Below are 108,193 nucleotides of genomic sequence, written 5' to 3' on the forward strand. Positions count from 1 at the left end.
GTGCGCGGCCAGCGTTCGAGCGCCGCGGCAAAGGCATCGGCCAGCGCGTCCTCGGCGGCGGCTACGTCGCGCGTGCGCGCCGACAGCCAGGCGACCAGCTTGCCATAGCTTTGCCGGGCGGCCGCTTCCGCCGCCGCCCGGACGATCTCCGGACGACTGTCCATCACATCGCTATTTCCCGGCACATCGTCATTTCTTGGGCATGTAGTCGGCCATTTCCCAGATCGGCCGCAACTCGACCGTGCCGGTGCTGGCCGCCGGACAGCGCGCCGCCCATTCGATGGCGGTATCGATGTCGGCCGCCTCGATCATGTAGAAGCCGGCAAGCTGCTCCTTGGTGTCGGCATAGGGGCCGTCGATGACGTTGGTCTTGCCGTCGGCGATCCGCACCGAGGTGGTTGCCTGGGTCGGACGCAACCTTTCGCCGGCCAGCCACGCACCGGACTTCTTCAACGCTTCGGTGTAGGCGGCATAGGCCGCGCTCATCTGTTGGGCCTTCTCGACCGGCGTGTTCGCCAGCGCGGCTTCGTCATTGTTGATCAAAAGCATGTATCGCATGGGTTTTCTCCCGTGGTTTGGAAGGCCGCGTCTTGCGGGGCCAGACGTATGTCGTGCGGTGTCGGCCGATTTCGACAGGTGCCGTGAAAATCTTTCGGCCGTGGCCGCGCCTAGCGCAAGCCGGAAGGTGTCGCCCATGCACTCAACCGTTCGTCTAATGGCTACGATTGCCGGTTGGCATTTGCGGCTCGCTGTCTAAACTTGGCCCGGTTCGCACCGAGGAGGTGGTGCGGTCGATCTTTTCAGGGAGGAAAGCAGATGTTCCGTTTCAGGACGAGATTTGTTGCAGCCAGCGCGGTGGCGCTTTCGCTTGGCCTTGGCGTTGTTTCCGCCGGCGCGCAAGAATTCATCAACGTACTGACCGGCGGCACGTCAGGCGTCTACTACCCGCTCGGCGTGGCGCTGTCGGAGATCTACGGCAAGGGCATCGCGGGCGCCCGTACCCAGGTGCAGGCGACCAAGGCCTCGGTCGAGAACCTCAACCTGCTGCAGCAGGGCAAGGGCGAGATCGCGTTTGCCCTCGGCGATTCCGTCAAGCTCGCCGCCGAAGGCAATGCCGAGGCCGGTTTCCCCGGCAAGCTCGACAAATTGCGCGGCATCGCCGCCATCTATCCCAACTACATCCAGATCGTCGCCAGCCAGGAGTCCGGCATCAAGACGCTTGCCGACCTCAAGGGCAAGAGCCTGTCGGTCGGCGCGCCGGCCTCCGGCACCGAACTCAACGCGCGCGCCATCTTCGCCGCCGCAGGGTTGAAATACGAGGATCTCGGCCGGGTCGAATATTTGCCCTTCGCCGAATCCGTCGAACTGATCAAGAACCGCCAGCTCGACGCCACGCTGCAGTCGGCGGGACTCGGCGTCGCCTCGATCCGCGACCTCGCCACCTCGGTGCCGATCAACGTCGTTGCCGTGCCGGCCGAGGACGTCGCCAAGATCGGCGCGCCCTATCTGTCGGTGGTCATTCCCAAGGGCACCTATGAGGGCCAGAGCGAGGACGTCGCCACCGCCGCCGTCGGCAATTTCCTCATCACCCGCGCCGACGTCCCGGACGAGACCGCCTACCAGATGACCAAGCAGATGTTCGACCATCTCGACCAGCTTGCCGCCGCGCACGCCGCCGCCAAGGGCATCGATCCGGCCAAGGCGATCGACGGCATGCCGGTGCCGCTGCATCCGGGCGCGGAGCGGTATTACAAGGAGAAGGGGCTGGTGAAGTAGCAAGGTTCGCTCGGCTTATCTGAGATGTCTTCGCTAAGCGCCCCCCTCTGCCCTGCCGGGCATCTCCCCCTCAAGGGGGGAGATTGGCCGTTGTTATGTTCTTCGACAAACCTTGCAAAACCTGCGCCGACATCGATGCCGCTGATCTCCCCCCTCGAGGGGAAGATGCCCGGCAGGGCAGAGGGGGGCGCCTCGCGCTGCAGTTCGCTTGCTTGGGAGTGCGTCGGATGAGCGAACCAGCCGACAGCAAATCCTCCAGTACTTTCCATCTCCCTGTCGCCGAAGAGCAAGTCGAAGGCCTGCCGCCGGGGTTCGGCGACGGCATCGCCGGCAAGGCGGCGTTTGTCATCGCCGTCGCCTTTTCCGCATTCCAGATCTACATCGCCGCCTATGGCAGCCTTCCGAGCCAGGTGGTGCGGGCCATGCATGTCGGCTTCCTGCTGCTGCTCGGCTTTGCCCTGATCGCCAATCTGCGCGCCAAAAGCATGGCAGCAAAAACAATTTTCTGGACGCTCGGCGCGCTCGGCTTCGGCACCGGCCTCTACAACTGGATGTTCTATTCCGATCTCATCCGGCGCTCCGGCTTCCTGACCACACCGGACCTGATCGTCGGCGCGGTGCTGGTGGTGCTGGTGTTCGAGGCGGCCAGGCGGCTGATGGGGCTGCCGCTCGCAACAATCGCCTTCATCTTCCTCGCCTATTGTTTCTTCGGCAACCATTTGCCGGCGCCCTTCATCCATCGCGGCTACGACTTCGCCCAGCTGGTCGACACCTTCGCCTACGGCACGGAAGGCATATACGGCACGCCGATCTACGTTTCGGCGGCCTATATCTTCATCTTCGTGGTCTTTGCCGCCTTTCTCGAACGCGCCGGCATGATCGCGCTGTTCAACGATTTCGCGCTCGGCCTCGTCGGTTCATGGCGCGGCGGCCCGGCGCAGGTCTGCGTTTTGTCGTCGGCGCTGATGGGCACGATTTCCGGTTCCGGCGTCGCCAATGTGGTGGCAAGCGGCCAGTTCACCATTCCGCTGATGAAGCGCTTCGGCTTCCGCCCGGCCTTCGCCGGCGCGGTCGAGGCGACGTCCTCGATGGGCGGCCAGATCATGCCGCCGGTGATGGGCGCCGTCGCCTTCATCATGGCCGAGACGCTGAACATTCCCTATGCCGACGTGGTCAAGGCGGCGATCATCCCTGCAATGCTCTATTTCGGCGCCTGCTTCTGGCAGGTGCATCTGGAGGCCGGCAAGGCCGGCCTGCGCGGCATGGCCAAGGCGGACCTGCCCAACCCGTGGGACGCGGTGCGGCAGCACTGGCCGCTGGTGCTGCCGCTGGCCGCGCTGATCTATCTGTTGTTCGCCGGCTACACGCCGGTCTTCGCCGGCACGATGGGGCTGGCGCTGACCATCGTGCTCATCCTCGGCACGCCATTGGCGGCGGCGGTCGGGCCGCTCGCCTTCCGCATCGTCTTCTGGCTGGCGCTCGGGCTTGCTGCGGCCTCGTTCATGAAGTTCGGCGTCAACGTCCTAAGCCTCGTCATTGGCGCCCTGATCATCGCCTGCGCGACATTCAAGGGTGGGCGCGAAACGCTGCGGATCTGCGTCGATTCGCTTGCCGAAGGGGCGAAAAACGCACTGCCGGTCGGCATTGCCTGCGCCATCGTCGGCATCGTCATCGGCACGCTGACACTGACCGGCATCGCATCGACCTTCATCGGCTGGATCATCTCGATCGGCGAGAACAACCTGTTCCTGTCGCTGGTGCTGACGATGCTGACCTGCCTGGTGCTCGGCATGGGCATCCCGACCATCCCCAACTACATCATCACCTCGTCGCTGGCCGGCCCGGCGCTGCTGTCGCTCGGCGTGCCGCTGGTGGTCAGCCACATGTTCGTCTTCTATTTCGGCATCATGGCCGATCTGACGCCACCGGTGGCGCTGGCCGCCTTCGCGGCGGCACCGATGGCCAAGGAGAGCGGCCTCAAGATCGGCATCCAGGCGACCAAGCTGGCCATCGCCGGCTTCGTGGTGCCGTTCATGGCTGTCTACACGCCGGCGCTGATGCTGCAGGACGCCGGGCCGATCGCCGCTGAGTTCGGCTATCCCATCGAGGTCGCCTATATCGTCGTCAAGGCGTGCATGGGCATCGTGCTGTGGGGCGCGGCCGCCGTCGGTTTCCTCGTCACCCGCATGGCATGGTGGGAACGGCTTGTCGCCTTCGCCGCCGGCGTGCTCCTGGTCGCGGCGCTGCCGCTCACCGACGAAACCGGCTGGGCGCTGTCGCTTGCCTGGATCGGCTGGCACTGCTGGCGGGCGCGGCGGGCCAGAGCATGATCCCGAAAAGTGGGATCCGGTTTTCGGAAGAGATCGTGCTCAAGCAAAGAAATAGCAGCGCATGAGCCTGTGCATCCTCGCCGCCGGCAAGACGGTGACGCTGGCGATCGCCGCCTTCACGCTGTCCTGGACGCATTCGGTGGAACGGACGCGATGGGAGGAAGACTGGAAGGTGACGCCGTCCGGCCTGCAAGTGGTCGAGGCGCGCATCAAGGGTTCGGGCGCCGGCATGGAGCCACCGGAGGGCGCGGAGCTGAAAGACGGCTGGTGGGCCTATGCCCCGAAGGTTGGGCCGCAGCGTCACGTCTCTCTCGCCGCCTCCGGCGCGACTGGCAACGGCTGGACGCTGTGCACGGTTCAGGGCTGCCGGGAACTCGGCAGGGAGGCCGGCGGCTCCATCGCGCTGGAGCCATGCGGGTCGGATGGCACGAGCCAGCCGCGATAGCGCACCAACGCCAGTTGCGCGGCGAGATCGCAATCTAGCCAAGGAACCGCCCGCGCAGTTCGGCCGACGGAATGTCGCAGCTGTCCTTCCTGCCGAACAGGGCATAGCGATTCTTGGCGACGCGCTCATAGAGCCAGTCGCGCAGCGGGCGCGGCAGCAGCAAGAGCGCCTTGGCCGCGCGCCACGGCCAGCCGAGTTCCGCCATGACGGCGACAAAACTGTCGAGCCGCGTGAAGGCGGCGCCGTCGACAAGGACGAGATTGGTTTCGTAAGCGTCTGTGCGCAGCCCGTGCTTCCTGAACAGCGCTTCGCCGAAAGGCGACTGGGCGGTGGCGAAGCGGAAGCGGCTTTTGCGGTCCAGCTTGACCACCATGCGCACGAAGCCGGAGCAGAGTACGCAGACGCCATCGAAGACGATCAGCTGACGGCTTGTACCTGACGGCTCAGAGGGACTGTACTTGGGTCGCTGGACTTTGGGTCGATTGAACGGGGGCAGACTTGACTGGGGAAGATCGGTCACGCTGGCCTCGGCTGCTCGTGTTCCCAGACACTGAGCCAGCCGCAGGCGGGATCAAAGACGCGGCGATGCCGCACGCCGCCCGTCACCGAGGACCCGGTCACCCAGAACGGGACGCTCGGCACGATAGGTGGTGGCACGCGCGTTGGCACCGGGCCTGCAGATGCGGCTGTTGTGGCGGCTCTCGAACGTCATGGTCAGTGCGCGCCCAGCGACGTGCCGCGACGGGCGCAAGCCGGACCGGGACCGCGCATGTAGTAGCGCTCGGGCCGGTAGGTCGGCGCGACGAATTCGCGGATGGCGGCGGCATAGCCGATGAGGTGCGTGAGGAAGTTCATTTACCCTGTCCCTGTCCCGATTTTCGGATGTCCCTTCCGAATTGCGAGAATGATAGCATCGAGGCGTGAATAGTCGGTGAACGTGATGTTAATTTCTGGTCGAAAACCCGTCGCTTGGTGGCCGGAATGCGGCTGATTCGGGGTGTTTCGGTGCCTTTTGTCGCCATTTCGCCCAGTGTGACTTTTGCATCACATATGTTTCGTTTGAATGTCGCCCGCGCGCGGTTCTGTTTCAATTTCCGCCGCGCCTGTGAAATTTCCGTTCTGGACGCTTCGATGCGGGCCTGACTTCAAGGTGCTCGAACATCAAGCGATCAGGAAACTGGCAAGGAACTGGAGCGCGCGCCATCCGTTCTCACCTTCATCGCGTTCCTAAAGGGAGTTGTCATGGCGCCGCGTCCTGCCTGGAGGGGCTATCTGAAGCTGTCGCTGGTCACCTGCGCCGTCGAACTGACCAATGTCGTCACCCAAACCGAAAGGGTGTCTTTCCGCATCCTCAACCGCAAGACCGGCAATACGGTGAAGCGCATCTATGTCGACGCCGAGACCGGCGAGCCGCTTGGCGACGATGACGAGATCAAGGGTTATGAACTCGACGACGGTGAATTCATCCATATCGAGGAAGACGAGATCGAGGCGGTGCAGATCGAATCCTCGCACACGATGAGCCTCGACGGTTTCGTCGACAAGGCCTCGATCCAGCAGGTCTATCTCGATACGCCCTATTATGTCGCGCCGGGCGACAAGGTGTCGGAAGAAGCGTTTGCCGTCATTCGCGACGCCATGGCGGGCAAGAAGATGGCCGGGCTGGCGCGCATCGTGCTTTACCGACGCGAACGTCCCGTGGTCATCGAGCCGCTCGGCAAGGGCATGGTGCTGACCACGCTGCGCTATGACAACACGGTGCGCCAGCCCGATACCGTGTTCGGCGAGATCGAGGCGGTGAAGACCGACCAGGAGATGACCGATCTTGCCGAACTGATCATCGACAAGAAGAAGGCGAAGTTCGATCCGTCGAAATTCGACGACAAATATGAGGACGCGCTGCTCGAGCTGATCCGCGCCAAGAAGGCCGGCCACAAGGCGCCGAAGGCAAAGGCCGCGCCAAAACCTTCCAATGTCATCAACCTGTTCGACGCGTTGAAGAAGAGCCTGTCGGACTCCGGGTCATCGAAAGCGTCTTCGTCGGCGAAACCCAAGCCGGCAGCCAAACGCGCCAAGCCGAAAACCGCCGCGCCCAAACGCAAATCGGCCTGAGGGACAGGGAAGCCTGAGGACCAGGGAAGCTTGAGGACCAGGGAATAATGGCCGGACTCGAACAGTATCATTCCAAGCGCGACTTCAAGAAGACGTCCGAACCGGCCGGCAAGGTCGCGCGCGGCAAGAAGGGCGAGGTTGGTGGCGGTCTCTTCGTAATCCAGAAGCATGCGGCGACCAGGCTGCATTACGATTTCCGCCTCGAGCATGACGGGGTGCTGTGGAGCTGGGCGGTGACGCGCGGCCCGAGCCTCGATCCGCATGAAAAGCGGCTCGCCGTCCACGTCGAGGACCACCCGATCGACTATGCCGGGTTCGAAGGCACCATTCCCAAGGGCGAATATGGCGGCGGCTCTGTCATCGTCTGGGACGAGGGGACATGGGTTCCCGAGACCGACCCGGCCAAGGCGATGAAGAAGGGCCATATCAACTTCGAGCTCAAGGGCCATAGGTTGCATGGCTCATGGCATCTGGTGCGGCTGAGGCCGCGCCCGGGGGAGAAGCGCGACAACTGGCTGCTGATCAAGTCGGACGATGCGGCGGCGCGTCCGGGCGAGGATATCCTTCAGGAGGCGCCGCAATCGGTGAAGTCGGGCCTGACAATCGAGGAGGTCGGCGCGGGCAAGGCCGCCAGGGGCGAGAAACCGAAAGTCTGGCATTCCAACAGGCCGGCCGCCAGCAAGGCGAAGGCCGCGGGCCGGAAACTCGACTTTGTCGAACCGCAGCTTGCCACGCTGGAACGGGAGGCTCCGTCGGGCGAGGACTGGCTGCACGAGGTGAAGTTCGACGGCTATCGCATACAGGCACAGATCGCCGGCACGGAGGTGCGGCTCTTGACCCGCGCCGGCCTCGACTGGACGGAGAAATTCGGCGGCGAGATCGTTGCCGAACTCGCTCGCCTGAAGTGCAGCGACGCCATCATCGACGGCGAGGTCGTCGTGCTGGCCGACAGCGGTGTCTCGTCCTTTTCATTGCTGCAGCAGGACCTGTCGGCAAAGCGGACAAACCGCTTCATCTACTATGTCTTCGACCTGATGCGCCTCGACGGCAAGGACCTGCGCCGCGAGCCGCTGGTCGAGCGCAAGCAAGCCCTGCAGGAACTGCTCGGCAAGCCATCCGAGAACGCGGCGGTGCGTTTCTCCGACCATTTCACCGAGCCCGGCAAGATCATGCTGGAGCATGCCTGCCGCATGGGACTGGAGGGCGTCGTCTCCAAACGCGCCGACGCGCCCTATCGCAGCGGGCGCGGCCCTAGCTGGGTGAAGTCGAAATGCACGGCGCGGCAGGAATTCGTCATCGGCGGCTATTTGCCGTCGGACAAGACCGGGCGCGGGCTGCGTTCGCTGCTGGTCGGTTATTACGAGGGCGGCAAACTGCACTATGCCGGCCGCGTCGGCACCGGCTTCTCCACCAGGGGCGCCAACGATCTGAAGAAGAAACTCGATGCGCTGAAGGCGAATACCTCGCCTTTCGACGCAGCCGTGCCCAAGGGCAAGGGGCTGGTCTGGGTCAAACCCGAGCTTGTCGGCGAAGTGGAGTTCCGCAGCTGGACATCGGACCGTATAATACGCCATGCCTCGTTCCAGGGGCTGCGCGAGGACAAGCCGGCGGAGGAAGTCGTGCAGGAAAAGCCCAGGGCGGCGACACCCAAGGGATCAGGGGCCAAGGAACCAGGAGGCAAGAGCTCAGCCAGGGCGAAATCCGCGCCCAGCGGCGCTGGCAAACCTGCCGGGGCGATGACAACCACGGTAAAACTCTCCCATCCCGACAAGCTGCTGTGGCCCGACGAAAAAATCTCCAAGCAGGGCCTGCTTGATCACTACGCGCAGGTTTGGCCGCGCATGGAGCGCTTCGTGATCAACCGGCCGCTCAGCCTGGTACGGGCGCCCGATGGCGTCGGCGGCCAGCGCTTTTTCCAGAAGCACGCCTCGGCCGGGATGAGCGACAAGATAGCCCGGATGAAGGACCCGACGGACGGCGAGGAGATCCTGTTCATCCGGGATTTCGACGGCATCGCCGCGCTGGTCCAGTACGGCGTCGTCGAAGTTCATATCTGGGGCTCTACCGTCGACGAGATCGAAAAGCCCGACCAGATCATCTTCGATCTCGATCCCGACGAAGGCGTCGACGTCAAGAAGGTGCGCGACGCCGCGCTGGATATCAAGGACAAGCTCGACGAGCTGTCGCTGCCGAACTTCGTCAAGACATCGGGCGGCAAGGGTTATCATGTGCTGGTGCCGCTGAAGCCCTCGGCGGACTGGGACGAGGTCAAGAATTTCGCCCATGATTTCGCCAGGGCGCTCGAGCAGGCCGCCCCTGACCGTTATACGGCGACACTGTCGAAAAAGGCGCGCACCGGGAAAATCTTCGTCGACTATCTGCGCAATGGCAGGGGCGCCACAACGGTCGCGCCCTATTCCTCGCGCGCCAAGAAGGGCGCCACCGTGTCGATGCCGGTGACCTGGGCCGAAATCGAGGCCGGACTGGCGCCCAACGCCTTCCCGATCGGCGACAAGACGACGATGAAGCAGTTGAAGGAAGCCGACCCGTGGGAGGATTTTTTCAAGAGAGGGAAGGTGTTGAAGCGGGGGTAGGTCCGAGACGATGCCGAGACCTTCCGATGCAAGTGCAACATCAGCAGAATGGCGGACGTAGCGTTCCGTCACACCCCCCTCTGTCCTGCCGGACATCTCCCCCGCAAGGGGGGAGATCGGCTATTTCAAAGTGTCGTTCATTTCTGCAACGTTGGAGATTGGCGAAAGTGGAGGAGCGCCTAATCTCCCTCCTTGCGGGGGAGATGGCCGGCAGGCCAGAGGGGGGTGCTGTCCCGCCAACGACTGCCGGAGTAGCGCCGCTGAGCCATCAGCTCAAAAACACCCTCTCGAACGCCTGCTTTCCCGGCGGCGAAAACACCACCGCGCGGCTGTCCTTCTCGCGGCGGGCCCATTTCTCGGCAAGGATCTTGTCCAAGATAGCGGCGCCCAGCGTGCCGGCGAGGTGGGAGCGGCGCACGCTCCAGTCGAGGCAGGCGCGGCAGACCGGGCGGCGCGGCCTGGCGCCGACATCGATGCCTATTGCCGCGAAATGCGATGCGGCCGACGGCCCGAGCCTGATTTCCTTGTCGTCACGCTGCAGGATATCTTTTTCGACCAGACGATCGAGCATCGCCACGGCCTGCTCGCCGGCGAGGTGATCGTAGCAGACGCGGGCCACGCGCATGGCGCCGTCGCGCGGGCCCGGCCGCACGCGCTTCGGGCCGACGGCCTCGGCGACCCCGGTGATGGCCTCGATCATGCCGGCCACCTGCGGCCCGGCGAGGCCGTAATAGCGATGGCGGCCTTGGCTGGCCAGGGTCAGAAGGCCGCCCTCCATCAGTTTCGACAGATGCGAGGAAGCGGTCGGCAACGAGACACCGGCTTCCAGCGCCAGTTCGCTCGCGGTCAATGCGGTGCCGCCCATCAGCGCGTTCAGCATGTTGGCGCGGGCCGGATCGCCGACCAGGCTGGCGATGCGGGCAATGTCGGGTCCTTCACGCATAGTTCGTTCCTCATCGAAGCATTCTCGTCAGATAAGCATTATTCTCCGATCGGCTCAAGGAGGCGGCGAAGCACGCCACGACGGCTCCTGACACGAAACGGCCTAGCATAACCCAGGTGCGCGACGTTTCGACCAGGCTCGAACCATTGATGCAACGATCCGAGGAGACGACCATGACCATCACCTGCTTCATCCGCTACGAGATCGACCCGTTCGGCAGGGCTGCCTTCGAGGAATATGCCCGCAACTGGGGCCAGGCCATTCCGCGCTGCGGCGCCGACCTGATCGGCTATTTCGCGCCGCATGAGGGCTCGGCCACGACGGCGTACGCCGCCTACAACATCGACAGCCTGGCGGCCTATGAAGCCTATCGCGCCCGGCTTGCGGCCGATCCCGCCGGCAAGGCAAACTACGCGTTCGCCAAGCGTGAACGATTCATCCTCAAGGAGGACCGCATGTTCCTGAAACTGGCTTCCGGCCCGCATGCGAAGCTGGTGTTGCCGTGATCGCGGTCATCTTCGAGGTCGAGCCGGCGGAGGGCAAACGCGATGCCTATCTCGGCATCGCCGCCAAGCTGCGTCCGCTGCTCGACGGCATCGATGGGTTCATCTCGATCGAGCGCTTCCAGAGTTTGGCCAACCCCGACCGCATCCTGTCACTGTCGTTCTGGCGCGACGAGGAAGCGGTGAAGGCCTGGCGCAATACGGAAGAACACAGACAGGCCCAGAAGGCCGGCCGAGGCGGCATCTTTGCCGGCTATCGACTGCGCATCGCGCATGTGATGAGGGATTATGGGCTGACGGAAAGGGATGAGGCGCCGGTCGATAGCCGGGCGGTGAATGGGTAGCGGTTTTTCCTTCCCCCGTTGTGGGAGAAGGTGGCCGAGCGAAGCTCGGTCGGATGAGGGGTGCTCCAGCTTGGCGGGACCTTCGTCTAACGGATACGCGAAGATAGGCAATCAACGCCTCACTCCGCTGGAACACCCCTCATCCGTCTCGGCGCTATGCGCCGATCCACCTTCCCCCACAAGGGGGGAAGGGAGAAAGTCGCTCAGGCATTCCCGATCAGCACGCCCGCGGCGAACACCAGCGCGCCGCCCAGCACCACCTGGAAGGCAGCGCGCAGGAAAGGCGTCTGCATGTATCGGTTCTGGACGAAGGCGATGGCCCATAACTCGAAGAACACCACCACGGCGGCAACGGCGGTCGCGGTCCAGAAATGTGGGATGAGATAGGGAAGCGCGTGGCCGAGGCCGCCTGCGGCCGTCATGACGCCGGTCGTGACGCCGCGCTTTATCGGTGAGCCGCGTCCCGAGAGCTTGCCGTCGTCGGAGGCGACTTCGGTGAAACCCATGGAGATGCCGGCGCCGATCGAGGCCGCAAGTCCGACCAGGAAGGTCTGCCAGGTGTCATGCGTGGCAAAAGCCGCGGCGAAGATCGGCGCCAGCGTCGACACAGAGCCATCCATCAGGCCGGCAAGGCCCGGCTGCACATAGGTGAGGATGAATTGGCGCTGTTCGGCCGCCGCTTCTTCGTCCTTCACTTCGCCAGGCACGTGCTTCTGCTCCAATTGGTGAGCCAGCGTCTCGTGGCCTTGCTCGACCGCCGCCAGATGGTCGAGCAGTTTGCGCGTCGAAGCGTCGGTGGTGCGCTTTGCCGCCTCGACATAAAACAGGTAGGCTTGCCGCTCCATCACCTCGGCCTGGCTGCGCACATTTTCGATCCCGAGCGGCCGGACAAGCCAGTCGGGCTTGCGCTCGTAATAGCCTTTCACATGTTCGCGCCGGATCAGCGGAATGCGCTCGCCAAAACGCTTGCGATGAAGCTCGATCAGCGCATCGCGATGGCCGTCCTCCTCATGCGCCATCTCCTCGAACATCTTCGCCGATTGCGGATACTTATCCGCCAGCCCATCGGCATAGGCCCTGTAGATTCGTCCGTCGTCTTCCTCGGATGAAATGGCCAGCGCCAGGATCTCCTGTTCGGACAGCGATTCGAAGGGACGGCGGCCGAAACCGAAAACGCGGGAAAGCATGAGGAAATCACCCTAGTTTAGAATAGTTCTAAACTACGGTTTGCCGGACCCCGGGTCAATCGCGCGCTTGGCCGCGGCTCAAGAATTGTTGAAGCCGGCACCGGAGCGCGCTCTTCATTATTGGCAAAGGTTACCCTATATAGTTGAACCCAAGACAAGGATGAGGATCAACGCATGACGAAGCCGCACGCAGAGTATTTCGACCCAAAGCCCGTTCTCGATCTCATTGCCAGCATCGAGGCCGACCTGCAGCGCCTGAAGGGCCTGGTCGAGCAGCAGGTCGAGAAGTTCGACCCCGCCAATCCGCACAACAAGGCCCCGGACGGCAAGCTGACCGAGGAAGGCGTCGAGTGCTGCTACCGCATGTTCGACGAGGGCAAGTCGCGCTATTCGGTAGCCCAGCAGATGAAAATCTCCTTCGCCGCCGCCACCCACCGCTTCAACAACTGGCGCAAGCTGGGCGGGACCAAGAGGCAGCGGACGCTGCTGGGGTGAAATTGCGATAGGTTGGCTGGACAGCGCCCCCCTCTGGCCTGCCGGCCATCTCCCCCTCAAGTGGGGAGATCGACGGTTGTCTTTGCTTTCGCCAATCTCCAACGCAAGAGAAGAAACGCCGCGCATGAAACAGCCAATCTCCCCCCTTGAGGGGGAGATGTCCGGCAGGACAGAGGGGGGTGTGCCGGCCGCAACGCTGGCGACATTTTGTACCTCGTCATAATCGCCAAATTTTGTAACGGTCACATCTTTTCGTTGGCGTCGCGCCGGCCTTTGCGTGCACCATGAAGGTGCCACATCTCGCAGGATCCGTCATGACCACCCTTCCCGGCATCGCCGACATCCACGCCGCCGCGGCCCGGCTCTCCGGCTTGATCGTCGAAACGCCATTGATCGAATCACAGGAACTGAACAAACGCTTCGGCGCGCGCATCCTGTTCAAGCCGGAGACGCTGCAGCGCACCGGTTCGTTCAAATTCCGCGGCGCCTACAACAAGCTGTCGTCGCTGAGCGAGGCGGAACGCAGCCGGGGCGTCGTTGCCTTCTCCTCGGGCAACCATGCGCAAGGCGTCGCCGCTTCGGCCGCCATGTTCGGCGTCAAGGCGGTCATCGCGATGCCCGCCGACGCGCCGGCGATGAAGGTCGGCAATGTCCGCAAGATGGGCGCGGAGGTGGTGCCGTTCGACCGTTTTCGCGATGATCGCATGGTTGTGGTCCGCCCTTACATCGAGAAGGGTATGGTGCTGGTGCCGCCCTTCGACGATCCAGCCATCATCGCCGGCCAGGGTACGATCGGCCTCGAACTGATGCGCCAGGCGAGAGCGCTTGGCGTCGGCCTCGACGCGGTGATCGTTCCCTGCGGCGGCGGCGGCTTGTCGAGCGGCATCTCCGTCGCCGTCAAGGATGCTTCGCCCGACACCGCCGTCTGGGCGGTCGAGCCGGAGCATTTCGACGACACGCGCCGCTCGCTGGCAGCTGGCGCCAGGGTTTCGAATGAGCCGGGCCATGATTCCATCTGCGACGCGCTGCTGACCGCCGAGCCCGGCGTGATCACCTTCGAGATCAACCGCAGGAACCTCGCCGGGGCCATCGCCGTCTCGGACCAGGCGGCGGCGCAGGCGATGCGCGACGCCATGGCCTATCTCAAGCTGGTGGTCGAACCCGGCGGCTGCGTCGGGCTGGCGGCGCTGTCGTCGGGCGAGATCGAGCTTTCGGGCAAAAATGTTGCCGTGGTGCTGTCCGGCGGCAATGTCGATTTCGGGACGTATGCCGGGATCATGGCGGCGGCGTAGGGTGGCGGCGCTCCACGCGGAAGCGTCGCGCTTGAGCACCCCCCTCTGTCCCGCCGACTTCAAACCTTCCCGATATCGCGGCCCCTAATCCAGCGTGCGCCTGAATCGCACCAACGCGACGCCGGCAAACAAAACGACAAAGACCACCAGCCAGCCGATCTCGGTTGCCACCGCCGGCAGTTGCGCACCCTTCAGCATCACCGCGCGGGTGATGCGCAGGAAATGCGTCAGCGGGAAGATCTCGCCGAAGGTCTGCGCCCAATCCGGCATGCCGCGATAGGGGAACATGAAGCCGGACAGCATGATCGACGGCAGGAAGAAGAAGAAGGTGAGCTGCAGGGCCTGCATCTGCGTGCGCGCGATAGTCGAGATCGTGTAGCCGAGCAGCACCAGCGACAGCACGAACACCAGCACCGCCGACAAAAGCAGCGACATCGACCCGGTGAAGGGGATGGCGAACAGAAGCTTCGCCGCCGCCAGCACCACCACCACCTGCACGGCGCCGACCGCCAGATAGGGCAGCACCTTGCCCATCATGATCTCGAGCGGGCTCGACGGCATGGCGAGCAGGTTCTCCATCGTGCCGCGCTCGGTCTCGCGCGTCAGCGCGATCGAAGTCATCATCACCATGGTCATCTGCAGGATGACGCCGAGCAGGCCGGGCACGATGTTATATTGCGAGATGCCTTCGGGATTGTAGCGCCGGTGCACCACGACATCGAGCTGCCCCCTGGCGGCCTCGGCGGCGGCTTCCTGCATGCCCTGGGCCCTGAGCAAGGCCTGGCTGGCGACGGTGCCGAGCGTGGAGATGGCGCCGCTGGCGACCGCGGGATCGGTGGCGTCGGCCTCGATCAGGATCTGAGGGTTGTCGCCGCGCTCGACCCGCTTGGCGAAGTCGGCCGGGATGGTGACGACGAAGGCGACGTCGCCGCGCGCCATCAGGAACTCGGCCTCCTCGGCGCTTCGCGCGACGTGATCGAAGCGGTAGTAGCCGGTGGTCTGCAGCGCCGCGACAATGGCGCGCGTGTAGGGGTCGCTGCTGGTCGCCACCAGTGCGGCAGGCAGGCTCTTCGGATCGTTGTTGATGGCGTAGCCGAACAGCACGAGCTGTATCAGCGGCACGCCAAGCATCATGGCGAAGGTGATGCGGTCGCGCCGCATCTGGATGAATTCCTTGATCAGCAGCGCGCCGAGCCTGGCGAAGGAGAAGATGCCGTTCATGCCATGTTGTCCTTCGACCCCGACATGAACTGGATGAAGACGTCCTCCAGGCTGGTTTCACCCGGCGCCACCGTCACGCCCTTGTGCTCTTTCTCGACGTCGGCAAGTGCCGCTTCGAGCTTCTTTTTGTCGGAGCCGACAACATGCAGCGTGGCGCCGAACGGCGCCACCTGGTCGACGCCGGGGCGGCCTTGCAGCGCTTCGGCCACCTGATCGAGTTGCGGACCCTGCAGCACGAAGGTGGCCAGCCCGGCATTCCTGACCACCTCGGCCACGGTGCCGGTGGCCAGCATCTTGCCGTAGGAGATGTAGCTGATGCGGTGGCAGCGCTCGGCTTCGTCCATGTAGTGGGTGGAGACCAGCACGGTCAGCCCGCCGCTGGCGAGGCGGTGGATCTCGTCCCAGAATTCGCGCCGCGCCTTGGGGTCGACGCCGGCCGTCGGCTCGTCGAGCAGCAGCAGTTTCGGCTTGTGCATGATGCAGGCGGCCAGCGCCAGCCGCTGCTTCCAGCCGCCGGACAAGGTGCCGGCCAGCTGGTTGCGGCGCGTGGCGAGGCCGAGCTCTTCCAAAGTCCTGGCGACATGCTCCTCGACCGGCTTCAGCCGGTAGAGCCGCGCCACGAATTCGAGATTCTCGCCGATCGTCAAATCCTCGTAGAAGGAGAATTTTTGCGTCATGTAGCCGACTTCGCGCTTGATCCTGAGCGAGTCGGTGCGGATGTTGAAACCCAGCACCGTGCCTTCGCCCTCGTCCGGCGTCAGCAGGCCGCACATGATGCGGATGGTGGTGGTCTTGCCCGACCCGTTGGGACCGAGGAAGCCGACGATCTCGCCCTCGGCGACCGACATCGTCACGTGGTCGACGACGGTCTTGTCGCCGAAGCGCTTGACCAGGCCATGAACGTCGATGACATTCATTTTGCCGTTTCCGCAAGGTCGACATCGACAATCTGGCCGGGCTGCAGCGGACCCGCATCGCCCTCCGGCCGCGCCTCGACGAGGTAGACCAGCTTCTGCCGGTTCTCCAGGGAATAGATCACCGGCGGGGTGAATTCGGGATCGGGCGAGACGTAGCTGACGCGCGCTTTCACATCCGCGCCGCAGCCGTCGCAATGAACGCTGAGCAGGCTGCCGACCTTGACCGAGGAGAAGGCGGCCTCCGGTATATAGACGCTGAGCTTCACCGCCCCGTCGGGCAGTACCGAAATCACCGGCGCGGTCGGACCCGCCGTGTCGCCGGGATTGCGGATGACGTCGTTGACGCGGCCCGGCGATGGCGCCGCCAATATGCGCTTGGACAGCCGCCACTCGGCCTGGTCGAGCGCCGCCTGCGCTTGGCCGACCTGATTGTCGGCGGCCTTGATCGTCTCGGCGCGCGCCGGCAGGCCGCCGACGGCGAGATTGGCCTGCGCCTGGCCGACCTGCGCGTTGGCGGTTTCCAACGTCGCCGAGGCGGTGTCGTAGTCCGCCTGCGTGCCGGTACCGCGCTTGAACAGGTCGGCGGCGCGGTCGTATTTGCGCTTGGCGTCGTCGGCCTGCGCCTTGGCCATGTCGACCTGGGCCTTGAGCGCGGCGATTTCTTCCGGCCGCTTGCCGACCTGGAGGTCGGCGAGTAGCGCCTGCGCCTGGGCGAGGCTTGCCTTAGCTTGCGCCACCGCGATCTTGGCATCGGCGCTTTCCAGCGTCACCACCGTCGCGCCTGACGTGACGCGATCGCCGCGCTTGACAGTGACGGTCTCGACCTGCGCCACCTCGATCGGCGCCAGCAGCACATAGTCGCCTTCGACATAGCCGACGGCCAGCGGCGGCGCCGGGGCGCAAGCACCGAAAAGCTGCACGGCGAGCGGCAGCGAACATAGAAAACTCATGGTCTTTGCCCCTTCATTTCTGCTTCTTCCTGGCGGCCAGTATGGCGCTGAGATTGTCGGCCGTGACCGCCACGACCTTTGCCGCCTCGGCGCTGCCGATGTCATGCCAGCCCATGCGGCGCATCACCGCCTCGCGGCCGATGCGGAAATAGATGACCTGGCCGATCAGCGTGAAGACGGTGAGCCGGGTCCGCTCGCTTTCGGCCGGCTCGCCGGTCGCCTGCTCCCAGATCAGGCACAACCGGCGATGCGTCGGCTCGAAGACGCCGTCATAGATGCGGTCGAGCGCAGCGGTGGGATGGGACAACTCGCGCAGCACGAATTGCACGATTTCGCCGGCCTCCGGCTGCGCCACGATGAAGCCGACCATCCGCTCAAGCGCGGCGAAGAGCTGCGCCCTTGCCGCCTCGGGATCGGGTGGAGCCGCGGCCTGGCTGTTGCCCAGCGCCTGGCCGGCAACCGTCTGGATAGTCTCGACGATCAAGTCGGCGGCGGCGGCGCGAAGGCCTTCCTTGCCGCCGAAATGGTAGGCGATCGAACCTATATTGGCCTGCGCCTCCGCCGCGATCTCGCGTGTCGAGGTGCCGTCGAAGCCCTGCCGCCCGAACAATTTCAGCGCGGCGCGGACGAGCGCGGCACGCGTCAACTCCGCCGGCGGGGTGTCGCGGCGTGGATTCTTGGCGTCGGGCAATTTGATCATGATCCATTCTTTAATCAATCGATTGATTAAAGTCAACTTGTGTGCGTGGCTGTCTTGCCATCGCCTGCGGCAAACGCTTTAGTGCGCGGCCATGGGCAAGGAAGTCGAGCGCAAGTTCCTGGTCTCCAGCACCGCATGGCGGAACCTGGTCGAGGCGGATATCCGCATTCGCCAGTTCTATCTTGCCGCCGCGCCCGGCCGGACCGTGCGGATCCGCATCAGCGACGGCGTGTCCGCCAAGTTGACGCTCAAATTCGGCAGCAAGGCGCGCGAGCGCGACGAATACGAGTATCCGGTGCCTCTTGCCGAGGCCGAGGAGATGCTGGCCTTCGCTCTAGGACGTGTCATAGAGAAGACACGCCACCATGTTAGGCATCGCGGCTATCTCTATGAAGTCGACGTCTTTGGCGGCGCGCTGGCAGGACTTGTGGTGGCCGAACTCGAGACGCCGGAAGACGTGCCGGACGAAATGCTGCCAGACTGGCTCGGCCGTGAAGTCACCGGCGAGCAGAAATTCTACAACGCGTCGCTCGCCCTCGGGGGGATTCCGGAGATCGCCGCATGAGTTTTCGCATCGACCCGCGCCTGCCGCTGACCGGTGAGGTCAGACGCATCCTTGCCGAGGAGATTGGCAAGGCACTGCTGCATCTGGACGCGGCGCAGAGCCGGCCGGAACAGGGACTGCACAAATGCCGTAAGCGGCTAAAGGGCGCGCGTGCCTTGCTGCGCCTGGTTCGTTCCGGAGACGAAACTTTCTGCACGATCGAGAACCAGTGCTATCGCAATGTGGCGGCGTTGCTTGCAGGCCCGCGTGAAGCAACGGCGCTGATCGAAACCATCGACCGGCTGGCGGCAGGTTTTCCCAAGGAGAGCGCCGATAATGGCGGGCTCGATGCCGTGCGCGACAGGCTGGTCGCCCGCCAGCATGATCTGCACGAAGGCGCCGGCCTCCAGGCGGCAATCGGCGCGGCGACCGCCGCTTGCCAGGATGGCATGAAGCGGATCGAAAGCCTTGCCTTGCCCGATCAGCCGGAGCAGGCCGCCGACGTGCTCGCCGAAGGCGCCCGCGTCACCCTGCGCCGTGCCAGGAAGGCGCTCGACAGGGCTGGCGCGCGCGGCGAGGCCGACGATTTCCACGACCTGCGCAAGGCGGCCAAGACGCATGGCATGCACCTGTCGCTGCTGGGCCGGCTTTGGCCGACGCCGATCAAGGCGCGGCGCAAGGCCGTCGACGAACTGGGCGAGCGGCTCGGCGAACTGCATGATGTGTTCGTCATGCGCGCGCTGCTCGAGGCCGACGACCCGCCGCTTGGGCCGCACGAGGACACCAAGCTTCTTGGCAAGCTGCTGAAGCGCTCGGAAAGGAGCCTGAGGAAATCCTGCCTTGCCGAGGCCGCCGACCTGTTCGGCGATAGCCCGAGGCACGCGACGAAAAGACTGGCCCGCAAGGCGCGCGACGATCTGGCCGGCCCGCAGGAAGACGCCAGCGCATCGGCCGGCTAACCGCGGCTGGTGTCCGCACGCCAGCCTGTGTTAATCACGCTCTGCTATGACCGCGCCGGCCGACACGCTTCTCGACCGCCTTGGACGCTGGCTTGCCGGCCGGCTGCAGGAAGAATCCTCGGGCTATGAGCCCTACACGCCATCCGATGCCGAAACGCTGCGCCGCACGCTGGAGCCCGGCGACATCCTGCTGGTCGAGGGCAATCAGAGGATCTCGGCGGCGATCAAGTACCTTACCCAGTCGACATGGTCGCATGCGGCCTTTTATGTTGGCGATGCCTTGCCCAAGCCGGAAGACGGAGCGGAGCGGCCGCGGCTTATCGAGGTCACCATGGGCGAAGGCTGCGTCGCCGTGCCATTGTCGCGCTACCGCACCTACAACACCCGCATCTGCCGGGCGAGCGGCCTGGCGCCGGAGGACCGCGACATGGTCGTCGCCTTCATGGTCGGCAAGCTTGGCCTGAAATACGACCTCAAAAACATCTTCGACATGCTGCGCTATTTCCTGCCGACGCCGCCGGTGCCGGTGCGCTGGCGCCGCCGCATGCTGGCCTTCGGCTCCGGCGATCCGACGCGCGCCATCTGCTCGACGCTGATTGCCGAGGCCTATGGCCAGATCCGCTATCCGATCCTGCCTGAGATCACCCGCGCGCCCGGCCGCGCCTCGGCGCAGTCGAGCTATTCGCGCAAGGAAATCCTGCACATCCGCCACCACTCGCTGTACACGCCGCGCGACTTCGACCTGTCGCCCTATTTCCGCATCGTCAAGCCGACCCTGGAATATGGCTTCGATTATCGGGCCGTGACCTGGGACGACAAGGCTGCGGACGCGGAGACGAAGGCCGCAGAATAATCCTTTCAGGCCGGAAGCGGGCGCCGCCCTTTTGCGGCGGACTGCTCGGGCGGGCGTGCACCGGCATCGCGCGGATGCGGGCCGATCGGCATGATCGCCGGAAACGGCGTCGCCCCGAAGGCAAACGTCCATTTGTAACCGGTGAGCCCGTCCTCGGGCGTGGTGTGCTGGTCGTGATGGGCAAGCAGCCTGGCGCGGTCGGCCAATTCCTCGGCTTCGCGCCGCACCATCTCGGCGGTCTCCGGCCGCATCCGCCTGGAGAAGCTGACGAAGGTCGCCTCCTTCTCGATGTGCGTGATGGCCCAGCCGATGAAGTTCTTGTTGGTCATCTCGAACAGCGGCCTGAGCGGCCCCTCGAAATTCCACTGGATCGGCGTCTCGACCAGCAGCCTCGCCGTGAGTCCCCGCCCGAGCGCGACAAGGCCGAGTTCCTCGAGATCGCGCAGATAGAGGAACATCGAGGCCTCGCTCAGGCCTTGCGAGCGCATGATGCCTTGCGGCGTGAATTTTTCCGACAGCATGACGAAGATGAACAGCAGCGCCGGCCGGCCGGCGAGCCTGCGCTCGATCTCGGGCGCGATGTGGTTGACCGGCCCCGGCCCCCGGTTCATCGAGCCGAGCACGTTTTCCAGCTCGACGCCGGCAGCCGCGCAGATCTCGACCAGCCGGTCGAGCTTGCAGTTCTTCTCATGGAAGATGCGCTTCACGGTCGGCTCGGAAACGCCCATGCGCTCGGCGAGCTCGCGATAGGTGACGCCCTTCGCCTTCAGCGTGCGCTTCAGCGCCTCGAAGATCAGACCGTTCATGGGATGCACCTCTTGCCGGGAGTTTCGTATCGATATTCGATACTAGCGGCAATGTGGCTTCCCGAGAAGTATCGAAAATCATAGCTGTCCGCCATCATCACAGGAGACCAGCCATGAACCGCCTCATCATTTCCGCCTTTGCCGCCACCATCGGCATCGCCGCCACACCGGCTGCCCAGGCCGGCGAGCTCTGGCGCGCCAAGGGGCTCGAACAGCCGGAATCGGCGCTGTTCGACGCCGCCAACAACCGCATCATCGTTTCCAACATCGTCGGCAATCCCGGCGATGCCGACGGCAATGGCTACCTCAGTGTGCTGTCCCCGGACGGCAAGACGGTGACTCAACACTGGAGCGACGGCATGGACGCGCCCAAGGGCATGGCGATATCGGGCGGCAAGCTCTATGTCGCCGACATCACCAAAATCCGCGTCGTCGACCTCGCCAGCGGCAGGCTGGTCGCCAGCATCGCCGTGCCGAATGCCGTCTTCCTCAACGACATGACATCGGATCATACGGGCAAGGTCTATGTCACCGACATGCTGGCCGACACGATCTACCGCATCGACGGCGACAGGCCCGAGCTGTTCACTGGGGATCCGATGCTGGCCTCGCCCAACGGCGTGTTCGCCGATGGCAACCGGCTGATCGTCGCCTCCTGGGGCAAGGGCATCAAGCCCGACTTCAGCACCGCGGAGCCGGGCGGGCTGCTGGCCGTGGACCTCGCCAGCCGGGCGGTGTCGCCGTTGCCTGGCGCGCAGGAATTCGCCGACCTCGACGGCGTCGTCGCCATCGGCGACACCATCTATGCCACCGCCTACATGACCGGCACGCTCTACCGATACAGGGCCGGCGGTGCGCCGGAAGCAGTGGCGCATTTCAAGCCGGGCAGCGCCGACATCGGCACCGACGGCAAGTCGATCCTCTACGTGCCGTTGATGAACGAGGGCGAGGTCGCTGCATTGAAGCTCGATTGAGCACCGGCGCGTCGGGGCCATCCCGCGCCATCCCGCGCGACCTTCGCTAACAGTCGTGAGATGGACCGTGGTAGGACGGTCCATCGACAACGACAGTCAGGGAGGTTTGGCATGGATGGACCCCCCTGAGAATCCGGCCGCCATGACCTCCTACCGCCCGATCACCCGTTCGGAATTGCCTGACGATACAGCCGCTCTCGCCCGTTATCTTATCGGCAAGCTGGTGGTGCGGGAATTGACCGAAGGCGTGGCCAGCGGCCGCATCGTCGAGACCGAGGCGTATGTCGTCGGCGATGCCGCCGGGCATGGCTACCGGGGCATGACCCCGCGCAACCGTTCGCTGTTCCTCGAGCCAGGGCACGCCTATGTCTATCTCGCCTATGGCATCTCATACATGCTGAACGTCTCGAGCGGGATGGAGGGCACGGGCACCGGCGTTCTGATCAGGGCTCTCGAGCCGCTCGAAGGCATCGCGATCATGCGACGGAACCGCAGTGTCGAGCGCCTGTGCGATTTGGCGCGCGGACCGGGACGGCTGGCGATGGCGTTGCGGATCGATCGTTCGCTCGACGGGCTCGATCTTTGCCGGACGGGCCCGCTATGGCTCGCAAGCGATAATCACGCACCCGGCGACATCGGGCAAAGTATCAGGATCGGCATTTCGAAGGATGCCGACCGGCTGCTGCGGTTTTATGTCAGGGGCAACCCATTCGTCAGCGGTCCAAGGTCGCTCAATCGATAAGGACGCGGCCGCTCTCTTCCTCCCGATGAAGCTGGACGCGAAGAGACTTCCCCGCCAATTGCACTCGGCGCGTGTCTTCTGGTCGATACCGGCCAAGGCCGATGCGGCATGTATCCGCGCGGCAGCGATCATTCGCCGGCCCCCTTTTCCATTTTTCTGATACTTCCCGGAAATTGCAGGCTAGGGTGTTTTGGGTTTGGGCAGGGGGTAATGCGATTGACCATTTTCAGGGCGTTGATGACATCGGCATGCCTGATGTCGACAATTTTCATGCTGACGGGATGCGGGCACGTGATCAACCGATTGATCTGACGCACAGCCGAGGCGCTCAGTCAGGCCCCGTCAGGCATCGTCGCTTACCATCTTGCGCCGCTGCAGGAACCGCGCCACCAACCAGCACAGCATCGCCCAGGCGAAGCCCGCGCACCAGCCCGCCAGCACATCCGACGGCCAGTGGACGCCGAGATAGATGCGGCTGACGCCGACCAGCACCGCCGTCAGCACAGCGAGCGACAGAACGTAGATCTTGGTCGCCCGGCCATGCAGGAAGCGCGCCGCCAGTGAACCGAGCGTGAGGTAGGTCACCGCCGACAGCATCGCATGGCCGCTCGGGAAAGAGAGCGACGTCTCGTTGACCAGATGCGAAACGAGTTCGGGCCGGGGCCGGTCGACGCCGACTTTCAACAGGCTCGACAGAAGCTGGCCGCCGGCCACGGCGACGAAGATGAGAAGCGCGGTTCCCGGTCTGCGGATCAACAGCAGATAGATGATCGTCGCCGTCGTGATCAGCACCAGCACGCTGGTGCTGCCGAGGCTGGTGATGTCGCGCATCGCCCCTTCCAGCCATAGCGGGCCGAGCGGAACGCCGGGCTGCCCCGCTTGGCGGAAGGCAAGCAGGATCTCGGTGTCGAAGGCATGCGGCTCGGTTGTCCGCGCCAGTTCCATCAGTTCCACGAAGCCCCATAGCCCGCCGGCGATAACCAGGCCGGCCAGCAGGACCGGGAATTCGATCCGGTTGAGCAAGGTGGTGGCGGTGTCTTTCATCGGATCGGTATCGCAGCCGTCATCTCTATCATCGTCCTTGCAGATAGGGCCCGAGCGTGATCAGCGCCACCGCGGCGATCGCCAGCAGGATGCCGGTCGCCTGCAGTGCGTTGACGCGCTCGCCGAAGAACACCAGCGCCACGACGTTGACAGAGACCAGCTGGATGACCGCCGAGAGGCTGAACGACACCGACATGCCGAATTCGCGGATCAGCCGCAGCATGATGAGATTGCCCAGCGAATAGAGCGCGAGTGTCAGAAGGATCTTGCCCAGGCTCGGCGCCAATCCCCATTGCTTGGCCGCGGTCGCCGCCAGAAGGAAGATGACCGTAGAAAAGCCAAGCTGCAGCAATCCCGAAAAACTCAACGTCCCCTCCCCTAGAAGCGGCGCCCGCCGCGTGTGCCGCGGCCCTTGTTTCCGAAGCGCGCCGGGACGTCAAGCGGCCTCGTTCAAACGAAGGCCTTGGCAACGGCAAGACGGAGGCTCAATGTACCGACGCCGCTCAGCCTGTCGATCGAAGGGCGGTCAGGGGCTCATGATACGCAGCATCTTTCAGAACTTGGCGCGGCGCTGGAGCGAGCTTTCGCTCGCTGTGCAATTCCTCGTTGCCGGCGGTTTTGGCCTTCTGGTCGTCATGCTGCTGGTGGGTGCCTGGGTGACGACGCAGATCCGGGACGGCGTCACCCGCAATTCGGCCGCCACGACGGCGCTTTATGTGGACAGCGTGATCGCGCCGCTGCTGCCCGACCTGCGCAAGAGCGAGGAGCTCAGCGACTCCGTCAAGCAGGCGCTCGACGAAACGCTCGGCCAGGGCGCGCTCGGCAAGCGCCTGGTCTCGTTCAGGCTCTGGCGCCGCGACGGCACCGTGCTCTATTCGAAAGACTCCTCCTTGATCGGCCGCCGCTTCGATCTGAACGACCACCTGCGTTCCGCCTTCCAGGGCAACGTCGCTGCCCAGTTCGACACGTTTGACGAAAACGAAGAGAAGGAGCGGGCTTCGGGCGAACCGTTGCTGGAGATCTACAATCCCGTGCGCGAACCCTGGTCCGGCGATGTGGTGGCGGTCACCGAATTCTACGAAATCGCCACCGATTTCAAAGCCACGCTGGCCTCCGCCCTGCTGTCGAGCTGGCTGATCGTGGCCGGCACCACCTTGACGGCATTCCTGCTCCTGTCGGGGATCGTGCTGCGCGGCAGCCGCACCATCGACGACCAGCGCGGAGCGCTGCGCCGCCAGGTGTCGGAGCTGCAGGGCCTGGTGGCGCAGAACAGCGCCTTGCGGCAGCGCGTGCAGCGGGCGTCCCGCCGCGCCACGGCGCTCAATGAAAGATATTTGCGCCGCATCGGCGCCGACCTGCATGACGGGCCGGCCCAACTCGTGGCCCTGGCGGCGCTGCGCATGGACAGCCCGGTGTTTACCGGCGATGACCATTGGGAGGGGAACCGCGCGACCGAGGTGGCAATGATCCGCAAGACGCTCGAGGATGCGATGCAAGAGATACGCGGCATCTGCAACGGCCTTGTCCTGCCACAGATAGAGACGGCCGCGGCAACGGAAATATTGCGGCTGGCCGTCAAAGAGCACGAGCGCCGAACCGGAACGTCGGTGGCGCTCACGCTGCCAGGGCAGTTGCCCGAACCCGGCGCTTCGGAGAAGATCAGCATCTATCGTTTCGTACAGGAAGGGCTGAACAATGCCTATCGCCACGGCCGGGGCAAGGATCAGGCGGTGGCCGCCGGAATGAAAGGCGGCCGGCTCTTCGTCGAAGTATCGGACGGCGGGCCAGGCTTCGACCCGGCGACACGGGTCGAGGGATTGGGGCTCGCCGGCCTCAGGGAGCGGGTCGAAAGCATTGGCGGCCAGTTCGAAACCTTGACCGGACCGCAAGGTACGCGCTTGGTGATCAGTTTATCGGTTGAGGAGCAAGCATGACCGAGACCATTCGTATCGCCATCATCGACGATCACCCGCTCTTTCGGGAAGGCGTGACGCGCAGCCTGTCGGAGATCGGCGGCTTCGAGATGGTCGGCGAAGGCGCGACCGCGCAGGACGCCGAACGCATCGCGTCGACGGCGCGGCCCGACATACTGCTGCTCGACATCTCCATGCCGGGCGGCGGCCTGACCGCGGTTGCAGGCATCCTTGCCAACCATCCCGCCCAGAAGATCGTCATGCTGACCGTTTCGGAGGCCAATGCCGACGTGACCAAGGCCCTGAACGCCGGGGTACACGGCTATGTCCTGAAAGGTGTCGGGTCGCGTGCGCTCGCCGACATCCTGCGCAACGTGGTGGCAGGCGAGAGCTATCTTTCGCCGATGCTGTCGGCGCGGCTGCTTTCGGATCTCCAGTCCCAGCAGCCCGCCGACGGCATGGCGGACCGGCTGCGGCAACTCACGGAGCGGCAGAGCGAGATTCTGCGGCTGGTGGCGGAGGGGCTCAGCAACAAGGAAGTTGCCCTGCGGCTGGATCTGCAGGAGAAGACCGTCAAGCACCATATGACCGGCGTGCTGTCGAAACTCAACGCGCGAAACCGCACCGAGGCGGCCCTGATGATGCGTGAGTTTCGCGACCGCGACCGGAACCGCGCATAGACGCCGTCGCTATGCCGGCGCCATGCGGGAAACCGCGCGAGAGCATTTCACCGTTTCAAGGAAACGGCGAACCGCTCTATCTCTTTGTTTTTACGCAATTCCCAAGGGAAAGCGCTACGCGCTTTTCTCGAGAAAACCGTGTCACACTTTTCCTGGAATTGCTCTAGGTAGGCCGGATAAACGAGGTCACCTCCGCCGGGGGCGGCGGAGGTGACATGCGAAGCCGGCCGTTGCCTGTTGACCAGCTCCACAAGGCCCGGATTCACAAAGCATTAAGACGTTTGACATCGGCCGGCGTGGCCGGGCGGTCGACGATCGTTCGGTCGAGCGCATCCTGCATTCTGAAACGGCCGTTCTCGATCTTTTCCGTCAAGCCGTCCGGGTGCTCGACCGTGATCGTGCTGCCATTGATGTCGACCTTGTCGCCGGTCGCCGCGTTGACATGGCTGCCGCTCTGGCCCTTGCCGGAGGCGGCGCCGCCTTTTCCGGAATTGCCGCCGCTATTGCCGTTGCCGTTCCCGCTGTTGCCATTGCCGCTGTTGCCGCCGCTATTGCCACCACCGTTGCCGCCTCCACTACCACCGCCGTTGCCACCGCCATTACCGCCATGGCCACCGCCGGCGGCCTGTGCGCTAGCGGCGTCGATTCCAAGGGCGGAGCCGTGAAAGGCAATCTGATAGGGGGCGAGAGTCAGCGCCAGGAAAGCCGCCGATCCGAGCGTCAGCCGTCGGCAACGGGCCGTGATCGATCCGTACATCCTGATCTCCGTCGATTGAGCCGGCGTGCCCATCCCAACGTTGCAGTGCAACCAACATCGCCGAAAGACGTGGTGACCGGAAGCAACCTCCGACCGTTGCGTTTGTCACCCAAGACCTTTGCAAGCGCAAGCTTGGACTAAAGTCCCATCTCGGATGCCTGAGAACCCGCCTCGCGGGAGCAATGGAGCGGCCGCGCCGCGCATCACCGCCGACGGGAGACAACAGCCGTCGAGCCTGAAGGTCACCTCTGGCGGGAGTGGCGGAGGTGACAGAAAGAACCCCTTGCCTGGCCTGTTCAAGAACCCATTTCGCGGCTCTCCGGCACAGGAGACACGACCGCCTTGCCGGCGTTTGCGGAATGTCGTTTAAAAGTGACTTCTCATGTCACGAAAATGTGACCGGCCGACTGTAAGGGGTCGAAAGACACAAGCTCCAGCCACTCCAAAGCCAGAGGCCCCAATGACCGAACATCGCGCCCCCGACGCCAAATTCCGCACCAGCCTGCTCGAGGAAAACGACGGACCGGCCATCAATCCCACCGACAACCGCACCATGGGCGAGATCATCGCCGTGCGGTTTTCGCGCCGGGGGTTCCTGAAGGGATCGCTCGCCGTCTCGGCGATTGCCGCCACCGTCAGCCCGCTGGCGCTTGTCAGCGCCGACGAAGCCCGTGCCGCGGAGGGCTCCGCCTTCAAATTCGACGAACTCGAGGCCGGCATCGATGACAAGCACCATGTCGCGCCGGGCTATGACGCCGACGTGCTGTTGCGCTGGGGCGATCCGCTGTTTGCCGATTCGCCGGAGTTCGATCCGGCCAAACAGTCGGCCGAAGCCCAAGCCAGGCAGTTCGGCTACAACAACGACTATGTCGGTTATATCCCGATCGACGGCTCGGCCGAGCATGGCCTGCTGGTGGTCAACCACGAATACACCAACCCGCATCTGATGTTCCCCGGCATCGTCAAGATCGTCGACAAGGACGGCAAGAAGGCGGCCGAAGTCGCGCCGCTCAGCAAGGAGCAAGTCGATGTCGAGATGGCCGCGCATGGCGGCACCATCGTCGAGATCCGCAAGGTCTCGGGAAAATGGCAAGTGGTGCGCGACGGCAAGCTCAACCGCCGCATCACCTCGAACACCGAAATGGCGCTATCGGGCCCGGTCGCCGGCCATGACCGCGTCAAGACCAATGCCGATCCATCGGGCACCAAGGTCATCGGCACCATCAACAACTGCGCGGGCGGCGTCACGCCCTGGGGCACCTATGTGATGTCCGAGGAGAACATCCACGGCTATTTCTCCGGCGAACTGCCGGAGGGCCACAAGGAGGCCGCCAACTACAAGCGCCTCGGCATCCCTGAAGGCGCTTACGAATGGGGCGCGCATTACGACCGCTTCAACCTGGCCAGGGAGCCTAACGAGGCCAACCGCTTCGGCTGGATCGTCGAGGTCGACGTCAACGATCCGACCTCGACGCCGAGGAAGCGCACCGCCATGGGCCGCTTCAAGCACGAAGGCGCCGAATCGATCGTCGCCAGGGATGGCCGCGTCGTCTTCTATCTCGGCGACGACGAGCGCTTCGACTATGTCTACAAGTTCGTCACCAAGGGCACCTTCAATGCCAATGACCGCGCCGCCAACAAGGACCTGCTGGACGACGGCACGCTGCATGTCGCCAAGTTCGCCGAGGATGGTTCGGTGGAATGGCTGCCGATCGTCTTCGGCCAGGGGCCGCTAACGGCCGAAAACGGCTTCGCCGGCCAGGCCGACGTGCTGATCGAGACGCGCCGGGCCGCCGACCTGCTCGGCGCCACCAAGATGGACCGCCCGGAGGACATTCAGCCCAATGCCGTCAACGGCAAGGTCTATGTCATGCTGACCAACAATTCCAAGCGCAAGGCCGACCAGGTCGACGCCGCCAACCCGCGCGCCGGGAACGCCTTCGGCCACATCATCGAAATTTCGGAAGAGGGCGGCGATTTTGCCGCTGCCAAAGGCAGATGGGAAGTGCTGCTGAAATGCGGCGATCCCTCGGTGGCCGATGTCGGCGCCACCTTCTCGACGGCGACGACGGCCAATGGCTGGTTCGGCATGCCCGACAATTGCGCGGTCGATTCGGCCGGGCGCCTGTGGGTCGCCACCGACGGCCAGGGGCCGAAGGCTACCGGCCGCACCGACGGCCTGTGGGCGGTCGACACGGAGGGATCGGCGCGGGCGATCTCGAAATTGTTCTTCCGCGTGCCGATCGGCGCAGAAATGTGCGGCCCGCTGTTTGCGCCCGACGACCAGACCGCCTTCGTCGCCGTCCAGCATCCGGGCGACGGCGGCGAGGACTGGGAAGCGTTCGGTCGCCCATCCTATTACGAGGATCTGTCGACCCGCTGGCCGGATTTCAAACCGGACATGCCGGTACGGCCGGCGGTTGTCGCGATTACGAAACAGGGTGGCGGCAAGATCGCTGTCTGATATCAGGCGGCGGTTTGCAATTGCGGGATGGCCTTGGCGATCCATGGCCATCCCGACTGAACCCGTTCAAGCCTCGGGAAAGATTGGCAATTTAGGAATGGCGCCCTAACTCTTCCTTCAGGAGACCGCCATGCCTAAGTCCGTTTATGACCGTGGCCTGCTCAAACCCGATGATATCGCCAGGCTGCAACGCGTGTTCGACGAGGCCTGCCGACGGCGCGAAGCGCATCCCGAATCCACCGAGGCGCGCGAGTTGGCTCTCACCCTGCTTGCGCTCCACAATGCCGGCATGGTCGACGAGGACATGCTGATGGAAGCCGTCGGTTTCCGGCGGCTGGAACCGAAATCGGCGTGAACGCCAGGGGCAAGGAACTGCTCGGGCTTTTTGGGGTGGCCGGTTCCTGGCGGAATGCCGTTTCACATTTTCCTGGGGTCGCTCTATCTGGCACGCTGAGCGACAGCCACATTGATCGTGCTTCTAAGTCTGAAGCCGATGGATTCGTACAGCTTTATCGCGCCTGTGTTGGTGGCATATGCGTGAAGATAAGGGATTTCGCCGCGGGCTAAAATCTGATTCGCGACGAACACGGACAACAGCCGGCCGAGGCCGGCGCCGCGAAATTCCGGATGCGAACACACGCCGCTGAGTTCGCTATAGCCAGGCTGCTTCATGCGCTCGCCGGCCATCGCCACCAGCCTGCCCTCGACCTTCACGCCCCAGAAGTCGCCGAGGCTCAGTGCCCCTGATGTGAACGGACCAGGCTTGGTGAGCGTGGCCAGTGCCAGCATCTCGGCCACATCATCGTGCGTCAGGCGCTGCACGCGCTCATCAGACACGGCCTGCACCGGCGCGTCGGCGAGCATCTGAACGGCGGTCGCCGACAGTGTTGCCGAGAGGCCGGTCGGAAGGACAATCGCGTCGGCCTGTAGCATGATCACGCTTTCGCTTGGATCGACAAGGTCACTGAGCGCCCGCAGGCTTTCAGCATCGTCCGCTGCGGTGGCGGCAAAGAGGGCGATCGACGGTGAATAGCGCCTGGCGAGCTTGCCGCCTTGCGCGAAAGCCCGATGCCGCGTCTCCAGCGCGCTCCAGACGGGCCGGTCGAGAACATGTTTCATTGCGCTGCGCCCTTTTTCACACGCCGATCGAGCGGGGCCATGGCCAGGCCGTCCTCGATGGCGGCGAGTTGATCGAGAAGCGGCCCCGAAAGATCCCGGCACAGATCCGCGACGGCGCGCTCGATGCGTGGCCAGACGTCCTGCTTCGCAACGTCGACCAGGTGCTGGCCCTTCCTGGTCAGCGAGACCATCTTGCGCCGCTGGTCGCCGTCCGACTGGATGGCTTCGACCAGGCCCAACTCGGCCAGAAGCGACACGCTTCGCGTCACGCCGGGCTGCGTGAGCCCGAGCGACTGCGCCAGTTCGCCGACAGCCAATGGCCCCAGCCTGTCGAGCGCGGCCAGCAACGGGTACTGGCTCGACTGAAGCGGAACCTCCAGGCCATCGAGCACGCGCTGCGCATCGGCCTGCAATTGCTCGCCTATGCGCTTCAGCCGGCTGCCCAGGCAGAGATATCCAAGGGATCGCAGAACATCTTCCATGATCAATCCGTTCGATGCATAACCATAACAGGTTATATAACAAGGCAAGTAAATAAGTCAAGGCGCGGATATCCGACGTTTTTCCGTCGCCTCGACCTGAATCAGCCCGATGCGCCGGATACGGGCGAGGAGCCGGCAATTCGCCTGGCGATCGCCTTGGCCAGTATGGCGGCATTGGCGAAACAGCCGCGAATGCTCGGCCGCATGCCGGTGAACCAGAGGCCCGGCAGTTTCGGATCGGCCTCGCCGCCGTTGAAGAGCGGAACGCCCTTGTTGTCGAGCACGCCGAGATTGCCGACCATGCTCTCCAGCCCGGTGCGGTAGCCCGTCGCGGCAATGACGATGTCGGGACCGATCAGGCTGCCATTGGCCAGGATCACGCCGTCGCGGGTGAACTCCCGTATCGCCGGCACCACGACGATCTTGCCCGATTTGATGGCGTCGACGGCGCCGTCATCCGCGGCGATCGCGGTGTAGTCCGAGGTCAACCGGCTGACGCCGCCCGACGGCGCGGGCGGCATGCCGAATTTGGTGAGGTCCCCGAAAACCAGGCGCTGTGTCGCCGCGATCACCGCATCGGCAATGCGGGTCGGCAAGCGCGCCATGAGCGGCGAAAGCCGATGCACGGCAATCTTGCCGATCCGCTTGGGCAGAAGGGCGGGTCCGTTGCGGGCCGACAGCCAGATCGCGGACGTATCCACGTCGGCCAGATGATTGAGCGCGTCGAAGCCCGAATTGCCGGCGCCGACGACCAGCACCTTCTTGCCGGCATAGGTCGTCGCGTCGCCAAAATCCGCCGAATGGACGATCCGGCCCGCAAAGGTCAGCATACCCTTCCACTGCGGCGTGAAAGGCTGCCTGTCGCGGCCGGTGGCGACAACGACATGACGCGCCAGGCGCGGCCCGGCGCTGGTGCGTATGGCCCAATGATCGCCCCTGAAGACGATGGTCTCGACGGCAACGCCAAACTCCACCGGCAGGCGGTTCGCCTCCCTGAAATCGTTCATGTGGCGAATGACGACCTCCCTTTGCGGAAAGGCGGGTGTACCCGTCGGATAGGCAAGGCCCGGCAGCGTCGAGAGATCGCGGTGGGTGTTGAGACGCAGCTGCCGGTGCCGCCGATGCCAGGGCTCGGCCAGCCGGCTTTCCTTTTCCAGGATCGACGTCGGCACGCCGGCCTTCATCAAAGCCTGTGCGACAGCCAGTCCGGCGGCGCCGGCGCCAATGACGATCGCCGGCTCGACCGCCGCCACCTGTTCCATCATCTGTCTGGTTGTCGTATCAGCCATTCACTCTTCGGTCCCGTTCAACCACAATAGCATCCCCGCAAGGCTCGCAGGGCGCTGTAACCGTCTGATTGCGGGCAGGATCCCCGATACAGCGGATCGGCAGCGATTTTCGAGGCCCGCGCCAAGCTGCGGCTGCGCTCCGGAGCATTCCACCGCCACGCCGGCCGGAGCCAATTGCCGGCTTCTGTCCCAATAGATCGCGCCCTATATGGCATATCGGCGGCATCGGCGATAATCAGGTCGCGGCAATGTGATTGATTCGAGGTCCGGGGGCGGATCCCGTTACCGACGCAGGAATTCGAAACCGGCAACCGATTTCGGCTTCCCGCGAAAAAACAAGGCGCCGTGGCGCGTCCTGCGTGTCGACAGACACGTCGCGCCACAGATGGCACGCGGAAATCTCGACCATGCCCTCCTTGCGGATCTATTTCGACAAAATCCTCGAGGGCGTCTCGCCCAAGGTCGAGCGCCAGGAACTGACGCATGTCGAACGCCTGGCAATCGTGCGCCGCCACGGCGATTTCTCGCTCGCCTATTCCACCGCCGTGCAAGCGAAGCTCTCCTATTTTGGCGACGCCGACGGCTACATCGCCTTCGGCACCAAGATGAAGCATCATTTCGCGCTTGGCGACCCGGTGGCGGCGCCGGCCCGGCGGCCCGACTACATCAGGCGCTTCGTCGAGACCGCCGGCGACCCGTGGTTCGTGCAGATCGGCGAAGAGACCGCGCGCGTGCTGGCCGGGCTCGGCTACAAGGTCAACCGGCTGGGCATCGACACCCGCCTTGTCCTGCCCGAACATGATTTTTCCGGCAAGCGCAACGAGACCGTGCGCTATTCCGAACGCTGGCTTTCAAAGAAGGGCTTTTCGTTCGACGAGGACAAACGCACGATCCATCTCGACGAGATACAGCGGCTCTCCGACAATTGGCGCGGCGACCGCATCGTCAAGCGCTGGGAAATGGGGTTCCTCAACCGTCCGTTTTACGATCAGCTCGGCACCGATATGCGCCGCTTCGTCCTGCATGGCCCGGACGGCGACCTTATTGCCTTGCTCGATTTCGATCCGATATTTCGCGACGGCAAGGTCATCGGCTACACCACAGCCTTCAAGCGCAAGCATATCGATGCCTCGCCGCACGCCGAGATCGGCCTGACCAAATTCGCGGTCGACCGTTTTCGCGAGGAAGGCATCTCAGTGGTCACGCTTGGCCTGTCGCCGCTCGTCGACGTGACCCAGAGCGGGTTTGCCGAAAGCGATTTCTGGCGCAACACCTTCCAGCGCACCTATTCGTCGCCATGGGTCAACCGCCGCAGGTTCAACCTGCAAGGCCAGGCGGCTTTCAAGCGCCGTTTCCATGGCGTCGAAGAGCCGGTCTATGTCGCCTTCCGCAAGGGGACTTATATCGAGATGCTGGGGCTGCTACGGCTGGTCAAGGCGATCTAGGTCTGCCGCTATTCAAGTGATGCCGGCCCGGCCTGAATCTCGACAGACCTGCCCGTGAGTGCCCGCCTCAATTCCTCAGCCGATAACCCGTCCGGAAGATCCAGGCGACGATCGCTATGCAGACGGCCAGGAACACCAGCGTCATGCCGAGGCTGACGCCGACCGAGACATCGGCCTTGCCGTAAAAACTCCAGCGGAACCCGCTGATCAGATACACCACCGGGTTGAACAGCGTGATCGTCTTCCAGATGCCGGGCAGCATGTGGATCGAATAGAAGCTGCCGCCGAGGAAGGTCAGCGGCGTGACGATCAGCAGCGGCACCAGCTGCAGCTGCTCGAAACTCTTCGCCCAGATGCCGATGATGAAGCCGAACAGGCTGAAGGTCACCGCCGTCAGGATCAGGAAGGCCAGCATCCAGAACGGGTGTTCGATCTGCAGCGGCACGAACAACGAGGCGGTGGCCAGGATGATCAGGCCGAGGATGATCGATTTGGTGGCCGCGCCGCCGACATAGGCGATGACGATCTCCAGATAGGAGACCGGCGCCGACAAAAGCTCGTAGATCGAGCCGACGAATTTGGGGAAGTAGATGGCGAAGGAGGCGTTGGAGATCGACTGCGTCAGAAGCGACAGCATGATCAGCCCCGGCACGATGAAGGCGCCGTAGCTGATGCCGTCGATCTCGGTGATGCGCGAACCGATGGCCGAGCCGAAGACGACGAAATAGAGCGATGTCGAGATGACCGGCGAGACGATGCTCTGCAGCACGGTGCGAAAAGCACGTGCCATTTCCATCCGGTAGATCGCCCATACAGCGCGAAGGTTCATGGCTCCCTCCTCACCAGATTGACGAAGATCTCCTCCAGCGAAGAGTTTTGCGTGTCGATGTCGCGGAACTGGATGCCGCCGGCCTCGAGATCGCGGATCAGCGAGGCGACGCCCGGCCGCTCGGCCTGGTTATCATAGGTGTAGGTCAATTGCCCGCCATCCGGCGACAGCTCCAGCGCATAGTGCGAGAAGGCTTCCGGGATCGTCGTCAGCGGATTGCGCAGTTCCATCACCAGCCGCTTGCGGCCGAGCTTGCGCATCAGTTCGGCCTTGTTCTCGACCAGGATGATCTCGCCGCGGTTGATGACGCCGACACGGTCGGCCATCGCCTCGGCTTCCTCGATGTAATGGGTGGTGAGGATGATGGTGACGCCGTCCTCGCGCAGGCGGCGCACCATCGCCCACATGTCCTGGCGCAATTCGACATCGACGCCGGCGGTCGGCTCGTCCAGGAACAGGATGCGCGGCTCATGCGACAGCGCCTTGGCGATCATCAAGCGCCGCTTCATGCCGCCCGAGAGCGTGATCGCCTTGGCGTCCTTCTTGTCCCACAGCGACAGGTCCCGCAGCACCTTCTCGACAAAGGCGTGATTTGCCGGCTTGCCGAACAGGCCGCGGCTGTAATTGACCGTCGCCCAGACGCTCTCGAAGGCGTCGATGGTCAGTTCCTGCGGCACAAGGCCGATCAGGCTGCGCGCGGCGCGGTAGTCCTTGCCGATGTCGTGGCCGTCGACGATGACCGTGCCGGTCGAGCGGTTGACGATGCCGCAGACGATCGAGATCAGCGTCGTCTTGCCGGCGCCATTGGGGCCGAGCAGCGCGAAGATCTCGCCGCGCTCGATGTCGAGATTGACTTCCTTGAGCGCCGTGAAGCCGGTGGCGTAGGTCTTGGAGACCCCGGAAATGGTCAGGATGGAGGGCATGAGTGAAAAAGGCTGCTTGAAAGAGATTTTTGTTGCGCTGAATGTCGGTGCGCAGGGCCGGAAGTCAATGCCGCTCCTGACAATTCTGGACAAAGCTATGCCATTCTGGGCGACATGCGGTGGCAAAAAGTGCCGGCCAGGGCGGGCCAGCACTGGATGCGGCTGGATAGTGCCTATTCGTGCGAAAAGAGCTTCCGGTCCAACGCTCGCTGGCTGTCCTTGACGTAGAATTTGTCGTCAGCCGCCAGCCTGCCAAGCGCCGCCGATCGGCGTGTGCGCGAAGCCGTGATCAGTCTGAAGATGCGCAAGTTCGCGGACGCGCTTGGCGAGGTACCCGAAACGACGGCGTAGAGCCGCATGCGTCATATTGGCGGGGCGCTGCGGCGTTCCGCCTCGCGGCGGGAAGCCGCTTTGACCGACCGGCGAGACGGGCCTATCTTTCGCGAATATTGGAAGCAGCCGGAGCCTGCCATGGACCCGCTCATACTGTCGCGCATGCAGTTCGGCGCGAATATTTCGTTCCACATATTGTTTCCCGCGATCACCATTGCGCTTGGCTGGGTGCTGCTGTTCTTCAAGCTGCGCTACAACGCGACCAATGATTCCGCCTGGATGCGGGCCTATTTCACCTGGGTGAAGGTGTTCGCGCTGTCCTTCGCCATGGGCGTGGTCTCGGGCGTCACCATGAGCTTCCAGTTCGGCACCAACTGGCCGGGCTACATGGAAACGGTGGGCAACATCGCCGGGCCGCTGCTGGCTTACGAAATCCTCACCGCCTTCTTCCTGGAGGCGGCCTTCCTCGGCATCATGCTGTTCGGCTTCCGCCGCGTGTCGAACCGCATCCACACGCTGGCGACGGTGCTGGTGGCCGGCGGCACCACCGTCTCCGCCTTCTGGATCATCGCGCTCAATTCCTGGATGCAGACGCCGACCGGCTTCGAGATGATCGACGGCAAGGCGCACGCCGTCGACTGGTGGGCGATTGTCTTCAATCCGTCGATGCCCTACCGGCTGGTGCACATGCTGCTGGCATCGGGCCTGACGGTGTCGTTCCTGATCGCCGGCCTGTCGGCGCTGCGCTACCTCTACGGCGACCGTTCGGAATCGATGTGGAAGGCGCTGCGCACCGGCGTCTTCACCGCCGCGATCCTGATCCCGATCCAGATCCTTGCCGGCGACCAGCATGGGCTGAACACGCTGGAACACCAGCCGCAGAAGATCGCCGCGATGGAGGCCAACTGGAACACCGGGCCCAACGTGCCGCTGGTCCTGTTCGCACTCCCCGACGAGGCGGCAAAGGAGAACAAATTCGAGATCACGATTCCGGATGGGGCGAGTCTGATCTTGCGGCACTCGACCAGCGGCGTGGTGCCGGGGCTGAACGACTATCCCGGCAATCATCCGCCGGTCTTTCCGATCTTCTGGAGCTTCCGCGTCATGGTCGGCACCGGCCTGCTGATGCTTGTCGTCTCGTGGTCGGCGGCCTTCTTCCTCAAGCGCCGCCACAGCCTGCCGAAACCGCTCGCCTTGCTGATGGTGCCGATGGCGCTGTCGGGCTGGCTGGCGACGCTGGCCGGCTGGTACACCACAGAGATCGGCCGCCAGCCCTGGCTGGTGACGGGCGTGCTGAAGACCGCCGATGCCGTCGGCCCGGTCGCCGGCAGCCATGTCGCGCTGACGCTCGCCATCTATCTCATTCTCTACGTGCTTTTGCTGATCGCCTATCTCGGCGTGCTGGTGCATCTGGCGCTGAAGGCGGCGAAGGACGGCGATAGATCGCCGCTGCCGGGCGTGCTCAACGCACCGATGTCGCAGCCGGCGGCGGGGGAGTAAGAAAATGACCTACGACTGGCCAACCCTGCTTCCCCTCATCTTCGCCGGCCTGATGGGCCTCGCCATCCTGATCTACGTCATCCTCGACGGTTTCGATCTCGGCATCGGCATCCTGTTCGCAGCCGCCGAGGATGCCGAGCAGGACACGATGATCGCCGCGATCGGTCCGTTCTGGGACGCCAACGAGACCTGGCTTGTGCTGGCCGTCGGCCTGCTGCTGGTCGCCTTCCCGATGGCGCATGGCGTCATCCTGACCGCACTCTACATCCCGGTGTTCGTGCTTCTGGTCGGGCTGATCCTGCGCGGCGTCGCCTTTGATTTCCGGGCCAAGGTACCGACCGAGCGCAAGCACCGCTGGAACCGTATTTTCTTCCTGGGATCCATCATCGCCTCCCTGGCGCAAGGCTATATGCTGGGCGTGTATGTGCTCGGCCTCGATGTCGGCCTGGGCGGAATGGCGTTCGGCGTGCTGGTGGCGTTCTGCCTGGCCGCCGCCTACGCGGCGATGGGCGCGGCCTGGGTGATCTACAAGACCGAAGGCGAGCTGCAGAAGAAGGCGGTGCGCTGGCTGCGCACCGCGCTGGTGCTGACCGCGCTCGGCATGGTGGCGGTGTCGCTGGCGACGCCGTTTGCCAGCCCCCGCATCTTCGACAAATGGTTCGTCTGGCCGCAGATGCTGTATCTCTCGCCGCTGCCTATCCTGTCGGCGCTGCTGTTCCTGTGGCTGTGGCGGCAGACCTTCCATCTGCCGCAGCCCGACGACCGCCATGCGCTGACGCCGTTCCTGACTTTGGCCGCGATCTTCATGCTCGGCTTTGCCGGCCTTGCCTGGTCGTTCTATCCGTTCGTGGTGCCCGACAGACTGACCATCTGGCAGGCGGCCTCGGCGCCGGAAAGCCTGGCCATCATCCTGGTCGGCACCGTGGTGGTGCTGCCGATCATCATCTTCTATTCCTTCTATGCCTACCGTGTGTTCGGCGGCAAGGCGACGGATCTGACCTACGACTGACGCACCGGCGCCGGTTGCCGGAGTTTCAGATCAGTCCGGAATCGCGTGCCGCCGCCGTCGCCTCGCCACGGGAAATGGCGTCCAGTTTTCCCAGAACCGCCGAGACATGGTGATCGACCGTCTTCGGCGAAATGGCGAGGTGCTCGGCGATCCGCTTGTTGGAGAGGCCGCGCTCGATCAGCTGCAGCACTTCCATCTGGCGCTGCGTCAGGCCGGCGCTGTTGGCGCGCGTGGTCTGGCGCGGGCCGCGCGCGATGTTGTTGACGCCGTTGCGCCGCATGATCTCGCGTACCTTGTGTGCCACCGCCCCGGCGCCGAGGCGCTCGAAAATCTCCAACGCCGACCGCTGCGCCGGCTCGTCGCCCTGCATCAGCGCGAGCCCGCGCTCGAAGGAAGCGCCCATTCCGGCCCACACATCAGCCGCCCCCCGCCAGTCGCCGCCCAGCAGCATCCGGTAGGGTTCGGCCATGCCCGTGGTGTCGCCGGGGTCGCAATCCGGCGCCAGCACCTGCCGCCAGCAGGCCAGTTCGGCGAACACGGCCCGCGTCGGCGACAGGCTCTCGGCCGCGTCGATCAGGTCCAGCGCCTCGTCCGTGTCGGCTTGCCCGAGCCATGCCCGCTCGGCCATCAGCAAGGCGTAGGGCGCCAGCCTTTGCAGTTCCCCGCCCCTTTCCAGGAAGCGCATCATCTCCTCGAAGAGCGGCCCGGTGCCGGGGTCGCCGCGCCGGACCCGCAGCCGGGCCAGCGCCACCACGGCGGGATAGCGCACAAGAGCCGTCGCCTGGTCATTGGCAAGCAGGTCGAGCGCCTCGGCCTCCGCCAAATCCCATTGTCCCTGGCGCAGCCGCAGCTGGGCCAGCACGCCGCGCATGTAATCGCGCCAGGTGACGAGGTCGTTTTCGACGCAGTAATTGATGCCGCGCTCGAGCAGGGATCGCGCCTCGCTATAGCCGAGCTGGTTCATCTCGACACAGGCGCTGTTGGTGAAGGCGCGCGCCGCGTGCTCCTGAAAATTCTGCTCGATGGCGATTTCGAGGCTCTGGGCAAGGCGCTGGCGGCCGCTGGCCAGATCCAGCCATTGCTCGGCTGATCCGACATTGTTGAGCGCGTGGCAGAAGATGTCGGGCCGGTCCAGCAGCCCGGCCAGCTTGATCGCCTTGTCTCCCAGCGACAATGCCACGTCGAGCCGTTCGGACAGCATCGCCAGCTGCGAGAGATTGGAATAGGCCATGGCCAGTTCCGGGCCGGCGGGCGCGGTCTCCAGCAACGCGACCGCCTGGGCGCCCAACAAATCCGCGCTCTTTCGATCCCCGAGCAGATAGGCGAAGCGCGACAGGCACCTGAGGCTGTTGCCTTCCTTCAGCAATTTGCCCAGGTCCCGCTGCAGCTTGCGCGCGTGTTCCTGCGCCGCGATGGCGTCGTCGATGCGGCCGATCAAGTGGCATTCGAAGGCATATTGCTCGTAAAGCGCGGCACGCTCTTCGGCGGGCAGGCCGTCCGCCTGGCGCAAGGCAACTTCATAGTAACCGGCGGCGTCGCGATGGGCGCCAACCCTTGATGCCTCGCGCGCCGCGAGCGGCGCCAACTCCCGCACCACCTCGAAATTGCTTGCCTCGACCGCGTGATGCACCAGACGCGCGGTGGCGATGTCTCCCCTTTCGAGCAGCGCCGACAGAGCCCGCTGGTTGAACTGCCGCCTGTGGCTGCTCGTCAGCGTCATCTCGATGGCGCGGCGGGCGATCTCATGGCGGAAAGCATAGGCATCGCCCAGATCGTCCAGCAGTCCGTTCGACACGCATTCGGCCAGCTGGCCGGCGCTGGCGACGCCGCACAGGCCCTGCAAGGCCCAGGCGTCGGCACGGCGCGGAAATACCGACACTGCGTCCAGCATCGAACGCGCGCCGGCGGACAGCCGCTCGGCGCGCGCCAGCACGGCGTCGCGCACACTGGCGGGCGGCATCGTCTCGTTGTCGGCGCACAAAAGCTCGGTGACGAAAAAAGCGTTGCCGGCGGTGGCCCGGTAGATGGCCTCGCCATCGCGCCCGGCGCTCGTGGCCAGGGACCGCACCGCCGCCTCGCTCAGCAGCGGCACCTCGATGCGGGTAATGCTACCCGCCGGAATTTCGCCCAGCGCCCGGCGTACGCGCATCTGGCCTTCGCTGCGGTCGGTGCGCGCCGTCAGGAGCAGCAGGATGTGGGTGTTGGCAATCCGCCGGCCGAGGAACCTGATGAAATCGAGGGTCGCGTCGTCGGCCCAGTGCAGGTCCTCGATCACCAGCAATGTTGGCCGGGCCTTGCTCTCGAACACTGCGAGGGCGTCGGAAAACAGGGGCAGTCTTTGGCCCTGCCGGGCGTCGATCGCCTGCGGCAGCGGCCACTGCGCCTCGCGCGCCAGATCGTAGAGCGGGCCAAGCGGATCGGGGATCGACAGGTCCTCGCACGCGGAGCGCAAGATGCGCGCCCGCTCGCCGGCTTCGGCGATGAAGGCCTCGACAAGCGCCGATTTGCCGGCGCCCGCCTCGCCTGACAAGGCCGCTACGTGGCCGTGGCCGCGCATGGCTTCCGCCAACAGGCCGTCCAGGTGCTCCAGCTGTGTCTGCCGTTCCAGAAGCATCATCATCCGCTCGATTGTGGCCTGATTTGCCGTCGTGTCGCGTTCAGCCACCACTATAGGTGGGTTCGGTATCCGCTGTGTGGCTCCGGACAACCAACGTTGCAAACATGGGGAATCGTCCCGGCAAATATGGGGAATGGTTCCGATGCGCGGGTTTGGCGAGCGTGGTCAAAGGCCCCAGCGCTCGAAACCGAGTGTCAAATCCATGAAAAAGGGAAACCCGATATGCCTCGCTATGTTGTTGAACGCACTTTTCCGGATGGTCTCAACGTGCCGATGAACGAAGCCGGCGCCGATGCGATGGGCGGCGTCATCATGCGCAACGCCGAGAAGGGCGTCACCTGGGTGCAGTCCTTCGTTTCTGCCGACAAGAAGCAGAGTTTCTGCGTCTATGACGCGCCCTCCCCGGAGGCGATCCGCGCCACCGCCCAGAAGAACATGCTGCCGGTCGACAAGATCACGGAGGTGCGGGTTCTTGACCCTTACTTTTACCGTTGATGCCGACAATGAGCATCCAACTGCCCTTCGCGGTTATGGCGGCTTGCCTCACCACGCGTCCAGCGAGGTGTGGGCGGCCTCGAGGCCGGTCGGACGCGGCCCATTACTGGGCCGGGTTCTCCGGCGGGTCGCCTCGTTGCTGTTGCCACCACTGCGCCCGCGCCGGCGCCGCTTGCCTCCGCAGGGCGACTATCTGAGGCGCGACATCGGCCTGCCGGAGCTCGTGGAGCAGCTGCCGCAATACTGGGACTTCACCCGGTCGAACCGCTGATCCAGTCCAGATCCGACTTCGCAGCGGGGGCGGCAGGCCGCTCCTGATGCACCCTCAATAATGAATGGAGAGACAATGAACATCCATCTGTGGACCAAGCACCTCATCAACCTGTCGTTCCTGTCGATCGCAGCCACGGCGGCCAGCGCCCATGACAGCGGCGCGCTGGACGAGAAGGTGCGGAAAGCCAACGGCCGTTTCGAGAACGTCGCGACGGCCACCGCGGAAGGCTATGCGCCGATCCCTTGCGCCAGCGGCATCACCGGCGGCGCCATGGGCATCCATTATGTCAACGCGGCCTACCTGAAGGACGATGCCGTCGATCTGACAAAGCCCGAGGCCGTGATGTACGAGCCGATGGCGGACGGCAAGCTGCAGCTGGTGGCGGTGGAATACATCACCTCGAAAGGGCCGGCCTCGCTCGAAGGCCAGCTGTTCAACTTCAACAGCGCGCCCAACCGCTATGGCCTGGGCGCCTTCTACGAGCTGCATGTCTGGGCGTGGAAGAAGAACCCGACCGGCACCTTCGCCGACATGAACCCGAACGTGTCGTGCGACGCGGTGACGATGAGCGACTGAACCGGATGCCGGCATCGCGCCCGGCTCCATCGCTGGTCTGACGCTTTTCCTGGAATTGCTTCAGCCCTGGTGTGGGACGATCCCAAGCGTGCCCACGCCAGGCCAAGGACCGATCGGCGTCAGCCCATATACTGGGCTGGGGGCGGGTGGCATACCGATTGGTCCCGGGGGCGCGGGGAGTGTTAGCTCCCCGCGCAAATTTTCACCTGTTTCCTGCAAACCGCTGGATGCCTTAGTTGCTGGCCGCCTGCACCAGCACCGGCTTCTCGCTGTAGAGATTGGGGAACAGCGCCTTCAGGTTCGCCACCTTGGGCAGATCGTTGTAGGCGATATAGGGATAGGTCGGGTTCAGCGTCAGGAAGTCCTGGTGATAGTTCTCGGCCGGGTAGAAGGTCTTGCCGGTCTCGATCGTGGTGACGATGGGCTTGGGATACAGCTTGGCCTGGTCGAGCTGGGCGATGTAGCTCTGCGCGATCTTCTTCTGCGCATCGTTTTCGGCGAAGATCGTCGAGCGGTACTGGGTGCCGGAATCCGGACCCTGGTAATTGAGCTGGGTCGGGTTGTGGGCGACCGAGAAGTAGACCTGCAGCAGCTGGCCGTAAGTGACCTTCGACGGGTCGTAGGTGATCTCGACGGATTCGGCGTGGCCGGTGCGGCCGGAGCCGACCGTCTCGTAGACGGCGTCGTCCTTGGCGCCGCCGGTGTAGCCGGAAACGGCCATGCTGACGCCCTTGACGTGCTGGAACACGCCCTGCACGCCCCAGAAGCAGCCGCCGGCGAAGATTGCCTTTTCGCTGCCGCCGGCGGCCTTTTCGTCCATCGCGGGCGGCGGGATCACCACGGCGTCCTCCGCCGAGACAGCCGGCGTCAGCCAGAAGGTGGCGCCCACGGCGGCGAGCGCCAAGGCTGCCAGCGCGCCCCTGGCAAAGCCGATCGAACGGTTCTTGGTATTGATCATGGTTGCACTCCTTATGGCTTGCATTGGGACCAGTCTATTGGATCAGGTACGACGGCGCGATGCGTGAGTTGCGGAATGAGCTCACATTCGTGTGCGCCATGCACTTGCCGGACATGCACTTTACGAGAACTCCAGGGGCTGTCCCCGGCTGGACAGGGAGCCCGCCAGGGACAGCGGCCACGGCCAATGTTCAGTTGGCCGGAGCCATGGCATCCGCCGGCTTCATCGCGTCGGCAGCGGGTTTCATGGCGTCCGCCGCCGGCTTCATCGCATCCGCCGCGGGCTTCATGGCGTTGGTGGCCATCGGATCGGCCGGCTTCATCGCATCGGTTGCCGGCTTCATGGCATCGGCCGCGGGCTTCATTGCATCGGCGGCCGGCTTCATCGCGTTGGTGGCGTCGTCGGCGCGGGCGATGCCACCGGCCAGCAGTGCCGTCGAGCATAGAGCGAGAGCGAGCGCCGGCAGCGTCAGGCGGGAAAGAACGGTCATGGTGGTCTCCTTGGGTGGGCTCGCGCTTCGGCGGCCGGGGTCTTGCGGCGCCGCTCGTGCGGCGTTGCGCAAATTCTGCGGGAGCGTGATCTTCGCTCCGGTGAACTCTAATTGGTCGCCGCGGCCAGGATCGGCCCGCCCGGCGATTGCACCAGCACGGCGGTGCTCAGGCCGCCGGAAGCCGCCGGCAGATCGAGCGCGGTGGCATCACCGGTCCAGCCGCCGAGCCTTGTCAGCGCATGCACGACATTGGCGTGGGGCAGCGTGCGGCCGGTGTTTTCGCCGCGCGCCACCGGCACCTCGACGACGCCCTTGGTGTAGCGCACCAGCCAGACATCGGCCTTGCCGCCCGGCACCGAACCGGCGCCGATCACGGCCTTGCCGCCATCAAGCGACAGCGACGGGCCCTTGGTGCGGCCGGCGCTGGAGATCAGGCGCTGGATTTCGCCGGACGCGGCGCCGACGCCATCGGCATGGCCATTGACCACCACTTGCGGCGTGAACGGCCCGTCGCGACCGAGCGCTGGCTCGTAGCGGACCTGGCGCTGGGTGAATTCCTTCCTGCCGAACGTGTCCTTCCAGCCGAGATAGTCCCAGTAGGTGACGTTGAAGGACAGCGCCAGCACACCGGGCTGGTCCTTGACCTTGATGAGGTTGGCGTTGGCCGGCGGGCAGGAGGAACAGCCCTGGCTGGTGAACAGCTCGACCACGGTGAGCGGCTGCGCGGCCGCCGCACCGAGGCTAGCCGCGAGCGCAAGCGCGCCCAGGCTGGACAACAGGGCGAACCTTCCGGCTGATGATCTCGGCATCGACTTTGCTCCGTGGGGACGGCGCTGCGATGCGCCGCCGATATCCCCACTTCGCCGTCCTCCGCCGTTTCGTTACAGCGCTCACCGGTTTGTTATCGGGAGGCGCCTCTCTGGGGCACCGGAGATGGCGAAGGCGCAGCAGCAGCCGATCTCCCCCTCGAGGGGGAGATCGGCTGTTTCCTACTGCGTCAGCGCCGTGGCCGAGGGCCGCTTGTTGAAGTCGCATTTGCCGGNGAGGGGGAGATCGGCTGTTTCCTACTGCGTCAGCGCCGTGGCCGAGGGCCGCTTGTTGAAGTCGCATTTGCCGGTGACGTTGTAGAAGAAGTCGGCGTTGCTGACAGGCGCCGGGACCGGGTTGCCGCCGTCTTCCCAGGCCTGATAGCTTGTCGCGCCGCAGGGCACGATGCTGAAGATATCGACGGTCTGACCGGTCGCGGTCTCGGTCAGACTGTTCGCGTATGCCCCGTTATAGAGCCGGTTGGATGTCGCCGGATCGTTCGACATCAGCTTCTTCGGGTTACCGGACGGCACGTCCATCTGCAGATAGAGGCCGCCCATCGTGCTGACATCGACCGCCGCGCCGGCGCTATTGGCCGGGTACATCGTATCGACACAGTAATATTTCGTGCCGCTCGCGTCGGTCTTGAGGCTCACGCCGTTGGGCGGGTTGTTGCCGACGGTGCAGACCTGGTTCTGAACCAAGGTGGTGACGGTCTTCCCCGCTGAATCGGTGGTGAGGACGCTGACGTTGGTGGTGCCGTAGCCCTTGGGGTCCTTGGTGTTGCCATAGGTGTAGGCGACCGTCATCAGCGGCTTGGCTACCGTCGCTCCGAATTGCGTGCCGTAGAGCGTCATCGTCTTGTTCCAGTAACCCGACACCCCGGTGACCTTGAAGGTCGCGTTTGCCAGCGACGGCGGCTTGCTGACCGCCGACCCGACGGCAACCGGCACGGTGTCGATCCGGGCGATTTTCATGAAAATGGTCGGCATGGCGAAACTTGCCGTGGCCCGGGCGGTGGTGGCGGCGGTGGCGGTACCAGCCACAAAGCTGTTCAGCGTCGCGGTGCCTTGTCCGCCGTTGGCGATGAAGGAATCCTGCAGCGCCGCCTGGCGCTGCGCCAGCGTCGAGGTGGTATCCATGGTCGTGACCGACAGGAGCGCCGCATCCAGCGCCTGCTGCTGGTTGGACCGGGTCTGGACCGCGCTGGTATAGTCGACCGAGAAGCCGACGGCGGATATGATCGGCACCAGCATGAGAAAGAACAGCGGCATCATCGACCCGCTGCGTGAACGGGCGAACCCGCTGGCAACCCTGCGCATTTCGCAACCCCCAAAGGCATTAGAGGCTGCGCAGGTACCACGCAGCCGACAAACCAACGTCTAACGCGATAGATCAAAGTTTAAGCATTCCTGGCCGCCGGGCCGGTATTGCGGGCTTTTTGGCGCGGCTCACCGCTTTGTGATCGACAGGGCGGCCCTTGGCCCGCAAGCCTTGCCGCCGCTGGCCGCCCCTGCTAAAGCGCGCGGCATGAGCACGCCCCTCGACCACATCCGCAATTTCTCCATCGTCGCCCATATCGACCATGGCAAATCCACGCTGGCCGACCGCCTGATCCAGTCCACCGGCGGGCTGGAGCTGCGCGACATGAAGGAGCAGGTGCTGGATTCGATGGATATCGAGCGTGAGCGCGGCATCACCATCAAGGCGCAGACGGTGCGGCTGAAGTACCGCGCCAACAATGGCGAGGACTATATCCTCAATTTGATCGACACGCCCGGACATGTCGACTTCGCCTATGAAGTGTCGCGCTCGCTCGCCGCCTGCGAGGGCTCGCTGCTGGTGGTCGACGCCAGCCAGGGCGTCGAGGCGCAGACGCTCGCCAATGTCTACCAGGCGATCGACAACAACCACGAGATCGTCGTGGTGCTGAACAAGGTCGACCTGCCGGCCGCCGAGCCCGAGCGCATCCGCGAGCAGGTGGAAGAAGTGATCGGCATCGACGCCTCCAACGCCGTGCTGATCTCGGCCAAGACCGGGCTTGGCATTCCCGATGTGCTTGAAGCGATCGTCCACCAGCTGCCGCCGCCGCGCGAGGGCGATGCGTCGGCACCCTTGAAGGCGATGCTGGTCGACAGCTGGTACGACGCCTATCTCGGCGTCATCGTTCTGGTGCGCGTCATCGACGGCGTTTTGAAAAAGGGCCAGACCATCCGCATGATGGGCACCGGCGCCAAATACCTTGTCGAGCGCACCGGCGTGTTCACGCCCGCCCGCATCAATGTCGACGAGCTCGGCCCCGGCGAGTTCGGCTTCTTCACCGGCTCGATCAAGGAAGTGGCCGACACCCGCGTCGGCGACACCATCACCGAGGACAAGCGGCAGACCGCGCATGCCCTGCCCGGCTTCAAGCCAGCTCAGCCGGTGGTGTTCTGCGGCCTGTTCCCGGTCGACGCCGCCGATTTCGAGGATCTGCGCGCCGCCGTCGGCAAACTGCGCCTCAACGACGCTTCCTTCTCCTACGAAATGGAAACCTCCGCCGCGCTCGGCTTCGGCTATCGCTGCGGCTTCCTTGGCCTGCTGCATCTGGAGATCATCCAGGAGCGGCTGGAGCGCGAATTCAACCTCGACCTGATCGCCACGGCGCCCTCGGTCGTCTACCGGCTGCTCCTCAACGACGGATCGATGAAGGAGTTACACAACCCGGCCGACATGCCCGACGTGGTGAAGATCTCCGCCATCGAGGAGCCATGGATCCGCGCCACGATCCTGACCCCCGACGACTATCTCGGCGGCATCCTGAAGCTTTGCCAGGACCGGCGCGGCATCCAGGCCGACCTCTCCTATGTCGGTAAGCGCGCCATGCTGACCTACGATCTGCCGCTCAACGAAGTGGTTTTCGATTTCTATGATCGGCTGAAATCGATCTCCAAGGGCTACGCCTCGTTCGACTACCACCTGACCGACTATCGCGAGGGCGATCTGGTGAAGATGTCGATCCTGGTCAATGAGGAGCCGGTCGACGCGCTCTCCATGCTGGTCCACCGCACGGCGGCGGAAAAGCGCGGCCGGCAGATGGTCGAGAAGCTCAAGGAGCTGATCCCGCACCATCTGTTCAAGATCCCGATCCAGGCCGCGATCGGCGGCAAGGTCATCGCCCGCGAAACCATCTCGGCGCTGCGCAAGGACGTGACCGCCAAATGCTACGGCGGCGACGTCTCGCGCAAACGCAAGCTGCTGGACAAGCAGAAAGAAGGCAAGAAGCGGATGCGGCAATTCGGGAAAGTGGATATCCCGCAGGAGGCGTTTATCCAGGCGCTGAAGATGGGGGACTAAGCGGTTTGGCCTTCGGCCGAACGCATCGATCCGGCGGATCGATGCGAGCGCAAGTCCGGGTGGGAGCTGCCGAAGTCAGCGGGTCCCACCCCGGGGGTTGCGTCAGTGCGGTGACCTCCCAGTGCAAAAGGATTTCAGCCCGATTAATCGACAACAATTGTTGGATAGGCAACGAGAGGCCGCAGCCTCAGCGGAGAGCAAGAAGCTGATGACCCGGATATACCGATTGACTTCTGATGGCCGGCAATGGCCGCCAGCCCAAAAGGACGGGCTGTTTGTTCTCGGCGACCCTTCAGCTCGAAACGTCAAACACCAGAAGAAGAATGAAGTTCTCGTTCCAACGGAAGAAGAAGCAATCCGCCTGATCCTCAAAGGTTTCCCAATTCGCATCGAAACGAAAACACGGCCATCACTTGTTCGGCGCAATCTCTTCGTCGATGGAAAGCGTGTTAGCTGAGACTGGAAACCTTGCGTTCAACCGGCCGTCAGCCCTCTGGCAAAATTCTGGCTGATTGGCCAGAACCCAGTCTGCCCGTTGGCAGGCATCGCCTGCCGGTATCCGACAATAGACCCAAGATGGACGTCGGCTGTCCTTTTGGCTAAATAGCACCATTAAGAACGAACGATTCTCTCTTGGGTAACCTGAGTGACTCAACACTCTCCAAAATACAGCCTAAGAGCCCAAGATATCCTAAGGTATCTTACCGCCAAGCGATTAGAAGAAAAGTGGCGGAAGAAAACGAGATACGATCTGAAAAGGCAGGTGTTCCCAGATCCAGTGGAGTATCTCGACTTTCAGTCAAGCATAGATGCTGTAATTGCGCGCATACGGTCGTCAATCCGCAGAGGGAACTTCAGCGTAAGTCAGCCCAGACGCTACCACGTTGAAAAAAGTCTGGGGCTGTGCCGGTTGATGGTTCAAACCTCAGTCGAAACTGCCATCATACTCCAATGTCTATCGGACAAACTCTACAGCGACATAAAGAAACAAGCTCCTTCGAAAAATGCTTTTTTCGAACCCCAAGATCATAGCTTTAAGCCGACCGATGATCAGGAGTACGGGACTTTCAAGTCATGGAAGAAGTTCCAGGAGAAGATATTAAACTTCAGTGATGAGAACAAATTTGTCGTCGTGACAGATATCTCAAATTACTACGATTTTATTGATCTCGTGCAGCTGAGGAACGTGATAACCTCCTTTGTCCAAGTTCAGGAATCGCTTTTTGATTTCTATATCCATATAATTTCCGCGCTCGCCTGGCGGCCAGATTTCATGCCCCCACGGCAAATAGGTTTACCGCAGATTGATCTGGACGCGCCAAGGCTGCTCGCCCACTGCTACCTATTTGAGTTGGATCGCTTCATGGAGCAGCGCTCTCAAAAGAATTATGCGCGGTTTATGGATGACATCGATGCAGGCGTGGACACGATCGAGGACGCAAAGAGGTTACTCCGCGATACAGATCTAGTCCTGCAGTCCCGCAGTTTGAGGTTGAATGCCGGCAAAACGCGGATATTGACCGCCAAAGAGGCCTATTCGCATTTCAGAGTTAGGGACAATCGTTTCTTAGAGCAGCTGGAGATGCGATTGTTGGCAATGGCCTCATTTGGCGAACCCATAGAGCCGAAGTTAAAGAGAATCTCAGATATATTCGAGAAGCTCTATAAAAAAGGTTATTTTAGAATAGGAAATGGCGAGAAGATAATTAAGAGGCTTATCGGCATATATAGCAAATTATCGGCAAGAGTGCCGGAACTCTTATTTGAATACTTCATCTCTCTGCATCCCAATTTGCGCGAGGCATCGCTGCGAAACTTAGGAATATGTGGTATTCGTAAGGCCGATTTTGATAGAATAAAGGGCGTGTTTGAAAGAGGCTTGGTTTGCGACGACTACTTTCGCTTGGTTCTTGCAAGGCGCTTGGTCGAGGCGAAAATCGAATATGATGGGACAGAGGCGGAATCCCTTAAGGCAGTACTCGCCTATTTTCCAAAAGACGATTTCTGCTCAGTTTACGCGGCGATTTGGATCCTCTCTCGATTTGGTGCAGCCAAAACCATTTTTAACTTTCTTGAGGAAACGGAATATATTTGGACAAACGACGAGTCTCTGTCGCGGTTGGTTGCTGGAATGTGGCCTCGACTGAGAGAAAACAAGGATGAGTTCCCGAAGTATTATGTCTATCTTATGGAGCGGTTACTGCCTAAGGGGGTAGAGCTACTCGAATTTCATAAGGATCTCGAGGGGGAGGCGGTAAAATACGGACGCATCAAATCGGTTGTTGGCGCAAAGAACGACAGCGTTCCGCTTAAGTGCACGCACGAAAAGATGTTGGTTTTGCAATCTGTGCTACGCAGCTCGGAAGTTGCCGAGGGTGATAAAGCCAAGCTTGCCAAGACCCATTCATACATCATGTCTGAGAAAAGTTATTTGGCGAAGGGAATCATATAGCGGCGTTGGCGATGGTCATCGGCTGACGCCCTGTACTTCCCCTTCATCTCCAATGCACTCTGTCGTATCCTTGTCCCCACCCTGGGGAAACATCACATGCGCACCACATCAGACACCGTCGCCGCACTCGGCCTCGCCATCGGTGGCGCCTTCGGCCTCGCAGGCACCTTCGTCGCCAGCGCGCCGCTTCGCGAAACACTCTGGACGATCGACGGCACAGCACTCGTGGTCGCGACCGCGCTGTTGACCATGAAATATCAGCGCCTCGGCAATGACTGCGTCGCCGCGGGCTTCCTGACCTTCCTGGCCGGTGAGACCTTGCTGATGGCCGGCAATGCAGCCGGCTTGCAGGCCAGCGTGCCCTCCTATGTCGGCGGCATTTCGCTTTGGGCGGCGGCACTGGTCATGGTCAGCGCGCCCAGGACTTTTGCCCTGTGGATGCGGCTTACCGCGCTGGTGGCTGCCGTGCTGTTTGTCGTCTCGGCTTGCATGATCCTCTGGGGCGCGCCCTTGCTGCCGACCTCGGCACCGCTGCCCGCCGCCGGCTATCCGTTCCTAGTGCTGACTTTTGTTGGGTGGATATGGACGCTGCTGAGGGATGAGCGGTGAGGGGTCTTCCTTCCCCCCTTGTGGGGGAAGGTGGATTGCCGCGGAGCGCCGAGACGGATGAGGGGTGCTCCAGCGGAGTGAGGCGTTGGTGTTTTCTGGTTCGATCCCGCAATTGTTCGATGGTGTCGCCAAGCTGGAACACCCCTCATCCGACCTCGCTTCGCGAGGCCACCTTCCCCCACAAGGGGGGAAGGAAGAACGCGCTTCACCGCTGCACCGCCCGATCCGGCATCCACCCCGATTGACATCGCGCGAATACCGGCGTCATTGGGCGCCGGCCATTGGGGGCTAGGGGATTATCCATGAAAAAGATCTATGAAAAGCCGTCGCTGAACAAGCGCGAGAAGCTCTCGGCCGTGACGGCCATCGCCTGTCCGATCTCGCAACCGTGTGGGTAATAGAGTCCGCGGGAGGCCTTCGGGCTTCCCCGCGCTGCCGCCGGCTATTCGAGCGATGATCGCTTCAGGCGGCTGACGCAACATATCAAGTAGGGCGCTGACGCGCCTTCCTTCCCCCCTTGTGGGGGAAGGTGGATCGGCGCGCAGCGCCGAGACGGGGTGCTCCAGCGGAGTGAGGCGGTAAAAGTTCTGCTTGCTTCAGGGCACTACAGTTGACGTATCGCCAAGCTGGAACACCCCTCATCCGTCTTGCCGCTTCGCGGCAATCCACCTTCTCCCACAAAGGGGAGAAGGGAAGGCCTTCACCGCCCGAGCGCTCTCCCAAGATCAATCCAACACGACGGTACGAAACCGTACCAAGTTCCCGGCTCGGTTGCTCGTGCAATAGGGGATCGGTACACAAATCGGGCGGCGGACCTGAACAAGGTCGCTGGGTGGCCGGCGCGGGGCTCAGGCAATTGTCACAACGGCATCGCGCCGGCCATTTCCTCAATCGATGCCCCGGCCAAATGTAGTCTGCAAGCCCGGGCGGCACCCCTCGACAGCTCCCCCGATGTTCACGCGAGATCCGCGCGTCCAGCAACATTTTGCAGATCGCGCCGTTTTCGGCACGGCGATCCGGCGATATGGCGCCGGGCGGAAGCCCGGCGCCATCGCAACAGCGGCAATCAGGCGGCCCGGGCGCCGGCAGGCGTGAGCTGGAATGGTCTTCGATGCTAAGACTCGATCCACACCTTCTCGAAATGCTGTTCCAGCGCCTGGTGCTGTTCGCAGCCTTCGACGCCCGTGCGGTAGGTGCGGTAGACCGAGCGCCAGTAGGGTTGGATGATGATGCCTGAATCGCGCAAATTCTTCTCGATGCCGGCCATGATCTCCTTGCGCGCCTTGGCGTCCGGGGTGGCCAACGCCTTGTCGAGCAACTCGTCGAACTCCTTGTTGGCATAGGCGCTTTCGTTCCAGGCCGCACCCGACTTGTAGGCGAGCGCCAGCACCTGGACGCCGAGCGGGCGGCCGAGCCATTCGGTGCAGGAGAAGGGGTATTTGCTCCAGTCGTTCCAGAAGGTGGCGGCGGGCAGCACGGTGCGCTTGATCTTCAACCCGGCCTCGCGCATCTGCGCGGCGATGGCGTCGCCGGTGCTCTTTTGCCATTCGACGTCGACCGAGATGAGGTCGTATTCGTGGTCCGCCTTGCCGGAATCCGCCAGCAGCTTCTTGGCCGCCTCCACATCGCGCTTGGCCGGGCCGATATCGGCATATTCGGGGTGCATGGGGCCGACATGGTGGTTGTCGGCGGGCTTGCCGCGCCCGTCGAGACCGAGCTTCAGCACGGCGGCATTGTCGACGGCGAGCTGGGCGGCGCGGCGCAGCTTGACGTCCTCATAGGGCGCGTTGCCGACATTGAAGCGGGCGACGATGGTGGAGCCGGTGGCGATCTCGGAGTTCATCAGCCCCATCTGGTCGGTCTGCGAGACGGCGTCGGAGGCGGTCTCGTGGTCGGTGTCGATCTCGCCGGATTCGAACGCCGACAGCATGGCGTTGGGGTCGGAGCCGTAGTCGACCCATTTGATGCCGTCGAGCCAGAATTCGCCCTTCCACCAGGGTTTGTCCTTGCGCTTCACCTCGGCGCCGGTCTCGGCATCCCAGCTCACCAGCTCGCAAGGGCCGGTGGTTATGGCGAGCGCCTTCATCGGGTCGCCGTCGCCGTCATAGGAGCGGTGCATGATCAGCGCCGGATAGTCGGCCATGCCGGCGATCAGCGAAATGTCTGGCTTGGGCAGGTTGAGCTTGATGGTGAAGTCGTCGACCTTCTCGATGCCGCGATCGACCACCTTCTTGGTGTCGGCGTTGACCAGCGCGCCCATGCGCGCGGCGACCGAATTGCCGGCGACGCCGGCCTCGCACCAGCGGGTGAGGTTGTGGACGACATCGTCGGCGTTGAAGGCGTCGCCGTTCGACCAGGTGACGCCCTTGCGCACATGCAGCGTCAGCGTCCTGGCGTCGTCGCTCATCTCCCACTTTTCGAGCAGCCAGGGCTCGAACGAGAAATCGGTGTTCCAGCGCACCAGATATTCGTTGCAGTGGCGGGCGACATTCGACATTTCCACGCCGTCGAAGGTGCGCGGGTCCTTGAATCCCTTGACGTTCATGGCGACCCGCAAGGTGCCGCCCTTCTTCGGCTCGGACGCGCGGGCCGGGGTTGGGGCGAGACCGCCGAGCGCCAGCGCACCGGCGGCGCTGACGCCGAGGCCGGCCATGAGCGCCAGATATTCGCGGCGGTTGATGCCGCCCTTCCTGAAATCGTCGGCGACGGGCCCGGCTTGCGGATGCAGTTTGCGGTCGGTCAGCATGAATTTCATCGTCATTCCCCTGTTGTTGAGCGTTCCGGCGGTCGGCAACGCGGGGCTGCGACCGCCGGGGTGCCATTTGCTGGGGGAATGATAGGGCTGGGTGACGCCAGGGAGTGTTCTGGAATCCGCAGGAGTTATGCGATGCTCCGCAGGGGGTGTCCGACGTCGAGTTCTACGGCGCCCCCCTCTGTCCTGCCGGACATCTCCCCCTCAAGGGGGGAGATCGGATGTCGTTTCTGGTTTCGCCAATCTCCAACGTTGCAGAAATGAGCGTCGCGCCGGAGCTGCCAATCTCCCCCCTTGAGGGGGAGATGCCCGGCAGGGCAGAGGGGGGCTGTCCCGCCGGGCCTTGCAAAGTAGCGCCCAACAAAAAACCCGGCGCGAGGCCGGGTTTTTCAAAACGTCCGCTCAGGCTGAAATCAGCTGACCTGGGTCTTCGAAGCGGCGGCCTGGTCCTCGGCCATCTTCTGCTGGAACATCTGCGCGAAATCGATCGGGTCGAGCATCAGCGGCGGGAAGCCGCCATTGCGGGTCGCCTCGGCGATGATCTGGCGGGCGAAGGGGAACAGAAGGCGCGGGCATTCGATGAACAGGATCGGCAGCATGTGCTCCTGCGGGAAGCCCGAAATGGCGAAGACGCCGCCATAGACCAGCTCGACGTTGAACAGCACTTCCTGATCGAAGGAGGCCTTGGCGTTCAGCGTCAAATTGACGTCGAACTGCTTGTCGGAGAGCGGATTGGCGTTGACGTTGACATTGATGGCGATGCCGGGCGCCTTGTCGCGGCCGCGCAGCGAATTCGGCGCGCCGGGGCTTTCGAAGGATAGGTCCTTCACATACTGGGCCAGGACGTTGAGCGACGGCTGCTGCGCCGCGTTGCCGTTTCCGTTGGCCGCGCCGACCGGCGCGTCATCATTGCTGGCCATGAGCCTTTTCCTTTTGCCTGGGCAGCGTTGCTGACCGAATTGAAATCGGGCGTTCGCTACCATGGTCGGCATGACAAGACAAGGTTTGCCGCCTTCGGGTGCGGGGCGATTGCGGTTGGCTTCGGTTGGCTTCGGTTTTGCGTTGGAGAATCGTTCTGAGAGGTCAGCGCCGCCCCTCATCTGGCTGCCGCCATCTTCTCCCCGTGAACGGGGAGAAGGACAGTGGACCGCCGATTTCGCCAATTGTCGGCGGCGTTGAGTTTGCTTCTTTCGCCCCGTTTACGGGGAGAAATGCCCGGCAGGGCAATGAGGGGCAGCGCTAACGTTCGGGGACAGGCAGGAACAGCGCCCTAATCGTCCTTGAGACGCCGCCAGGGCGAATTGTGATCCGGGCCGCGCTTCAAATCGTCCTCGCGCGAATAGTCGCCGTCGTCGAGGTCGATGACCTTGTCGCGCTGGCGTCCGCGAAAGCCGCCGGTCGAGAAATTGGTGGCGACGACGATGCGGCCCTTGAGCCGGCTCCAGGCAAGGTCGCGCACCGGCGGCAGGAACAGCAGCAGACCGATGATGTCGGTGATGAAACCCGGGATGATCAGGAGGATCGCCGCGACCACGATCATGGCGCCGTGGGCGAGCTGGCGGCTGGGATCATGGCCGTCGTTCATCTCGGTGCGGATGCGCGACATGACCCCAAAACCCTGGTGCCGCAGCAAAAGCACGCCGGCGAGGCTCGAGGCCAGCACCAGGCCGACCGTCGCCAGCGCGCCGATCTCACGGCCGACGACGACGAAACCGGCGATTTCCAGCAGCGGAAGTGCGAGGAGAAAGAAGGGAAGCAGCGAAATGCGCAAGTCTTTACCGACCATTCGATTGTTTTGTCCCCTCGGCGACCAATCGCCGCTGGCACTAGGGCTGTTAGATAGGTATGCCTGCCTTTGATTTGAATGATTGCGCCTTGCGTTCTATATGCTTTGGATAATGAACGCTATGCGACCGTCGGCTCCGGGCCGGGCGGTCCGGCCACGAGGCAGGGATTGATTGGCGGAAGACATGGGATTCTTCGACTTCGGCACGATTTTCTTCCTGATCGCGGCGGTGGTGATCTTCTTCCAGCTGCGCAATGTGCTGGGCCGTCGGACCGGTAGCGAGCGGCCGCCTTTCGATCCCTATACGGCGGCGCGCACCGGCGACAAGGACGCCGCCCAGAAGCCCGAGAATGTCGTGTCGCTGCCGCGCAAGCGGCTGCCGGGCGAGCCGGCCGCACCCGACGCCTATGCGGCGATCGATGCCTTCGCCAAGCCGGACACCGACCTCAACAAGGGCCTGCGCACGATCAAGGACAATGATCCGTCCTTCGATCCCAAGGGTTTCGTCGACGGCGCCAAGATGGCCTATGAGATGATCGTCATGGCCTATGCCGATGGCGACCGCAAAACGCTGAAGAACCTTCTGTCGCGCGAAGTTTTCGACGGCTTCGTCGCCGCGATCGGCGAGCGCGAGGCCAAGTCGGAGAAGATCCAGTCGTCCTTCGTCGGCATCGACAAGGCCGATATCGTGTCGGCCGAGATGAAGGGCGGCGAGGCGCATGTCACGCTGCGCATCATCAGCGAGCTGATCTCGGCGACGCGCGACAAGGCCGGCACCGTCATCGACGGCGACCCCGAAACCGTGGCCGAGGTCAAGGACGTCTGGACCTTCGCCCGCGACACGCGCTCGCGCGATCCGAACTGGAAGCTCGTCGCCACCGAAGAAGAAGACTGAGCCCTAACAACGGCGGGCTCCGGTGTCGCTATCGCCTCTCTTTTCGGCAAAGTCTTTCGATGATCTCCCCGGCTGGGGCGACGACGACCATCTGCCGGCGTTCGAGGCCTTTCGCCGTTCCGCCTTCCACGTCCTGACCAAGCCTTATCGCAGCGGCGCGCTCGGCGTCGATTTCGACGCCTTCGCGGAGGCCTATGCCGAGGCGCGCGGCGCCTCTTCCCTGAGCGGGGCGCAGGCCCGCGCGTTCTTCGCCCGCACGTTCTTCGAACGCCATTTCGTGCCCATGCTGGTGCGGGCCGAGACCGGGCTGGTCACCGGCTTCTACGAGCCGCAGGTCGAGGCGTCGCCAGTGCGAACGCAGCATTTTTCCGTGCCGCTCATGTCGCGGCCGGCCGATCTCGTCGATGTCGACGACGCCAATCGGCCTGACGGCATGGACCCATATCTCGCCTTCGCGCGGCGGACGGGGGACGGGCTGGCTGAATATTTCGACCGTGGCGCCATCGAGCGCGGTGCACTCGCCGGCCAAGGGCTGGAGATCGCCTGGCTCGCCGACAAGGTCGATGCCTTCTTCATCCATGTGCAAGGGGCGGCGCGGCTTGCCATGACCGACGGCCGGCTCTGCCGCGTCACCTACGCGGCCAAATCCGGCCAGCGTTTCACCGGGCCCGGCAAGATCCTGAGCGAGCTGGGCGAAATCCCGCTCGCCGAGGTGACGATGCAGTCGATCCGCGCCTGGTTCAAGGCGCATCCGGACCGCGTCGACGAGATCCTGTGGCAGAACCGCTCCTATATCTTCTTCCGCGAGGCCGATGTGGATGACTCTAGCCTTGGCCCGATCGCCGCCGCCAAGGTGCCGCTGACGCCCGGCCGATCGATCGCCGTCGACCGGCTGCTGCACACATTCGGCACGCCCTTTTACATCGACGCGCCGACGCTCACCGCCTTCGACACAAGACCCTTCCGGCGGCTGATGATCGCGCAGGACACCGGCTCGGCCATCACCGGGCCAGCGCGCGGCGATCTGTTCGCCGGTTCGGGCGATGCCGCCGGCGAGATCGCCGGGGTGGTGCGCAACGCCGCCGACTTCTTTGCGCTGGTGCCGCGCCCGCTGATCGAGGGCGCGTGATGAGCAAGCGCCCGGATAGACCGCATGAGAACAAGCTGAGCGAGGACGACCGGGTGCTGTGGAACCTGGTGGCACGCTCGGCCAAGCCGCTGAAGGGCAGAACCGCCGTCGACATTCCAGACGTTGCCCTTGAAGCCAAGCCGACGCCGTCGCAACCGGCCCAGCCCGCCGCCAATGCCGCCGGTTCCGCAAAGCCGAAGGCACAGCATGTCACGCAGCGCCTCGACGACCCGACGCTGGACAAATTGTCGAAGGGCCGGCTGCCTATCGAGGGCCGCGTCGACCTGCATGGGATGACGCAGGACGAGGCCTATTCGCTGCTGTTTTCGTTCCTGCACCGGGCGCATGCCGGCGGCATCCGCTATGTGCTGGTCATCACCGGCAAAGGCTCGTCCTCAGGCGGCGACGGCGTGCTGCGGCGCGCGGTGCCGGCCTGGCTGTCGACGCCGGCATTCCGGCCGCTGGTCTCCAGCCACGACCATGCGGCTCGCAACCATGGCGGTTCGGGCGCGCTCTATATCAGGCTGCGGCGGGTGCGCTCGTGAGGCCCGAAGCCACGAGGCCTGGCGCATGACCCCGTTTGGCGAGAAGCTGCGGGCGCTCCGAAGCGAGCGCGGCGTCAGCCAGAAGGACATGGCGGCGGCGATCGGCGTCAGTGCGGCCTATCTGTCTGCGCTCGAGCATGGCCGGCGCGGCGCACCGACCTGGACGCTGATCCAGAAGATCATCGGCTATTTCAACATCATCTGGGACGATGCCGAGGAGCTGGCGCGGCTGGCAGAGGCCTCGCATCCGCGTGTCAGGCTCGACACGTCGGGCCTGAGCCCCGCCGCCACCGAGCTCGCCAACCTTTTGGCCGAGAACATCGAAAAGCTCGACGAGGCGGAGCTTCGCAACATCACCGCATCGATCCGCGCGGCACTCGGCCGGCGGCCGTAGCCGGCGATTGCAGAATTCCGAGGCGGCTGGACATTCGTCTCAACGCAAAACAGCGCCCGCCGGCGACAGCCGGCGGGCGCTGTAGCGAGATCAATTCTTGCCGGCAGTGCTGCCGCCGCCATTGCCGCCCCTGCCGCCATTGCCTTGATGGTCACGGCCACCATTGCCGCCGCCCAGGCATTCCGAAGTGCCGGCGCCGCAACAGCGGCCGGCCCAAACGTCGTTGGTCTTCGTATTGGCACAGCTAACGGTCTGGTCGGCCAGAGCAGATCCGGCCAGGCCCGACAGCGCGACCGTGGCGAGAAGGGTGTTACGCAGAAAAGCAGTCATTTGAAGTCTCCATGGTTGGTTTCGGTTCACGGCTGTGTGTCGCCGGCCGGACCGAAATGGTTCATGGAGGTGCGGAGGATTTTTTGTAACGGCTCGAGAAGCCTCCCCGCTTTCGTCATCCCACGGGCGGAGCGGGAGCGAAGCGGACGCGCAGACCCGAGGATGACGAAGCAACGCGTGCGACCACCCAGGAGGACCGCGAAACCTACTGCACCGACCCGACCAGGACCTGCTGGCCACCGCGGATCGAGACCCAGCGGCCGGTGTTGTCGATCGCTTGCCGCTTGAGGAAGCGATAGCCGGTCTGGTCCCATGGCCTGACCTTGTCGGTCAGATTGTCGAGCACATAGTCGCCCCCGTCGGTGCGCACCGTCAGCACGGCGTGCCCTTCGCCGTCGGGCTTGCGCACCACGGTCATCAGGAGGTTGGCCAGCGATACGCCCATGCGGGAGAGCTGGCGGCGCTTTTCCAAGACATAGTCCTCGCAATCGCCGACGCCCTTGTCGGGATAGGCCCAGACCTCGTCCTTGCCGTAGATGTCCATGTCGCTCATCGGCTTGACGGCGGCGTTGACCCTGGAGGTGACACTGACCAGCTTGCGCATCAAGCCGTCGGTCAAGGCGGCGGCCGCCAGCCTGGGCGGACGGATCGAGCATTCGCCGGGATACAGCCTGCAGAAATCGTAGTGGCCGATCGGCTGCGAGGTAAGGCCCCCCGTCGCCATTGCTCCGGCCGCCAAAGCCGGCGCCACCCAGCCTCCCGTTACTGCCAGCCCGGCTGCTGCCACGCACGCGCGCAGCCATCGCGCCATCGTTGAGGAATTCATTGTCCCCGCTCACCCTGTTGTTAACGAAAAGTTAAGGGCGATTTACAGTCCGTGTCAATTACGACGACAGTCTGATTTGCAGCATGGTTACCCGCGGGGAGGAACAGCGTCTATTGTGCAACAGAACCGGGCTTGTGGCCGGCTTTTGCGCCTATTGGTCCGGATTCCAGCGGCCGCTGCCGCTTTTTTTCGTCTTTTGAAGCATTGCGGAGGCAAAACCGGTCAACGGTCTTGCCGCGATTGCCTATCGCTTGGCGGTGCGGACCAGCTTCGGCTTGACCGCGACCCGGGTCTGGCGGCCATAGCTGGTGATGAAATCGACGATGCGCGGCACGATCTCGGAGCGGAAGCGCGAGCCGTTGAAGACGCCGTAATGGCCGACCGCCGGCTGCATGTAGTGCGCCTTCCTGTCGGCCGGGATGTTGACGCACAGATCCTGGGCCGCCTTGGTCTGGCCGAGGCCCGAAATGTCGTCGTTCTCGCCCTCGACGGTGAACAAAGCGACGTTGCGGATGACGGACGGATCGATCCTGGTGCCGCGATGCGTCATCTCGCCCTTGGGCAAGGCATGGCGCACGAAGACGGTGTCGACGGTCTGCAGGTAGAATTCCGCCGTCAGGTCCATCACCGCCAGATATTCGTCGTAGAAATCGCGGTGCTTCTCGGCATTGTCGCCGTCATGCTTCACGAGGTGCATGAAGAAGTCCTTGTGGGCGATGATGTGGCGGTCGAGGTTCATGCTCATGAAGCCGGAGAGCTGCAGGAAGCCCGGATAGACCTCGCGGCCGAAGCCGGGCACCGGCCAGGGCGCTTGCATGACGACATTGTCGCGGAACCAGTCGATGCCCTTTTCCTCCGCCAGCAGGTTGACCGCGGTCGGGTTGCGGCGGGTGTCGATCGGGCCGCCCATCAGGGTCATGGTCGAGGGCACGAAAGGATCGCCCTTGGCTTCCATCAGCGCCACCGCGGCCAGAACCGGCACGGAAGGCTGGCATACAGCCATCACATGGGTGTCCGGACCCAGCGTGTGCAGCATGTCTATGACATAGTCGATATAATCGTCGAGATCGAAGCTGCCGTCGGCCAGCGGCACCATGCGGGCATCGACCCAGTCGGTGATGTGGACATCGGCGTAGGGCAGCATGGCTTCGACCGTGCCGCGCAGCAGCGTCGCGTAGTGGCCCGACATCGGCGCCACGATCAGAAGCTTCGGATCCGGCCGGCGCCCGGCGGGAACCGCGCGCTCGAAGCGGACGAGATTGCAGAACGGCTTCGACCAGACGGTCTTTTCAGCGACCGCGACGCTCTTCCAGTCGACCACGGTCTTGTCGAGGCCGAAGACCGGCTTGCCGTAGCGGCGCGTGGTGCGCTCGAACAGTTCGGCGGTCGCCGCGATGGAGCGGGCCCAGGGCGTATGCGAAAACGGATTGAGCGGGTTGGAGTAGAACAGCCGCACCGCGTCGGCGTAAAGACGCGCGGGTTGCAGGACGGCGTGGTTCATTTCATAGAGCTGGTAGAACATCGAGAACCTCGCTGTTGCCGCGACCGAAGGGACGACGAGCAGCGCCGAGCCTAAATGTCTCGCGGCGAAGTTAACAACTAATTGCTGCGATGCAATACGTCACGTGGCGTGATCTATGCTCTTCTTTCGTCCAAGGCTTGGGAATCCGCCCTGAACGGGGCGAGCCGGCTCAGTGTGCGGGTGCGAAGGCGGGGGGCTTGCTGGGCCCGGCCTGTGCCGGACCCGGATATCTCAAACGCGCGCCATGCAGACGGCGGTGTGGCCGGAGCCGATGAAGCCGAGCTGGCCGGCCGCGCCCTTCGACAGGTCGAGCACGCGTCCCTTGATGAACGGGCCGCGATCGTTGATGCGCACGACGACGCTGCGGCCGTTGTTCTTGTTGGTCACCCGCAGCTTGGTGCCGAAAGGCAGGGTGCGGTGGGCCGCGGTCAGCGCCGATGGGTTCATACGCTCGCCCGATGCGGTCCTGGAGTGCAGAGCATACCACGAGGCACGGCCACACTGAGCGGCAGCGGTCGCCGAGGTTCCGGAAGCGCCGACCATCAGGCCAGCAGCGATCGTTACCGCGACAAGCGCGGTCTGTTTTGTGTTCTTCATATTTGGGGGAAGGCTCCGTTTTTGACAGACCCCAGCCGTTAGGTGCGAAATAAGGCAGGAAATGCGGCAGTCATCTGGCGGTTCCATGGCGAGAGCACACGTTTGGAGTCGCCAGGTAACAGTCTGTCAGGGATTTCTTGGCGAGATTTGATCAATTCACGATGATCTTTTCGCTGATATCCGAGATCCGTTTGACAAGATCCGGGATTAATCTCCAAGTAGAAATCATCAGGATTGAGCCATTTCCTTTGGCTCTTTCATCGCGGTCACGGCGCCGCAATCGATCGACTGGGAAAGCGAGACCCGTCAATGAGACTGACCAGAAATCTGCTGGCCTTGATTGTACTCGCCATGGGAGCGCTGTGGTCGCTGCAAGGCATCGGTGTGCTCGGCGGCAGTTTCATGACCGGCCAGTCGCAGTGGCTCTATATCGGCATCGCCGCCATGCTGGTGGGCGTGGCCGGCCTGGTGTGGGCGAACCGGCGGGGGTGAGTTGCGGCAGACTGCGTTGCAGAACGAGTGGGGGCGCCCCCCTCTGTCCTGCCGGACATCTCCCCCACAAGGGGGGAGATCGGCTGTCATGCCCACTTTCACCAATCTTCAGCGTTGAAAGGCAGCTTGGCCGAAACTGCCAATCTCCCCACTAGAGGGGGAGATGCCCGGCAGGGCAGAGGGGGGCGCGACGGAACGCGACGCCCGTCATCATCGCTGCGTTGGTGTGTTCCCCCTCACTGCGACCAATACTGCCAGGCCCAGTAGAAACTTTCGTCGCGTGGCGGCAAGCGGTCGCGCCCGGGCTGGAGCCGGACGGGTGCGGGCGAGCGGGGGGCGTCGCGCCTGGCCTCCTCGACGTTGGACGCTAGGCCCAGCAGCCAGTTGCCGAAATGGGCGAACAGCACGGCGGTGGAATGGGTCATCGTCGTTCTCCTTTCGCTTTTCATTCGCGTCCCGCCCACGGGACGAACACACGCTCGATCCTGCGGATGGCGAATTCGAGCACGAAGGCGATGGCGGCGATCACCAATATGCCCATCACCACCACGTCGGTGACCAGGAACTGGGCCGCCGACTGGATCATGAAGCCAAGCCCGCGCGTCGCCGCCACCAGTTCGGCCGCGACCAGCGTGGACCAGCCGGCGCCGAGCGCGATGCGCAGGCCGGTCAGGATCGAGGGCAACGCGCTGGGCAGGATGACGTGGCGGACGACTTGCGCATGCGTGGCACCCAATGAACGCGCCGCGTTGATGCGCTCCTGCGAGACGCTGCGAACGCCCGAGGCGGTCGACAACGCCACCGGCGCCAGCATGGCGATGGCGATCACCAGGATCTTCGAAGGCTCGCCGATGCCGAACCAGATGATGACCAGCGGCAAGTAGGCGAGCGGCGGGATCGGCCGCAGGAATTCCAGCAACGGATCGAAGATGCCGCGCCCGACCGTGCTGATGCCGATGGCGAGGCCAACCGGCACGCCGACGAGGATGGCCGCGACCAGTGCGGCAAACACCCGGCCAAGGCTGGCGACGGCATGCTGGGCGAGCGTCGCGTCGACGAAGCCGTCCCTGATGACGACGAGGAACTTGTTCCATACGGCGAGCGGCGAGGGCAGGAACACCGGCGACACCAGCTGCAGCCGGGCCGACAGCGCCCATAGAGCCAGCACCGCCAGGATGGTGACCGCACTGACGATGCGGGCCGAGACGCCTCTCCGCTTCGGGCTCGGCCTGGACCACGGCACCGACAGGCCGTCGGCCTCCTCGATACGGGAGCCGGGCCGCTGGCTGTAGGAGGAAATGGTCATGCCGTCTCTCCTTCGAAGATGGCGTCGGTCAGTTCGCCGCGCGCCGCGGCAAAGGCCGGATCGGCCTTGATGGCGCGGATGGCCTCGCCCGACGCGTAGCGCCTGGAGAAGCCGGGCTCGAAGGTCCGCACCACGCGGCCCGGCCCGGGCGCCAGCACGACGATGCGGGTGGCGAGCACCAGTGCCTCCTCGATGCCGTGCGTCACCATCAGCACGCCGACCTCGCTTGCCGTCCAGANGCGTTCGCGCGTCAGCGCATCGAGCGCGCCGAGCGGCTCGTCGAGCAGCAGGAATTCGGGTTCGGCGGCGAGCGCCCGGGCCAGGCCGACACGCTGGCGCATGCCGCCGGAAAGCTCCCAGATGCGCTTGTCGCCAGCGCCGTCGAGTTTCACCAGCGCCAGAAGCTCATCGGCGCGCCGTGCCCGCTCCGCCGGCTGCACGCCACGCAGCCTGAGGGCGAAGGCGACATTCTCGCGCGCGGTCAGCCACGGGAACAGCGCATCGTTCTGGAAGACCACCGCCCGGTCCGAACCGGGCGCCGCGATCGGACGGCCATCGATCTTAGCCGTGCCGCGCGCCGGCGCGACCAGGCCGGCCGCGACATTCAGCAGCGAGGTCTTGCCGCAGCCGGAACGGCCGACAAGGACGACGAAGTCGCCTTTGGCGACGTCGATCGACACCCGCTCCACGGCCGGTGCCGGCTGGCCGTCATAGTGGACCGAGATCTTGTCCAGTACGAGATGGGGGTCGAGCACGAGATGCGGCATGGTGCCTCGCCGATTTGAAGGAAATCCGCCTGCCCCGAACTCCATTTCATCAGCGGTTTCGGGACAGGCAACACGCAGCGTCGGGAAGAAGCGCGCGTGTCTGGTTGAGCGCTAGAGCAATTCCAGGAAAAGTGTGAAGCGGTTTTCCGTCCGGAATTGCGTTAAAACAAAGAGTTAGAGCAGTTCACCGTTTCCGTTAAACGGTGGACTGCTCTAGTTCGAGGCCTGCGCCTCGGTGACGTATTTCGATGTCACGTATTTCGAATAGTCCGGCAGTACGGCGTCGACCTTGCCTTGCTCCTTGAGGAAGGCGGACGCCGCCGCGATCGCCTTGACGGTGCCGCCGCCGAGGAACTTGTCGGAGGCCTGCTCTTCCAATGTCGGGAAGACATAGCCCTTCAGGAGCTCCGGCACTTCTTCCAGCTTGGCGCCGGTGAGCTTGGCGATCTTTTCGGCCTGCGGCGACGTCGCCGACCAGGTGTCCGGCTTGGCGAGGTACTCGGCATAGGAAGCGCCGGTCACCTTGACGAAGTCGCGCGCCGCTTCCGGGTTCTTCTCGGCGAAGTCGGTGCGCACGATCCAGGCGTCGAAGGTCGGCGCGCCCCAGGCCGCGACCTGCGAAGAGTCCACCACGATCTTGCCCGACGTCTTGATCTGGCCAAGCGCCGGATCCCAGACATAGGCGGCATCGATGTCGCCGCGTGCGAAAGCAGCGGCGATTTCGGGCGGCCTGAGATTGAGGATCTCGACCGATTTCGGGTCGACATTCTCATGCTTCAGCGCGGCGAGCAGGCTGTAATGCGTCGTCGAGACGAACGGCACGGCGACCTTCTTGCCGGCAAGGTCGGCGACCTTCTCGATGCCGGCGCCGTTGCGGGCGACCAGCGCTTCGGATTGCCCGATCAGGCCGACGACGAAGATGGTCTGGATCGGCAGTTCGCGGCTGGCCGCCGCCGCCAGCGGGCTCGAACCGACATAGCCGATGTCGACCGAGCCGGATGCGACGGCGGCGATGACGTCGGCGCCGGAATCGAACTTGCGCCAGTCGATGGCGGCCTTGGTGGCCTTTTCATAGGCGCCATCGGCCTGCGGCACCTTGGAGGGCTCGACCACCGTCTGGTAGCCGATGGTGATCTTCAAATCTTCGCCCAAGGCCGGGCTGAGGAAGGCGGCGCCGGCAAGGGCGGCCGACGACAGGAGAAGGATGCGTCGCGAAATGGTGGACATCAAAGGGCTCCATGAAAGACGAAAAAACCGGATTGCCCCATGATAGTCCGCTAATTCTATCGTTCTTGTAGAGTTAAATCCTTCCAACGAAGGCAGATTTGTTGGAAAAAAGCTATCGGTGGCGGGGTGCCGAAGCGGAAAGGGAGGCTGTGGCGCGCCCGTCGTCACATCGCGACACTGCCTCGGGCAGCGAAATCATCGAACTTGAGCCGCCGCTGTCCACCGAACGGTGGACGACGCGAAATCCTTTTCATGTTGGTCTGCGGTCCACCTCTGTCCCCCGATCCGATGGGACCCATAAATTGTTTGGAGAATACGATGACAGTTGAGGATGATTGTGAATGCAATACAATTTGTCCCCAATACCAGCACTGTATTTGTATTTATCACTACGATGAAGGATATTGTGACTGCACTTGCGGCCCCTTGCAGATATTATCCGAGCGAACGACGAAGCGGCCGGCTGACAGCATCGTAAATATCTGCATAAAGGGCGCCGAATTGTCGGCCGTGGCGGAGTTCCTGAGCAGATACAGCGAGGAAGAATTGTTCATCCCGGCTGCGCGCGCGAAGACGAAAATTTCGCTTGAGATCAAAAAGACGACGCTTGCCAGCGTGATCGAGCACGTTGGTTTACGGATCGGACTGCCCGGTTGAAATGAATTCTCGTAACGGCCGCTTGAGTTCTTTGCTGGCTGGAAACCAGCCCGCGCCATATGCCTCCTACGGCCCGGGTCTGCTCATAGGCTACGCCACACCAGCCATGGGCGCGGCGAGCGACGCAGCGAGCTGAACCAGCTCCGCCTGTCGCCGCACGCCGGTCTTCTCGAACAGCCGCAGCAGATGCGTCCTGACTGTGCTGCGCCCGATGTTGAGAGCATCGGACGTCTCCTCAACCGTGCGGCCGGCTGCGATCTGCTCGAAGACGCGCGCCTCGGCCGGGGTCAGGCCGAACAGCGCGGCGACCAGCGCGGTTGGCGCGACAAAGGGCGTATCGGCCCGGGCCACGAACACCGCCGCCACAACGCTGGCATCGAACGCCCCACGCCCCGGACGCAGCGGCAGCACGTGCAGGGCTCCGGCCGAGCCGTCCCTCCAGCGTATCGGAACTCCCAGCCCCTTGCGGCCGATGCCGCTTTCGTCCTGCGCCGCCTGCGATACCGCGACTGCCAGTGCGCTGGACACGGCCGACACGCTGGCGGTGAGAACGCCGTTGCGGATGTAGAGGAGGTCGCCTCCGGCGACGAGCGCATGCGCCGCCGGGTTGGCATGCACGACACGCAGATCGGTGGTGGTGAGGAAGATCGGTGCCGTCAGCGTGTCGAGCACCGTCTCGAAGGTCGACCGGGCGATCGCCGCCATGTCCAGCAGCCGGTTGATCGTCGCGGCGCGCTGCAGGTGCGGGATCAACAATCGGGCGGCCTCGATCTCATAGTCACCGATCGGCTCCACGCTCTCGTGACGGCCAAGGCCCAGCGACCCAAAACCACGCTCGTCGCGAGCGAGCCCCAGCCCCATGACATCGACCAATCCCCGCGGTTTGGCCCACTCCAGCGAGTAGCGGTTGGTCGTACTCGCCTCTGGATTGACGCGGCTCATCACCGCGGGCTGATCCATCGGCAGCGCCAAAAGCACCGCCAGCCCACCCCACTGGTCGGTAATGTCAACGGCGTAGTCCGCGATCCGTTCGACGTAGTCCTGCGGCATGTTGCTGGTCACGTTGAGCAGCACTTCGCCCGACGGCAACGCTTGCAGGTTGAGGGCCGCGTTCTCGAAATCGAGCGCGATGCGGATCTCTTCAATGGCGACGGACCAGCGCGGGGGATCGATCGCGGCGTCGTAGATCAGCCCTATCAGTTCGGACAACCGAGCCATCGAGAGAGGAGAACGCATTGCCACCACCCTTGCCGCACTGCAGAAAAATTGAACGCATGATCCGTATTGGGCAAGTCTCCAATTTCCGATGGAGATTGTCGCCTGCTCATAGCCGGTCAGACGCTGGCGGCTACGGGCGATGCGAGCGACGCGGCGAGTTGAACCAGCTCGACCTGCCGCCGCACGCCGGTCTTCTCGAACAGCCGCAACAGATGCGTCCTGACCGTGCTGCGGCCGATGTTGAGAGCATCCGACGTCTCCTCAACCGTGCGGCCGGCTGCGATCTGCTCGAAGACGCGCGCCTCGGCCGGCGTCAGGCCGAACAATGCCGCGACTAGCGCGGTCGGTGCGACGAAGGGCGTATCCGCCCGCGCGACGAACACCGCCGCCACGACGCTGGCATCGAACGCCCCGCGCCCCGGGCGCAGCGGCAGGACATGCAAGGCTCCAGCCGAGCCGTCGCGCCAGCGCATTGGAACTCCCAAACCCTTGCGGCCGATGGCGCTCTCGTCCTGCGCTGCCTGGGATACCGCGACGGCCAGCGCGCTGGACACGGCGGAAACGCTGGGGGTCAAAACCCCGTTGCGGATGTTCAGCAGCTCGCCCCCGGCGACAATCGCATGCGCTGCCGGATTGGCATGCACGACATGCAGATCCGCGGTGGTGAGAAAGACCGGTGCCGTCAGCGTGTCGAGCACCGACTCGAAGGTCGACCGGGCGATCGCCGCCATGTCCAGCAGCCGGTTGATCGTCGCGGCGCGCTGGAGATGCGGGATCAACAAGCGGGCGGCCTCGATCTGCAGATCGCTGATGGGAGGGGCATCGACATGGCGACTGAAGGACAGCGAGCCGAGACCACGCCCATCCCGCGCGAGCGGCAGTGCCAGGGAATCGATCATGCCTTGCGGTTTGCCGAGCTCCACAAAATAGCGGTTCGTCGTGGTGTCGAGGTTGGGATTGAGCTGGCTCAACACCGCCGGCCGATCCATCGGCAGCGAGCCTACTACCGCCATGCCACCCCATAGCTCGACGATTTCAGCCCCGTAGCTAACCATCTGGTCGACATAGGGCTGCGGGATGTTGCTGGTCACGTTGAGCAGCACCTCGCCCGACGGCAACGCTTGCAGGCGGATGGCGGCGGTCCCGAAGCCAAGCGCGATGCGCATCTCCTCGATCGCGACGGGCCAGCGCGCGGGATCGATCGCGGCGTCGTAGATCAGCCCGATCAGTTCGGACAACTGAGCCATCGAGAAAGCAGAGTGCATCGCACCATCCCTTGCTGCATGGCAGCAAAATGAACGCATGATCCGGATCGGGCAAGCCCTGTCATCTCACAAGGGAGATGGTGATCCAGTCTTTGGCGGTACCATCGGGCCTTGGTCGCCGCTATCCACCGAATGGTGGAAGACGCGGCATTTTCTTTGTGTTCGTTTGCGCCCGTCGGGTGCTGCGGTCCAGCGCGGAATTCGAGGGCATCGGTGTTTTGCAAGGCGACTGCTGTCGGGGGACGACAGCACGAACGGTCGGTAGCGCACTGCTTTATTTCAGCCCAGCCATGGCCGGAGCCTCTCCACCGGCCTGGCCATCGCGCGGGACCGCGAGCCGGCGAGACTTGGTTGATCATTTGGCAATGAGGCGAGGGCTTTGGGCGTGATTGCGGAAACGAGCGAACGGGCGAGCATACCGGAAGACGCCATTGCCGGGACAAGGATCAGAACTGTGACGCCGACGCGTCCTCTGCGACAACACATTGCATCGATGTCTGCCGCAACAGCGGCTTTCGTGCGCGCGGCATCCTCCCAAGTGCCCGCTCCCGGGGCCCCAGCCATCATGGCTGTCGTGGCTGCCGGCTTCGTCGCCTTCGCGCCCGGCACGGCGCGCGCGGCAGGAGTCATTTGCCAGGATTTCAATGGTCAGGATGGTGGAGCGGCTTTCGCGCAGACGTCATCCGGCGGCACCGCATGTGGAAGATCCGCCAATAGCAATGGCACTCTCTCGGTTGCGATGGGCAATGGCGCGGGTGCCTTCGGGGACAACAGCGTGGCGCTCGGCGTCAACGCCGGCGCAGGCGGGCTTGTTTTCGACACGAACGCGGGCGGCCTGACCACCGACTATAACAATGCGAACACGACGGCCATCGGCACTGGGGCCGAGGCCGGCGCAGGCGGGGCGAACCAGGCCAATGCCACCGCCCTCGGCACCGCGTCCCAGGCGAATGCCGTGAACGCCACCGCCCTTGGCAGCTCGGCCCAGGCGAACGGCGGCAACGCCACGGCCGTTGGCAACGGGGCTACGGCAAATGCCGCGAATGCAATTGCCCTCGGCGACGCTGCGACGGCCAATTTTGACAACTCCATCGCCATCGGCGTGGGCGCAACGACGACGCGCGACAACCAGGTCATGCTTGGCAATGGCCTCAATACCTACACGCTGACCGGCGTCGCTTCGCAGGCAAGCAAGGCCGCGCAGGCCGGTCCTACCTATCTGATGACGACGGACAGCACCGGCAATCTGGCGGCGTCGACGTTCGATGTGGCGACGCTTGCGAACCTGCCGGCACAGGTCGCCCAGAACAGCAGCGATATCAGCACGCTGAACAGCACTGTGAGCAGCCACACGAGCGAACTCGCCGATCACGAAACGCGCATCGCCAACAACACCACCGCGATTGCGCTGCACACGACCGAGATCGCGGACCTCGACACGCGGGTATCCACCAACACCACCAACATCACTCATCTCGACGGCCGCGTCGGCGCGCTCGAGGCCGGCTTCCAGGGCCTCGGTGACCAGATCAGCGAAAACCGCACGGAAGCGCGTGCCGGCATCGCGCTGGCGCTGGCGACGGCGGGGCTGCGCTACGACGACAGGCCTGAAAAACTGTCGCTCGCCGGCGGCTTCGGCCACTTCAAGGGTCAATCCGGCCTGGCGCTTGGCCTTGGCTACAACACCAGCGAGGACTTCCGCCTCAACGCCGCTCTGTCGGCCACCACCAACCATGGCGATGTCGGCGTCAGCGTCGGGGCGTCATGGGCGCTGAACTGAAGCGGTCGGCATGATCCGAGGTGCGAGGGGGCTGGCTTGAAAAAGCCGCTGGCGGCCGCGTTCCCACAGACGCGGCCGCCTGTCTCCCCGCCGGCGGCTCGATCTCGGATGAACTTCAGAGGCCACATGAAGCACCCGAAATCTTCATCGGTCAGGCGAATGGCGCGGGCGGCCGCGACAGCCTTGCTGTCGCTCGGCCTGTTGGCGGCATCCCAGGGCGCTGCGGTGGCGCAGGCCAAAAAGATGGAGAAGGGCGACAAGGTCCATGCCGCCCGCCCGGCCAACATCGACCGCAACGGCGTGCTGATCCTGATCCGGGGCACGCTGCTGGCGCTCGACCAGGCCAACAAGACCGGCAACTACACGGTGCTGCGCGATCTCGGCTCGCCGAATTTCCAGGCCAACAGCGCCGCCCAACTCGGCGACATCTTCGCCAACCAGCGCAAGCAGGGGCTCGACTTCGGCGCCGTCGCGGTGCTCGAGCCGCAACTGACCTTGCTGCCGCAGATCGAGCCGAACGGCATGCTGCACATGGCCGGCTTTTTCCCGTCGGTGCCAATGCAGGTCAATTTCGAGCTTTTGTTCGAACCGGCGAACCGGCAGTGGAAGATCTACGGCGTGTCGGTCAACCTGACGTCCGGAGCGCCGCAAGCGCCCGACACACCCGTCGCCGGGCAACAGAAACCCAACGAGGCCGCCCCGCCGCCGGATGCACCCTCGATGACCGTGCAGCCGAAGAAGGCGGCGAAGCCTTGAAGCGGCACGCGCATGCGGCCGCCGCTAGAGCAACTCCAGCCGCAGCGCGCTTGCCAGCAGGGACAGCGCGAAGACGAACAGGCCCGAGCTGAAGACGAGATTGACGGTGCGCAGCCCGCGCGCGCTGAGCCGCTTGCGCAGATGGTTGGTGGCCAGTGTCAGCGTCGTCCACCAGGCCGCCGAGCCGAGCAGCACGCCGGCCGAGACAATGGCCAGGCTTTCCCAGGACGGGATGCCGGCTCCCAATATCCCGGGCGTGAGCGTGAAGAAGCCTAGCAGCGTCATCGGGTTGCCCAGCGTCCAGAACAGCCCTGTCACATAGGCCCGGCCCGATGGCATGCGCCGCTGCTGGCCAGCGTCCAGCGACGGCGTCAGCCGCGCCGCCGTCACCGCCATGTAGAGCAGGAACATTCCCGCGCAGAGCTGCAGCAGCATGTGCCAGCCGATCAGCACATGCGCCACCGCCCCAAGCCCGGCTGCGGCAATGGAGGCATAGACCGAGTGTGTCGTCGCCGCCCCATAGCCGGTCGCCAGACCCGGTGCGATGCCGCCCGCGATCGTGCGCTGCACGCATAAAAGGCCGGTGGGACCGATGGGAGCCGCGACCGCGAAACCCAGCAAGGCCCCACGCATCGCACTCAGGAAAAGTTCCGCTGTGCAGGACATGCCGACAGATCTTCCTTTGGCCGCATGTCGTCGGGATTCCCGGCCAGGCGACACCCTGGCCAGATGCCGGCCAAGGCCGGCAACGGGCGCCCCGCTTTCGCGAGCTGCTTCGATGTTCTTCGGGTAAGACGGCCGTTGGCGGGGCTGACAAGCACGTCGTCTTGAAGTTCTCTCCAAGTATTAGCTAGATGTAATGTGTCTGCGCATAGACGCCGTTCCGTCCCGTAGCGTTCAAGACCTGGCTGATGTGCCGACGCATTGCTGGCGGCGGAGAAATGCAATTCTCCCGATGCGTGTCACGTGCCTTGAACTCAGTTCAACCTCAAGCCGGCGCACTCAATCACAAAACAGGCATCCCGGCGTCCACCATTTGGATTAGGCTTGACTCCCAACTTCTATTTTTTTCTACTGACTTTCAGTTGGCTTTCGGTGTGCCCCCCACCTCCGCGTCGACTTCAGACAGCAAAATCGCAAAACTCGAACGAGGGATTGATCCCGTTGAAGCGATGTCGGCGCAGCAGCACGCGATGCTTGACAGTGACCGTCAACCCGCGCGGGCCGGCATGACCAGCGACATGACTGGCCGCTCCTATCCGGCGGAGCGCATTTCGGAACTCATCGGCAGGATCTACGATTGCGTCCTCGATCCGGCGCGATGGCAATCGGTGGTTGAAAGCATCCGCACCGAGCTGGACTTCTGCTACGCGGTTCTCGGCGTGTATCCGCTTCCGGGCGGGGAGGTTACGCTCGGCGTTGCGACCGGCATCGATTCGGTGAAGCTCGGCGAGCTTCCCGCTTACGGCCAGGACCTCGTCGATCTCTGGGGTGGTGACACCAAGGTAAAGCAATATCCGCTCGAGGAGCCGATCGCGCAGTCGCAGGCCGTGCCGGATGCCGCGCTTGTCGCCAGCCGCTATTTTCTCGAATGGGCCCAGCCGCAAGGGGTGGTCGACGCGGTCGCGATCGGATTGGAGCGCAATGCGCGCATGGTTTCCACGCTTTCCTTCGGACGGCATGAGACGGCCGGCATCGTCGGCAGCGCCGAACTCGACGCCTTGCGTCTCCTGGCCCCGCATTTCCGGCGCGCCATCGCCATCGGCCAGCTGCTCGAACAGCAATCGATAGCCGCCGCCAACGTGTCGTCGGTGCTGGACGGCCTCTCGGTCGGCGTCGTGCTGGTCGATGAACTGATGACACTGGTCCACGCCAATCCGGTCGTCGAGGCCATGCTGGCCCGCAAGGATCCGATCAAGGTCAGCAATGGCCGCCTTGTCGTCTCGGACGCCTCGCCCGCGATCTCGTCGGCGATAGAGGACGCGGTCGCCCAGGCCGCCGGCAACGAGGCCGCGCTCGGGCGCCGCGGCGGCACCGGTTTTCCGACACGTGGCCTGTCGGGAGAGCCGCGCATCATTCATGTCCTGCCGCTGAAGCGGCGCGAAAGCCGCCCGGGCCTGTTCCGGCGAGCGATAGCGGCCCTCTTCGTCGCTCCGGTCGACAGACCGATAAGTCTTCCCTTCGATGCGTTCGCGGCCCTCTACGGCCTGACCCCCGCCGAGGTTCGCATCGTGGAACTGATCGTCGCCGGCCGCACCCAGCGCGAGATCGCAAAGGCCCTCGGCCTGGCGAGCGCGACAGTCAAGACACATCTCCTGCATGTTTTCGAGAAGACCGATGTTCGCCGCCAGGTCGATCTCGTCAGGCTTGTCGCATCGCTGGCATCGCCCCTCTGACGATTCGCACCTGGGAGGGCACGATCACGGATGACCAGCCGAAGATAGCTGATCCCTGCAATTGCAGGGGAGAATTCCAATTTGGCAAACGGGAGGCAAATCCATGCTTCAAATGGCTTGTGATTTGACAACCCGTTCCACGTACCTGAGGTTAAGTATAGTAATCTTATCGACATAGAGAGCCGGAGACGACGATGAGAGGCCAGACCGACCGTATCGCGGCGATCGCCGGCGCCGGGTCCCAGCCGTGGGCGTCGGGGCACGCAAGCCGCGTTTCTGTGTCCGTGGCGTCACAAGCCGGGCCTAAAATGGTCGCAACGGCTTGAAAACCCAGCAAGATCAATCACAATTGGCTTGTATATCATGTCGCTAGAAATTATGTGTCATGGATGCTTGGACGCGGCGGGGAGGCACGCCAGGCGTTTCGCAACGGATGGCTCGAAGCCATCGCATGACAGAGAAACGTTCGGTTCATGCTCACCAAAAAAGGCAAGTACGGCCTCAAGGCGCTGGTCCACCTGGCGCGGATGCCCGCCGGACAGCTCGTTTTCGTCGGCGATATCGCGACCGGCAACAACATCCCGAAGAAATTCCTCGACGCCATCCTGGGCGAGCTGCGCAATGCCGGCTTCGTCCAGAGCCGCAAGGGCAAGGATGGCGGTTATCGCCTGGCCCGGCCGGCCGACGAGATCAAGATCGGCCACGTCGTGCGCGTGCTCGATGGGCCGCTTGCGCCAATTCCATGCGCCAGCCGCACACAATATCAGCGCTGTGAAGACTGCAACGAGGCGACATGCCAAGTCCGACATCTGATGCTCGAGGTGCGGCAGGCGATCGCCGAGGTGCTCGACCAGCGCAGCCTGGCCGAAATGCGCGACATCGGCCTCGACGACCTTGCGGAGGCGACGGGCAGCGACGACCTTGCAGTCGCGGTCAAGATCAAGGCCTGACGCCTCGCATCCTGACAGTTCGCATCCTGACAATTCGCATGGGGCTGGAACGCGCATGAGCGGGCGCGCCAATTCGATCATTATTGTCGGCGGCGGCGCCAGCGGCGTCGTGCTGGCGGCGCATCTCTTGAAATCGCCCAATTCCGATCTGCGCGTGACGCTGGTCGAAAAGCGCCCGCATTTCGGCCAGGGCATCGCCTATTCGACGCTGCTGTCGGCGCATGTGCTCAATGTCAGCGCCGCCGGCATGAGCGCCTATGCCGACGATCCCGGCAATTTCTGGCGCTGGCTGCTGGAGCGCGGCCTTGCCACCCAGAACCAGGCGCCGGTCTATGCGCCGCGCAGCGTCTATGCGCGTTATCTCGGCGAACTGCTCGACGAGCTCGAGGCCCGCGAACTCAAGACGGGGCGGCTTCGCCTGATCCGCGAGGAAAGCCTGTCGATCACCCCCACCGCGTCCGGCGTCGAGGTCGCGCTCGCCAACGGCACCAGCGTCGTCGCCCATCTTGCGGTGCTGGCCACCGGCCATGAGGAGGAGCCGGCCCAAGGCCATGCGATCCGGATGGGCTCGGAGGCCGACACCGCGCTCGCCCCGGACAGCAGCGTCATGGTGCTGGGCACCGGCCTCAGCATGGTCGATGCGTTCCTGGCGCTGGAACAGCGCGGCCATCGCGGCAACATCGTCGCGGTGTCGCGGCGCGGCCTGCTGCCCTCGCCGCACCGCAAGGGCAACCCGATCAAGCTCGACGTCGCCGACATCCCGCTCGGCACCCAGCTTTCCTATTTCGTCGGCTGGTTCCGCAAGCTGATCAAGGAAAACCAGAAGGCCGGCGTCGACTGGCGCGACGTGGTCGACGGCCTCAGGCCGTTCAACCAGAAGATCTGGCAGAACTGGCCATCCTCGGCCAAGCGCCGCTTCGTCGAACACACCAAGGCGTGGTGGGACATCCACCGCCACCGCATGGCGCCCGAAGTCTACGCCCGGGTGACGCAGGCCGTGCAGTCCGGCCGCATCCGGCTGGGGGCCGGCCGCGTCATCGACATCGCACGCGGCGCGGAGTTCACGGTCAAGGTCCAGTCGCGCCACACGCAGCGCCTCGAAACCTTCGACGTCGCCCGCATCTATGATTGCTCGGGCATCGTGCGCGACATCTCGACCTCGTCGAACAGCGTGGTGCGCTCGCTGGTCGACCGCGGGCTGGCCCGGCCGGACCCGCTGCGCATCGGCCTCGACGTGTCGGCCAATTGCGAGATCATCGCCAGCGACGGCACGGTTTCGGCCAAGATCCTGGCGGTCGGCCCGCTGACCAGGGGCACCTTCTTCGAAATCGATGCCATCCCCGATATCCGCGTGCAGTGCGCGCGGCTGAGCAAGCGGCTCTTAGGCTGAGACAAACCTCTTGATGCCGGCGGGACAGCACCCCCCTCTGGCCTGCCGGCCATCTCCCCCGCAAGGAGGGAGATCGGCAGCTTCTCTGGTGGCCCCAACTTTTGCCGTTGGAGATAGGCGAAGGCCGAGATGACGGCCAATCTCCCCCCTTGCGGGGGAGATGTCCGGCAGGACAGAGGGGGGTGCGTCCCGCCAATCGTTGGATTGGGAGGCTGGTGTACGCCACCGCCAGAACCCGGAATTTCATTCCTTATCTGGCCGGCCGATTGGCACGTTCTATCTTCTTTCCGACTGTAAACGGCCGGAAAAGAGGCTACGCTGCCGCCCAGCCTGCGAGGCGGTCGCTTGATCAGGGAGTTTCGATATGAGCAAGCACAAGATCGCCGCGCCTGACAGCGACCCCCCGGAAAGCGCGACATCGCGTCTGCGTCCGCCCTACAAATCGGTTCTCGACCTTATCGGCCAGACGCCGGTGGTCGAGTTGACCAAGTTCGACACCGGCAAGTGCCGGCTGTTCATCAAGCTCGAAAGCCAGAATCCGGGCGGCTCGATCAAGGACCGCATCGCGCTGTCGATGATTGCCGCAGCCGAGAAAGAAGGCAGGCTGAAGCCGGGCGGCACCATCGTCGAGGCGACCGCCGGCAATACCGGCCTCGGCCTTGCCCAGGTCGGCATTCCCAAGGGCTACCGCATCGTGCTGGTCGTGCCCGACAAGATGTCGCGTGAAAAGATCCAGCATCTGCGCGCGCTGGGCGCGGAGGTGCGCATGACGCGTTCCGATGTCGGCAAAGGGCATGCCGAATATTACCATGACATGGCCGAGAAGATCGCTGCAGACGTGCCCGGCGCCTTCTATGCCAACCAGTTCGCCAATCCGGCCAACCCGCTGGCCCACGAAACCACCACCGGCCCCGAAGTCTTTTCGCAGCTTGACGGTGATGTCGACGCGGTGGTGGTCGGCGTCGGCTCGGGCGGCACGCTGACCGGGCTTGGCCGTTACTTCGCCAAGGTTTCGCCGAAGACCGAAATGGTGCTCGCCGATCCGGTCGGCTCGGTGCTGGCGCCGCTGATCAAGACCGGCAAGATGGAAGAGGCCGGCAGCTGGACGGTGGAAGGCATCGGCGAGGATTTCGTGCCGCCCAATGCCGATTTGTCGCTGGTCAAGAAGGCCTATTCGATCACCGACAAGCAGAGCATGCTGGCGGTGCGCGACCTGTTGTCCCGGGAAGGCATCCTGGCCGGCTCATCCTCTGGCACGCTTTTGTCGACGGCCTTGCGCTATTGCCGCGAGCAGACCTCGGCCAAGCGCGTCGTCACCTTCGTCTGCGACAGCGGCAACAAATACCTGTCAAAGGTGTTCGACGATTTCTGGCTGGCCGAGCAAGGCTTGGCCGAGCACGAACAGCATGGCGATCTGCGCGACCTCGTAATGCGCACGCACCGCACCGGCGACACCGTCTCTATCGGCCCGGACGAAAGCCTGCTCAACGCCTATGGCCGCATGCGCCGTTCCGATGTCTCGCAGCTGCCGGTGCTCGACAATGGCAGACTGGTCGGCATCGTCGACGAAAGCGATATCCTGGCCCATGTCGACGGTCCCTATGACGGACGTTGGGAACGCTTCAACATGCCGGTGCGCACGGCGATGACTTCCAACCTGCACACGCTGCAGGCCAGCCAGACGCTGGATGCTTTGCTGCCGGTGTTCGACCGCAACGAGGTCGCCATCATCTTCGACGGCGACGAGTTCGTCGGCCTGATTACCCGCATCGACTTGATCAACCATTTGAGGCGCGCACGATGACTGCAAATTCCTCGCCATCGGGCAAGAACCGCCTGGCTTTCTCGACGCGCACCATCCATGGCGGCCAGAGCCACGATCCGCTGACAGGCGCCGTGATGGTGCCGATCTACGCCACCTCGACCTATGGCCAGCAATCGCCCGGCGTGCACAAGGGCTTTGAGTATGCCCGCAGCCAGAACCCGACGCGCTTTGCCTTCGAGCGCGCCGTGGCCGACCTCGAAAGCGGCTCGGCGGCCTTCGCTTTCGCCTCCGGATTGGCCTCGATCGCCACCGTGCTGGAGCTGCTCGATTCCAGCGCCCATATCGTCGCCACCGACGACATCTATGGCGGTTCCTTCCGGCTGATGGAGCGGGTGCGCAAGCGCTCTGCCGGCCTGCAGGTCTCGTTCGTCGATTTCACCGATCTTGCGGCGGTGGAGGCCGCGATCCGGCCGGAGACGAAGATGCTCTGGGTCGAGACGCCGACCAACCCGCTGCTGCGCATCGTCGACCTCGAAGGCGTCGCCGCACTTGCCAAGCGCAAGGGCATCCTTTCGGTCGCCGACAACACGTTTTGCAGCCCCTATATCCAGCGGCCGCTGGAACTCGGCATCGACATCGTGGTCCATTCGACGACCAAATATCTCAACGGCCATTCCGACATGGTCGGTGGCGTCGCCGTCGTTGGCGACAACAAGGAGCTGGCCGCCCAGCTGAAATTCCTGCAGAACGCGATCGGCGCCATATCGGGCCCGTTCGACAGCTTTCTGGCGCTGCGCGGCCTGAAGACGCTGGCGCTCAGGATGGAGCGGCATTCCGACAACGGGCTGAAGATCGCGCAGTGGCTGGAAGCCCGCAAGGATGTGCGGCGCGTCATCTATCCCGGCCTCGCCAGCCACCCGCAGCACGCCATCGCCGTCCAGCAGATGCATGCCTTCGGCGGCATGATCACGGCGGTGCTCGACCGGGACCTTGCCGGCACAAAACGCTTCCTCGAACGGACGCAACTGTTCACGCTCGCGGAAAGCCTTGGCGGGGTGGAAAGCTTGATCGAACATCCGGCGCTGATGACGCATGGGTCGATCCCGGCCGAGAAGCGCGCCGAGATCGGCATCTCGGATTCGCTGGTGCGGCTATCGGCGGGAATCGAGGATGGCGATGATCTGATCGCGGACCTGGAGCAGGCGCTGGGGGGATAGCTCATCCCCGGTTGACCCCGCACACCATCTGCCCGAATTGTAGCGCCCATGGCCACGCGCGAACCTCCGAAACCCACCGAACCCCTCACCTTCGCGGTGCTGGTGTTTCCCGGCTTTCCGATGATGGCGTTCAGCTCGGTGATCGAGCCGCTGCGCGCCGCCAATGTGCTGGCCAAGCGGCAGTGCTATCGCTGGATCATCGTCGGCGGCACGAAAGGGGCGGTCGAGGCTTCGAACGGCGTCGTCATCCAGCCCGGCTTTTACGCCGAGGATGCGCCCAAGGTCGACCGCATCGTCGTGTGCTCGGGCGGCGATGCCGATCACCTGGTCGCCGAGGACGCGGCGAGCTGGATCCGCCGCAGCCTGCGCAATGGCGCCCATATCGGCGCGGTGGCGGACGCGGCGTTCTTCCTGGCTCGCGCGGGCCTGCTCGACGGCCATGCCTGCACCTTGCACTGGACCAGCCAGGCCGCCTTCACCGAGGCGTTCCCGAACATCGAGCTGCGGCGCGACCTCTATGTCATCGACCGCAAGCGTTTTACGTCGGCCGGCGGCGTCGGCAGCCTCGACATGATGCTGGAGATCATCACCCGGGATTACGGCGCCGAGCTTGCCGCCGGCGTCGCCGAATGGTTCGTGCACAGCCAGCTGCGTTCCAGCGTCGACCGCAAGCTGATGCCGCTCAGGCTGCGCACCGGGGTGCAGAACGAGCTGGTGCTGTCGGCCATCGCCATCATGGAGGACGCGGTCGAGGAGCGGCTCGGCATGGCGGAGCTGACGGCGCGGCTCGGCGTGTCCTCCGACAAGCTCGAGCGCAGTTTTAGGTCTGAACTCGCCATCTCGCCCAATGGCTATTACCGGCGCCTCAGGCTGAAACGCGCCGCCGATCTCCTGGCGCACTCGACGCTTGCCGTGCGCGACGTGGCGCTGGCCTGCGGCTTCGCCTCGATGTCGAGCTTTGCCCGGGCTTTCCGGGAGGAGCATGGGCACGCGCCGAAACTGGCTCGACGGCATTAGTTTGCGCTCACTGACGCTATGAGAGGTTAGCGGGACAGCACCCCCCTCTGTCCTGCCGGACATCTCCCCCGCAAGGGGGGAGATTGGCAGTTTCGATGCCGCCGTTCACCTTGCATCGCTGGAGATTGGCGAAAGCCGGAAATGACAGCTGATCTCCCCCCTTGCGGGGGAGATGCCCGGCAGCGCAGAGGGGGGTGCTGTCCCGCCAGCATCTCTCATTGGCCCCAGCGGCATTTCGCACAACAAACGCGGTTTTCCGCACAATCCCCCGGTCCCCGCTGCGCCATGCTCGGCCTTCCCAATCCACCCAAGGCCAGGCACCCCATGAGCATCGTCGTATTCGATCCCGACAGCACCGAGGACGTCGACTTCAAGGATCGCATGCGCCACCCCGCGGCGGCCGATCCGGCGGGCGGCATGTGGCTGTCGGATACCGAACCGTCCTTCATCGATGCCGACGCTCTTCGCAAAGGCCGGCTGGCCAAACTGCGCGGCTGGATGCGGGACGCCGGTTATGGCGGCGTCGTGCTGTTCGACCCCTATAACCAGCGCTACGCCACTGGCTCGCGCAACATGTTCGGCTATTTCCTGCGCAACTCGACCCGCTATTTCTTCATCCCGACCGAAGGGCCGATCGTGCTGTTCGAATACCCGCAGAGCTACCATGTCTCGATGGTGCTCGACACGATCGACGAGGCGCGTCCTTCCAAGCTCGTCTGGTCGTCGGTCTCCGGCCGCGACGACGAGACAGCCGGTCCGTTCGCCGACGAGATCGCGGAACTCCTGAAAAAGCATGGCGGCGGCTCGATGAAGCTCGGGCTCGACCGCTGCAGCCATCTGCAGGCGCTGGCCTTGGAAAAGCGTGGCTGCGAGGTGCGGGATTGCCAGGGCGAGATCCTCGCCGTGCGCGCGGTGAAGACGCCCGAGGAAGTAAAATGCCTGCAGGTGTCGATGGCCGGCGCCGAGGCCGCCGTCTATGCGGTGCGCGAGGCGATCAAGCCCGGCGTCTCCGAAAACGAGCTGTTCGCCATCATGTATGGCGAGGTGATCCGGCAGGGCGGCGAGTTCATCGAGACGCGGCTGTTGACGTCGGGCCAGCGCACCAACCCGTGGTTCAACGAGGCCAGCGGCCGCAAGATCCGGCCGGGCGAATTGCTGGCGCTCGATACCGACACGATCGGCTGCTACGGCTATTATTCCGATTTCTCGCGCACCTTCCGCTGCGGGCCGGGCAAGCCGACCGACTACCAGAAATCGCTCTACCGCATGGCGCACGACCAGGTTCAGCACAACATTTCGATCGTCAAACCCGGCATGGCGTTCCGCGAGATCGCCGAGAAGGCGTGGAAGATCCCGGACCGTTTCGTCGACCAGCGCTACACCTCGGTCATGCACGGCGTCGGCATGCATGGCGAGACACCGTTCATCGCCCATGCAATGGATTACGAGATCTATGGCCGCGACGGCCATATCGTGCCAGGCATGGTGGTGAGCGTGGAAAGCTATATAGGCGAGAAGGGCGGCCGCGAGGGCGTCAAGCTGGAGGACGAGATCCTGATCACCGAGACTGGCACTGAGCTCCTATCGCGCTTCCCTTATGAGGACGAGTTTCTGGAGAAGCAGGTTTGACGGTTGGCAACCAATGAGCGCCTCGTTCCTGTCCCGCCGGCATACGGAAGGGTCTTTGACTGCCTTGCCCATGCATCACCCAGGTCCATCCGCATGAAAAGCCCCATCGCCATCAAACCCGGCACCGTGGCCGCCGTCTTCATCGACCTGCAGGAAGAGCACCGGCAGGATTCGCGCTATCTGGTCGAGGGTTTTGCCGGCATCCTCGCCAATGTCTGCCGGCTGCAGGCGGCGGCGCGGCAGAACCATGTGCCGCTCTATCACTGGGCCTATATCGTCGATCTCGACAGCCAGGACCGGCCGTTTCACCCGGTCGGTGCCGACGGCAAGTCGGCCTTTTCCGACAAGAGCGATCCGCTGACCGAAATCTGCCAAGAGGTGGCGCCGGCCGAGGGCGAGGCGCTGCTGATCAAGGCCGAGGCCAGCGCCTTCCGTTCGGGGCCGAGTGCCGATCAGATCAAGGCAAGCGGCATCGAATGGCTCGTCGTCGCCGGCGTCTGGACCGAGGCCTGCATCGACGCATCCGTGAAGGACGCCGTGGCCAGGGGATTTCGCGTGCTGCTGGTCAAGGATGCCTGCGGCAGCGGCAGCGCGGCCATGCACCAGACCGGCATCCTCAATCTCGCCAACCGGCTCTATGGCGGCGCGGTCATCGACACCGACGGCGCCTGCCGGCTGCTGGCGGGCGAAAGCGTGACGGCCTGGCAGGTCGAGGGCTCGGTGCCGCTGCGCTTCAGCTTCGACAATGCCGCCGCGCTCTATGCCGAGCTTTGAATTGCCGGCATGACTGACAAGACTAGCCGCGGCGAATACGAGACACGGCTCGATCCGGCGCTGTGGGCCTATATCGACAGCATCAATGCCTGGTACCCGCCGGAGATCGTCGACCAGCCGATCGCCAAGCAGCGCGCGGTCTACGACCGCATGTGCCGGGCGCTGCGCCAGCCCTATCCGCCCGGCGTGGTCGCCAAGGACGGGGTGATCGCCGCCGGCGGCCGCGACGTTGCCGTCCGGCGCTACCGGCTCGCCGGCACCGCTCCGCGTGCGACGGTGCTCTACTACCATGGCGGCGGCTTCATCCTTGGCGGGCTCGATAGCCATGACGATATCTGCGCGGAGATCTGCGCCGGCACCGGCTTTGCCGTGCTGTCGGTCGATTACCGGCTGGCGCCCGAGCATGTCCACCCCGCCGCTTTCGACGACGCGCTGGCAGCCTTTGAATGGGCGGCGGCCACGAGCAGCGAGCCGCTGGTGCTGTGCGGCGAGAGCGCCGGCGGCAATCTGGCCGCAGCGGTGGCGCAGGCGACGCGCGGTCATCCCCGCGCTGCGATCGGCCAGGTGCTGATCTATCCCGGTCTCGGCGGCGACGAGAGGTCCGGCTCCTATGCCGAACACGCCAACGCGCCGCTGCTGTCCGTCGGCGACATTGCCTTTTACCGCGATGTGCGGTCGGCCAAGCGGCAATCGCCCAACGACCCGACATTCTCACCGCTGCGGGACAAAGATTTCTCCGGCCTGCCACCGACGGCGATCATCACGGCCGAATGCGATCCGCTGTCGTCCGATGGCGAGACCTATCGCGACCGCATCCTGGCGGCCGGCGGCAAGGCCTGGTGGCACGAGGAGAAGCGCCTGGTGCACAGTTTCCTGCGCGCCCGGACGACAGTGCCGGCAGCGGCGCATGCCTTTGCCAGCATCATTTCGGCGATCGCGGCCCTGGGTCGCGGCGAGTGGCCGTACTGACTCTTACGACGCCGCGGCCTTTGCCTCGGATGATGTGGCCTTCAGCCACAGCGCCTTGTCGCCGAGCGTAGCGACCATGGAGGCATGGGCGGCGCGTTCGGTCTCGGTCAGGCGCGGCAGCAGGGGCGCCGGGCGCACGGCGGCAATGATTTCGATGTGGCGGACATTTTCGCCGCGCTGCGCCGGCGCGGTCGCGCTGTCGAGGATAAGGGCGGCCTGCTTGCCGCCGATCAGCTCGATATAGACCTCGGCCAGCAGTTCGGAATCGAGCAAGGCGCCGTGCTTGGTGCGCTTGGTGTTGTCGATGCCGTAGCGCCGGCAGAGCGCGTCGAGCGAGTTGGGCCCCATCGGATGCTTGCGGCGCGCCAGCGCCAGCGTGTCGACGACAAGGCCGGGATCGACGACGGGATGGCCGAGCCGGCCGAATTCGACGTTGAGGAAGCCGATATCGAAGGTCGCATTGTGGGCGACCAGCTTGGCGCCGTCGGCGAAGGCCAGCCACTCCTCGACGATCTCGGCAAAGGTCGGCTTGCCCGCGAGGTCCGCGGCGCTGATGCCGTGCACCGCTTGCGCCTCCGCATGGATCGCGCGCCCTTGAGGGTTGATGTAATGGTGGAAGGTTCGGCCGGTCGGGAACCGGTTGACCAGCTCGACGCCGCCCAGCTCGATGACGCGATCGTCGCGCGAATCCAGGCCGGTGGTTTCGGTATCGAAGATGATCTCGCGCATCGAATCAGGTGCTCCTGGGGGCAGAATCGCCAGACCGGAACAAAATGGCAATGGCCAATGCCTGTTTTCCCTTCTCCCCTTGCGGGAGAAGGTGGCCGCGAAGCGGTCGGATGAGGGGTGTTCCAGGGAACGCCAACGCCTCACTCCGCTGGAACACCCCTCATCCGTCTCGGCGCTGCGCGCCGATCCACCTTCCCCCACAAGGGGGGAAGGAAGAGCCTAGTGATCCCCGGAGAGTTCGGCGATGATTGCACCAACAGCGGCACGCGCGGCATCCAACCCCTCGCCGGTGTCGATGATGAAATCCGCCAGCCGGCGTTTTTCGGCATCCGGCACCTGCTTGGCCAGAATCGCCGCCAGTTTTTCCTCGGTCATGCCAGGTCGTGCCAGCACGCGCTGACGCTGGACTTCGGCGGGTGCGGTGACAACGACGACCTTGTCGACGCGGTTGCGGCCGCCGGTTTCGAACAGCAGCGGAATATCGAGCACGGCGATCGATTCGCCCGCGGTACGATGCTTGGCCAGGAAGGCGTCGGCGTCGGCGCGCACCAGCGGATGGATGATGGCTTCCAGCTGCCTCAGCGCGGCGGGATCACCGAGTACACGGGCGCCAAGTCTTGCTCGATCGACCACGCCGGCAGCACTTGTTCCCGGGAAAGCCGCCTCGACCAGAGGCGCTGCCTTGCCGGCATAGAGGCGGTGCACCGTCTCGTCGGAATCGTGGACCGGCACGCCGGCCTCGGCGAACATCCTGGCCGTGGTCGACTTGCCCATGCCGATCGAACCGGTGAGGCCGAGCACGATCATGGTTTCGGCACCAGGTCTGCAACGATGATTGCGCGCAGCTCGGCCGTAACCTTCGGCCTGACGCCGAACCAGTGTTCGAAGCCGGGCACGGCCTGGTTGAGCAGCATGCCGAGCCCGTCGACGGTCTTCAGTCCCCGGGCGCGCGCGGCGGCAAGCAGCGGCGTTTCCAGCGGCACATAGACAAGGTCGGTGACGATCGCATGGCTCGGCAGCAGCGCCGGATCGGCGGCGAGGCCCTCATTGCCGACCATGCCGAGCGCCGTGGTGTTGACCAGCAGGCCGGCATCGGCAAGCAGTTCGCCGGTCGCCGCCATGCCGTGCGCCGAAACGCCGGCGCCGAAACGATCGCGCAATTCCTCCGCCCGGGCCAGCGTGCGGTTGACGATGCGGATGTCGGATACGCCGCGCTCTTTCAGCGCGTGGATGACGGCGCGGGAAGCGCCGCCGGCGCCAAGCACCACCGCCGGGCCCTTGCTTGCCCAGCTGGGCGCATGGTCATCCAGATTGGCGGCAAAGCCATGGCCATCGGTGTTGCCGCCCCACAGGACACCGTCCTCGAACCACAGCGTGTTGACGGCGCCGATCTCTTCCGCCGCCTGGTCGCGGCGTCCGGCCAGCGCGAAGGCGGCGCCCTTGTGCGGGATGGTGACATTACCGCCGCGATAACCATTGGCCTGCAGGGTTGCCAGGAATTCGGCGAAGTCCTGGGGAGCCACGTCGATCGCCTCGTAGCTGCCGTCAATGCCATGCTTGGCCAGCCAATGGCCGTGGATCTTCGGCGAGCGCGAATGCTTGATCGGATGGCCAGTGACAAAGGCCTTCTTCGTCGCCTCAGCCATCGATCGCTCCAAGCGTGCGCAGTTCGGCCAGCAGCGGCAAAAGCGGCAGGCCGACAATGGTGAAATGGTCGCCTTCGATCTTCTCGAAAAGCTGGATGCCTTCGCCCTCGACCTGGTAGGCGCCGACGCTGGCCAGCGCGCTGGCGCTGACGCGGGCGAGGTGGCGGCCGAGGAAGGCGGGATCGAGCTTGCGCATGGTCATGGCGGCAATGCCGACATGGCGCCACAGCACCTTGCCGTCACGCACCAGCACTGCGGCGCTGTTGAGCTGATGGGTCTTGCCGGACAACGCCAGCAAATGGCGCCGCGCGCCTTCCATGTCAGCCGGCTTGTGGAACACCTCGTCGCCGAGCGACAAGGTCTGGTCGCAGCCGAGCACCAGCGCACCTGGCCTGCGCTCGCTCACCTCGGTGGCCTTGGCCTCGGCCAGCACCAGGGCGACGTCTTCCGGCGAAACACCGCTATCCTGCAACGGCGCCTCGAGCGCGCGCTCGTCGACCTCGGCCGGCACCGCCTCGACATCGACGCCGGCACTAAGCAGCATCGCCTTGCGGAACGGACTGCCGGAAGCGAGGATGATTTTCTGGGTCATGCTTCTTCACCAGGGTTGGCGTTCCGTCACGCACCCCTCATCCGACCGAGCTTCGCTCGGCCACCTTCTCCCACAAGGGGAGAAGGGAAGTGCTGCGCTGACGCCGCTGCGAATCGCCAACTGGTGGTAATCTGCGGGACGTCGGCGCCGAGTTCTTCCTTCTCCCTTTGTGGGAGAAGGTGTCGCCGAAGGCGACGGATGAGGGGTGCGTGACGGAATGCTCACTTACCTCGTCTGCCCTAGCGCGACTTCCCGCGCAGGGCAACGATCGCCGCCGCAGTTTCCTCGATCGAGCGGCGGCTGACGTCGATCATCGGCCAGCCATGACGCGTGCAGATCTGGCGGGCGTAGGCGAGTTCCTCGTTGATGGCGGCGCGGTCGACATAATCGGTCGGCACGTAGGAGCTGCTGTTGCCGAGGATGCGGTTCTGGCGGACATGCGAGATGCGTTCGGCGGTGGCGATCAGCCCGACCACCAGGGGCGTCTTGGCCGCGACCAGGCTTTCGGGGACGGGCACGCCGAGCACGATCGGAATGTTGGCGGTCTTGATGCCGCGATTGGCGAGATAGATGCTGGTCGGCGTCTTCGAGGTGCGCGAGATGCCGATCAGCACGACATCGGCATCGTTCATGTTGAGCGGCAACTGGCCGTCATCATGGTCCATGGTGAAGTTGAGCGCGTCGATGCGGCGAAAATATTCGGCGTCGAGGACATGCTGGGCGCCGACGCGCCGGCCGGCCGGCGTGCCGAGATAGGATTGGAAGACGGTGAGCACCGGCTCCAGCACGGAGACACAGGGCAGGCCCATCGCCGCACAGCGCTCATCGATGCCGCGCGCCAGCTTCTGGTCGACGACGGTGTAGAGAATGATGCCGGGCTCCTCCTCGATGTCCTCGAACACCTTTGCCACCTGCTTTTCGGTGCGGATCAGCGGATAGATATGCTCGATGGCGCGCGCGTCCTTGTATTGCGCCGAAGCGGCCCGGCCGGCAGCGAGCAGCGTTTCGCCGGTCGCGTCGGAAATCAGGTGCAGGTGAAAGAAGCTCTGGGGTTTGTTCACAGGGATCACCTGGGGCTGTGGGCGGATGTGGATAAGGTCGGACAGCGAGCCAGGCTCGTTGGAGGCGACTGTATCAGATGCCAGTTTGTCCACAATTCGATGTGCGTCAGCTTCGCCGGAGGGCTGGGGACAAGTCCGTGGACGGATTCTCTTGGCCTTGGCCTGTCCACAGGGCCGGGTTTTCCGGCCGGGTCCTAACGCTTTGGAAGCAATGATGGATTCCCGACTGTCCCCAGAACCCAACAATCCGGCCAAACGAGCGCGCGACAATATGCTTGCTGGCTTTTTGCGAGGCGAAGCGGGACAGGTAGCAACCACCAGAACCAACAGACTCTTAGAATCAGAAGAATCTTAGATATAAGAATATTTGATTAGAAAGAGGCTTGGAGAAGCGAGCGCTCGATGCCCCAGAACCGGATCATGCTGGATGTCCTGAAGGGCAAGGCGATTTTTCCTCCACCACTCTGGATGATGCGCCAGGCCGGTCGCTATCTGCCGGAGTATCGTGAAACGCGACGGCGGGCTGGTTCGTTCCTCGACCTCTGCTACGACCCCGACCTTGCGGTCGAAGTGTCGCTGCAGCCCATCGAACGCTTCGGCTTCGATGCCTCGATCCTGTTTTCGGACATCCTTGTCGTTCCGCATGCACTTGGCCGTGACGTGCGCTTCGAGGAGGGCAGAGGACCGCTTTTGACGCCGATCTCGGCAGCGGAGATTTTGGCTCTCGAAAGCGATGTGTTTCACGTGAATCTCGAACCGGTCTACGAGACGGTTCGCCGCTTGCGGGCAAGATTGCCTGACGAGACGACACTGATCGGCTTCTGTGGCGCGCCGTGGACCGTGGCGACGTATATGATCGCCGGCCATGGCACGCCTGACCAGGCGCCGGCGCGGCTGTTTGCTTACCGCGAACCGGTGGCGTTCAAACGGCTGCTGAAAGTGCTGGCCGATCATTCCGCCGCCTATCTGGTCCGCCAGATCGAGGCCGGTGCCGACGTGGTGCAGATATTCGATTCCTGGTCGGGCGTGCTCGACGATGCCTCTTTCGAACAGTTCTGCGTCGAGCCGGTGGCCGAGATCGTCAGGCAGATAAGAGCTTTCCATCCCGATGTGCCAGTCATCGGGTTTCCCAAGGGCGCCGGCGCCCGCTACCAGAGCTATCGCGAGAAGACCGGTGTGACGGGGCTGGGGATCGACTGGACCGTGCCCCTGGCGGCGGCAAAGGACTTGCAGCGCTCCGGTGCGGTCCAGGGCAATCTCGATCCCTTGCGGCTCGTGGCAGGGGGCGAGGCGCTTGCCGATGGCGTCGAGGCCATCCTGAAGACGTTGGGGGATGGACCGCTGATCTTCAATCTCGGCCACGGCATCACGCCGGAAACGCCGGTGGCGCATGTCGAGGCGATGGTGAAACTGGTGAGGAGCGCGACACGCTGATGGCTCGGCCAAAAGAGATGAACAATCCAGGTAATACGACCAACGCTGGCAATGGGGGCAGCACCGGCCAGGCGATGATACGCATGACCGTCGGCATCGCCGCGCTGATCGTGCTGACGGCGCTTTTGTTTTTCGTCTCGCCCGACGGTTTCTATCCCTGGGCGAAGGCGATCCATATCCTGGCTGTCATTTCGTGGATGGCCGGTATGCTCTATCTGCCGCGGCTGCTCGTCTATCACGCCGATGCTGAGAAGGGCTCAGTCCAGTCGGAGACCTTCAAGGTGATGGAGCGGCGCCTGCTGCGAGGCATCATCAATCCGGCGATGATCGCGACCTGGATGTTCGGCCTGTGGCTTGCCTGGAAAGGCTTTGGTTTCCAGGGCGGCTGGCTGCACGCCAAGATCGGTTTCGTGCTTCTGTTGTCCGCCGTTCACGGCTATCTGGCCGGTGCGGTGCGGAAATTCGCCGAGGATGCCAACGAAAAGTCCGCGAAGCACTGGCGGATGATCAACGAGATCCCCACATTGCTTATGATTGCAATCGTAATCCTGGTTGTCGTCAAGCCGTTCTAGGCCTCCATCGGTCGCGTAAAACGCAGCTTGCTCTTTCACCCGACCGACGATAAAAGACGGGTCTTCCTTCCCGTCATGCGCCGCCCCCACTGTTTTCGGCCGCGCCCGGCATTTGTCGCATCCCGCCGATATATTTCCCCCAAAGCAGATTCAGAGTCCGTCTATGCAAGAAATGAAACTCGCAGAGTTCAAGAACAAGAAACCGCCAGAGCTGATCGCCTATGCCGAATCGCTCGAGGTGGAAAACGCCAGCGTCATGCGCAAGCAGGAGCTGATGTTCTCCATCCTGAAGAAACTGGCCGCCCAGGAGATCGAGATTATCGGCGACGGCGTGGTCGAGGTGCTGCAGGACGGCTTCGGTTTCCTGCGCTCCGCCAATGCCAACTATCTGCCCGGTCCCGACGATATCTACATCTCGCCCTCGCAGATCCGCCGCTTTTCATTGAAGACCGGCGACACCGTTGAAGGGCCGATCCGCAGCCCGAAGGAGGGCGAACGCTATTTCGCGCTGCTCAAGGTCAACACGATCAATTTCGACGATCCCGAAAAGATCCGCCACAAGATCCACTTCGACAATCTGACACCGCTTTATCCGACCAAGCGGCTGAAGATGGAGATCGACAACCCGACCAGCAAGGACATCTCGTCGCGGGTGATCGACCTGGTGGCGCCGATCGGCAAGGGACAGCGTGCGCTGATCAACGCGCAGCCGCGCACCGGCAAGACGGTGCTGATGCAGAACATCGCCCACTCGATCACCGCCAACCATCCGGAATGCTATCTGATCGTGCTTCTGATCGATGAGCGGCCGGAAGAAGTGACCGACATGCAGCGCTCGGTGAAGGGCGAGGTGATTTCCTCGACCTTCGACGAGCCGGCGGTGCGCCACGTGCAGGTCGCCGAGATGGTCATCGAGAAGGCCAAGCGCCTGGTCGAACATGGCCGCGACGTCGTCATCCTGCTCGATTCCATCACCCGCCTCGGCCGCGCCTACAACACCGTGGTGCCGTCCTCCGGCAAGGTGCTGACCGGTGGTGTCGACGCCAACGCGCTGCAGCGGCCGAAGCGCTTCTTCGGCGCGGCCCGCAACATCGAGGAAGGCGGCTCGCTGACCATCATCGCCACGGCGCTGATCGACACCGGCAGCCGCATGGACGAAGTCATCTTCGAAGAGTTCAAGGGCACGGGCAACTGCGAAATCCAGCTCGACCGCAAGGTCGCCGACAAGCGCATCTACCCGGCCATGGACATCCTCAAGTCCGGTACCCGCAAGGAGGACCTGCTGGTGCCGCGCGCCGACCTGCAAAAGATCTTCGTGCTGCGCCGCATCCTGGCGCCGATGGGAACCACCGACGCGATCGAGTTCCTCATCGACAAGCTGAAGCAGACCAAGACCAACGCCGATTTCTTCGATTCGATGAACACGTAGTTCAGCTCACCCTCCCCTTGTGGGGAGGGTCGATCCGCGAAGCGGAGCGGGGTGGGGTCTGCGCCAAGGTAGCGCTTTACGAGCACCCCCACCCCGTCTCATGCTCTACGCTTCGCTCGATCATGAGCCGACCCTCCCCACAAGGGGGAGGGTGAGCACTATCGCCGCAATAATCCTTCCAACTCACCCTGATCAGTTACGGCGGGAAGGCAGACCTGGCCAGTACACAGCCAGGCGCCGGGCCTGTTGGTCGGCGGCAGGACTCCGCCAGGCAGCAAGGGTCGATTCGCTACCGTACCAATCGGCACGACGATATCGACGCGTCGAGGATCAGGGCTTCGATTCGCCACCGGAACGAGCGTTGGATTTTCCGGCGCGTCCACGATGACCAATTTCAGCGGTTCGAGCGCAAGCGCGCAGGCATTGACGATGCCCGCCTGGCCATAGGCCTGGTGCTCGGCGCGGCCGGCGGCATGCTCGGCGATCGTCCAAGCCCGCTCCTGCAGGTCGAGATCGCCGGTGATGGAGGCGAGCCGGACCAGCGCCTCGATGATCTGGCTGGTGGCTGATGAAATGGCTTCGTCGACGTCGCCCCTGATGCGGATCGGCACGTCGGTGCTGTCCGAGGCGGTCAGATAATAGCCTGTTCCCGAGGCATCAGCGTGCCAGAGGTCGAGCTGTTCGACGAACCGGCCGGCCTGTTCGATATAGCTCCAATCGCCGGACGCCTCGAACAGCGAGATCGCGGCATTGGTCATGGCCGCGTAGTCGCTCGACAGAGCCGGGAATAGTTTCCGGGCGCCGAGCATCGAATGCGGCAAGCGGTTGTCGCGGCTGGCGGCGCTGATATGGCCGAAGGCTTTCGCCGCGGCGTCGATCCAGTCGGGCCGCGCCAGCGAGCGGCCGGCCTCGGCCAGCGCCGCAATCACCAGGCCGTTCCAGTCGGTGAGCGTTTTTGCGTCGAGGCCTGGCCTGACGCGCTCTTCGCGCACGGCAAGGAGCCTCGCCTTGAGCGGAACGAGCTGTTCACGATCGGTCACGCTCTCGGACTGCTGATCGCTGGTTTGATGGATGATTGGCTTGCCTTCCCAGGCCGGCGGGCTGGAAAGCGCGAAGTGTTTGAAAAACAAGGTGGAATCTTCGCCGAGGGCGGCTTCTATCTCGTCCCTGCTCCAGGTGTAGAACAGCCCTTCCTCGCCATCGCTGTCGGCGTCGAGGCTGGCGGCAAAGGCGCCGCCGTCGACGCGCATTTCGCGCAGCAGCCAATCGACGGTGTCTTCGATTCGTAGCCGGAACAAATCATTGCCGCTTGCGGCGAAGGCCCAGTTGCAGAAGCGGATCAGCTCCGCATTGTCGTAGAGCATCTTCTCGAAATGCGGCACCAGCCATTCCGCGTCGGTGGAGTAGCGGCTGAGCCCGCCGCCGATATGATCGTAGATGCCGCCGCCCAGCATCCGCTCAAGGCTGACGAGCACATCGTCGCAGTGGGTGGAATTGCCGTCGCGCAGCCAGGACAGCCACAAGGTGAGCATGAATGGCGCGTTGGGAAATTTTGGTGCGCCGCGCAGGCCGCCGAGATCGCGGTCGATCATGCCGTCGATGCGGGCGGCAAGTTCGGGCAGCGTGTCGCGATCGAGAACCGCCTTGGAATGCGTACCCGAAAGCCGGGCCTCGACATGGGTGGTGAGGCCGTCGGCGCTCTGGTGCAGGCTTGTCCGCTTCTCACGCCAGGCTTTGTCGACGGCCTCCATCACCTGGATGAAACCCGGGCGGCCATAGCGCGCCTGACGCGGAAAATAGGTGCCGCCCCAGAACGGCTTGCCGTCCGGCGTCAGGAACATGGTCAGCGGCCAGCCGCCTTGCTCGCCCATGGAGGACAAGGCTGCCATGTAGATCTGGTCAATGTCGGGACGCTCCTCGCGGTCGACCTTGATATTGACGAACAGACGGTTCATGACGGCGGCGACGTCGTCATTCTCGAAGCTTTCATGGGCCATGACGTGGCACCAGTGACAGGCGGCATAGCCGACGGAGAGGAGGATCGGCCTGTCCAGGGCCTTTGCCTCCTCGAGAGAAGCCGGCGACCAGGCCCGCCAATGGACGGGATTGCCGCTATGCTGCTGCAGATAGGGGCTGGCTTCGTCGGCAAGCAGGTTTTTCGCGGGCAATGTCACGGCAGGCAACTCGGGCACACTCGGTTCAACGTGTGGCGGAAGCTAGGGCGGTTCAACAAAGCGGGCAAATGTTTTCAGGCGATTCCATCATTGCACTGTCGAGCGGCCGGCTGCCGGCTGGTGTCGCGGTGCTGCGCATTTCCGGCCCGCAGACTCGATTCGTAGTCGAAACGATTGCTGGCGGGATGGTTAAGGCGCGCGCGGCGACCCTGCGCGCGTTCAAAGCGCCGGATGGAACGGTGCTGGACAATGGCCTGGTCATCTTCTTCCCCGGTCCGGCCAGTTTCACCGGAGAGGACGTCGCGGAATTCCATGTCCACGGCGGGCGCGCTGTTGTCGCTGGAATGCTGCAGACGATCGCCGGTTTTGACGGCGTGAGGTACGCAGAACCCGGTGAATTCACGCGCCGCGCCTTCCTGAACGGCAAGGTCGACCTGGTCGAAACCGAGGCCCTCGCCGATCTGGTCAACGCCGAGACCGAGGCGCAGCGCCGCTTCGCCATCAGCAATACCGAGGGCGCCCAGAGCGAACTCTATCTCGGCTGGCGTCGGCGGCTGATCCATGCGCGGGCCATGATCGAGGCCGAAATCGACTTTGCCGACGAGGACGACGTGCCCGGTTCCGTTTCGGATACGGTCTGGTCTGACGTGCGGGTAATGATCGACGAGATCGATCGGCACATTGCCGGATTCCATGCCGCCGAGATCATTCGCGATGGGTTCGAGGTCGTCATTCTCGGTGCGCCCAATGCCGGCAAGTCGAGCCTGTTCAACGCATTGGCGCGCCGGGATGCTGCTATTGTAACGGATGAACCGGGCACGACGCGGGATCTGCTCGAAGTGGCTCTGGATCTCGGAGGGCTGCGGGTCCGGCTGACGGATACGGCGGGGTTGCGGGAAGCGCCGGGCAAAGTCGAGGCGATCGGCATTGAGCGGGCGAGGGCGAAGGCCGACCGCGCCGATCTCCTGCTGGTGTTGGAAGACGTGGCAGACCCCGGGGATATCGGGCCGTTGTCCGCGACAATCCCCGCATTGCGCGTCGGGACCAAACTTGACTTGTTGGATGCGCAGGCGTCCGCGGAAGCGGGCCACCGCTATGATCTCGTCATTTCCGTCGTCAACGGGGCCGGTGTCGATGCGTTGCTGGCGGAGATCGGTCGGCGCGCCGCGGATGCGGCGGGCAATTTTGGCGATGTCCTGCCGTCGCGGCTGCGTCATGTCGAATTGCTCGGCGAAGCGAAGCGGCATCTGGTTCACGCTGTGGACGGCGACGTTGCCGGCCAGGAATTGCACGCCGAGGAATTGCGGCTGGCCGCCGATCGGCTGGGCCGGATTGTCGGCGCCATCGACGTCGAGGATATGCTCGACGTCATCTTCTCGCAGTTCTGCATCGGAAAATGACTCACGTGAAACACGCACGCGCCTGAAAGGGACGGTTGGTGATTCACGTGAAACATCGCTAGCCGTGGTGACTCAGCGAAAACACGGCGCCACGCCCTACCTCCCCCTTGTGGGGAGGTCGGACCGCAGGTCCGGGTGGGGGTCAGCGCCGCACCCCCACCCCGCTGCTTCGCAGCGACCCTCCCCACAAGGGGGAGGGTATAGACGCATTGCTCTGTTTCACGTGAAACTAGCCGCGAAGTTTTCTTGACAGCTTGACCTTGCGGGGACATGTGTCCCTGCATTCTATTCGAGTCCAGGATTTGGAAATGACCGATCACTATGATGTGGTTGTGGTGGGCGGCGGCCATGCGGGTTGCGAGGCGGCCAGTGCTGCCGCGCGCGCCGGCGCCCGGACGGCGCTGGTGACGCTGCGCTTCGACACGATCGGCGTCATGTCTTGCAATCCGGCGATCGGCGGGCTCGGCAAGGGCCACCTCGTCCGCGAGATCGACGCCATGGACGGGCTGATGGGCCGGATAGCGGATGCGGCGGGCATCCAGTTCCGCTTGCTCAACCGCCGCAAGGGCCCGGCGGTGCGCGGGCCGCGCACGCAGGCTGACAGGAAGCTCTATCGCCTTGCCATGCAGGAAGCGATTCGGCAGCAGAACGATCTCGACGTGATCGAGGCCGAAGTGCTCGACTTCGAGATCGAAGAGGGGCGGATCGCGGCTGTGCTCCTGGCCAATGGAAGACGACTTGCCTGCGGTGCCGTGGTGCTGACCACCGGAACCTTTCTGCGCGGGCTCATTCACATCGGCGAGAAGAAGATCGTCGCCGGCCGCATGAACGAGCAGGCGAGCTTGGGCCTGTCGGCGACGATGAGCCGCGTGGGCTTCACGCTCGGCCGCCTGAAGACCGGCACGCCGCCGCGGCTGAACGGGAAGACCATCGATTGGGCGTCGCTGGAGAGCCAGGCGGCGGACGAGGATCCCGTGCCGTTCTCGCTGATGACCCATCGCATCGAGACGCCGCAGATCGATTGCGGCATCACCCGCACGACCACGGCCACGCATGAGCTGATCCGCGTCAATCTCGGCCGCTCGGCCATGTATTCCGGTTCGATCGAAGGCGTGGGACCGCGCTATTGCCCGTCGATCGAGGACAAGATCGTCAAGTTCGGCGACCGCGACGGCCACCAGATTTTCCTTGAGCCGGAAGGGCTCGACGACGATACCGTTTATCCCAATGGCATTTCGACCTCGCTGCCGGAGGATGTGCAGCTCGACATCCTGAAGACCATCCCCGGGCTGGAGCGGGCTGTCATGCTGCAGCCCGGCTATGCCATCGAATATGATCATGTCGATCCGCGCGAGCTCAATCAGACGTTGGAGACGAAGCGTGTCACCGGGCTGTTCCTGGCCGGGCAGATCAACGGCACGACCGGATATGAGGAAGCCGCGGGCCAGGGCCTGCTTGCTGGGCTCAACGCGGCGCGGCGTGCGTCGGGCGGCGAGCAGATCGTGCTCAGCCGCACCGAGGCCTATATTGGCGTCATGGTCGATGACCTGACCAGCCGCGGTATCAGCGAACCCTACCGGATGTTCACTTCGCGCGCCGAGTTCCGGCTGTCGCTGCGCGCCGACAATGCCGATGAGCGGCTGACGCCTCTCGCGGAAAAGCTGGGAATTGCCTCGGCGCAACGGATGCAGCGCTATGGCAACGTCATGCGGCGGCTCGATGGGGCGCGGGCGCTGGCGACGGCGCTGACGATGACCCCCAATGAGGCAGCGCGGCACGGGCTGCAGATCAACAGGGATGGCGTGCGCCGGTCCGGCTATGAGCTGCTGGCCTATCCCGGGGTCGATGTGGCCTGGCTGGCCAGGGTCGAGGCGGGATTTGGCGCGATCGACGCCAAGACGGCGGAGCGCCTCGAAACGGAGGCGAAATATTCTGTCTATCTCGATCGGCAGAAGGCGGATGTCGCGCAGATCCGCCATGAGGAGAGCCGGCTGATCCCGGAGACCGTCGATTTCGCCGGAGTGCCCGGACTGTCCAATGAATTGAAGCAAAAGATGCAAGCGCGGCGGCCGCGTTCCATTGCCGACGCGCAGCGCATGGAAGGCATGACGCCGGCGGCGCTGGCGATCATCGTCGCCCATGTCCGGCACCATGAGACCGCGCAGAGGCTCCAGAGCGAACAAAGAGTTGTTGCGTGAGCTCCCTAGAGAGCCTGCAGGACGCGGCCGGTCCGGTTTCACGTGAAACATTCGATCGCCTGATCGCGTTCGAAGAGATGTTCCAGAAATGGAACCGCAGCATCAATCTCGTGGCGCAGTCGACATCGGGCGACGTCTGGCAACGTCACATCCTGGACAGCGCGCAGCTGGCGCGGTTGGAGCCTGATGCCAAGCGCTGGGTCGACATCGGCTCGGGCGGCGGATTTCCCGGCCTGGTCATGGCCTTTCTGCTCGCCGAGCGCGACGGCGCCAGCATCGACCTGGTGGAAAGCAACCGCAAGAAGGCGTCGTTCCTGCAGGCCGTGGTTGGTCAGTTCAGCCTGCCGGCCCGTGTCGTGGCGCGCCGCATCGATGAAAGCCATGCGCTTGTTTCGGCACCGCAAATCGTCACGGCGCGGGCCCTGGCCTCGCTGCCGACGCTGCTGGATCTGTCGGCGCCCTGGCTGACGACAGGCGCGCGCGGCCTGTTCCACAAAGGCCGGGATTATCGCGCCGAAGTGCAAGAAAGCGTTAACCGATGGGCCTTCGATCTGGTAGAACATCCCAGTGTGACCGACCCGCATGGCGTCATCCTCGAACTGTCCGACCTGCGACCAGTCTGATCTTCGACTTGTCGAGCCATTGGCGACCCGAAAAATGAATTTCTGGCATAAATCCATGATGAAGAACGGCCCCCGAATCATCACCGTAGCCAACCAGAAGGGCGGTGTCGGCAAGACCACCACCGCAATCAACCTCGCCACAGCACTGGCGGCGATCGGCGAAAAGGTGCTGATCGTCGACCTCGATCCGCAAGGCAACGCCAGCACCGGCCTCGGCATCGACCGCAAGGACCGGACCGTGTCGTCCTATGACGTGCTGACCGGCGAGCTGGAGCTGGAAGAAGCGGCAATCCCGACCGCGGTGCCAGGCCTGTCGATCGTGCCGTCGACGCTCGACCTGCTCGGCATCGAAATGGAGATCGCTTCGGCGCCCGACCGTGTGCTCAAATTGCGCAACGCGTTGCGCGCAGCGACCGAGCGCGGGGCGCCGTTCGGCTATGTGCTGATCGATTGCCCGCCTTCGCTCAACCTTTTGACTTTGAATTCAATGGCCGCGGCCGATTCTGTTCTCGTGCCGCTGCAATGCGAGTTTTTCGCGCTCGAAGGCCTCAGCCAGTTGCTGGAAACCGTCGAGCAGGTCCGCCGCTCGATCAATCCGGAGCTCACCATTCAGGGTATCGTGCTGACCATGTATGACGGCCGCAACAATCTCGCCAACCAGGTGGTGCAGGACGTGCGGCAGCATATGGGCGACAAGGTCTACGAGACCATCATTCCGCGCAATGTGCGGGTGTCCGAGGCGCCGTCCTACGGCAAGCCGGCGATCCTTTACGATTTGAAGTGCTCCGGCAGCCAGGCCTATCTGCAACTGGCCTCGGAAGTGATCCGCCGCGAGCGCAAATTGCGTGCCGCTTGATTAGACCGGATGCAGGATCAACAGCCGATTCGATACCGAAACGATCTTGAGACCTTGAATAAAGAAGACTTGGAATAAAAATGAGCGAAGACCTTTCGAGAAAGAGACTGGGCCGTGGGCTGGCAGCACTGATCGGCGAAATCGACCGGCCGGTGGCACCCGAAAAACCCGGCATGAGCGCCGACGGCAAGGTGCCGATCGAGTTCATCAGCCCGAACCCGAAAAATCCGCGCCGGCATTTTGGCGATGCCGAGCTGACCGATCTCGCCCAGTCGATACGCGAACATGGCGTGGTGCAGCCGGTGGTGGCGCGGCCGTCGCCGACGCAGGCTGGCCGCTACGAGATCATCGCCGGCGAGCGGCGCTGGCGGGCGGCTCAGCGCGCCGGTCTGACCGAGCTCCCGGTCATCATCCGCGAGGTCAACGACCGCACCGCGCTCGAGCTGGCGATCATCGAGAACGTCCAGCGCGCCGACCTCAACGCGGTCGAGGAAGCGCAGGGCTATCAGCAACTGATCGACGAGCATGGCTACACCCAGGCCGACCTCGGCAATGTCATCGGCAAGAGCCGCAGCCACGTCGCCAACACGCTGCGGCTGTTGAAGCTGCCGGATGTGATCCGCGACATGCTGGTCGACGGCGCGCTGTCGGCGGGCCATGCCCGCACCCTGGTCACCGCGGAGGATCCGGCCGGTCTCGCCAAGCGTATCGTCGAGGAAGGCCTTTCGGTGCGCCAGGCCGAGGCGCTGGCGCAGATGCCGGCTGGCCCCGCCCCGGCCAAGCCGAAGCAGCCGCAGGGCGCGCCGGAAAAGGACACCGACACGCTGGCGCTGGAAAAGCTGATGACCGACACACTCGGCATGATCGTGGCCATCGATCACAAGGGCAAGGGCGGCGAGTTAAGGGTCTCGTATCGGTCGCTGGAGCAGCTCGACGAGCTGTGCCGGCGGTTGAAGCAGGAACGGTAGTTAGCCGGCGAATTACCTTCGGGATTCGGCGTGGGCTGGCGTTGCCAGCCCTTCTCTTTTTCAGCGTCGATGATTGGCGAAATCGGCGAGGCTGCCAATCTCCCTCGTTGAGGGGGAGATGGCCGGCAGGCCAGAGGGGGGTCGTCTCCATCAAGCGCCGGCGTCCTGCTGAAGGGGAAGAAGAGGTCGGCGTCCGGTCGTGCCGACCCCCTCTGTCGCCTTCGGCGACATCTCCCCCTCGAGGGGGGAGATTAGCCGCGTTGCCCCAGCCTCGCGCTCTCCACCGCAATCCCCAGCAACGCCTGTCTTGCCAGCGCCACCGACAAATCCGGCCGCCGCCGCGTCTGCAATACTGCCGTCTGCAGCCGAGTTAGTGCACGGCCAAGCGCGTCGCTGCTCCAGCGCTCCAGCGCCTTCTCGACCAGCTTGCGTCGCGAGAAGAAAACCGGAGGGCGGGCGCCGGCGACGACCGAGGCCGCGTTGCGGCCGCCCTGTTCCATCTGGCCGCGCATCACCTGGATCTGCTGCAGCTGGCGCATGGCCGAGGACAGCACCAGGAAAGGTGGCCCGCCGGACTGGCAGTGACGGGTGAAGGCGGTGTCGAAGTCGCCGACCTTGCCTTCGAGCAGCGCGTCGACCGCGTCGTCGAACGAGGCGCCCGACACGTCGCCGGACATGGCGCGGACCTCTTCGAGCCCGATTTCCTTCTGGCCATGGGCGTAAAGAATAAGCTTCTCGATCTCGCCGCGCGAGGCCAGCCGGTCGCCGCCGAGATTGCGGCGCAGCGCCTGCCTCGCCTCCAGCGTCATCGACATGCCGGCCTTGCGCAACTCGTCATCGATGACCGTATCGATGTCGCGCGCCTCATCGGCGTAGCAGGGCAACGCCATGGCAATGTCGGCGGCCTCGACCACGGCGCGCAGCCCGACGCCTTTCTTCAGATCGCCGGCCTCGATGAGGATGATCGCGTCACGCGCGGGCTCCGCCGCCAGCGCCTTGACATCGTCGGCCAGCGCCTTCTGGCCGCTGGCGTTGCGAACCCAGAGCAGGCGGCGGTCGGAAAACATCGGCACGGTGCGGGCCTCGTCGAGCAGCCGGCCCTCGTCGCGATCGACCTCCGAACCCTCGAGCCGGACCACCGAGAAGGGATCGTCGAGCGGCAGGCCGGTCTTTGCGGCAAAGGCCTTCGCGCGCTCGGAGACGAGGCCGCGATCGGGGCCGTAAAGCAGGACGATGGAGATGCGCGCGTCAGGCTTCGCGAGCCACGAATCGACCTCGAACGCTTTCTTCTGTGCCATGGAGGGTGGGTTAGCATGATGCGGGGACCGAGTGAACGGCCTTCGGTGCGGCCGCTCCTTTCCTTCTCCCCTTGCGGGAGAAGGTGGATCGGCGCGCAGCGCCGAGACGGATGAGGGGTGTTCCAGCGAAGTGAGGCGTTGGCGTTCCCTGGAGCACCCCTCATCCGTCGCCTTCGGCGACACCTTCTCCCGCAAGCAAGGGGAGAAGGGGAGACCGCGCGAGCTTGCCAGCCAATCGCCTTATCTTCCGACAAACCCCGCCCAAGCTTGCGCCAAATTGCGCACCGCCGCCCAACATCGACAAGAAATTTCGCGGACATATCTACATCTTGTGCGCGGGAGGCTGGATCGGCCGGCGTGGCCGGTGCGATGCGCGAGGCCTGCCCAAGCGAATTCGCACTGGTCTGGCGGCGCGGATGTGCAAATATCGGCACCAGGCAACATTGGAGGACAAAGGTCATGACCGATGCTGGGATGTTGCGGTTCCATGTTCCCGAGCCGGAAGTGCGGCCGGGCGGCACGCCTGATTTCTCCAATGTGACCATTGCATCGGCCGGTTCGGTGCCGCGTCCCGATATCGACGTCGATCCGCGCAGCATCCGCGACATGGCCTTCTCGATCATCCGCGTGCTGAACCGCGATGGCGAAGCGGTCGGGCCGTGGGCCGGGCTGCTCACCGACGAGGAGCTGCTGGAGGGCCTGCGTCACATGATGACGCTCAGGACCTTCGACGCCCGCATGCAGATGGCGCAGCGGCAGGGCAAGACCTCCTTCTACATGCAGCATCTCGGCGAAGAGGCGGTGAGCTGCGCCTTCCGCAAGGCGCTATCGCCGGGCGATATGAACTTCCCGACCTATCGGCAGGCCGGCCTGCTCATCGCCGACGGCTATCCGATGGTCACGATGATGAACCAGATCTATTCCAACGAGGCCGATCCGCTGAAGGGCCGGCAATTGCCGATCATGTATTCCTCGAAGGAGCACGGCTTCTTCTCGATCTCCGGCAATCTGGCGACGCAGTATATCCAGGCGGTCGGCTGGGCGATGGCTTCGGCGATCTCGAACGATTCCAAGATCGCCGCCGCCTGGATCGGCGACGGCTCGACGGCGGAGTCCGACTTCCACTCCGCACTGGTGTTCGCCTCCACCTACAAGGCGCCGGTCGTGCTCAATGTGGTCAACAACCAGTGGGCGATCTCGACCTTCCAGGGCATTGCGCGCGGCGGCTCGGGCACCTTTGCCGCACGCGGCCTCGGCTTCGGTATCCCGTCGCTGCGCGTCGACGGCAACGACTATCTCGCCGTCCATGCCGTGGCCAAATGGGCGGCGGAGCGCGCGCGCGGCAATCTTGGGCCGACGCTGGTCGAATATGTCACCTACCGCGCCGGAGCCCATTCGAGCTCGGACGATCCTTCCGCCTATAGGCCGAAGACCGAATCCGACGCGTGGCCGCTCGGCGACCCGATCATGCGGCTGAAGAACCACCTGATCCGGCTCGGCGTCTGGTCGGACGAACGGCACGCGCAGGCAGAGGCGGAAATCCTCGACACGGTGATCGCGGCGCAGAAGGAGGCCGAAAGCCACGGCACGCTGCATGCCGGCGGCAAGCCGTCGACGCGTGACATGTTCGAAGGGCTCTACGCCGAAATGCCGCCGCATCTCCGGCGCCAGCGCCAGCAGGCGGGGGTCTGAAGTCATGCCAAGGCGGACCATGATCGAGGCGATCCGTGATGCCATGGATGTGTCGATGGGGCGCGACGACAAGGTCGTCGTGTTCGGCGAGGACGTCGGCTTCTTCGGCGGCGTCTTCCGGTGTACGCAGGGCCTGCAGGCCAAATACGGCAAGAGCCGCTGCTTCGACGCGCCAATCAACGAATCCGGCATTGTCGGCTCGGCCATCGGCATGGCCGCGTATGGGCTGAAGCCATGCGTGGAAATACAGTTTGCCGACTACATGTATCCGGCTTACGACCAGCTGACCCAGGAAGCTGCCAGACTGCGCTATCGCTCGAATGGCGACTTCACCTGCCCGATCGTGGTGCGCATGCCGACCGGCGGCGGCATTTTCGGCGGCCAGACGCATAGCCAGAGCCCGGAAGCGCTGTTCACCCATGTGTCCGGCCTGAAGACGGTGGTGCCGTCCAATCCATATGATGCCAAGGGGCTGCTGATCGCGGCGATCGAGGATCCCGATCCGGTGATCTTCCTCGAGCCGAAGCGGCTCTACAACGGTCCCTTCGACGGCCATCACGACCGGCCGGTGACGCCGTGGTCGAAGCATGAACTCGGCGAGGTCGCCGACGGCCACTACACCGTGCCACTCGGCAAGGCGGCGATCCGCAGGGCGGGCTCGGCGGTCACCGTGCTCGCTTACGGCACCATGGTCTATGTCGCGCAGGCGGCGGCCGAGGAGACCGGCATCGATGCCGAAATCATGGACCTGAGGACGCTCTTGCCGCTCGACCTCGACACGATCGTGGCCTCGGTCAAGAAGACCGGGCGCTGCGTCATCGTGCATGAAGCGACGCTGACCTCCGGCTTCGGCGCCGAGCTGTCGGCGCTGGTGCAGGAAAACTGCTTCTATCATCTGGAAGCGCCGGTGGCCCGCGTCGCCGGTTGGGACACGCCCTATCCGCATGCGCAGGAGTGGGACTATTTCCCTGGACCGGCGCGGGTCGGCCGCGCTCTACTTGAAACGATGGGAGCTTAGGATGGGCGAACACATCATCAAGCTGCCCGATGTCGGCGAGGGCGTCGCCGAGGCCGAACTTGTCGAATGGCACGTCAAGGTCGGTGACATCGTGCGCGAGGACACCGTGCTCGCCGCCGTCATGACCGACAAGGCGACGGTCGAGATTCCGTCGCCCGTCGATGGCGAGATCGTGTGGCTGGGCGCCGAGATCGGCGACACGGTGGCGATCGGTTCGCCGATCGTGCGGCTGCAAGTGGCAGGCGAGGGGAACGTAAAGCCGCAGGGCGGCGCCAACGCCGAGGCGGTGGCCGCCGAGCCTCCGGCGAAGCTTCCGACGCCGAACCCCGAGAGCGCGGCGCCGACCACGAAAGCTCAGCCGAAGGCCAGTGTGCCGGAGGCGAAACCCGCCGCGGCCGCTTCGAAAAGTTCAGCAAAGATATCCGTCTCCGGCGCGCCGCGTCCGGAGGGTGAAAAGCCGTTGGCATCGCCAGCTGTTCGCCTGCGCGCGAAAGAGGCCGGCATCGATCTCAGGCAGGTCGCGGGAACAGGCCCGGCCGGCCGCATCGGCCATGAGGACATCGAGGCGTTCCTGACGCGCGGGCCGCAGGTCGCCAAGGCATCTGGCCTTGCGCGCAACGACGCGGTCGAGGACATCAAGGTGGTCGGCTTGCGGCGCAAGATCGCCGAGAAGATGTCGCTGTCCAAGGCGCGCATCCCGCACATCACCTATGTCGAGGAGATCGACGTCACCGCATTGGAGGAATTGCGCGCCGCGCTCAACAAGGAGAAGCGCGCGGGCAAGGCTGAGCGGCCCAAGCTGACGCTGCTGCCGTTCCTGATGCGGGCGATGGTCAAGGCGATATCGGAGCAGCCCCAGCTCAATTCGCTGTTCGACGACGAGGCCGGCATCATCCACCAGCATGGCGGCATCCATATCGGCATCGCCGCGCAGACGCCGTCGGGCCTGGTGGTGCCGGTGGTCAAACATGCCGAGGCGCGCGACATCTGGGACTGCGGCGCCGAGGTCGTCAGGCTGGCCGAAGCGGCCAAGTCGGGTACTGCGAGCCGCGACGAGCTGTCCGGCTCGACCATCACCATCACCTCATTGGGCGCCATGGGCGGTGTCGCGACGACGCCGGTCATCAACCACCCGGAAGTGGCGATCATCGGCGTCAACAAGATGATGGTGCGGCCGGTGTGGGACGGCACCCAGTTCATCCCGCGCAAGATGATGAACCTGTCGTCGAGCTTCGACCATCGGGTGATCGACGGCTGGGACGCGGCGGTGTTCATCCAGCGGATAAAGGCGCTGCTGGAAACGCCGGCGCTGATCTTTGTGGATTGAGGGGGATGGGGTTGATTGCGAAGCACGAAGCGTCGGGATCCAGGCTCCCCCTTCTCCCCTTGTGGGAGAAGGTGGCGCCGAAGGCGACGGATGACGGGTGTTCCAGGGAACGCAGACGTCTCATTCCGCTGAAACACCAACGCCTCACTCCGCTGGAGCACCCCTCATCCGTCTCGGCGCTAAAGCGCCGATCCACCTTCTCCCACAAGGGGAGAAGGGAAGGCGCGCCGTGGCGTTCGCCGAAAGGACAGCCAAGATGAAAGAAATCTCCTGCAAGCTGCTTGTCATCGGCGCCGGTCCGGGCGGTTATGTCTGCGCTATCCGCGCCGGGCAGCTTGGCGTCGATACGGTGATCGTCGAGGCCGGCAAGCCGGGCGGCACCTGTCTCAATGTCGGCTGTATTCCGTCGAAGGCGTTGATCCATGCGGCGGAAGAGTTCGAGAAGGTTGCGCACATGGCCGGCGGCAAGAGCCCGCTCGGCATTTCGGTCGCCGCACCTACGCTTGACCTCGGCAAAACCGTCGCCTGGAAGGACGGCATCGTCAGCCGGCTCAACAGCGGCGTTGCCGGCCTGCTCAAGAAGGCCGGCGTGAAGACCGTGCATGGCTGGGCGACATTCCGTGACGGCAAGACCGTCGCGGTCGAGACCGAGACCGGCGTACAGGTTATCCGCGCCGAGGCGATCGTCATTGCGACGGGCTCAGCGCCGGTCGAATTGCCGTTCCTGCCTTTCGGCGGACCGGTGATTTCATCGACCGAAGCGCTGGCTTTGAGCGAGGTACCGAAGAAGCTCGCGGTGGTCGGCGGCGGATATATCGGGCTGGAACTCGGCATGGCCTTTGCCAAGATGGGCACGGCCGTGACCGTGGTCGAGGCCTTGCCGCGCGTGCTGGCGCAGTATGATGCCGAACTCACCCGGCCTGTCGTGAAACGGCTCGCCCAGCTCGGCGTCGAAGTGATGCTGGGCGCCAAGGCCAAGGGCGTCAAAGGCGATGCGCTGCTGGTGGAGACCGCGGACGGCAAGAGCGCCAAAATTGCCGCCGACAAGATCCTGGTGACGGTCGGCCGCAAGCCGGTGACCGAAGGCTGGGGGCTCGACCAGATCGACCTCGACATGGCCGGGAAATTCATCCGCATCGACGGCCAGTGCCGCAGCTCGATGCGCGGCATCTTCGCCATTGGCGACGTCACCGGCGAGCCGATGCTGGCGCACCGGGCGATGGCGCAAGGCGAAATGGTCGCCGAGATCGTCGCCGGCCACAAACGCAGCTGGGACAAGCGCTCGATCCCCGCCGTCTGTTTTACCGATCCCGAGCTGGTGACGGCGGGCCTGTCACCGGAAGAGGCGAAGGCGCTCGGCGGCGAGCTCAAGACCGGCCTGTTTCCGTTCGCCGCCAATGGGCGGGCGATGACGAAGATGGGCGAGGATGGGTTCGTTCGCGTCGTCGCGCGCGCCGACAATCATCTGGTGCTCGGCATCCAGGCGGTCGGGCAAGGCGTGTCGGAACTGTCGGCGGCTTTTGGGCTGGCGCTGGAGATGGGCGCGCGGCTGGAGGACATCGCCGGCACGATCCATGCCCATCCGACGCAGGGTGAGGGATTCCAGGAAGCGGCGCTCAAGGCGCTAGGGCACGCGCTGCATATTTGAGGGCGGTGTTTTTTCCCTCCTCCCCTTGTGGGAGAAGGTGTCGCCGAAGGCGACGGATGAGGGGTGCTCCAGCGGAGTGAGACGTGGAGTTTCCCTGGAGCACCCCTCATCCGTCTCGGCGCTGCGCGCCGATCCACCTTCCCCCGCAAGGGGGGAAGGAAGAGATGCGCCACCTCAGCTCGCTAGCCGGCTCACCATCTCGTGCTGGGCGTAGGCGCGGCCGAAGCGGTTGGCTAGAAATGCGTCCAACGCGATGTCTTCCTGCTTGACGAAGCCGGTTGCCGGCAGGCTGCCATCGGCCAGCATGTCGAGCACGGCGCAGATGCCGGATGCGGTGGTGATCTGGATGGCGCTGCGCACCACGCTGCCGACGCGCTTCGAATAGATCTTGTTGGCGTAGGTTTCCTGCAGCAGGCGACCGTTCTTGCGGCCGGAGACGGTGACGAAGACGATCACCACGTCCTGCAGCGTCGCCGGCAGGGCGCTCTCGAAAATGTCCTTCAGCACCTCGCGGCGGTGGCGGAGCCCAAGGTCGTTGAGCAGCGCCTTCATGATCGCGGCGTGGCCGGGATAGCGGATGGTGCGGTAGTTCAGCGTGCGCACCTTGCCCTTCAGCGTCTCGGCCAGCGTGCCGAGCCCGCCCGAGGTGTTGAACGCCTCGTAGGTGACGCCGTCGAGCGAGAACTCCTCGCGCTCCTCCAGCGGCGGCACTTCCACCAGCTCGCCCTCGACGATCGCCTCGCACGGCTCGCAATATTCGTTGATGACGCCGTCGGTGCTCCAGGTCAGATTGTAGTTCAGCGCGTTGGACGGGTATTGCGGCAGCGCGCCGACGCGCATGCGCACGCTTTCCAGCGTGTCGAAGCGGCTGGCGAGATCGTTGGCGACGATCGAGATGAAGCCCGGCGCCAGGCCGCATTGGGGAATGAAGGCGCTCTTGCCCGAGCGCGCCAGCTCCTTGACGCGGCGGGTCGAGACGACGTCCTCGGTCAGGTCGAGATAGTGCACGCCGGCGCTGGCCGCCGCTTCGGCGATCCGCGTGGTGAGATGGAAGGGTGCCGCGCTCAGCACCGCGAACTTGCCGGCGAGCGCTGCTTCGAGCGTGCCTATTGCGGCGATGTCGAGTTCGAGCGTCTCGACGCCATCGGGCACTTCGGCCGCGGCGAGCTGCGCCGCCGAGCGGTCGACGAGCGTGACGTGGTAGTCGCCCGTAGCGGCAAGCATCTCGGCAATGGTCGAGCCGATCTTGCCGGCGCCGACGACAATGATTTTCTTCATGACTGATCCCTCGAACCAAAGCTGATTGTGGGAATAGAATCGCAGCTTGCCTGTCGAAAGGAAGCGTGGAATCTGGCAGAGTGAAACCTATCTTTAGCTGAATTGCCGAAGGGATTCGTCGAAATGCTCAGTGAAGCCGAACAAGCCCTGCTTTCCCTGCTGCGTGCCAACGCACGCGCCTCGACCGCCGAACTGGCGCGCCAGCTCGGCGTATCGCGCACCACGGTACAGAGCCGGATCGAGCGGCTGGAGCAGCGCGGCATCATCGCCGGCTACGGCGTCAAGCTCTCCGCCGACTATGAGCAGGGGCTGGTCAAGGCGCATGTGCTGCTCACCGTGACGCCGAAGCTCGCCGACAAGGTGGTGCGGGCCCTGCAGGCACTGCCGCCGGTCAGGACGCTGCATTCCGTCAGCGGCAATTTCGACATGATCGTCATCGTCGACGCGCCGTCGATCCGCGACCTCGACGCCTTGCTCGACCAGATCGGCGCCATGGACGGCGTCGAGCGGACCTCGTCGTCGATCATTCTGTCGACGCGGATAGAGCGGTGAGTGTTGAGGCCCCGGTCCGAATGCCGGCAGGACAGTGAAGCTGCCATCTCCCCCTTGCGGGGGAGATGGCCGGCAGGCCAGAGGGGGGGTGACGGAACGCCGGCCTCGCCCGGTTTAATGACGTGATCCAGACATCGACAGGTTGGCGGGACAGCACCCCCCTCTGCCTTGCCAGGCATCTCCCCCGCAAGGGGGTGTTTGGACCGGGGACATCGCGAACAGGTGTGCGAGGACATCGCGAACAGTTTGGCGTGCTTTG

105 protein-coding genes and 1 pseudogene are annotated in these 108,193 nt (G+C 64.1%); 59 read left to right on the forward strand and 47 right to left on the reverse strand.

All coding sequences use genetic code 11. The features are described 5' to 3' along the window. Together X741_RS1000000171180 and X741_RS142005 are read right to left on the reverse strand one after the other, a co-directional pair. Window positions 1–164: pseudogene (locus X741_RS1000000171180) on the reverse strand (RNA polymerase subunit sigma-70); the annotation flags it as partial. A 25-nt stretch (window positions 165–189) separates the two neighbouring features. After that, window positions 190–558 carry a YciI family protein gene (locus X741_RS142005; RefSeq protein WP_013892042.1) on the reverse strand — a complete coding sequence of 123 codons (369 nt, stop codon included), beginning with the start codon at window positions 556–558 and terminating at the stop codon, window positions 190–192. Between the two features lie 258 nt (window positions 559–816). On the opposite strand from X741_RS142005, the gene X741_RS142000 reads away from it, so the two are divergent. The 3 genes from X741_RS142000 to X741_RS141990 all read left to right on the forward strand — a co-directional run bounded on the left by X741_RS142000 (window position 817) and on the right by X741_RS141990 (window position 4,551). Continuing rightward, window positions 817–1,776, forward strand: a complete 960-nt coding sequence (locus X741_RS142000) for a TAXI family TRAP transporter solute-binding subunit (protein ID WP_023779918.1) — start codon at window positions 817–819, stop codon at window positions 1,774–1,776. Between the two features lie 227 nt (window positions 1,777–2,003). Beyond that, complete coding sequence (locus X741_RS141995; RefSeq protein ID WP_023779919.1) at window positions 2,004–4,106, forward strand: TRAP transporter permease; 2,103 nt, start codon at window positions 2,004–2,006, stop codon at window positions 4,104–4,106. Window positions 4,107–4,167: 61 nt separating this feature from the next. Next, on the forward strand, window positions 4,168–4,551 hold the full coding sequence (locus X741_RS141990; protein ID WP_023779920.1) for a DUF1850 domain-containing protein: 384 nt from the start codon (window positions 4,168–4,170) through the stop codon (window positions 4,549–4,551). Window positions 4,552–4,585: 34 nt separating this feature from the next. On the opposite strand, the gene X741_RS0135800 is transcribed toward X741_RS141990, so the two are convergent. Together X741_RS0135800 and X741_RS1000000169020 are read right to left on the reverse strand one after the other, a co-directional pair. Next, window positions 4,586–4,972 carry a DCC1-like thiol-disulfide oxidoreductase family protein gene (locus X741_RS0135800; protein ID WP_156937947.1) on the reverse strand — a complete coding sequence of 129 codons (387 nt, stop codon included), beginning with the start codon at window positions 4,970–4,972 and terminating at the stop codon, window positions 4,586–4,588. Window positions 4,973–5,265: 293 nt separating this feature from the next. Further along, the gene (locus tag X741_RS1000000169020) at window positions 5,266–5,406 is read right to left on the reverse strand and encodes a hypothetical protein (RefSeq protein ID WP_013892047.1); all 141 of its coding nucleotides are present in this window, start codon (window positions 5,404–5,406) and stop codon (window positions 5,266–5,268) included. 387 nt (window positions 5,407–5,793) lie between these two features. Between X741_RS1000000169020 and X741_RS141985 the strand changes: the two genes are divergently transcribed. Then, on the forward strand, window positions 5,794–6,663 hold the full coding sequence (locus X741_RS141985; RefSeq protein ID WP_023779922.1) for a Ku protein: 870 nt from the start codon (window positions 5,794–5,796) through the stop codon (window positions 6,661–6,663). 47 nt (window positions 6,664–6,710) lie between these two features. Beyond that, window positions 6,711–9,257 carry a DNA ligase D gene (gene ligD, locus X741_RS141980; protein WP_023779923.1) on the forward strand — a complete coding sequence of 849 codons (2,547 nt, stop codon included), beginning with the start codon at window positions 6,711–6,713 and terminating at the stop codon, window positions 9,255–9,257. Between the two features lie 268 nt (window positions 9,258–9,525). On the opposite strand, the gene X741_RS141975 is transcribed toward ligD, so the two are convergent. After that, window positions 9,526–10,200: a winged helix-turn-helix domain-containing protein gene (locus X741_RS141975; RefSeq protein ID WP_023779924.1), complete on the reverse strand. Its 675-nt coding sequence runs from the start codon at window positions 10,198–10,200 to the stop codon at window positions 9,526–9,528. A 173-nt stretch (window positions 10,201–10,373) separates the two neighbouring features. Here X741_RS141975 and X741_RS141970 point away from each other — a divergent pair, with 173 nt between their 5' ends. Both X741_RS141970 and X741_RS141965 read left to right on the forward strand, forming a co-directional pair. Further along, a complete protein-coding gene (locus X741_RS141970) occupies window positions 10,374–10,706 on the forward strand; it encodes an NIPSNAP family protein (RefSeq protein WP_031250424.1) in 333 nt (110 codons plus the stop codon). Continuing rightward, window positions 10,703–11,047 (forward strand): antibiotic biosynthesis monooxygenase, encoded by a 345-nt coding sequence (locus X741_RS141965; protein ID WP_023779926.1) that lies wholly within the window; start codon window positions 10,703–10,705, stop codon window positions 11,045–11,047. The genes X741_RS141970 and X741_RS141965 overlap by 4 nt, the downstream gene beginning before the upstream one ends. Window positions 11,048–11,250: 203 nt before the next feature. Here X741_RS141965 and mbfA read toward each other — a convergent pair whose 3' ends face one another. Beyond that, on the reverse strand, window positions 11,251–12,234 hold the full coding sequence (mbfA, locus tag X741_RS141960) for an iron exporter MbfA (RefSeq protein ID WP_023779927.1): 984 nt from the start codon (window positions 12,232–12,234) through the stop codon (window positions 11,251–11,253). Between the two features lie 174 nt (window positions 12,235–12,408). On the opposite strand from mbfA, the gene X741_RS141955 reads away from it, so the two are divergent. Together X741_RS141955 and X741_RS141950 are read left to right on the forward strand one after the other, a co-directional pair. Further along, the gene (locus X741_RS141955; protein ID WP_023779928.1) at window positions 12,409–12,729 is read left to right on the forward strand and encodes a hypothetical protein; all 321 of its coding nucleotides are present in this window, start codon (window positions 12,409–12,411) and stop codon (window positions 12,727–12,729) included. 314 nt (window positions 12,730–13,043) lie between these two features. Beyond that, window positions 13,044–14,021 (forward strand): threonine/serine dehydratase, encoded by a 978-nt coding sequence (locus X741_RS141950; RefSeq protein ID WP_031250425.1) that lies wholly within the window; start codon window positions 13,044–13,046, stop codon window positions 14,019–14,021. A gap of 84 nt (window positions 14,022–14,105) precedes the next feature. Here the strand turns inward: X741_RS141950 and X741_RS141945 are convergent, their stop codons facing one another. The 4 genes from X741_RS141945 to X741_RS141930 are packed head-to-tail and all read right to left on the reverse strand — an operon-like array spanning window position 14,106 to window position 17,809. Beyond that, complete coding sequence (locus X741_RS141945; protein WP_023779930.1) at window positions 14,106–15,242, reverse strand: ABC transporter permease; 1,137 nt, start codon at window positions 15,240–15,242, stop codon at window positions 14,106–14,108. Then, window positions 15,239–16,159 (reverse strand): ABC transporter ATP-binding protein, encoded by a 921-nt coding sequence (locus tag X741_RS141940; protein ID WP_023779931.1) that lies wholly within the window; start codon window positions 16,157–16,159, stop codon window positions 15,239–15,241. Before X741_RS141940 ends, X741_RS141945 begins: the two co-directional genes overlap by 4 nt. Continuing rightward, window positions 16,156–17,109, reverse strand: a complete 954-nt coding sequence (locus tag X741_RS141935) for an HlyD family efflux transporter periplasmic adaptor subunit (RefSeq protein WP_031250427.1) — start codon at window positions 17,107–17,109, stop codon at window positions 16,156–16,158. Before X741_RS141935 ends, X741_RS141940 begins: the two co-directional genes overlap by 4 nt. A gap of 13 nt (window positions 17,110–17,122) precedes the next feature. Continuing rightward, complete coding sequence (locus X741_RS141930) at window positions 17,123–17,809, reverse strand: DUF1956 domain-containing protein (protein WP_023779933.1); 687 nt, start codon at window positions 17,807–17,809, stop codon at window positions 17,123–17,125. A gap of 91 nt (window positions 17,810–17,900) precedes the next feature. On the opposite strand from X741_RS141930, the gene X741_RS141925 reads away from it, so the two are divergent. Genes X741_RS141925 through X741_RS141915 form a run of 3 tightly spaced genes read left to right on the forward strand, consistent with a single transcriptional unit; the run spans window position 17,901 to window position 20,165 of the window. Beyond that, entirely contained in the window at window positions 17,901–18,374 is a 474-nt protein-coding gene (locus X741_RS141925) for a CYTH domain-containing protein (protein ID WP_013892060.1), read from the forward strand. Further along, window positions 18,371–19,312: a CHAD domain-containing protein gene (locus tag X741_RS141920; protein WP_023779934.1), complete on the forward strand. Its 942-nt coding sequence runs from the start codon at window positions 18,371–18,373 to the stop codon at window positions 19,310–19,312. Before X741_RS141925 ends, X741_RS141920 begins: the two co-directional genes overlap by 4 nt. 46 nt (window positions 19,313–19,358) lie before the next feature. Next, window positions 19,359–20,165: a hypothetical protein gene (locus X741_RS141915; RefSeq protein ID WP_013892062.1), complete on the forward strand. Its 807-nt coding sequence runs from the start codon at window positions 19,359–19,361 to the stop codon at window positions 20,163–20,165. 5 nt (window positions 20,166–20,170) lie between these two features. Here X741_RS141915 and X741_RS141910 read toward each other — a convergent pair whose 3' ends face one another. Beyond that, window positions 20,171–20,971, reverse strand: coding sequence for a helix-turn-helix transcriptional regulator (locus X741_RS141910; RefSeq protein ID WP_023779935.1), 801 nt, complete (start codon window positions 20,969–20,971; stop codon window positions 20,171–20,173). Window positions 20,972–21,084: 113 nt separating this feature from the next. Between X741_RS141910 and X741_RS141905 the strand changes: the two genes are divergently transcribed. Together X741_RS141905 and X741_RS141900 are read left to right on the forward strand one after the other, a co-directional pair. Next, window positions 21,085–21,945, forward strand: coding sequence for an ATP/GTP-binding protein (locus X741_RS141905; protein WP_023779936.1), 861 nt, complete (start codon window positions 21,085–21,087; stop codon window positions 21,943–21,945). Window positions 21,946–22,060: 115 nt separating this feature from the next. Beyond that, a complete protein-coding gene (locus tag X741_RS141900) occupies window positions 22,061–22,687 on the forward strand; it encodes a DNA-3-methyladenine glycosylase (RefSeq protein WP_245272781.1) in 627 nt (208 codons plus the stop codon). Window positions 22,688–22,815: 128 nt separating this feature from the next. Here X741_RS141900 and X741_RS1000000170020 read toward each other — a convergent pair whose 3' ends face one another. The 3 genes from X741_RS1000000170020 to X741_RS141890 form a co-directional block, all read right to left on the reverse strand. Next, window positions 22,816–22,959, reverse strand: a complete 144-nt coding sequence (locus X741_RS1000000170020) for a hypothetical protein (protein WP_156937942.1) — start codon at window positions 22,957–22,959, stop codon at window positions 22,816–22,818. Between the two features lie 70 nt (window positions 22,960–23,029). Continuing rightward, window positions 23,030–23,731 carry a phosphatase PAP2 family protein gene (locus X741_RS141895; RefSeq protein WP_023779938.1) on the reverse strand — a complete coding sequence of 234 codons (702 nt, stop codon included), beginning with the start codon at window positions 23,729–23,731 and terminating at the stop codon, window positions 23,030–23,032. 28 nt (window positions 23,732–23,759) lie between these two features. After that, window positions 23,760–24,098, reverse strand: coding sequence for a hypothetical protein (locus X741_RS141890; protein ID WP_013892067.1), 339 nt, complete (start codon window positions 24,096–24,098; stop codon window positions 23,760–23,762). A 169-nt stretch (window positions 24,099–24,267) separates the two neighbouring features. Here X741_RS141890 and X741_RS141885 point away from each other — a divergent pair, with 169 nt between their 5' ends. Further along, on the forward strand, window positions 24,268–25,665 hold the full coding sequence (locus X741_RS141885; protein WP_023779940.1) for a sensor histidine kinase: 1,398 nt from the start codon (window positions 24,268–24,270) through the stop codon (window positions 25,663–25,665). Beyond that, entirely contained in the window at window positions 25,662–26,324 is a 663-nt protein-coding gene (locus X741_RS141880) for a response regulator transcription factor (RefSeq protein WP_023779941.1), read from the forward strand. The genes X741_RS141885 and X741_RS141880 overlap by 4 nt, the downstream gene beginning before the upstream one ends. Before the next feature lie 262 nt (window positions 26,325–26,586). On the opposite strand, the gene X741_RS141875 is transcribed toward X741_RS141880, so the two are convergent. Continuing rightward, on the reverse strand, window positions 26,587–27,081 hold the full coding sequence (locus X741_RS141875) for a hypothetical protein (RefSeq protein ID WP_031250429.1): 495 nt from the start codon (window positions 27,079–27,081) through the stop codon (window positions 26,587–26,589). A 460-nt stretch (window positions 27,082–27,541) separates the two neighbouring features. Between X741_RS141875 and X741_RS141870 the strand changes: the two genes are divergently transcribed. Together X741_RS141870 and X741_RS141865 are read left to right on the forward strand one after the other, a co-directional pair. Then, on the forward strand, window positions 27,542–29,545 hold the full coding sequence (locus X741_RS141870) for a PhoX family phosphatase (RefSeq protein ID WP_023779943.1): 2,004 nt from the start codon (window positions 27,542–27,544) through the stop codon (window positions 29,543–29,545). Between the two features lie 130 nt (window positions 29,546–29,675). After that, window positions 29,676–29,900: a hypothetical protein gene (locus X741_RS141865; protein ID WP_023779944.1), complete on the forward strand. Its 225-nt coding sequence runs from the start codon at window positions 29,676–29,678 to the stop codon at window positions 29,898–29,900. An 83-nt stretch (window positions 29,901–29,983) separates the two neighbouring features. Here the strand turns inward: X741_RS141865 and X741_RS141860 are convergent, their stop codons facing one another. From X741_RS141860 to X741_RS141850, 3 genes are all read right to left on the reverse strand, one after another. Beyond that, a complete protein-coding gene (locus X741_RS141860) occupies window positions 29,984–30,664 on the reverse strand; it encodes a GNAT family N-acetyltransferase (protein WP_023779945.1) in 681 nt (226 codons plus the stop codon). Continuing rightward, a complete protein-coding gene (locus X741_RS141855) occupies window positions 30,661–31,146 on the reverse strand; it encodes a MarR family transcriptional regulator (RefSeq protein ID WP_023779946.1) in 486 nt (161 codons plus the stop codon). Before X741_RS141855 ends, X741_RS141860 begins: the two co-directional genes overlap by 4 nt. A gap of 101 nt (window positions 31,147–31,247) precedes the next feature. After that, the gene (locus tag X741_RS141850) at window positions 31,248–32,435 is read right to left on the reverse strand and encodes an NAD(P)/FAD-dependent oxidoreductase (protein ID WP_031250430.1); all 1,188 of its coding nucleotides are present in this window, start codon (window positions 32,433–32,435) and stop codon (window positions 31,248–31,250) included. 407 nt (window positions 32,436–32,842) lie between these two features. On the opposite strand from X741_RS141850, the gene X741_RS141845 reads away from it, so the two are divergent. Beyond that, window positions 32,843–33,880, forward strand: coding sequence for a phosphatidylglycerol lysyltransferase domain-containing protein (locus X741_RS141845; RefSeq protein WP_023779948.1), 1,038 nt, complete (start codon window positions 32,843–32,845; stop codon window positions 33,878–33,880). A 67-nt stretch (window positions 33,881–33,947) separates the two neighbouring features. Here X741_RS141845 and X741_RS141840 read toward each other — a convergent pair whose 3' ends face one another. After that, the gene (locus X741_RS141840) at window positions 33,948–34,709 is read right to left on the reverse strand and encodes an ABC transporter permease (RefSeq protein WP_023779949.1); all 762 of its coding nucleotides are present in this window, start codon (window positions 34,707–34,709) and stop codon (window positions 33,948–33,950) included. After that, the gene (locus X741_RS141835; protein WP_023779950.1) at window positions 34,706–35,632 is read right to left on the reverse strand and encodes an ABC transporter ATP-binding protein; all 927 of its coding nucleotides are present in this window, start codon (window positions 35,630–35,632) and stop codon (window positions 34,706–34,708) included. The genes X741_RS141840 and X741_RS141835 overlap by 4 nt, the downstream gene beginning before the upstream one ends. Window positions 35,633–36,103: 471 nt before the next feature. Between X741_RS141835 and X741_RS141830 the strand changes: the two genes are divergently transcribed. Continuing rightward, complete coding sequence (locus X741_RS141830) at window positions 36,104–37,465, forward strand: cytochrome ubiquinol oxidase subunit I (protein WP_023779952.1); 1,362 nt, start codon at window positions 36,104–36,106, stop codon at window positions 37,463–37,465. 4 nt (window positions 37,466–37,469) lie between these two features. Next, complete coding sequence (locus tag X741_RS141825; RefSeq protein WP_023779953.1) at window positions 37,470–38,474, forward strand: cytochrome d ubiquinol oxidase subunit II; 1,005 nt, start codon at window positions 37,470–37,472, stop codon at window positions 38,472–38,474. Between the two features lie 25 nt (window positions 38,475–38,499). Here the strand turns inward: X741_RS141825 and X741_RS141820 are convergent, their stop codons facing one another. After that, window positions 38,500–41,091 (reverse strand): AAA family ATPase, encoded by a 2,592-nt coding sequence (locus tag X741_RS141820; RefSeq protein ID WP_031250432.1) that lies wholly within the window; start codon window positions 41,089–41,091, stop codon window positions 38,500–38,502. 222 nt (window positions 41,092–41,313) lie between these two features. On the opposite strand from X741_RS141820, the gene X741_RS141815 reads away from it, so the two are divergent. From X741_RS141815 to X741_RS141810, 3 genes are all read left to right on the forward strand, one after another. Beyond that, complete coding sequence (locus tag X741_RS141815; protein WP_013892082.1) at window positions 41,314–41,586, forward strand: DUF4242 domain-containing protein; 273 nt, start codon at window positions 41,314–41,316, stop codon at window positions 41,584–41,586. Continuing rightward, a complete protein-coding gene (locus X741_RS0135810) occupies window positions 41,564–41,857 on the forward strand; it encodes a hypothetical protein (protein ID WP_031250433.1) in 294 nt (97 codons plus the stop codon). The genes X741_RS141815 and X741_RS0135810 overlap by 23 nt, the downstream gene beginning before the upstream one ends. A 75-nt stretch (window positions 41,858–41,932) precedes the next feature. Next, window positions 41,933–42,436, forward strand: coding sequence for a hypothetical protein (locus X741_RS141810; protein WP_023779957.1), 504 nt, complete (start codon window positions 41,933–41,935; stop codon window positions 42,434–42,436). Between the two features lie 232 nt (window positions 42,437–42,668). Here the strand turns inward: X741_RS141810 and msrA are convergent, their stop codons facing one another. The 4 genes from msrA to X741_RS141790 form a co-directional block, all read right to left on the reverse strand. Then, window positions 42,669–43,394, reverse strand: a complete 726-nt coding sequence (gene msrA, locus X741_RS141805) for a peptide-methionine (S)-S-oxide reductase MsrA (RefSeq protein WP_023779958.1) — start codon at window positions 43,392–43,394, stop codon at window positions 42,669–42,671. 190 nt (window positions 43,395–43,584) lie between these two features. Further along, window positions 43,585–43,884 carry a hypothetical protein gene (locus tag X741_RS141800; RefSeq protein ID WP_023779959.1) on the reverse strand — a complete coding sequence of 100 codons (300 nt, stop codon included), beginning with the start codon at window positions 43,882–43,884 and terminating at the stop codon, window positions 43,585–43,587. Between the two features lie 107 nt (window positions 43,885–43,991). Continuing rightward, entirely contained in the window at window positions 43,992–44,693 is a 702-nt protein-coding gene (locus X741_RS141795; protein WP_031250434.1) for a DUF1223 domain-containing protein, read from the reverse strand. A 255-nt stretch (window positions 44,694–44,948) separates the two neighbouring features. After that, window positions 44,949–46,013, reverse strand: a complete 1,065-nt coding sequence (locus X741_RS141790) for a TadE/TadG family type IV pilus assembly protein (RefSeq protein WP_031250436.1) — start codon at window positions 46,011–46,013, stop codon at window positions 44,949–44,951. Window positions 46,014–46,221: 208 nt separating this feature from the next. Here X741_RS141790 and lepA point away from each other — a divergent pair, with 208 nt between their 5' ends. The 5 genes from lepA to X741_RS1000000170035 all read left to right on the forward strand — a co-directional run bounded on the left by lepA (window position 46,222) and on the right by X741_RS1000000170035 (window position 51,486). Then, entirely contained in the window at window positions 46,222–48,027 is a 1,806-nt protein-coding gene (gene lepA / locus X741_RS141785) for a translation elongation factor 4 (protein ID WP_031250437.1), read from the forward strand. A 121-nt stretch (window positions 48,028–48,148) separates the two neighbouring features. Then, complete coding sequence (locus X741_RS1000000170025; RefSeq protein WP_156937943.1) at window positions 48,149–48,484, forward strand: hypothetical protein; 336 nt, start codon at window positions 48,149–48,151, stop codon at window positions 48,482–48,484. 456 nt (window positions 48,485–48,940) lie between these two features. After that, entirely contained in the window at window positions 48,941–50,479 is a 1,539-nt protein-coding gene (locus X741_RS1000000167680; protein ID WP_051410512.1) for an RNA-directed DNA polymerase, read from the forward strand. Window positions 50,480–50,575: 96 nt separating this feature from the next. Continuing rightward, a complete protein-coding gene (locus tag X741_RS1000000170545) occupies window positions 50,576–51,088 on the forward strand; it encodes a hypothetical protein (protein ID WP_023779964.1) in 513 nt (170 codons plus the stop codon). Between the two features lie 302 nt (window positions 51,089–51,390). Beyond that, window positions 51,391–51,486, forward strand: a complete 96-nt coding sequence (locus tag X741_RS1000000170035; protein WP_023769288.1) for a hypothetical protein — start codon at window positions 51,391–51,393, stop codon at window positions 51,484–51,486. Between the two features lie 716 nt (window positions 51,487–52,202). Here X741_RS1000000170035 and X741_RS141775 read toward each other — a convergent pair. From X741_RS141775 to X741_RS141765, 3 genes are all read right to left on the reverse strand, one after another. Continuing rightward, window positions 52,203–53,843: an ABC transporter substrate-binding protein gene (locus X741_RS141775; RefSeq protein ID WP_031250440.1), complete on the reverse strand. Its 1,641-nt coding sequence runs from the start codon at window positions 53,841–53,843 to the stop codon at window positions 52,203–52,205. A gap of 410 nt (window positions 53,844–54,253) precedes the next feature. Continuing rightward, on the reverse strand, window positions 54,254–54,760 hold the full coding sequence (gene secB, locus X741_RS141770) for a protein-export chaperone SecB (protein WP_013892096.1): 507 nt from the start codon (window positions 54,758–54,760) through the stop codon (window positions 54,254–54,256). Window positions 54,761–55,110: 350 nt separating this feature from the next. Continuing rightward, on the reverse strand, window positions 55,111–55,611 hold the full coding sequence (locus tag X741_RS141765; RefSeq protein WP_031250441.1) for an FxsA family protein: 501 nt from the start codon (window positions 55,609–55,611) through the stop codon (window positions 55,111–55,113). A gap of 199 nt (window positions 55,612–55,810) precedes the next feature. On the opposite strand from X741_RS141765, the gene X741_RS141760 reads away from it, so the two are divergent. The 4 genes from X741_RS141760 to X741_RS141745 are packed head-to-tail and all read left to right on the forward strand — an operon-like array spanning window position 55,811 to window position 58,589. After that, the gene (locus X741_RS141760) at window positions 55,811–56,521 is read left to right on the forward strand and encodes a Tim44/TimA family putative adaptor protein (protein ID WP_013892098.1); all 711 of its coding nucleotides are present in this window, start codon (window positions 55,811–55,813) and stop codon (window positions 56,519–56,521) included. A 22-nt stretch (window positions 56,522–56,543) separates the two neighbouring features. Next, entirely contained in the window at window positions 56,544–57,650 is a 1,107-nt protein-coding gene (locus tag X741_RS141755) for a murein transglycosylase A (RefSeq protein ID WP_023779967.1), read from the forward strand. Then, window positions 57,650–58,195, forward strand: coding sequence for a Smr/MutS family protein (locus X741_RS141750; RefSeq protein WP_023779968.1), 546 nt, complete (start codon window positions 57,650–57,652; stop codon window positions 58,193–58,195). The genes X741_RS141755 and X741_RS141750 overlap by 1 nt, the downstream gene beginning before the upstream one ends. Before the next feature lie 25 nt (window positions 58,196–58,220). Continuing rightward, on the forward strand, window positions 58,221–58,589 hold the full coding sequence (locus X741_RS141745; RefSeq protein ID WP_023779969.1) for a helix-turn-helix transcriptional regulator: 369 nt from the start codon (window positions 58,221–58,223) through the stop codon (window positions 58,587–58,589). A 90-nt stretch (window positions 58,590–58,679) separates the two neighbouring features. Here X741_RS141745 and X741_RS141740 read toward each other — a convergent pair whose 3' ends face one another. The 4 genes from X741_RS141740 to X741_RS141725 all read right to left on the reverse strand — a co-directional run bounded on the left by X741_RS141740 (window position 58,680) and on the right by X741_RS141725 (window position 61,864). Then, window positions 58,680–58,919 carry a hypothetical protein gene (locus tag X741_RS141740; protein WP_023769297.1) on the reverse strand — a complete coding sequence of 80 codons (240 nt, stop codon included), beginning with the start codon at window positions 58,917–58,919 and terminating at the stop codon, window positions 58,680–58,682. Between the two features lie 205 nt (window positions 58,920–59,124). Continuing rightward, window positions 59,125–59,745 (reverse strand): transglutaminase-like cysteine peptidase, encoded by a 621-nt coding sequence (locus X741_RS141735; protein ID WP_031250442.1) that lies wholly within the window; start codon window positions 59,743–59,745, stop codon window positions 59,125–59,127. Window positions 59,746–59,989: 244 nt separating this feature from the next. Beyond that, a complete protein-coding gene (locus tag X741_RS141730) occupies window positions 59,990–61,267 on the reverse strand; it encodes a polyhydroxyalkanoate depolymerase (RefSeq protein WP_023779971.1) in 1,278 nt (425 codons plus the stop codon). Window positions 61,268–61,498: 231 nt separating this feature from the next. After that, a complete protein-coding gene (locus X741_RS141725; RefSeq protein ID WP_023779972.1) occupies window positions 61,499–61,864 on the reverse strand; it encodes a septal ring lytic transglycosylase RlpA family protein in 366 nt (121 codons plus the stop codon). Window positions 61,865–62,173: 309 nt separating this feature from the next. Between X741_RS141725 and X741_RS1000000170550 the strand changes: the two genes are divergently transcribed. Further along, entirely contained in the window at window positions 62,174–62,356 is a 183-nt protein-coding gene (locus X741_RS1000000170550) for a hypothetical protein (protein ID WP_023779973.1), read from the forward strand. A gap of 236 nt (window positions 62,357–62,592) precedes the next feature. On the opposite strand, the gene X741_RS141715 is transcribed toward X741_RS1000000170550, so the two are convergent. From X741_RS141715 to tauA, 4 genes are all read right to left on the reverse strand, one after another. Further along, on the reverse strand, window positions 62,593–62,781 hold the full coding sequence (locus tag X741_RS141715) for a hypothetical protein (protein WP_031250443.1): 189 nt from the start codon (window positions 62,779–62,781) through the stop codon (window positions 62,593–62,595). 20 nt (window positions 62,782–62,801) lie between these two features. Next, complete coding sequence (locus X741_RS141710; RefSeq protein WP_023779974.1) at window positions 62,802–63,662, reverse strand: ABC transporter permease subunit; 861 nt, start codon at window positions 63,660–63,662, stop codon at window positions 62,802–62,804. Further along, entirely contained in the window at window positions 63,659–64,429 is a 771-nt protein-coding gene (locus tag X741_RS141705) for a taurine ABC transporter ATP-binding protein (protein WP_023779975.1), read from the reverse strand. The genes X741_RS141710 and X741_RS141705 overlap by 4 nt, the downstream gene beginning before the upstream one ends. 213 nt (window positions 64,430–64,642) lie before the next feature. Continuing rightward, window positions 64,643–65,656: a taurine ABC transporter substrate-binding protein gene (gene tauA / locus X741_RS141700; RefSeq protein ID WP_023779976.1), complete on the reverse strand. Its 1,014-nt coding sequence runs from the start codon at window positions 65,654–65,656 to the stop codon at window positions 64,643–64,645. Between the two features lie 318 nt (window positions 65,657–65,974). Here tauA and X741_RS141695 point away from each other — a divergent pair, with 318 nt between their 5' ends. Beyond that, window positions 65,975–66,313: a hypothetical protein gene (locus X741_RS141695; RefSeq protein WP_156937945.1), complete on the forward strand. Its 339-nt coding sequence runs from the start codon at window positions 65,975–65,977 to the stop codon at window positions 66,311–66,313. Between the two features lie 90 nt (window positions 66,314–66,403). Here X741_RS141695 and X741_RS141690 read toward each other — a convergent pair whose 3' ends face one another. Together X741_RS141690 and X741_RS141685 are read right to left on the reverse strand one after the other, a co-directional pair. Next, complete coding sequence (locus X741_RS141690) at window positions 66,404–67,522, reverse strand: helix-turn-helix transcriptional regulator (RefSeq protein WP_023779978.1); 1,119 nt, start codon at window positions 67,520–67,522, stop codon at window positions 66,404–66,406. Between the two features lie 125 nt (window positions 67,523–67,647). After that, on the reverse strand, window positions 67,648–68,769 hold the full coding sequence (locus X741_RS141685; RefSeq protein ID WP_198024005.1) for a helix-turn-helix transcriptional regulator: 1,122 nt from the start codon (window positions 68,767–68,769) through the stop codon (window positions 67,648–67,650). A gap of 592 nt (window positions 68,770–69,361) precedes the next feature. On the opposite strand from X741_RS141685, the gene X741_RS141680 reads away from it, so the two are divergent. Then, window positions 69,362–70,576, forward strand: a complete 1,215-nt coding sequence (locus tag X741_RS141680; RefSeq protein WP_023779980.1) for a YadA-like family protein — start codon at window positions 69,362–69,364, stop codon at window positions 70,574–70,576. Window positions 70,577–70,702: 126 nt separating this feature from the next. Next, a complete protein-coding gene (locus X741_RS141675; protein ID WP_031250446.1) occupies window positions 70,703–71,332 on the forward strand; it encodes a hypothetical protein in 630 nt (209 codons plus the stop codon). A gap of 24 nt (window positions 71,333–71,356) precedes the next feature. On the opposite strand, the gene X741_RS141670 is transcribed toward X741_RS141675, so the two are convergent. Beyond that, the gene (locus X741_RS141670) at window positions 71,357–71,998 is read right to left on the reverse strand and encodes a LysE family transporter (RefSeq protein WP_031250447.1); all 642 of its coding nucleotides are present in this window, start codon (window positions 71,996–71,998) and stop codon (window positions 71,357–71,359) included. Window positions 71,999–72,525: 527 nt separating this feature from the next. Between X741_RS141670 and X741_RS141665 the strand changes: the two genes are divergently transcribed. From X741_RS141665 to X741_RS141625, 9 genes are all read left to right on the forward strand, one after another. Beyond that, window positions 72,526–73,728 (forward strand): helix-turn-helix transcriptional regulator, encoded by a 1,203-nt coding sequence (locus X741_RS141665; protein ID WP_084018879.1) that lies wholly within the window; start codon window positions 72,526–72,528, stop codon window positions 73,726–73,728. A 473-nt stretch (window positions 73,729–74,201) separates the two neighbouring features. Continuing rightward, window positions 74,202–74,678, forward strand: coding sequence for an Rrf2 family transcriptional regulator (locus X741_RS141660; protein ID WP_023779984.1), 477 nt, complete (start codon window positions 74,202–74,204; stop codon window positions 74,676–74,678). A 55-nt stretch (window positions 74,679–74,733) separates the two neighbouring features. Beyond that, window positions 74,734–76,068 (forward strand): FAD/NAD(P)-binding protein, encoded by a 1,335-nt coding sequence (locus X741_RS141655; RefSeq protein ID WP_023779985.1) that lies wholly within the window; start codon window positions 74,734–74,736, stop codon window positions 76,066–76,068. A gap of 364 nt (window positions 76,069–76,432) precedes the next feature. Then, entirely contained in the window at window positions 76,433–77,872 is a 1,440-nt protein-coding gene (locus tag X741_RS141650; protein ID WP_023779986.1) for a pyridoxal-phosphate dependent enzyme, read from the forward strand. Further along, entirely contained in the window at window positions 77,869–79,050 is a 1,182-nt protein-coding gene (locus X741_RS141645) for a PLP-dependent aspartate aminotransferase family protein (protein WP_023779987.1), read from the forward strand. Before X741_RS141650 ends, X741_RS141645 begins: the two co-directional genes overlap by 4 nt. Window positions 79,051–79,098: 48 nt before the next feature. Next, window positions 79,099–80,067: a GlxA family transcriptional regulator gene (locus tag X741_RS141640; RefSeq protein WP_023779988.1), complete on the forward strand. Its 969-nt coding sequence runs from the start codon at window positions 79,099–79,101 to the stop codon at window positions 80,065–80,067. 324 nt (window positions 80,068–80,391) lie between these two features. Continuing rightward, window positions 80,392–81,696, forward strand: coding sequence for a Xaa-Pro peptidase family protein (locus X741_RS141635; protein ID WP_031250449.1), 1,305 nt, complete (start codon window positions 80,392–80,394; stop codon window positions 81,694–81,696). Window positions 81,697–81,789: 93 nt separating this feature from the next. Continuing rightward, the gene (locus X741_RS141630) at window positions 81,790–82,470 is read left to right on the forward strand and encodes an isochorismatase family protein (RefSeq protein WP_023779990.1); all 681 of its coding nucleotides are present in this window, start codon (window positions 81,790–81,792) and stop codon (window positions 82,468–82,470) included. A 9-nt stretch (window positions 82,471–82,479) separates the two neighbouring features. Then, window positions 82,480–83,439: an alpha/beta hydrolase gene (locus X741_RS141625; RefSeq protein WP_023779991.1), complete on the forward strand. Its 960-nt coding sequence runs from the start codon at window positions 82,480–82,482 to the stop codon at window positions 83,437–83,439. 3 nt (window positions 83,440–83,442) lie between these two features. Here the strand turns inward: X741_RS141625 and dnaQ are convergent, their stop codons facing one another. The 5 genes from dnaQ to X741_RS141600 all read right to left on the reverse strand — a co-directional run bounded on the left by dnaQ (window position 83,443) and on the right by X741_RS141600 (window position 87,467). Further along, the gene (dnaQ, locus tag X741_RS141620; protein ID WP_023779992.1) at window positions 83,443–84,168 is read right to left on the reverse strand and encodes a DNA polymerase III subunit epsilon; all 726 of its coding nucleotides are present in this window, start codon (window positions 84,166–84,168) and stop codon (window positions 83,443–83,445) included. A 219-nt stretch (window positions 84,169–84,387) separates the two neighbouring features. Continuing rightward, the gene (coaE, locus tag X741_RS141615; RefSeq protein ID WP_023779993.1) at window positions 84,388–84,975 is read right to left on the reverse strand and encodes a dephospho-CoA kinase; all 588 of its coding nucleotides are present in this window, start codon (window positions 84,973–84,975) and stop codon (window positions 84,388–84,390) included. Then, a complete protein-coding gene (locus X741_RS141610) occupies window positions 84,972–85,814 on the reverse strand; it encodes a shikimate dehydrogenase (RefSeq protein ID WP_023779994.1) in 843 nt (280 codons plus the stop codon). Before X741_RS141610 ends, coaE begins: the two co-directional genes overlap by 4 nt. Further along, window positions 85,807–86,406 carry a Maf-like protein gene (locus X741_RS141605; RefSeq protein WP_023779995.1) on the reverse strand — a complete coding sequence of 200 codons (600 nt, stop codon included), beginning with the start codon at window positions 86,404–86,406 and terminating at the stop codon, window positions 85,807–85,809. The genes X741_RS141610 and X741_RS141605 overlap by 8 nt, the downstream gene beginning before the upstream one ends. Window positions 86,407–86,645: 239 nt before the next feature. Beyond that, window positions 86,646–87,467 (reverse strand): pyruvate, water dikinase regulatory protein, encoded by an 822-nt coding sequence (locus X741_RS141600; RefSeq protein ID WP_023779996.1) that lies wholly within the window; start codon window positions 87,465–87,467, stop codon window positions 86,646–86,648. 402 nt (window positions 87,468–87,869) lie between these two features. Here X741_RS141600 and hemE point away from each other — a divergent pair, with 402 nt between their 5' ends. The 3 genes from hemE to rho all read left to right on the forward strand — a co-directional run bounded on the left by hemE (window position 87,870) and on the right by rho (window position 90,902). Further along, entirely contained in the window at window positions 87,870–88,901 is a 1,032-nt protein-coding gene (gene hemE / locus X741_RS141595) for a uroporphyrinogen decarboxylase (RefSeq protein WP_023779997.1), read from the forward strand. Continuing rightward, window positions 88,901–89,473 (forward strand): protoporphyrinogen oxidase HemJ, encoded by a 573-nt coding sequence (gene hemJ, locus X741_RS141590; RefSeq protein ID WP_031250450.1) that lies wholly within the window; start codon window positions 88,901–88,903, stop codon window positions 89,471–89,473. The genes hemE and hemJ overlap by 1 nt, the downstream gene beginning before the upstream one ends. A gap of 163 nt (window positions 89,474–89,636) precedes the next feature. Beyond that, window positions 89,637–90,902, forward strand: coding sequence for a transcription termination factor Rho (rho, locus tag X741_RS141585; RefSeq protein WP_031250451.1), 1,266 nt, complete (start codon window positions 89,637–89,639; stop codon window positions 90,900–90,902). A gap of 158 nt (window positions 90,903–91,060) precedes the next feature. Here rho and X741_RS141580 read toward each other — a convergent pair whose 3' ends face one another. Further along, window positions 91,061–93,076 carry a thioredoxin domain-containing protein gene (locus X741_RS141580; RefSeq protein ID WP_031250452.1) on the reverse strand — a complete coding sequence of 672 codons (2,016 nt, stop codon included), beginning with the start codon at window positions 93,074–93,076 and terminating at the stop codon, window positions 91,061–91,063. A 68-nt stretch (window positions 93,077–93,144) separates the two neighbouring features. Between X741_RS141580 and mnmE the strand changes: the two genes are divergently transcribed. The 5 genes from mnmE (at window position 93,145) to X741_RS141555 (ending at window position 99,121) form a co-directional block, all read left to right on the forward strand. Continuing rightward, window positions 93,145–94,476 (forward strand): tRNA uridine-5-carboxymethylaminomethyl(34) synthesis GTPase MnmE, encoded by a 1,332-nt coding sequence (gene mnmE / locus X741_RS141575; RefSeq protein WP_023780000.1) that lies wholly within the window; start codon window positions 93,145–93,147, stop codon window positions 94,474–94,476. Window positions 94,477–94,784: 308 nt separating this feature from the next. After that, on the forward strand, window positions 94,785–96,674 hold the full coding sequence (mnmG, locus tag X741_RS141570; protein WP_023780001.1) for a tRNA uridine-5-carboxymethylaminomethyl(34) synthesis enzyme MnmG: 1,890 nt from the start codon (window positions 94,785–94,787) through the stop codon (window positions 96,672–96,674). Next, window positions 96,671–97,297 carry a 16S rRNA (guanine(527)-N(7))-methyltransferase RsmG gene (gene rsmG / locus X741_RS141565; protein ID WP_023780002.1) on the forward strand — a complete coding sequence of 209 codons (627 nt, stop codon included), beginning with the start codon at window positions 96,671–96,673 and terminating at the stop codon, window positions 97,295–97,297. Before mnmG ends, rsmG begins: the two co-directional genes overlap by 4 nt. Before the next feature lie 55 nt (window positions 97,298–97,352). Further along, window positions 97,353–98,153, forward strand: coding sequence for a ParA family protein (locus X741_RS141560; RefSeq protein ID WP_031250453.1), 801 nt, complete (start codon window positions 97,353–97,355; stop codon window positions 98,151–98,153). A gap of 80 nt (window positions 98,154–98,233) precedes the next feature. Continuing rightward, window positions 98,234–99,121, forward strand: a complete 888-nt coding sequence (locus tag X741_RS141555; RefSeq protein WP_023780003.1) for a ParB/RepB/Spo0J family partition protein — start codon at window positions 98,234–98,236, stop codon at window positions 99,119–99,121. 251 nt (window positions 99,122–99,372) lie between these two features. Here X741_RS141555 and holA read toward each other — a convergent pair whose 3' ends face one another. After that, window positions 99,373–100,419: a DNA polymerase III subunit delta gene (gene holA, locus X741_RS141550; protein WP_023780004.1), complete on the reverse strand. Its 1,047-nt coding sequence runs from the start codon at window positions 100,417–100,419 to the stop codon at window positions 99,373–99,375. A gap of 459 nt (window positions 100,420–100,878) precedes the next feature. Between holA and X741_RS141545 the strand changes: the two genes are divergently transcribed. The 4 genes from X741_RS141545 (at window position 100,879) to lpdA (ending at window position 106,104) form a co-directional block, all read left to right on the forward strand. Beyond that, on the forward strand, window positions 100,879–102,111 hold the full coding sequence (locus X741_RS141545) for a 3-methyl-2-oxobutanoate dehydrogenase (2-methylpropanoyl-transferring) subunit alpha (protein ID WP_013892142.1): 1,233 nt from the start codon (window positions 100,879–100,881) through the stop codon (window positions 102,109–102,111). A 4-nt stretch (window positions 102,112–102,115) separates the two neighbouring features. After that, complete coding sequence (locus X741_RS141540; protein WP_023780006.1) at window positions 102,116–103,129, forward strand: alpha-ketoacid dehydrogenase subunit beta; 1,014 nt, start codon at window positions 102,116–102,118, stop codon at window positions 103,127–103,129. 1 nt (window position 103,130) lies between these two features. Continuing rightward, window positions 103,131–104,456 carry a dihydrolipoamide acetyltransferase family protein gene (locus tag X741_RS141535; protein WP_023780007.1) on the forward strand — a complete coding sequence of 442 codons (1,326 nt, stop codon included), beginning with the start codon at window positions 103,131–103,133 and terminating at the stop codon, window positions 104,454–104,456. Between the two features lie 256 nt (window positions 104,457–104,712). Beyond that, entirely contained in the window at window positions 104,713–106,104 is a 1,392-nt protein-coding gene (lpdA, locus tag X741_RS141530; protein WP_031250455.1) for a dihydrolipoyl dehydrogenase, read from the forward strand. Window positions 106,105–106,278: 174 nt separating this feature from the next. Here the strand turns inward: lpdA and X741_RS141525 are convergent, their stop codons facing one another. Further along, window positions 106,279–107,382, reverse strand: a complete 1,104-nt coding sequence (locus tag X741_RS141525) for a saccharopine dehydrogenase family protein (protein ID WP_023780009.1) — start codon at window positions 107,380–107,382, stop codon at window positions 106,279–106,281. 123 nt (window positions 107,383–107,505) lie between these two features. On the opposite strand from X741_RS141525, the gene X741_RS141520 reads away from it, so the two are divergent. After that, complete coding sequence (locus X741_RS141520; protein WP_023769017.1) at window positions 107,506–107,934, forward strand: Lrp/AsnC family transcriptional regulator; 429 nt, start codon at window positions 107,506–107,508, stop codon at window positions 107,932–107,934. The last annotated feature ends 259 nt before the right edge of the window (window positions 107,935–108,193 follow it).

The organism is Mesorhizobium sp. LNHC221B00 (assembly GCF_000502935.1).
GTDB classification, from domain to species: Bacteria; Pseudomonadota; Alphaproteobacteria; order Rhizobiales; family Rhizobiaceae; genus Mesorhizobium; species Mesorhizobium opportunistum.

Coding starts and splice junctions, on each gene's coding strand:
- X741_RS141865 (WP_023779944.1), top strand. CDS start 29,676: ATGCCTAAGTCCGTTTATGACCGTGGCCTGCTCAAACCCGATGATATC.
- mnmE (WP_023780000.1), top strand. CDS start 93,145: ATGTTTTCAGGCGATTCCATCATTGCACTGTCGAGCGGCCGGCTGCCG.
- coaE (WP_023779993.1), bottom strand. CDS start 84,975: ATGATCGTGCTCGGCCTCACCGGTTCGATCGGCATGGGCAAGTCGACC.
- X741_RS141740 (WP_023769297.1), bottom strand. CDS start 58,919: ATGACTGCTTTTCTGCGTAACACCCTTCTCGCCACGGTCGCGCTGTCG.
- X741_RS141605 (WP_023779995.1), bottom strand. CDS start 86,406: ATGACCCAGAAAATCATCCTCGCTTCCGGCAGTCCGTTCCGCAAGGCG.
- X741_RS141665 (WP_084018879.1), top strand. CDS start 72,526: ATGCTTGACAGTGACCGTCAACCCGCGCGGGCCGGCATGACCAGCGAC.
- X741_RS141675 (WP_031250446.1), top strand. CDS start 70,703: ATGAAGCACCCGAAATCTTCATCGGTCAGGCGAATGGCGCGGGCGGCC.
- X741_RS1000000170545 (WP_023779964.1), top strand. CDS start 50,576: ATGCGCACCACATCAGACACCGTCGCCGCACTCGGCCTCGCCATCGGT.
- X741_RS141995 (WP_023779919.1), top strand. CDS start 2,004: ATGAGCGAACCAGCCGACAGCAAATCCTCCAGTACTTTCCATCTCCCT.
- X741_RS142000 (WP_023779918.1), top strand. CDS start 817: ATGTTCCGTTTCAGGACGAGATTTGTTGCAGCCAGCGCGGTGGCGCTT.
- X741_RS141900 (WP_245272781.1), top strand. CDS start 22,061: ATGGACCCCCCTGAGAATCCGGCCGCCATGACCTCCTACCGCCCGATC.
- X741_RS141935 (WP_031250427.1), bottom strand. CDS start 17,109: ATGAGTTTTCTATGTTCGCTGCCGCTCGCCGTGCAGCTTTTCGGTGCT.
- X741_RS1000000170035 (WP_023769288.1), top strand. CDS start 51,391: ATGAAAAAGATCTATGAAAAGCCGTCGCTGAACAAGCGCGAGAAGCTC.
- X741_RS141930 (WP_023779933.1), bottom strand. CDS start 17,809: ATGATCAAATTGCCCGACGCCAAGAATCCACGCCGCGACACCCCGCCG.
- X741_RS141975 (WP_023779924.1), bottom strand. CDS start 10,200: ATGCGTGAAGGACCCGACATTGCCCGCATCGCCAGCCTGGTCGGCGAT.
- X741_RS141660 (WP_023779984.1), top strand. CDS start 74,202: ATGCTCACCAAAAAAGGCAAGTACGGCCTCAAGGCGCTGGTCCACCTG.
- X741_RS141730 (WP_023779971.1), bottom strand. CDS start 61,267: ATGTTCTACCAGCTCTATGAAATGAACCACGCCGTCCTGCAACCCGCG.
- holA (WP_023780004.1), bottom strand. CDS start 100,419: ATGGCACAGAAGAAAGCGTTCGAGGTCGATTCGTGGCTCGCGAAGCCT.
- X741_RS141760 (WP_013892098.1), top strand. CDS start 55,811: ATGGGATTCTTCGACTTCGGCACGATTTTCTTCCTGATCGCGGCGGTG.
- X741_RS141790 (WP_031250436.1), bottom strand. CDS start 46,013: ATGCGCAGGGTTGCCAGCGGGTTCGCCCGTTCACGCAGCGGGTCGATG.
- X741_RS141795 (WP_031250434.1), bottom strand. CDS start 44,693: ATGCCGAGATCATCAGCCGGAAGGTTCGCCCTGTTGTCCAGCCTGGGC.
- X741_RS1000000170020 (WP_156937942.1), bottom strand. CDS start 22,959: ATGAAAATTGTCGACATCAGGCATGCCGATGTCATCAACGCCCTGAAA.
- X741_RS141875 (WP_031250429.1), bottom strand. CDS start 27,081: ATGTACGGATCGATCACGGCCCGTTGCCGACGGCTGACGCTCGGATCG.
- X741_RS141695 (WP_156937945.1), top strand. CDS start 65,975: ATGACAGTTGAGGATGATTGTGAATGCAATACAATTTGTCCCCAATAC.
- X741_RS1000000167680 (WP_051410512.1), top strand. CDS start 48,941: ATGGTTCAAACCTCAGTCGAAACTGCCATCATACTCCAATGTCTATCG.
- X741_RS141915 (WP_013892062.1), top strand. CDS start 19,359: ATGACCGCGCCGGCCGACACGCTTCTCGACCGCCTTGGACGCTGGCTT.
- X741_RS141830 (WP_023779952.1), top strand. CDS start 36,104: ATGGACCCGCTCATACTGTCGCGCATGCAGTTCGGCGCGAATATTTCG.
- dnaQ (WP_023779992.1), bottom strand. CDS start 84,168: ATGCGCGAGATCATCTTCGATACCGAAACCACCGGCCTGGATTCGCGC.
- mbfA (WP_023779927.1), bottom strand. CDS start 12,234: ATGCTTTCCCGCGTTTTCGGTTTCGGCCGCCGTCCCTTCGAATCGCTG.
- X741_RS141635 (WP_031250449.1), top strand. CDS start 80,392: ATGAGCATCGTCGTATTCGATCCCGACAGCACCGAGGACGTCGACTTC.
- X741_RS141950 (WP_031250425.1), top strand. CDS start 13,044: ATGACCACCCTTCCCGGCATCGCCGACATCCACGCCGCCGCGGCCCGG.
- mnmG (WP_023780001.1), top strand. CDS start 94,785: ATGACCGATCACTATGATGTGGTTGTGGTGGGCGGCGGCCATGCGGGT.
- X741_RS141990 (WP_023779920.1), top strand. CDS start 4,168: ATGAGCCTGTGCATCCTCGCCGCCGGCAAGACGGTGACGCTGGCGATC.
- X741_RS141560 (WP_031250453.1), top strand. CDS start 97,353: ATGATGAAGAACGGCCCCCGAATCATCACCGTAGCCAACCAGAAGGGC.
- lpdA (WP_031250455.1), top strand. CDS start 104,713: ATGAAAGAAATCTCCTGCAAGCTGCTTGTCATCGGCGCCGGTCCGGGC.
- X741_RS141955 (WP_023779928.1), top strand. CDS start 12,409: ATGACGAAGCCGCACGCAGAGTATTTCGACCCAAAGCCCGTTCTCGAT.
- X741_RS141725 (WP_023779972.1), bottom strand. CDS start 61,864: ATGAAGAACACAAAACAGACCGCGCTTGTCGCGGTAACGATCGCTGCT.
- ligD (WP_023779923.1), top strand. CDS start 6,711: ATGGCCGGACTCGAACAGTATCATTCCAAGCGCGACTTCAAGAAGACG.
- X741_RS141710 (WP_023779974.1), bottom strand. CDS start 63,662: ATGACCATTTCCTCCTACAGCCAGCGGCCCGGCTCCCGTATCGAGGAG.
- X741_RS141670 (WP_031250447.1), bottom strand. CDS start 71,998: ATGTCCTGCACAGCGGAACTTTTCCTGAGTGCGATGCGTGGGGCCTTG.
- X741_RS141555 (WP_023780003.1), top strand. CDS start 98,234: ATGAGCGAAGACCTTTCGAGAAAGAGACTGGGCCGTGGGCTGGCAGCA.
- X741_RS141880 (WP_023779941.1), top strand. CDS start 25,662: ATGACCGAGACCATTCGTATCGCCATCATCGACGATCACCCGCTCTTT.
- lepA (WP_031250437.1), top strand. CDS start 46,222: ATGAGCACGCCCCTCGACCACATCCGCAATTTCTCCATCGTCGCCCAT.
- X741_RS141810 (WP_023779957.1), top strand. CDS start 41,933: ATGAACATCCATCTGTGGACCAAGCACCTCATCAACCTGTCGTTCCTG.
- X741_RS141945 (WP_023779930.1), bottom strand. CDS start 15,242: ATGAACGGCATCTTCTCCTTCGCCAGGCTCGGCGCGCTGCTGATCAAG.
- X741_RS141895 (WP_023779938.1), bottom strand. CDS start 23,731: ATGAAAGACACCGCCACCACCTTGCTCAACCGGATCGAATTCCCGGTC.
- X741_RS141800 (WP_023779959.1), bottom strand. CDS start 43,884: ATGACCGTTCTTTCCCGCCTGACGCTGCCGGCGCTCGCTCTCGCTCTA.
- X741_RS141750 (WP_023779968.1), top strand. CDS start 57,650: ATGAGCAAGCGCCCGGATAGACCGCATGAGAACAAGCTGAGCGAGGAC.
- X741_RS141525 (WP_023780009.1), bottom strand. CDS start 107,382: ATGAAGAAAATCATTGTCGTCGGCGCCGGCAAGATCGGCTCGACCATT.
- X741_RS141745 (WP_023779969.1), top strand. CDS start 58,221: ATGACCCCGTTTGGCGAGAAGCTGCGGGCGCTCCGAAGCGAGCGCGGC.
- X741_RS141715 (WP_031250443.1), bottom strand. CDS start 62,781: ATGACCCATTCCACCGCCGTGCTGTTCGCCCATTTCGGCAACTGGCTG.
- X741_RS141850 (WP_031250430.1), bottom strand. CDS start 32,435: ATGGCTGATACGACAACCAGACAGATGATGGAACAGGTGGCGGCGGTC.
- X741_RS141645 (WP_023779987.1), top strand. CDS start 77,869: ATGACTGCAAATTCCTCGCCATCGGGCAAGAACCGCCTGGCTTTCTCG.
- X741_RS141855 (WP_023779946.1), bottom strand. CDS start 31,146: ATGGAAGATGTTCTGCGATCCCTTGGATATCTCTGCCTGGGCAGCCGG.
- X741_RS141655 (WP_023779985.1), top strand. CDS start 74,734: ATGAGCGGGCGCGCCAATTCGATCATTATTGTCGGCGGCGGCGCCAGC.
- secB (WP_013892096.1), bottom strand. CDS start 54,760: ATGGCCAGCAATGATGACGCGCCGGTCGGCGCGGCCAACGGAAACGGC.
- X741_RS141910 (WP_023779935.1), bottom strand. CDS start 20,971: ATGAACGGTCTGATCTTCGAGGCGCTGAAGCGCACGCTGAAGGCGAAG.
- X741_RS141940 (WP_023779931.1), bottom strand. CDS start 16,159: ATGAATGTCATCGACGTTCATGGCCTGGTCAAGCGCTTCGGCGACAAG.
- X741_RS141840 (WP_023779949.1), bottom strand. CDS start 34,709: ATGAACCTTCGCGCTGTATGGGCGATCTACCGGATGGAAATGGCACGT.
- X741_RS1000000169020 (WP_013892047.1), bottom strand. CDS start 5,406: ATGAACTTCCTCACGCACCTCATCGGCTATGCCGCCGCCATCCGCGAA.
- X741_RS141610 (WP_023779994.1), bottom strand. CDS start 85,814: ATGGCTGAGGCGACGAAGAAGGCCTTTGTCACTGGCCATCCGATCAAG.
- X741_RS141625 (WP_023779991.1), top strand. CDS start 82,480: ATGACTGACAAGACTAGCCGCGGCGAATACGAGACACGGCTCGATCCG.
- X741_RS141885 (WP_023779940.1), top strand. CDS start 24,268: ATGATACGCAGCATCTTTCAGAACTTGGCGCGGCGCTGGAGCGAGCTT.
- X741_RS141630 (WP_023779990.1), top strand. CDS start 81,790: ATGAAAAGCCCCATCGCCATCAAACCCGGCACCGTGGCCGCCGTCTTC.
- hemJ (WP_031250450.1), top strand. CDS start 88,901: ATGGCTCGGCCAAAAGAGATGAACAATCCAGGTAATACGACCAACGCT.
- X741_RS141540 (WP_023780006.1), top strand. CDS start 102,116: ATGCCAAGGCGGACCATGATCGAGGCGATCCGTGATGCCATGGATGTG.
- X741_RS141985 (WP_023779922.1), top strand. CDS start 5,794: ATGGCGCCGCGTCCTGCCTGGAGGGGCTATCTGAAGCTGTCGCTGGTC.
- X741_RS141815 (WP_013892082.1), top strand. CDS start 41,314: ATGCCTCGCTATGTTGTTGAACGCACTTTTCCGGATGGTCTCAACGTG.
- X741_RS141680 (WP_023779980.1), top strand. CDS start 69,362: ATGGCTGTCGTGGCTGCCGGCTTCGTCGCCTTCGCGCCCGGCACGGCG.
- X741_RS141820 (WP_031250432.1), bottom strand. CDS start 41,091: ATGATGCTTCTGGAACGGCAGACACAGCTGGAGCACCTGGACGGCCTG.
- X741_RS141905 (WP_023779936.1), top strand. CDS start 21,085: ATGAACCGCCTCATCATTTCCGCCTTTGCCGCCACCATCGGCATCGCC.
- X741_RS141870 (WP_023779943.1), top strand. CDS start 27,542: ATGACCGAACATCGCGCCCCCGACGCCAAATTCCGCACCAGCCTGCTC.
- X741_RS141520 (WP_023769017.1), top strand. CDS start 107,506: ATGCTCAGTGAAGCCGAACAAGCCCTGCTTTCCCTGCTGCGTGCCAAC.
- X741_RS141735 (WP_031250442.1), bottom strand. CDS start 59,745: ATGAATTCCTCAACGATGGCGCGATGGCTGCGCGCGTGCGTGGCAGCA.
- X741_RS141970 (WP_031250424.1), top strand. CDS start 10,374: ATGACCATCACCTGCTTCATCCGCTACGAGATCGACCCGTTCGGCAGG.
- tauA (WP_023779976.1), bottom strand. CDS start 65,656: ATGTCCACCATTTCGCGACGCATCCTTCTCCTGTCGTCGGCCGCCCTT.
- X741_RS1000000170550 (WP_023779973.1), top strand. CDS start 62,174: ATGAGACTGACCAGAAATCTGCTGGCCTTGATTGTACTCGCCATGGGA.
- hemE (WP_023779997.1), top strand. CDS start 87,870: ATGCCCCAGAACCGGATCATGCTGGATGTCCTGAAGGGCAAGGCGATT.
- X741_RS141535 (WP_023780007.1), top strand. CDS start 103,131: ATGGGCGAACACATCATCAAGCTGCCCGATGTCGGCGAGGGCGTCGCC.
- msrA (WP_023779958.1), bottom strand. CDS start 43,394: ATGATCAATACCAAGAACCGTTCGATCGGCTTTGCCAGGGGCGCGCTG.
- X741_RS141925 (WP_013892060.1), top strand. CDS start 17,901: ATGGGCAAGGAAGTCGAGCGCAAGTTCCTGGTCTCCAGCACCGCATGG.
- X741_RS141860 (WP_023779945.1), bottom strand. CDS start 30,664: ATGAAACATGTTCTCGACCGGCCCGTCTGGAGCGCGCTGGAGACGCGG.
- X741_RS141775 (WP_031250440.1), bottom strand. CDS start 53,843: ATGAAATTCATGCTGACCGACCGCAAACTGCATCCGCAAGCCGGGCCC.
- X741_RS142005 (WP_013892042.1), bottom strand. CDS start 558: ATGCGATACATGCTTTTGATCAACAATGACGAAGCCGCGCTGGCGAAC.
- rho (WP_031250451.1), top strand. CDS start 89,637: ATGCAAGAAATGAAACTCGCAGAGTTCAAGAACAAGAAACCGCCAGAG.
- X741_RS141835 (WP_023779950.1), bottom strand. CDS start 35,632: ATGCCCTCCATCCTGACCATTTCCGGGGTCTCCAAGACCTACGCCACC.
- X741_RS141545 (WP_013892142.1), top strand. CDS start 100,879: ATGACCGATGCTGGGATGTTGCGGTTCCATGTTCCCGAGCCGGAAGTG.
- X741_RS141845 (WP_023779948.1), top strand. CDS start 32,843: ATGCCCTCCTTGCGGATCTATTTCGACAAAATCCTCGAGGGCGTCTCG.
- X741_RS141650 (WP_023779986.1), top strand. CDS start 76,433: ATGAGCAAGCACAAGATCGCCGCGCCTGACAGCGACCCCCCGGAAAGC.
- X741_RS141920 (WP_023779934.1), top strand. CDS start 18,371: ATGAGTTTTCGCATCGACCCGCGCCTGCCGCTGACCGGTGAGGTCAGA.
- X741_RS141640 (WP_023779988.1), top strand. CDS start 79,099: ATGGCCACGCGCGAACCTCCGAAACCCACCGAACCCCTCACCTTCGCG.
- X741_RS141825 (WP_023779953.1), top strand. CDS start 37,470: ATGACCTACGACTGGCCAACCCTGCTTCCCCTCATCTTCGCCGGCCTG.